The sequence below is a fragment of the Bacillus sp. GW823-FHT06B01 genome, assembly GCF_058952315.1.
Map to the genome: position 1 here is coordinate 309706 of NZ_JBXAHR010000001.1, position 115343 is coordinate 425048.

Here is a 115343-nt window from a genome sequence, read left to right on the forward strand (position 1 = left end):
GAAGAAGCGAAAGTACAAAAAGTAACAAAGCCTAAAGAAGAAGTGAAAGTACAAGAGGTAGTAAAGCCTAAAGAAGAAGTGAAAGTACAAGAAGTAGCAAAGCCTAAGGAAGAAGCGAAAGTACAAAAAGTAACAAAGCCTAAAGAAGAAGTGAAAGTACAAGAGGTAGTAAAGCCTAAAGAAGACGTGAAAGCCCAAGAAGAAGCAAAAGCTAAAGAAGAGGCCGAAGCAAGAGAAATAGCAAAGGCTAAAGAAGAAGAGAAAGCAAGGGAAATAGCAAAGGCTAAAGAAGAAGAGAAAGCAAGGGAAATAGCAAAGGCTAAAGAAGAAGAGAAAGCAAGAGAAATAGCAAAGGCTAAAGAAGAAGAGAAAGCAAGGGAAATAGCAAAGGTTAAGGAAGAAGAGAAAGCAAGAGAAATAGCAAAGGCTAAAGAAGAAGAGAAAGCAAGAGAGATAGCGAAGGCTAAAGAAGAAGAGAAAGCAAGAGAAATAGCAAAAGCTAAGGAAGAAGCAAAAGCAAAAGAAGAGTCTAAAAATAACACACAGTCTGCTAAACGTGAATTAACGGTAGTAGCGACAGCATATACTGCTGATCCAAGTGAAAATGGTACATATGGTGGACGCGTTTTAACTGCGATGGGGCATGATTTAACGACTAATCCGAATATGAGAATTATCGCAGTTGACCCGAAAGTAATTCCTTTAGGATCTAAAGTATGGGTAGAAGGTTATGGAGAAGCTATCGCTGGTGATACGGGAAGTGCAATTAAAGGAAATCGCATTGATGTTTTAATGGGTTCAAAAAGTAAGGCTATGAATTGGGGAAGACAAACTGTTAAAGTGAAAATTCTATAATACATATATTTTTATAGATAGAAGTCAGTTCTCTTTATTGAGACTGGCTTTTATTTTTTCATATGTAAAGATTGTTCAATTATAAAAACTGAAATATAAAGTACATAACGAAAATAAGACTGACATATTCTGTCGGTCTTATTTTCGTATTACAACATCATTAAGAATCGCATCAAATATATCTTTTTGCGTCAAGTTATCTGTAAAAATAGCTTCTCTGGTAACTTCAATTGTATCGTGCGGAGTATACCATTTTTCTAGGGAATCTTCACCAAATTCATGTCGTTTGTCCCTTGTGTTATGTCGTCGAATCGTTTCTTTTAACGATAAATCAAAGTAATATGTATAGACGTTTCCTTCAAAAAAATGTATTAATTCTTTCAGCATATCACCATATCTACGACTGTTTAAAATACCTTCTAAAATAATAAAATCACATTTCCCTTTTCCATACTTCGTAATTTCAAATAGTAAATCATGTGATAAGTTCCCTATCGTATCGTGGACTCTTAGCATATCTCTACGTACAACATCTTGTGATACTAAAAGTGTACCTTGTCCGAAATGTTCTTGTAGTTCTTTTGCGATTGTTGTTTTACCACTTGCGGAGTTTCCTCTAAGAATGATTAAAGTTGATTTAAGGATAGGATTAGACATAAAGTATTCCCCAAAACAATATTGATTATATAGAAAATTTTAACAAATAAAATAAAGAAAGTGTATAATCAATATGATGGATATTTAAAGTAGGATGCTAGATGGCTGATACATTAAAGAATGCACAACCTATATGGAAACGGACATGGTTTCGCTATCTAGAGGCAATGAAAGATTTTACAACAAGAAAAAATATAAATAATTAAAAAGAGGTACTATATGTTATTTCAAAAAGATAATCTATCGGTTCGGTACGTAAAAGAAGAGGATGCATCAATTATTTCAAAATGGTTAACAGACCTAGAAGTACTGCAGTATTACGAAGGGCGAGATAATCCGCAATCTGTAGAAATGGTACTTGATCATTTTATATATAATCCAAATAGTCATGAAAAAAGATGTTTAATAGAGTTTGATGAAATGCCGATTGGTTACATTCAAATGTATCCAGTTGATTCTGAGTGGAAAACATTATATGGCTATGAAAAATCACAAAATATATGGGGAATGGATCAATTTATTGGAGAGCCAACTTACTGGGAAAAAGGAATTGGAACGAAACTCGTTCAGGCAGCAATTACATATATTATGGAGAACGCAGGAGCAGAAGCAATCGCAATGGATCCGAAAGTAAATAATGAACGCGCGATAAACTGTTATAAAAAATGCGGATTTAAAAAGGTGAAGATATTAAAGGAACATGAGCTGCATGAGGGGAAATTAGAAGATTGTTGGATGATGGAATACAAACAAAGGGAGCTGCGCGAAATGAAAAAAGCATTAATTGTAATTGATGTGCAAGCGGGGATGTATACAGCTGGAATGTCAGTACATAATGGGGAAAAGTTTTTACAAACATTGCAAGAACTTATTGGAGAATGTCGTTCAAATGATATTCCGGTTATTTATGTCCAACATAACGGGCCTAAAGGTCATCCGTTAGAAAAAGGTACAGATGGTTGGGGAATACATGCGGCGATTGCTCCGCAAGAAGGGGACAGTATCGTTGAAAAGACGACGCCAGATTCATTCCATAAGACAAACTTAGGCGAAGTGTTACAAGAAAAAGGAATTGAACACGTTATTATTTCAGGGATGCAAACAGAGTACTGTGTGGATACGACAACGCGAAGAGCGTTTAGTGAAGGGTATAAAGTAACGTTAGTGAGTGATGCACATAGTACGTTTGATACAGAAGTGTTACGTGCTGAAGACATTGTGAAGCATCATAACGTAGTGTTTGGAGCGTTTGCTGATGTCGTTTCACTAAACGATTTGAAGGTAGAAGCATAAGTAGGAATGGGGCCATCTCTATATGAGGGGCCTCTTTATTATTGGGATTTTTAAAGTGAAATTAAGATAGAAATAAAACGTTACATTGATTTATACATTAAATCTTCGTAGTGTCAGATGTTATATTTTATAGTATATGTCTCTTTATCATTCGGTACTCTATGTATTAAGAAATAAAAAAGATGAGGCGATTCCCGATAAACAATAATTAAATAAGTATGACAACGTGTCATATTTTTCCGTTGACGTATGACACGTTGTCGTATAGTATTGGATTACGCCTAATTGTGACACGTTGTCACTTATTTGATCGGAGGAATAACAATGCCTAAACAAACATTTTTTAATTTAGAAAGAGAAAAAAAAGAACTATTAATTCAGGCAGCGATGAAAGAATTTTCAAGAGTTCCGTTATTCGAAGCATCGATTTCTAATATTATTAAAGACGCTGGAATACCGAGGGGAAGTTTTTATCAATATTTTGAGGATAAAGAAGATGTTTTCTTCTTTTTATTAAATGATCATTCTAAAAGAGATAATGAAAAATTCATTTCAATATTAAAAGAAAATGAGGGTGATTTATTTGACTCATATATTGAATTGTACCAATATATGCTAGAAAAATTCAAAAACCTAGAAAATCGAAATTTTTTTAGAAATGCCTTTTTAAATATGAATTATAAAGTTGAAAATACATTTACTCGAAATATGAACGAGGATAATCATAAAAATAGATTGTCCGAAATCATGGTCTTAATAAATAAAGAAAAATTAAATATTACAGAAGAACGAGAAATATTTCATGTTATGAAGATTATCACGGCGGTGACTTTTCACAATCTTATTCAAAATTTTGCGAAGGAAATACCATTCGATGAATCGGTGGAAAACTATACTTTAGAAATTTCATTACTAAAAAAAGGGCTCTATAAAAGGGTGGAAAATTAAATGATATCCACAAAAAAAAGTAAGGGATTTAAAAAGGTAATTCTGTTTAGAATTATTTTTCACAATATCATTGGCATATTATCGAAAAATGAGGAGAAATGTAAATATGTTGAAAATATTTAAATACTTAAAACAAAAAGAATGGATACTTATTGTTGCTAGTATTGTGTTCATTGCAGGTCAAGTGTGGTTAGATTTGAAGCTACCAGATTTTATGTCTGAAATTACAACCCTTGTACAGACGAAGGGTAGCGAAACGAGCGAGATATGGGCAGCAGGAGGAAAGATGCTTTTATGTGCTCTCGGCAGTATGATTTTATCAGTTGTTGTTGGTTATTTTGCGGCGAGAGTAGCAACTTCCCTTTCAAAAGAATTGAGAAAAGGGGTATTTAACAAAACGTTATCTTTCTCTATGGAAGAAATTAATGGTTTTTCAACGGCAAGTCTTATTACTCGTTCTACTAATGATATAACGCAAATACAGCAGACTGTTGCAATGGGTCTTCAAGTTATGATTAAAGCTCCTATCCTTGCGGTTTGGGCCATTTTGAAGATTACAGGTAAAAGTTGGGAATGGTCAGCGGCAACAGGAGTAGCAGTCGTTGCTTTGCTTGTAATGATAGGCAGCATTATCATCTTTGTGCTACCGAAATTTAAAGTAGTCCAAAAAATGACAGATAATCTGAACCTAGTAACAAGAGAAGGTTTAACTGGTATTCGTGTTGTTCATGCCTATAACGCACAAGAGTATCAAGAAGCAAAATTTGAAAAAGCAAATGAAGATTTAACAGATACAAATCTTTTGGTGAACCGCCTGATGGCCATTATGCAGCCGGGTATGGGTCTAATTATGTCAGGTTTAACTCTTTCTATCTATTGGATTGGGGCTCATTTGATTATGAATGCAGGTGGAATGGATCGAATCGGTTTGTTCAGTGATATGGTAGTATTTTCGTCTTACGCAATGCAGGTCGTTATGGCGTTTATGTTATTAGCGATGACGTTTATTATGCTGCCGCGTGCTTCAGTATCTGCAGCACGTATTAATGAAGTGTTAGATACCCCTCAGACAATTACGGATGGGGAGATGAAGGCGTCGCCTAAGGGAGTTGAAGGTAAAATCGAACTGCGTAATGTGAGCTTTAAATATCCTGACGCAGGAGAATATGTTTTGAAAGATATTAGTTTTACGGCACATAAAGGTGAAACTGTCGCTTTTATTGGCTCTACTGGTAGTGGCAAAAGTACGCTGATTAATTTGATTCCAAGATTTTATGATGTTTCTGAGGGAGAGGTTATAGTCGACGGGATCAATGTAAAAGAGTATGCACAAGAAGCCCTTCATAATAAGTTTGGTTATGTGTCTCAAAAAGCCGTATTATTTTCAGGTACAGTAAAATCCAATGTGGCATATGGTGATAACGGCCAAACCTTGCCGATAGATGAGGATATCAAAAAAGCGGTGGAAATTGCCCAAGGAAAAGAATTTGTAGAAAAAATGGATGGCGAATATAATGCTGCTATTGCCCAAGGCGGTACAAACCTTTCTGGGGGACAAAAACAACGCCTTTCTATTGCAAGAGCAGTAAGCAAAAATCCTGAAATCTTTATTTTTGATGATTCGTTCTCTGCACTAGATTATAAAACAGATCGTCAGCTTCGTTCTACCTTGAAAAAAGAAACGAAAGGTGCGACGACCTTGATTGTAGCACAGCGAATTGGAACGATTAAAGATGCTGACAAAATCATCGTTCTTGACGAAGGTAAAATAGTAGGTATGGGAACACATGATGAATTGTTGAAAACTTGTAAGACTTATCAGGAAATTGCCTATTCACAACTATCGAAGGAGGAGCTGGGAAATGCGTAATAATCAAACAAATAGTCCTCGAAAAAGTAGCGGTGGCCCAGGAGGAATGGTAGCTCCTGGAGAAAAGCCAAAGAACTTTAAAAAGCCGTGGGGAAAGTTAATTGCCTATTGTAAACCGTATTTACCAGCGATTGTCTTTGCGCTTGTATTGGCAGCTGTAGGAACCATTTTTACTATCATTGGGCCCAATATGCTTAGTGAAATAACTGATTTAATTACGGAGGGTATGGCAGGTAAGATTGATATTACGGCAATAGGAAATATTGCTCTACTTCTTGCTATTTTGTACGGACTGAGTTTTATTTTCAGCTATATTCAGTCGTTTATTATGGCCACTATTACTCAGCGAGTATCCAAACGATTACGTACGGATATTGCTGACAAAATCGATAAATTACCATTAAAATATTTTGACTCTACGACCTATGGAGATGTATTAAGTCGTGTCACAAACGATGTAGATATGATTGGTCAGACTTTAAATCAAAGTGTTGGTTCGTTAGTGACAGCGGTCGTTATGTTCCTAGGGTCTTTAATTATGATGTTCTCAATTAATGTTACGATGACACTTTCGGCTATTGCTGCAACGGCAGTTGGATTTGTATTAATGATTTTCATCATATCCAAATCACAAAAATATTTCATACGCCAGCAGAAAGACCTTGGTAGAATGAATGGGCATATTGAAGAAATTTACTCAGGGCATGATATAGTGAAGGTTTATAACGGCGATAAAGAAGCGAAGCAACAATTTAATAAAATCAATGAAAGCTTGTTTAAAAGTGCGTGGAGATCACAGTTTATGTCAGGGATGATGATGCCCCTTATGATCTTTATTGGAAATTTGGGATATGTTGTTGTTTGTGTAGTAGGTGCTACACTAGCGATGAAAGGTACCATTACATTTGGTGTTATCGTTTCATTTATGGTTTATATTCGTTTATTTACACAGCCATTGTCTCAGTTAGCACAGGCAGCAACAAGTTTGCAGTCAACTTCTGCAGCAAGCGAACGTGTATTTGAATTCTTAGACGAAGATGAGCTTGAAGACGAAAGTGACAAAGAAACTATATTAAATGCCAATGATGTCAAAGGTAATGTGGAATTTAAAAATGTTAAGTTTGGATATACGAAAGAGAAGCTTATTATTAAAGATTTCTCTGCTCATATCAAAGCCGGCCAAAAAGTTGCAATTGTTGGACCTACCGGTGCAGGGAAAACAACGCTTGTTAACCTCCTTATGCGTTTCTATGAAGTTGATAGCGGTGAAATAAAAATTGAGGATGTACCGACTAATTCGATTACTCGTAAAAATGTTCATGATCTATTTTGTATGGTGTTGCAAGATACTTGGTTATTTGAAGGTACGATTAAGGAAAATATAATTTATAACAAAGTAGAAGTAACTGATGAAGAAGTAGTTGCGGCTTGTAAGGCAGTAGGTTTGGACCATTTTATTAGAACTTTGCCTAAAGGTTACGATACAGCTTTAAATGATAAAGCGAGCTTATCTGTAGGGCAAAAACAGCTGCTTACTATTGCAAGGGCCATGGTAAAAAAAGCACCGTTACTTATTTTAGATGAGGCTACTAGTTCCGTTGACACTCGTACTGAAGCGCTTATTCAAGAAGCGATGGATAAATTGATGGTGGGTAAAACATCATTTGTTATTGCACACAGACTTTCAACAATTAGAAATGCCGATTTGATTTTGGTTATGAAAGACGGAGATATTATTGAAAGTGGTAATCACGAAGAGTTAATTGCTGAAAAAGGATTTTATGCGGATTTATACAATAGTCAGTTTGAAGATGCATCTTAAAAATCGAAATGGTTTTGTTTTAAACCGAGAAAAAGCAGCACGAGTTAATAAATAATAAAGGTTGATTATCCCCTTAAAGGAGATAGTGTGAAAAACTACATTTTCAATGTGGAATGTTACACTATACTTGAAGGGGATATTTTCAAGGAGAAAAATATAATCTCATTTCCAAAGTATATAGATGGGAAAAGGGAAAACCGTACATTATTATGGAAATGGCAAACGAAGTTAGGATCCAATTGCTGAAGAATGTGATTATAATTTAAAGCAAAAGTAATACATGTTGCCTCAGTATATAAATAAGCGCTTTGATAATTTCATGTACCGAATTTAGAGTATAGAAAAAGGAGCACCACATAATTAAAAAGGGCGCCCCTGCATCAAAATGTTATTTCTTCTTATCTTTATCCAATATATTCTGCTCTTCAGCAAACTCCGTACCATATGCAAAGCGGCGATTAATATGAATGTTATCATTGTTGTGCCTTGTGTGTGAGTTAGAAAAGCGATGAACGATTACTTCAGATAATGTAAAGACAGTAGCGGAAAGGAAACTACCCCATGCAATTTGCATGTAATTGTCTAATAAAATATTACCGAAAATCCATACGCTTAAATACGTTAGTAAGAAATCCGATATAATGGCACCGGTATTGCCTATTCGGTTTAATATGATTTTATCGACGAACATATAGGAAACGATTGTAACAAAGAGACTAAATGAAATAATTTGGACGAACGTTGCAGGGAAAAATAAAGCGAGTCCAATACTAAATGCGATAATGCACGATATAAATTTGATAAGTACTACAGTAAAACCATTCAATATTTACACCTCCGATTTATACATAGTTTTACAATAAATTTAGGAGTTCATACATTGTAACGAATATATTTACATAAAACTTTTTCATGTTCGTTTTTTTGTCTAAATATTAAAAAAACAAAGAAAAAATGTTATAGTAAAATGAGAGTATATGACATTTTTAGGTAAGGGGGAATCCATGATGTGGATTACTTCAGAAGTAGAAATTCCAGAGGAGTTAATTGATCATCTTGAACAAGGAAAGTTAGTACTATTTGTTGGAGCGGGAGTTTCTATGAAAGGGAAATCAAACTTACCGAATTTTGATGATCTAGTTGATGAGATTGCGAAAACGTTATATGTAGAAACGCGTGAAATAACAGAACCTCATGATTATTATCTTGGTAAAATTGCGAAAACAAAAGATATACATCAAGTTGCAAGAGATTTAGTTCATATTGAAAAATCAAAGCCGAATCCGCTTCATTATGCGATTCCGAGGTTGTTTCCTTTAGATACGGAAGTCCGCATTGTCACGACAAATTTTGATCGGCATTTTACAACTGCGATGAAAGAAATGAATAGAGAATTAAACGTATATTACGCACCTGCGTTACCTACAGGTAGAGCGTTTAAAGGACTCGCTTACATACATGGCAATATAGAACAAGAGAAAGAAGCTTTAATTTTAACAGATGGTGATTTTGGAAGGGCTTACTTGACCGAAGGCTGGGCAAGAAGGTTTTTAGTTGATTTATTCTCGAATTATACTGTTTTATTCGTTGGATATAGCCATAATGACCCAGTAATGAAATATTTGGCTACTGGTTTACCGCCAAGTACAAGGCGTTATGCATTTGTTGCACAAGGGGAAAATACGTACCATTGGGAGCATTTAGGAATACGGCCGATTGTATACCCGAATAAAGGTAATAATCATCAATCTCTTGTTAAAGCAGTGAAGCGATGGGCAGAATTAATGGGAGATAATTATATTACAAAACGAATGCGAATTCGTGACATAGTTACAGTTCCACCGTCAGTAGAGCAGGAACAATTATCATACATAAAACAATCCATAAAAAAAATTGAAACAGTCCGCTACTTTGTTGAATTTGCTCACGATTATGAATGGGTGGAATGGCTTGAAGCGGAAGGGAAATTACAAAATTTATTTTTAGTTACATCAAACGATAATGAGGTAGATGAATTACTTGCAGAATGGTTGGTGGAACAATTTCTTTTTAGTCATCAAAAAGAATTATTTCAATTAATTTTTAAAAATCATTCTAAAATATCTCGGTTATTATGGAGAACAATTTGTAGCTACTTAAACGAAACGAAAATTAAAATGGACCCGTTGTTGTTTGCAAGATGGACACTTCTTTTATTAGAAACAGCTGAAAAAGATAGTAGATCTATTGAAAAAATTTCTTGCTTACTGCAAAAATGTTCTTTTCCTGAGCATAAAGAAATTGCTTTATTATTACTAACGTTTATTTTGGACGGAAAACTGAAATTGAAGCGGGAAAGAAAATGGGGAAATGATACGCAAGAATCAATAGAACTTGAGGAATCGAGTCGTTTACCAGTGTCTACATTTTCTTATGTGGAGCAAATTTGGAATGAGAAGATGAAACCCCATATTTCCTATTACGCCGTACCAATTATGATGATGGGAATAGAGAAGATGCGAATGTTATCACTACGACAAACGGCACTGAAAAAAAAGGATAAGGAAAATGTTGAAAAAGAGTTTCAGCAAAATGATCTTGCATTTTTAATTCAAATTGTAAAAGAGTGTTTAGCCTATTTGTGTGAAAATAATGAAAAAAAAGCAAATTATTATATTACAGAAATGATAGAAGCAAACAGCATGCTTCAGAACCGAATTGCAATTGATGCGATGAATAAAAATATATTCGTTAGCGCCGATGCCAAAATGAAATGGTTGTTACAGGAAGGACTTCTTTTAGATATCACGTATAAACACGAAGTTTTTCAACTTATAAAAAATCATTTCGCACACTCTTTAGAAAAAACAAAGGAAGAGGTTATTCAAATTGTATTGAAGGACCTTGCAGAGGAGAGAGCATTTGATGCTTGTCTAGTTTTAGATTTATTATTCACTTGTGATTCGAATAGTCTATCTACAGCAAAAGGTTATGAGTTAATGAAGCAAAAACATCCTCACTTTCATTCTGATCGATATAGTGTACAAAAGAAAGAGACGGCAGATCAAAGTATTACTTGTAATGTAACTGCTGATGGATTATTGCAGTTGAAAGACGATGAAATTATGAAGCAAGTTCGTCAATTTTCTCAAGATGGTGTTTTTGAACAACGCCATTTTTTAGAGATGTTATCGAAAGCATGTAAGTTGAATACAGAATGGAGTATTTCATTTGCCTATCAATTAGTTGGTATGCACGAAATAAGTAATGAAGTATGGTTTGTTTGTATTAGAGAGTGGCGAAATAACCGAGGATTGACAAATGAACAAATCCAAAAAGTAATTCCGCTATTACAGAAATTTGTTAGAAATACTGCTTTTCATTGGTTAATTAGTAGCTTTCTATATGAGATTAGTAATCGATTAGAAGAGTTAGAGGAAAATAGTATACGCAGTGTGAAACGTTTTGCTTTTTCGGTATTCCCTCAAGTAATGAAAAGTGATACAGATTTTAAGCTTGGAAAACAAGACTTTTACAATGAATCGATTCAGCATCCTGTTGGGAAAATGACAGCTGTATTATTAAAACTGTTATCATATGATCATTTATACGATCGTAATGTATATGAATATTTATTTTTATTTGAAGAACAAGTAAGAGTTAGTAAAGTACGGACAAATTTTATGTTAGCTCGTTTAGTAGCAGATGTTACATTTCTTTATCATATTGAGAAGCAATGGTGCCGAAAATATTTGTTGCCATGCTTAGATTTAAAGAAAGAAAATGAGATTACGAAATATGCATGGGCAGGTTTATGTTACACGCAAATCAATTTACCTTTATTTACAGAAATGAAACGATTTATTAAGTATGCGGTAGAACATTTGGAAGTATTACATCCGCATACGAGGGAAGCTTTCTTGAAATGGCTCAGTTTTGTATTTATTAAATGTGTACTATATTGGGAACAAAAAACAGATTGGTTATACCCGTTACTTATACAAGAAAATGAAGAAAATAAAATTAAATTTATGCAGTTTTTATGCTATTACGTCAAAACGTTAAGTGCAAAAGAACAACAAAAATTTTGGGCATCTTGGCTCAGTGTATTTTTGCGAGAGCGACCGAAAATGGGTGAAATCACAGCTAGAGAATATGTAATGCTTTTGCGTATTATTTTATTTATGGATGAAATAGTAGAAAGAGGATTATCTATAATGAAAACATTTTCAGGTTTGGTTGGAAAAGGGAATCAAACGGAGTTAAAACAGTTGTTTAATGAAATACTTGAAAAGACAGAGAGTATAAAAATGTATAAAGAATTGTATGCAAATGTATTTTTCACTTTACTACAAACGCTTCAAGAAGCCGATTTACTTGAAACTGAAATCATTCAAATAAAAGAAATATTAATCCAGTATGGAGTAGAAAAATATGTATTAAATGCAATAGATAATGAGATAATTCGCATCGGAATTGTTATGGAGAATTTACAAGAAGAAATGTAGGGTGGAAGTGGAATTTCAAAAAAAATATAAAAAGTTGTTGACAGTGTTTTGAAAAGCGTTCTATAATACGAATCATACTTATTCAATTTCAAAAACATTTGAATAAACAAAGTGCAATGAAGAGATCACAGTAGTGGTTAGTCTTACTGTAACAGAGAGCTGGTGGTTGGTGTGAACCAGTACAGGGATAATCATGAATTACAGTCTTGGAGCATCTTTTTCGTAGTAAAGATAGTATTGTCTTTATGAAGAAAAAGCGGTCAATTGATCGTTAACAGTGAAGAGAGGTAGACGGAAAGTTAGTCTACAACTAGGGTGGTACCGCGATAAATATCGTCCCTACTGATTTATTCAGTAGGGACTTTTTGTATTTTAGTGGTCTAACTTGAAAATTAAATATATATGCGTTGAAAGGAAAAGCAGTAGTTGTTGTTTCCCTGTAACAGAGAGCTGGTGGTTGGTGCGAACCAGTACAAAAACAAGAGCGAATTACAGTCCTAGAGCATCTTTTTCGTAGTAAAGATAGTATTGTCTTTATGAAGGGAAAGACGGTCAGATGATCGTTAAAAATGAAGAGAGGTAGACGAAATAAGTCTACAACTAGGGTGGTACCGCGATAAATATCGTCCCTACTGATTGGATCAGTAGGGATTTTTTGTACAAAAAAGTGGGTTTTGATTGAGTTGATAGTGTCCTTATAGAAAGTATTCGTTTAAAATAAGAAGAGGTATCGATTCCACTTAAATTTTGTATAATTTATCAGTTCAGAAAATAGAGAATTTTTCATTCTCTTACTATACTTTTAAAACATTAGAGGAGGATTTCCAAATGGCAAATCATGAATTAGATCAATTACGTAAACAGGTAGATGAAATTAACTTACAACTATTACACCTTTTAAACAAACGTGGTGAAATCGTTCAAAAAATTGGGGAGCAAAAGCAAGTACAGGGTACGAAACGTTTTGATCCAGTACGTGAGCGTGAAGTACTTGATATGATCGCAGAGCATAACGAAGGACCATTCGAAACGTCAACAGTTCAACACATTTTCAAAACAATCTTCAAAGCTAGCTTAGAATTACAAGAAGATGATAACCGTAAAGCATTACTAGTATCACGTAAAAAGAAACAAGAAAATACAATCGTTAATGTGAAAGGTGAATTGATTGGAAACGGAACACAAACGTTCATCATGGGACCTTGTGCGGTAGAAAGCTTAGAGCAAGTTCGCCAAGTAGGGCAAGCGATGAAAGACCAAGGTCTAAAATTAATGCGCGGTGGTGCTTTCAAACCAAGAACATCTCCATACGACTTCCAAGGTTTGGGAGTAGAAGGATTACAAATTTTACGCCAAGTAGCAGATGAGTTCGACTTAGCGATCATTAGTGAAATCTTAAATCCGAACGATGTTGAAATGGCATTAGACTACGTTGATGTAATTCAAGTTGGTGCACGTAACATGCAAAACTTCGATTTATTACGAGCTGTAGGTAAAGTTAACAAGCCAGTATTATTAAAACGTGGATTAGCAGCAACAATTGATGAGTTCATTAACGCAGCTGAGTACATCATTGCACAAGGTAACGACCAAATTATTCTATGTGAGCGTGGTATCCGCACATACGAAAGAGCGACACGTAACACATTAGACATTTCAGCAGTACCGATTTTAAAGAAAGAAACACATTTACCAGTAATCGTTGACGTAACGCATTCAACTGGACGCAGAGATTTATTATTACCAACAGCGAAAGCAGCACTTGCAATTGGCGCAGATGCAGTAATGGCTGAAGTACACCCAGACCCAGCGGTTGCATTATCAGATTCTGCACAACAAATGGATATTCCAGAATTCCATAGATTCATGGATGAGTTAAAAGGTTTCAAAAATAAATTATCTTAATTCCATATCATATATGCGCTGAAAAGGAAACAGTAGTGCTTATCTCACTGTTAAAGAGAGCTGATGGTCGGTGTGAATCAGTACAAAGGTAAGCATGAATTACAACCTTGGAGCATCTTTTCCGCCAACTTTTGGAGGGAAAGACGGTCAAACGATCGTTACAGAAGAAGAGAGGTAGACGATAGTTGTCTACAACTAGGGTGGTACCGCGATAAACATCGTCCCTACTGAGCGCTCAGTAGGGACTTTTTTGTACAAAAAAATAGTAAAGGGGCAAGAGAAATGAGATACATTACAGCTGGAGAATCACATGGACCACAGTTAACAGTTATTTTAGAAGGTGTACCAGCAGGTTTAACATTAACATCGGAACATATTAATAAAGAATTATTAAGAAGACAAAAAGGGCACGGACGCGGAAGACGCATGCAAATAGAAACTGATACAGTTGAAATTGTAAGTGGTGTTCGCCATGGGATGACACTTGGCTCACCAATAACGTTAATCGTTAAAAATGATGATTTCAAACATTGGACGAAAGTAATGGGTGCAGAGCCAATTTCGGAAAAAGAAAGTAAAGATATGAAACGTACAATTACAAAACCACGTCCAGGACATGCAGATTTAAACGGTGCAATTAAATATGGACATCGTGATATAAGAAACGTATTAGAGCGCTCATCTGCAAGAGAAACGACAGTTCGTGTAGCTGCTGGTGCAGTTGCGAAACAAATTTTGAAAGAATTAGGCGTAGAAATTGCAGGGCATGTTCTTGAAATTGGTGGGGTACAAGCGAAACGAATTTCAAACTTACCAATAGAAGAAATTCAAACGATTACTGAAAATTCACCAGTTCGATGTTTAGATAAAGAAGTAGAACAAGTGATGATGGATGCAATAGATAACGCTAAAAGTAGTGGGGATTCAATCGGCGGTATTGTTGAAGTCATTGCAGAAGGTATGCCAATTGGCGTTGGTAGTTACGTTCATTACGATCGTAAATTAGATGCAAAACTTGCTGGTGCAATTATGAGTATTAATGCATTTAAAGGTGCTGAAATTGGCGTTGGTTTTGAAGCAGCAAGACAGCCAGGAAGTAAAGTACACGATGAAATATTATGGGATGAAGAAAATGGATACACGAGAAAAACGAATAATGCCGGCGGTTTAGAAGGCGGTATGACAACAGGAATGCCAATTGTCGTAAGAGGTGTTATGAAGCCAATACCTACATTATATAAACCGTTAGCAAGTGTTGACATTGATACGAAAGAAGCATTCCAAGCGAGTATTGAAAGATCTGATAGTTGTGCAGTACCAGCAGCAGGTGTAGTAGCTGAATCTGTTGTAGCATGGGAACTTGCACATGCACTAGTCGAACAATTCGGAAAAGATCGTATGGATTTAATTCAGCAAAACATTACGCAACATAATAAATACGCAAAAGAATTTTAATAAAAAGGTGGTTTTAACATGCAAGTAAAAGATCAACTATCATCATTACAACCATATAAACCAGGTAAATCACCTGAACAAATGAAAGAAGTGTACGGAGATCATTCATTTGTCAAATTAGCATCAAATGAAAATCCATTCGGCTGCTCACCACGTGTTTTAGATGAGTTGCAAAAATCGTGGTTGGAACATGCTTTATATCCTGACGGAGGTGCTACAGCACTCCGTCAAACAATTGCAAATAAGTTACATGTTCAAATGGAACAAATACTTTGCGGTAGTGGTTTAGATGAAGTCATTCAAATAATAAGCCGTGCAGTACTTAAAGCAGGAGATAACATCGTAACGGCTGGTGCAACATTCCCGCAGTACCGTCATCATGCAATTATTGAAGGTTGTGAAGTGAAAGAAATCCCTTTAAATAACGGTGTATACGATTTAGACGAAATTTCGTCAGCAATAAATAATAAGACGAAAATCGTATGGATTTGTAATCCGAACAACCCGACAGGCACATATGTGAATGATCGAAAATTGACTCAATTTATTGAAGGTATTAGTGAAAATACGTTAATTGTCATTGATGAAGCGTACTATGAATACGTAACAGCAAAGGATTTCCCAGAGACATTACCGCTTTTAGAAAAACATAAAAATATTCTTGTACTTAGAACATTTTCTAAAGCGTACGGATTAGCTTCTTTCCGCGTTGGATATGCAATTGGACAGGAAGAGCTAATCGAGAAATTAAATGTCGTACGTTTGCCATTTAACGTATCTTCATTAGCGCAAAAAGCAGCGACGATTGCTTTTAGTGATGACGAGTTTATTGAGGAAATAGTTCGTGTGAATACAGAGGGATTACAACAATACGAAAGCTTTTGTAAGAAAAATGAAATTCCGTTTTATCCATCGCAAACAAATTTCATCTTCTTGCCAGTTGAGAATGCTGGGGAGATTTATGAAGCTTGTGCACACGCAGGATTTATTATTCGTCCGTTCCCAAATGGTGTCCGTATTACAGTCGGAACAAGGGAGCAAAATGAAGGAGTGATTTTAGTGTTAAAACAACACTTTCAAAATAAAAAAAGAAAGTCTCGAGATGAGGAAAATGCGTAAAAATGTAGTTTTAATTGGAACTGGTTTAATCGGAGGCTCTCTCGCATTAGCAATTAAGAAAGAGCACGATGTAACGATAACAGGTTATGATATATTTCAAGAACAAGTAGAGCGTGCAAAAGAATTACATGTAGTAGATGAAGTAGCAGTAGATTTACAGCATGCATGTGAAGAGGCGCATTTAATTGTGTTTGCTTCTCCAGTTGAAGAAACGAAGAAGTTATTACACAAATTAGCGTCATTTCATTTACGAGAAGATGTTATTGTAACAGATGTTGGTAGTACAAAAGGGACGATCATGAATGAAGCGGAAGCTTTATTTTCAAAGGAAGTATCTTTCATTGGTGGACATCCGATGGCAGGTTCTCATAAAACGGGAGTTGAAAGTGCAAAAGCACATTTATTTGAAAATGCATTTTATATTTTAACGCCGATGAATCATGTGCCAAATGAACATGTGGAAGAACTGAAGTGTTGGTTACAAGGAACAGGATCTCATTTTCTCGTTCTAAATACAGAGGAACATGATTATGTAACAGGGATCGTTAGTCATTTTCCGCATCTTATCGCAGCTGGATTAGTAAAGCAAGTGGAGAAACATGCAGGAGATAATCCACTCATTCATCAACTAGCTGCCGGAGGGTTTAAAGACATTACACGTATCGCATCCAGTAGCCCAAAAATGTGGAGTGATATTGTTAAGCAAAATCGCGAGCATTTAATGGTATTATTAAAAGAGTGGATCTCTGAAATGGAAGATTTATATGATACAGTTTCTACCGGAGATGCAGGCGAGATCCAAAACTATTTTGCAGACGCGAAAGAATACCGTGACTCTTTACCAGTACGAAAGAGAGGGGCAATTCCTGCCTATCACGACTTATACGTCGATGTTTTAGATAAAGTAGGGGCATTGGCTCATATTACGAGTATTTTGGCACGTGAAGAAATTAGTATTACGAACTTGCAAATATTAGAAGCACGTGAAGGGTTGCTTGGGGTATTACGTATTAGCTTCCAAAGAGAAGAAGATCGTATGAAAGCAAAGCTAGCGCTTAGAGAAGAAAAATACCAAACTTATGAAACAATTTAAATGAGAAGGTGAAAACATGAAGGAAAGAACAATAGAACCTGTTAATAACGGATTAAATGGTATTATTACAATTCCAGGAGATAAATCCATTTCACACCGCGCTGTCATGTTCGGCGCAATTGCAGAAGGAAAAACAACAATTAAAGGTTTCTTGCCCGGTGCAGACTGTTTAAGTACAATTTCTTGCTTTAAAGAAATGGGAGTAGAAATCGTGCAAAACGGTGATGAAGTCACTGTAGTTGGTAAAGGATTAGAAGGCTTACAAGAACCGAAAGCTGTATTAGATGTTGGTAATTCTGGTACAACAATACGTTTAATGTCTGGAATTTTGGCAAATACAACATTTTTCTCTTGCGTACAAGGTGATGCATCTATCGCAAAAAGACCGATGAAACGTGTTACAAATCCATTAAAACAAATGGGTGCAAACATTGATGGCCGTGAAGAAGGGACGTTTACACCGTTAACAATACGTGGTGGAGATTTAAAAGCAATTGAATACACTTCACCTGTAGCGAGTGCGCAAGTAAAGTCAGCTATTTTACTTGCAGGTCTTCGTGCAGAAGGTGTAACAGCTGTTACAGAACCACATATTTCACGTGATCATACGGAAAGAATGCTTGAAGCATTTGGTGTTAACGTAACTCGCGAGGGAAAAACAGTGAAACTTGCAGGTGGACAGAAGTTAACAGCGACAGACGTTCAAGTACCAGGTGACGTATCATCAGCAGCATTTTTCTTAGTAGCAGGCGCAATTATTCCAAATAGTAAACTAGTATTACAAAATGTAGGGATGAACCCAACTCGTACAGGTATTATTGATATTTTAGAGAAAATGGGTGCTACGTTCACTGTAGAGCCAATTAACGAAGGATCATCAGAACCAGCAGCAAACGTTACGATCGAAACATCTTCATTAAAAGGAATTGAAATTGGCGGAGATATTATTCCAAGATTAATCGATGAAATTCCTGTTATCGCCTTAGCGGCAACGCAAGCAGAAGGAATTACAGTAATTAAAGATGCTCACGAATTAAAAGTAAAAGAAACGAACCGTATCGATACAGTCGTTGCGGAGTTAACGAAACTAGGAGCGCGCATAGAAGCAACTGATGACGGGATGATTATTTACGGGAAATCAGCATTAAAAGGCAATACAGTAAATAGTTACGGTGATCACCGCATCGGAATGATGCTTGCAATTGCCGGCTGTCTAGCAGAAGGAAAAACAACAATTGAAGACGCAGAAGCAGTAGGCGTATCATATCCTACATTCTTCGAAGAACTTCAAAAGTTAGCCAAATAAAGTGATAAAAAGCAGATACGGGATGTATCTGCTTTTTATATTGAATTCGTGTCGTTAAGTCCATATAATTTCATTCACCGCACTGGAATATTGAGAATTATGGTACAATTCAAACAAGGAATGGAGGAGAAATATATGAACGTTATACGATTAAAAGAAGATAGATTTAGCGAAGCATTACGCTTATCGGAATACGCTTTTCAATATAAAGTTGATGAGGAAAGATTGCAACAACAACTTACAAAGATGAAAGAAAGTCATGAAATATACGGTATTATGGAAGGGAAAGATTTAGCAGCAAAACTGCATCTTATTCCGTTTCATATATACATAGGCAAAGAAAAATTTAAAATGGGAGGCGTTGCAGGGGTAGCGACGTATCCAGAGTATAGAAGAAGCGGGTATGTAAAAGAATTGCTTCAACACTCACTTCAAACGATGAAAAATGACGGATATACAGTATCAATGCTACATCCATTTGCTGTTTCATTTTACCGTAAATACGGCTGGGAACTTTGTGCGAATCTCTTTGTATGTCATATGACAAAGAGTGATTTAGTTATGAAAAAACAAGTAAATGGTACTGTAAAACGTTTCAATAAAGAAAATCACCCAGAAGAGGTCGAAATGATTTATGAAACATTTGCAGAACGTTTTTCCGGTATGCTAGTTCGCGATGAAAAATGGTGGTTACAAGCTGTTTATGATGATTTAACATTAGCGATTTATTCCGATAAAAATAAAACGGCAGCTGGCTATATGTTATATAAAATTGAAAAAAACAAAATGACAGTAGAGGAATTTGTTCCACTGCATAATGAAGCGCGAAATGGTCTGTGGAACTTTATTTGCCAGCATGATTCTATGATTAAAGAACTTGAAATGACAGTAAGTGAAAATGAACCGTTATTATATACACTAAAAGAGCCACGCGTGAAAGCAGAAATAAAGCCATATTTTATGGGCAGAATTGTAGATGTGGAGCAGTTCTTAAAAAAATATGAGTTGAATTGGAACAATGCACAGCAAGAACTAATTTTACATATTACCGATTCATTTGCACCGTGGAATAACGTATCGGTGAGGCTTGCAAATCATGAAATAACAATTATGAAAGAGGAAACAATAGATAAAGGAATTAAGCTAGATATAAACGCATTATCTACAATAATGTTTGGCTATAAACGTCCGTTACAACTGAAGGAATTAGAATTCATTAGCGGAAGTGAAGAGGAAATACGAGCGTTTGAGGATATAGTTCCGGTACGAGAAGCATTTATTTATGATTTCTTTTAAAAAATAGGGCTGTCCAAAATCAAATTTTGGGACAGCTTTCTCTTTGGTTGTCGGTTTTTGTCGGTAAGTCGATATATTTTGAAAATCGCTGATATAATTGGAGATGCGCCGATATATCCTGAGAATCGCTGATATATTCTAATAATCGTTGATATAATTTTTTCACTAAAACGCAACCATACTTTGTCACGCACTTGACTTTTATTCCCTGTAATTTATAATTAAAAACGGAATGAATTTTCATTCCTGAAAATAGAGGTGGAAAAAAATGGCTAAAAACAAACAAGAGGATATTTTTGATGCTGCGATGCAACTTTTCGCAGAGCGTGGTTACGATGGTACGACAATTCCAATGATTGCTGAAAAAGCAAAGGTCGGTGCGGGTACTATTTATCGCTACTTTGAAAATAAAGAGGCGCTTGTTAACTCATTATTTTCAAAAAGTATGTTAGAGCTTTCTGAAATGATAAAAACGGATTTTCCTGTTGAAGCAAATATCCGTGAACAGTTTAGTCATACGTACAACCGTTTATTTGAATTTGCGAGAAACAATGTGGACGCTTTTTTATTTACAAATTCTCACTGCGATAGTTATTTTCTTGACGAACAGAGTAAGAAAATATTTGACGATTTTATAGGCTTCTTTATGAATATTATTGAAGAAGGAATCGCAAAAGGTTTTCTACGTCCATTGCCTCCAGTTGCTTTAATTATTATTGTATATCAACCGCTAGAAAAACTAACGAAGGTAATTGCAACAGGGCAATTAGAATACTCAAAAGAATTAGTAAAAGAATTGGAAGAAAGTTCTTGGAACGCTATTAGAATCATTTGATTCTATAGCTAATAAGTATAGGAATGAATATTCATTCCTGAATATATTTAAAACATGAGAGTAGGAGAGGATACTTGTGTAACAATAGGAATGAACATTCATTCCTGAAAAGGTAGTTTAATAGAATTTAAAAAATAATGTAATAGAATGATAGGAATGAACGTTCATTCCGAAAAAGTATTTATAAAAGGATAGGAATGAATATTCATTCCCTTTAAATTTTCAAAACGGGAGATGATTAAAATGAGTAAGCTGAAAAATTGGAGAAGTTTATCTTTTCTATTATGGATAGTTATTACTATTACAATGATCATAACGATGCCTAATATGGATAAATTAGTGAAAGAAAAAGGGCACATTACGATTCCTAATACAGAACAAAGTAGTATTGCTGACAAGATGATAAAAGAGATGGATAAAGGCGGGACTGAAAAGTATGAAATTATAGCTGTTTTTAATAGTGGAAGTAAAACAGCTTTAACAACTGAGCAAAAAGAGGAAATCGTAAAAACAATCCATGCTTTACAAAATGAAAAAGAGCAATTAGGAATTAAGGAAGTTGTTTCACATTTAGATAATAAAGATTTGGAAAAACAATTGATATCTAAAGACAATACGACCATTTTAACGCAAATCTCTGTAGATAAAAAAAATGGTGAAATATCAAAAGTTGCAAATGAGCTTCATAAAAAAGTGCAAACGAAAGGGGTAAAAACGTACTTAACAGGAAGTGATTTAATAGCGGGTGATTTTCTTACTTCCACTCAAGAGGGAGTGAAGAAGACAGAAGCTATTTCTATCATTTTCATTCTAGTTGTATTAATCATTGTATTTCGTTCACCAATTGTTCCAATTGTATCTCTTCTTACAGTGGGTGTATCATATTTAGTTTCAATGGGGATTATTGCCCATCTAGTAGATCAATTTAATTTTCCGTTTTCTAACTTTACACAAGTGTTTGTAGTTGTTGTCCTGTTTGGAGTTGGAACAGACTATAACATTTTATTATATACAAGATTTAAAGAAGAATTAAGTAAACAAGAAAATGCATTTTTGGCTACGAAAGAAACGTTTAAATCAGCAGGGAAAACCGTTTTATATAGCGGGATAGCAGTACTAATCGGTTTTGCATCTCTTGCTTTAGCGAGTTTTAAATTATATCAATCTACTTCAGCAGTAGCAATTGGTGTCGCAGTATTATTACTCGTATTAACTACGTTAAATCCATTTTTCATGGTGCTTTTAGGAAAAGGAATGTTTTATCCAGTTAAAACATTTAAAGGTCATGAGGATAGTCGATTATGGGGATTTCTTGCGAAAAACTCAGTAGCAAGACCATTTGTCGCTTTAATCATTGTATTTGTGATATCGATTCCTTTCGTAATGAAATACTCTAACACACTAAATTACAATGATTTATTTGAAGTAGATAATAAATATGAGTCGAAAATGGGGATTAACGTAATAGAAGAGCATTTTCCACCAGGTTTTTCTTCACCAAGTACGTTAGTCATTCAATCAGATAACAAGTTAGATGAGGCGAGTTCGCTTCAAACTTTAGACGAACTAACTGATAAGATTTTGAAAGTGAAAGGTGTTTCAGAAGTATATTCACCGACGCGTCCAACCGGTGAAAGGATAAAAGAACTATATATAAATAAACAAGCGGGAGAACTAAATACAGGATTAGGAGATGCCAATGGTGGTATAAAGGAAATTAATGATGGATTAACTACTGCGAAAGATAAAATGGGTAGTAAAGATTCAAATAGTCTTGCAAACGTTCAAAAATTAATTGATGGAACAACGGAAGCGAAAAATGGTGTAACAGCATTAGGAACAGCTTTAGATCAACTTTCAAATGGCATAAATGACGGAGCACAAGGTGCGCAGCAAATTGAGAGTGGGTTAACTTCAGTAAATGAAAATATTAGTGTATTATCTAATGCAACTTCACAACTTCATGCTGGTTATTCGCAGTTAGAAAAAGGTTTAAGTTCCTACGATCAATACTTCGGAAGTATTTCTCAAGCGATTGATGGTGCGAAAAAAGGCTATGAACAAATTGAAATGTTAATGACGAATTTCATTCAAACGAAACCAGAATTAGCAAATGATCCGAACATACTGCAAACGATAGGGATCGCTAAAGAGGCTCAAAAGCAATTAGGTGAGCTTTCAAATGAATTAAATAAATTAGCAACGCAACATAAAGCGGCAATGGGTTCATTTAAAGAAGCGAATCAAGCGTTATCGAAAGTGGATAACGGCTTAAAAGGCATGAGCGATGGAGTTACTAAGTTACAAAAAGGAGCAGCTGATCTTAAAAATGGATTAAATGAAGGTGCTACAGGTTCAAAACAAATTGCGAACAAGTCATCTGAGTTACAAACCGGATTAACAAAAATAAACGACGGGCAAGGTCAGCTATTAACCGGGCTGAAAGACTTGCAAGAACAGATGGGGCAATTACAATCAGGATTATCTAAAAGTACAGAAGGGCTTGAAAAGGTAAGTAACGGCCTAGGAGATGCTCAAAAATATTTAGGAGAACTAAATGAATCAAAAAGCTCTGAGAAATTTTATATCCCAAAAGAAATTTTAGAGGGAGAAGATTTCCAAAAAGCATTGAATACGTACATGTCACATGATAGAAAGACTGCTAAAATGACAATCATTTTAGACGTAAATCCGTATTCAAAAGAAGCGATGCCAATCATTGAAGAAATTAATAAAACGATAGACGGTACGTTAAATGGTACAGAATTAAAATCGGTGAAAAAAGCAATCGGCGGCACAACAGCTAGAAACGTTGATTTAAAAGAAGTAACAGGCCAAGATTTCTTACGTACAGCTACAATTATGTTAATTGGAATTGCGATTGTATTAATCGTTATTACACGGTCATTTTTAAATACAATCTTTATTATTGGATCTTTAATATTAGCTTATTTTGCATCACTTGGCATAAGTGAACAAATTAGTACACACGTATTAAACGTAGAGTCATTAAGCTGGAATGTGCCATTCTTTAGTTTTATTATGATTGTCGCTTTAGGTGTGGATTATAGTATTTTTGTAATGATGCGATACAATGAGTTAGAAGGGGATCCCGCAACGAAAATTGTAAATGCATCTCGTCACATAGGAGGAGTTGTATTATCAGCGGCACTTATTTTAGGCGGAACATTTGCTGCATTAATCCCTTCAGGTGTATTGACGCTTATACAAGTAGCATCTGTTGTTGGTGTTGCACTGTTAGTACTAGCTATCATTGTTATGCCAATATTACTACCTGCTTTAATAGGATTAACGAGTAAAATGAAGAATTATACGAAGAAATTAAGTAAAAGAAAATAAGAAAAATCCCCTTTTAAAAGGGGATTTTTCTTATTTAATAAACTTTTCCATCACGTCTTTATATTTTGCAAACTTTTCATCTTTCATTTCGCCATTTATTTGTATAGGAAGTGAGCGATAAACATTATATTCCAATTATAAATATTTTGTTCAAAATAACTCCTCTTTAAATTGTGAAATTTGCTTCTATATAATATTGTTTCGTTAAAAAACAAACATTTTATTCAAGGTAGAAAAGGGATGAATAGCAATCAACCGTTGCTATTCATCCATCTTCTACTATATAATAGCTATAGTCTACAATAATTGAGTCGTAATATGCGATTTTTTAAGACAATCGGTGAGAAAACGCTGAAATAAGCGGTATTAGTAGGAGGACACAAATGATTACAGTAAGTAACGTTAGTTTGCGTTTCGCGGATCGCAAATTATTTGAAGATGTTAACATAAAATTCACGCCAGGTAACTGCTACGGTTTAATCGGAGCAAACGGTGCGGGTAAATCAACATTTCTAAAGATTTTATCTGGAGAAATTGAACAATCAACAGGTGATATACATATTACGCCAGGTGAGCGTCTAGCAGTATTAAAACAGAACCACTTCGAATATGAAGAGTTCCCAGTATTAGAAACAGTAATTATGGGTCACACGCAACTTTACAAAGTAATGCAAGAGAAAAATGCCATTTACATGAAAGAAGACTTTAGTGATGAAGATGGTATGCGTGCTGCTGAACTTGAAGGTGAGTTCGCTGAGCTAAACGGTTGGGAAGCAGAATCAGAAGCTGCAATCCTTCTTAAAGGTTTAGGTATTGGTGAAGATGTTCATGATAAGAAATTGTCAGAATTAACTGGGGCAGAGAAAGTAAAAGTATTACTTGCTCAAGCATTATTCGGTAAACCTGACATTCTATTACTAGATGAGCCTACCAACCACTTGGACTTAAAAGCGATTCAATGGTTAGAAAACTTCTTAATGAACTTTGAAAATACAGTAATCGTTGTATCCCATGACCGTCACTTCTTAAATAAAGTTTGTACGCACATGGCTGATCTTGATTTCGGTAAAATTCAACTTTATGTTGGTAACTATGACTTCTGGTATGAGTCAAGCCAATTAGCTTTAAAATTAACACAAGATGCTAATAAGAAAAAAGAAGAGAAAGTAAAAGAGTTACAAAACTTCATTGCACGCTTTAGCTCAAACGCATCTAAAGCGAAACAAGCAACTTCTCGTAAAAAATTATTAGATAAAATTACATTAGATGATATTAGACCATCATCACGTCGTTACCCATTTGTTGGCTTTACACCTGAGCGTGAAATAGGAAATGACTTATTAACTGTTGAAGGTCTTTCTAAAACAATCGATGGTGAAAAAGTGTTAGATAATGTGTACTTCACTTTAAATAAAGGTGATAAAGTTGCATTTATCGGTCGTAACGATATTGCGATGACAACATTATTCAAAATCCTTATGGGTGAAATGGAGCCAGATAGCGGTTCATTCAAATGGGGCGTTACAACATCTCAATCTTACTTCCCAAGAGATAACTCTAAATACTTTGAGAACAGTGACTCCAACTTAGTTGATTGGTTACGCCAATTCTCTCCACAAGATGAGTCAGAAAGCTTCTTACGTGGTTTCTTAGGCCGTATGTTATTCTCAGGTGAAGAAGTTAAGAAGAAAGTTTCTGTATTATCTGGAGGCGAAAAAGTTCGTTGTATGTTATCTAAAATGATGTTAAGTGGTGCGAACGTAATCACACTTGACGATCCAACGAACCACTTAGACCTTGAGTCTATCACTGCATTAAACAACGGTTTAATCGCATTCAAAGGTACAATGTTATTCACATCTCATGACCATCAGTTCATACAAACAATTGCAAACCGCATTATCGAAGTAACGCCAAACGGTGTAATCGATAAAGAGGCTACTTACGATGAGTTCTTAGAAAATGAAGAACTTCAAAAACAAGTAGAAGCAATGTACAAAGGTCAATAATAAATGATGAAAAACCTCGCTCTCTTTATGAGAGCGAGGTTTTTTATAATCTTTGATTTTATGAATTATGAATAATTATTCAAAAATAACTTTAGAGAAGGAAAGACATTTTGAAGTTACATATAGAGGAATGGCTGAAGTATGAATAAACTTGAAATACATTAAGAGATTTAATATACACCGAAAAAAACAAATGCTATCTATTGTGAATTTCATTATATTACATTAATGTTCCAGAACTGGAGACATATTTATTTGCGAAGCAGTGAATAAAGGTTTATAGTATGTGGAGTCATAATTAGTGGATGAGACTTGGGAGAAAACAGAAAATGTTACAAATTTATTTTATTAAATAGAAACCAAGGTCAAAATGTCTAGAAAGAAATAGTTGAATAAATACTAGCTTCAAATTATAATTACTAATATTCTTCATTTAGTTAAACAAACAAAATCTATTTGAAGATAAAAAATTGAATAGAGACAGACTTATAAAAAAATAAGCCTTGGATGATCAAAAGAGGTGGAGAGATGAAACAATTACTATTAAAGAGTAAGCGAGTGTTAAGCAATCACTTTGGATTTTTCGTGTTTGCCATTATTTTATTCTGGTTAAAAACATACGCAGCATATGTGACAGAATTTAATTTAGGGATATCCAACACAATCCAAAAGTTTTTACTGTTTTTCAACCCGTTAAGCTCAGCAGTTTTATTTTTAGGGCTCGCATTATTCGCAAAGGGGAAACGTGCTTACATTTGGTTAATTGTTATTAATTTGTTAATGTCTATACTGTTATACGCAAACGTAGTATATTATCGCTTTTTCAGTGACTTTATTACGTTCCCGACATTAACACAAACGAATAACTTTGGAGATTTAGGTGGTAGTATTTTTGCATTGCTACACGCATATGATCCACTATATTTCTTAGATACAATCATTTTAATCGTTTTAGTTGCAACAAAATTTGCAAATCCAAAACCAATTCGTGTTGCGAAACATAAATTATCACTAGTATTTGTAGCAGGTATTTTATTATTCAGCATTAATTTAGGTCTTGCAGAATCCGATCGTCCTGAATTATTAACAAGAACATTTGACCGTAATTATATTGTGAAATATTTAGGGGCATACAACTATACGATTTATGATGGCATTCAAAGTGCGAAAGCATCAACAGAACGAGCGTTAGCTGATGGAGATAATATGACAGAAGTTAGAAATTATCTTGCATCAACATATGCAAGTCCAAATCCTGAGTACTTTGGTAAAGGAAAAGGAATGAACGTAATTTATATTCATTTAGAATCATTCCAAAACTTTTTAATTGATTATAAATTAAATGGGCAAGAAGTTACACCGTTCTTAAACTCATTTACAAAAGATGCGAATACGTTATACTTTGATAACTTCTTCCATCAAACAGGACAAGGTAAAACATCTGATGCGGAGTTCATGTTAGAAAACTCAATGTTTGGATTACCACAAGGATCTGTTTTTACAAATAAAGCTCATAACACGTATCAATCAGCACCAGCTATTTTAGGTCAACAAGGATACACATCAGCTGTATTCCACGGTAATTACAAAACGTTCTGGAACCGTGATGATATTTATAAATCATTTGGTTTCAATAAATTCTTTGATGCGTCATACTATGATATGAATGAAAAAGATGTAGTAAACTATGGATTAAAAGATAAACCGTTCTTTAACGAATCTATACCATTATTACAAACATTGAAACAACCGTTCTATACGAAGTTCATTACGCTATCAAACCATTTCCCTTATCCAATTGATAAAGAGGAAGCGACGATTGAACCAGCTAAAACAGGTGACTCTTCCGTAGATACGTATTTCCAAACAGCACGTTATTTAGATGAGTCTGTAAAAGGATTCTTGGATTACTTGAAACAATCTGGTTTATACGATAACTCAATTATCGTTATGTACGGTGATCATTACGGTATTTCTGATAATCATGGCGCAGCAATGTCACAAATAATGGGTAAAGAAATGAACTCATTTGAAAATGCACAACTGCAACGTGTACCATTAATCATTCGTGTTCCAGGAGTGAAGGGCGGCGTACAACATCAATACGGCGGAGAAATTGATGTTCTTCCGACACTATTACACTTACTAGGTACAGATACGAAAAATTATGTCCAGTTCGGATCAGATTTATTATCACCAGAGCATAAACAAGTCGTTCCATTCCGTAACGGTAACTACGTAAGTCCAACAGTGACTGCACTAAACGGCAAATACTATGATACAGTGACTGGTAACGCTGTTGAATTAACAGACGAAATAAAACAAAATGAACAAATGGTTCAAAAATCACTAAAATACTCTGACCAAGTCGTAAACGGAGACTTATTACGATTCTACACACCGGAAGGTTTTACACCAGTAGATCGTTCGAAGTACAACTATAACCATCGTGATAAAAATAAAACGAAGGTAAAGACGACTGAAGACGGGGAAACGAAATAAATATTAAAGAGCGCTACTCATTTGAGTAGCGCTTTTGTTTGTACATATAACGTTGTCATTATATAGAATTATCTTTTGTTTTTTGTTTCATCTTTCCAAAGAATACTACACCGGCAATGATAATAATGATAAATGCCCATTTTATGAAAGGATTACTTTCGAAAAATCCAGCGAACCATTTCTCATCTACAATCATTTTCGCAGCAGTATAAGCTAAAACAGCTGCTCCAATCGTAATGATGACAGGGAATCTATCCACCCATTTTAAAATTAAGGTACTGCCCCATACTACTACTGGAATAGATACTAATAGTCCGATGACTACTAAAGAAAAATTACCATGCGCAGCTCCTGCAACAGCGAGAACATTATCAATTCCCATTAATGCATCAGCTATAATAATGGTTTTAATAGCAGACCAAAATCCTTCTTCTGCCTTAATATCATGATCTTTACCTTCAGCAATTAATTTGTAAGCGATCCATATAAGGAGTACACCACCAATTAGAAGTAGCCCTGGTATTTTTAATAACCAAACGACAACTAAAGTAGCGAGGGCTCTAATCGCGATTGCCCCGATAGTTCCCCAAATAATAACTTTCTTTTGCTGATCTTTCGGTAATCGCCTTGCTGCTAACCCAATTACAATGGCATTATCACCGGCTAACACTAAATCAATTACAATGATGGCAAGTAAGGCAGACAAATATTCGGTTGAAAGAAAATCCATATACACATCACTCCTTAAGAGTAATATGTGCTAAAGTGTTGATAATATAAAAAATAGGATTGAATTTGTATACTCAATCCATAATTTCTTACTGTATTTTGATATATATGTTTTAATTCCGTATAAGTCGTTTTTGCAATTTTTTTTGCTTGTCGTTTCTTTTTCTTAATTTTCGATTCATCTTTTTGATACGATTTTCTTTTCTATTATGCCAGTTATCACTTCTGATTTCATTAATAGATTTATCTCCCTTAGCACGAAAACGTCTGACTTTTTTTACAAAGGAAAGGGGGATTTTGCCGATAACACCTTGTTTTTCTAATGAAGCCTCTTTACCTTTATACCAATCAGGATGAGATAATAAATAGTCGAAGTCGAATATTAATCTGTACTCTTCATCCATAAAAGTAAACCAGTCTTCTAATGTTCGTTTATTTGTTTGATGAAAATACATAGAGCTAGCAGTCATGGCACAACACCAGTAACTAATATCACTCCATAGTACCCATTCATTCGGCACATCAAGTGTTAAAATTACCATTTTTGAATTTTCTCTACCCCAGGCTTTAGCATTTCGATCTGGATAATTATTTGCTTCCCAGACCCAAATAGGATAGTTCCCTTCATAGTAGAGTAATCTTTTTTTAGCTACACGTACCATCCAATCGTATGAATATATAAAATCGGGATCGATGTTTTCTTTACTTCCTTCTAAATAACCAAGTTTTTTAAATTGTTTCCATGCTGCTTCAGTTTGAACTGTATATACTATCATGTGACACCTACTCATTTAAACTAGCCTATAGTATAACATGACATGTTTTTAAGTTAAATTAATGTGATTCTTAATTTCTATGGATATAAGGGAAGGAGGGAGTTCAATTGAATATACGAGAAGTAATACCCAATGCGATAAAAAAAGACTCAATAACCTACTAGAGGAAATCAAGTCTTTTTCATTACATACGGTTATCATGCCAGAAGTTTAATGGGAAGTGTTCGTTCTCACTATAACTTTCTAATTCATATCCTTTTTCTTTCAACCCTTTAATAATTCCAGGTACTGCTTTAACCGATTGTGGATGAATGTCATGCATAAGAATAACTTCTGTTGGCTTGTTAGCTCCATTTACAACGTTTTGCACAATTTTAGCTGATGCAGCATCAACAGGCATTTTACTGTATGTCCAGTCTAAAGAGTCAATTGTCCAATCCCAAACTTTTAATCCGTTTTCGACAACTTTGTTGCGAAGAGCTTCGTTTAATCCTGGCATTGAGCCGTAAGATGGACGAGTTAATACTGGTGATTTGCCTAGAACACCAGCGATTAAGCCTTGATCTTCCTTCATTTCATCTACGTAATGACCTTCTGTGTAAAGTTTCTTGTAGTTATGAGTCATACTGTGCATCCCAACGTAGTGGCCTTCAGCATCTTCACGTTTTACAAGATCAGGGAGTGCTTTTACGTTTGAACCAATTAGGAAAAATGTTGCTTTTGCATTTTCTCTCTTTAACATATCTAAAAGCTCGGCTGTGTATTTTCCAGGACCATCATCAAATGTTAAATAAGCGACTTTTCTAACTTGCCCGTTATATTGTTTTGGAGCTTCTTTCGGTGCAAGAGATGATTGAATTTCACTTACAAGTTGAACAGATTTTGCTTCATCCTCTGTACTTGCTAGAGCAATATGTGCTGATCCTAAAGCCGCTTCGTATGTAAATAATACCCCCGCGCAAATCAACATAGCCCTTTTTACTAAAGTTGTCATTCGAATTCCATTGTGCATAATTTTCCTTCTCTCTATAAAAGTTCTACTCTACTATATTAGCAATTATAGGGAGGTAATTGCAAAAAAACTTTTTTACAAGTGCAAAAAAGTTTGTTCAAAAATATGCAAGATTTTGTATCAATTGCAGTCTTGAAAAAACAGGGTGATTTTAATGTTTATTATGAAAATTTTCAAGAATCAAATTTGGTTCTTCTAATAATGATGTAGGTGGTTTTTAGGGGAATCGATATCAAAATGAAAAGGGACTAATCATACTTTCGTAGCATTTCATTTTCATTCCAATTATTGATTCGAATATTTTTGTTTTCTATTAAAATATTGGTATAGAAAAAAATTAAATTTTGGTCTGGGGAACATTTGATATTATCGGAAGAACTATTTATTTCATCTCAATATTTATATAACTACTTTTATATGAATTTAATACTAAAGACCTACTATTTATAAACTAATAGGTCTTTCAACTTAGGTAGTTCTCACACTAATGAGGGATTTGAAAGGAAATATATGTAACTTATAATAATTACTATAAAGCTTTGGAAAATGAAAAGGAGGAGATTTGCATGAAGAATTGGGTTCAATTTAGAATGGCAAGACCAACAGATAAATTTGAAGAAGTTATAAGTTTTTATGAGACGGGGTTAGGATTAAAGCGTATAGGAGAATTTCACAATCATGAAGGATATGATGGAGTTATGTTTGGAGTACCGGATGCCAAGTATCATTTGGAGTTTACAACGCATGTTAATGGAAGTCCATGTCCGGCGCCGACAAAAGATAATTTACTAGTTTTTTATATGCCTAATAAAGATGAAATTGAAAAAATAGTGAATCGATTAAGTAATATGGGCTATCATGAGGTAGAACCAGAAAATCCGTATTGGATAGAGAAAGGGACCACAATAGAGGATCCAGATAGTTGGAGAATTGTGCTTATGAACGCATTTGAATAAAGAAGCTCTTTTTGTATGAAATGGCACGTTTTTATAATGAAACAGGTATGAAAATAGGAACGTCTGCGGCAGCGAATTTATTAGCTGCTAAACAAATTGGAAAAGAAAAAGGTACGAATTTTAATGTAGTTACAGTTTTTCTAGACGCAGTGTCTATAGAAGAGTGGTCAGATGTAAAGAGCTTACAACAAATATAGAGAAAATCGAATAAATAAAAGTTCTTTCATATTCTATTTCTTATAATTTGGGAAATTGATGAAATGAAAACCTGTATATGTAAAATGTACAGGCTTTTCGTGGTTGTTTTAGTTATCTGTAGCAACTTTAAAATTTCACATACCGTATTTTAAAAAATAAATATAGGAAAACCAAAAAGTAATGTAGAATATATCGTACATGCATATATGAAGTCAACATAAAAGATAAAGAGGTGGGCATATGTTACTTGAAGAAGTAATGCGGCAACTAGAGGAATATGGAACAGGACAAAATCGTAAAACGTATAAAAACCACGGAGCGAAAGAGCCACTATTCGGAGTTAGTTTTGCCAATTTAAAATTGTTAAAAAAGAAGATAAAAAAAGATCATGATTTAGCAATTTCATTATGGAAAACAAAAAATATGGATGCAATGACTTTAGCAACAATGATTTTAGAACCAAAGAAAGTTACGACAGAACAGCTAAACAAATGGGTACAGGAAGTTGATTATTATTGTTTAATGGACGTTTTGATGACGGCTATTTGTACGTCGCCAATCGCGATAGAAAGAATGGAAGAATGGACAAAGTCCGATGATGAATGGATTGGAAGAGCAGGATGGTCTCTATTAGCAAATATAGCGATTAAAAATAAAACGTTACATGATGAATTCTTCACTCCGTATCTAGAAGAGATTAAAGCAAATATACATAATGAAAAAAATAGAAAAAAAGAAGCGATGAATAGTGCTTTAATCGCGATAGGAATTCGTAATGAAGACTTAGAGAGAAAAGCGATTGAAATTGCACGTGAAATTGGGAAAGTACAAGTTGATCACGGGGCAACGTCATGCAAAACACCAGAAGCAGAACCGTATATACAAAAGGCGAGAGAAAGAGCTAAAAAAAAGAAAGTGAAATAAGAAAAGGGGAACGGTTATGAAACCAATGGAAGCAGCACAACGCATAATTACATCACAATTTCCGAATTGTGATGTAGCTTTACTGGGAGGAAGCGTTGTAAGAGGAGAAGCGACAAAAACATCTGATCTGGACATTGTTATAGTTGATCAAAATTTACCGTCTTGTTATAGAGAATCTTTCTATAGTAATGGATGGCCTGTTGAAGTGTTTGTACATAATTTTGAAACGTGTAAAACCTTTTTTAAAATGGATTGTGACCGAGGGAGACCTTCGTTACCACAATTAGTTTCAGAGGGGATTGTATTAAAAGGAGAAAATGAAATTGTTGAGAAATTAAAAAGAGAAGCAAATGATTTACTAAATAAAGGGCCAGCTATATGGACTGAAGAAATGATGAAGCAAAAACGGTATTTTATTACGGATACTTTGGACGATTTTATTGGTGCATCAAAAAGAGAAGAAGAATTGTTTATCGCAAATTTATTAGCTGATTTATTACATGAATATATATTAAGAGTAAATGGGAAATGGCTTGGAAGTTCAAAATGGTTTATAAGGGTACTTAGAAAATATGATGAACAGTACGCAGATCAATTTGTAGAGGCGTTCGATCATTTTTATACAACGGGTGAGAAAAGAAACTTAATTACTTTTGTAGAAAAAACGCTAGAACAGTATGGAGGAAGAATGTTCGAAGGGTTTTCTATAGGAAAATAAAAAGGGGATGGCATAATGAATGTACCAATCGTTCAATTAAGAGAACTGACACTAGATGATATAGAAGAACGATATCAATGGTCATTAGATAAAGAAGTGACAAATCATTTAGTTGTACCGGATCAATATCCACCGTTCACTCGTGAAGATACGAAAAAGTGGATTGAAGCATGTATAAATCGAAAAAATGGTTATGAACAAAGAGCTATCACTACAGAAAACGGCATACATATTGGGTGGGTAGATCTTAAAAACTTTGATAAAACAAATAAAAATGCAGAACTGGGAATCGCAATTGGTAATAAAGAATACTGGGGTAAAGGATATGGAATAGCAGCCCTATATAGTATGTTACACCTAGCATTCTTTGAATTTGAATTAGAAAAAGTTTGGCTACGTGTAGATGAAGATAATTTTCAAGCTAGAAAGAGTTATGAAAAGGCTGATTTTGTTTGTGAAGGATTAATGAGAAATGATCGATTACGTCAAGGAAAGTTCATTCATCGTTATCGTTATAGTATGTTAAGAGAAGAATATGAATCTATAAATAGTAGTTTATAAAAATATTATGTTAACTTAAAGGGGCTGGAGAAATATGATTCGATTACTTACGAAAGAAGATGCAAAACAATATTGGGAGTTACGTTTACAGGCATTACAAGTAAATCCAGAGGCATTTGTAACAACTTATGAAGAGGCGATTCGTCAAGAAAATCCTATTAAGCGAGTGGAAAATAATTTAACAGCTACTACTAGCTGTACATTCGGTGCTTTTAATGAAAAGAATCAATTAGTTGGAGTGGTTACTTTACTAACAGAAGAGAAAGAGGCGTATAAACATAAAGGTCATATCGTTGCGATGTATGTAGATGCAAGCAATCGAAGAAGTGGTCTTGCACGTGAGTTAATACGTAAGGCAATTGAAAGAGCAAGAGAAATGAGCTTAGAACAATTGAACTTAGGTGTTGTATCTACAAACGAACCAGCAAAAAAATTGTATGAATCAATGGGCTTTAAAACTTATGGGATTGAAAAGAGAGCTATAAAGATGAATGGTGTGTATAGTGATGATGAACATATGGTGTTGTTCTTTTAATAGAGGGAGTTTAGTATGAAAGATCTCCATTTAGAAAAAAATATGAACCCGCAAGTAGCGATTTTGTATGCGACGGTTACGGATACATTTAAACGATTGCAAAAGTTGGTAGAAGGTATTGATAAGAAGGAATTGTCTTTTAAAGGATCAGAAAATAATGAAAATAGCATCGGGCAACTACTTCAACATTTAGCAGTTGTTGATTTACATTGGGTGTATCGCTTAAAAGGAGAAGCAGTTCCACTCGGGCTTGAAAATAAATACGGACCTATGTTAAATGAAGTAGGAGAACTGCCAAGTTTAAAAAAACAGACGTTACAACAATTAATGCAAGATTATGAAGAGGTGCAACATATGTTTTATGAGGAGTGTATGAAACTAACAGAAAATGATTTAACTAGGGAAGTTTTTTATGAGAAGGGAGAAACTGCGACTATAAGGTGGGGAATATGGCATATAGCCGATCATAATCGGTACCATCAAGCTCATATTAGTCAGTTAAGAAAACTATATAGAGCTAGAATAGATGCGAGATAAAGATTTCGAATTTTAATTATATTTAATTTGTTGTATAGTATAAGAAGAAACTAAACAAGGGGTTTTATAATGAAAGCTATTGCAGTAGGGATATTGGCATCATTTTTCTTTGCCTTTACCTTCGTTTTAAACCGGGCGATGGACTTAGAAGGTGGAAGCTGGATTTGGAGTGCTTCATTACGGTACTACTTTATGGTTCCGATGCTTTTACTTATTGTCATGTATAGAGGGAACTTAAAGCAACTCTTTCAATATATGAAAAATAATCCGAAAGAATGGTTAGTGTGGAGTATCGTTGGATTTGGTCTTTTCTATGCACCACTTAGTTTTGCCGGATCTTTTGGACCTGGTTGGCTTGTTGCATCAACTTGGCAAATTACGATTGTCGCAGGAATTTTGTTAACACCATTTTTTGCAGTAGATCCATTACATAAAAAACTTCCAATGAAGGAATTAGTTATGTCTGGGGTTATTTTATGCGGTGTTGTACTCATGCAAGTAGAACATGCTTCTTCATTAGGAATTCGAGAAACCGTTTTATGTGTAGTTCCTGTACTCATTGCAGCGTTTGCGTATCCTCTTGGAAATCGAAAAATGATGCAAGTTTGTAAAGGTGAATTAGACGTATTCCAGCGAGTTCTCGGTATGACATTAGCAAGTTTACCATTTTGGTTTTTACTATCTGGTTATGAAGTATCAACAGGCGGATTACCGTCAAGTAGCCAAGTTTTCCAATGTTTTATTGTAGCAGTTAGTTCTGGTTTAATCGCCACAGTACTATTCTTCTTTGCGACAGATCTTGTAAAAGATGATCCACAAAAACTAGCAACAGTAGAAGCAACACAGTCCGGTGAAGTTTTATTTGCGCTAGTAGGAGAGCTTATCTTACTATCTGCGCCAATTCCGTTATCTTTATCTTGGATCGGAATGAGTCTTGTTATTGTCGGAATGATACTACATAGTTATGTAGCGGTCGTTGTGAAAAAAGAAGAAAAAATAACGGCGTAATGAGATTAGCTCTTTATAGAAAGAGCTAATCTTTTTTCATGGAAAGGGATGTAGAAATGAATTTGCAACGCGTGGAACAAATTGAGAAAAATCCAATTTTAAATGTGTTACAGTATGCAGTCGGGCCAAGTGAAACTAGCTTAAAGAAAGCAGTTTTATATTATGAGAGTAATAAAGGGACTTTGTACAGATATGAAGAAGAGGCTTGTATAGGTATTGAAATAATCGGAGCAAATAAAGCGAGAGTATGCCACATAGCAGTCGTCCCGCAATATCGTCATAAAGGAATTGCGTTGCAAATGATAAAGGAAGTATCAAGAATGCATCAATTGACGTATCTCCAGGCTGAGACAGATGATGAGGCAGTAGAATTTTATAAAAAAATTGGTTTTCAAGTTAAAAGTTTAGGAGAAAAATATCCGGGGATTGAAAGGTTTCATTGTTACATGGAAAAATAGTATAAAAATATGCAAATGTACATCTAAGGTATAGTTTGAAAAAAGTAAGATTTATATTATATAATAAAGGTATCTGGAAAAATATAGATAAAAGAAATTAGGTGTATAACACATGAGAATGGATAAAAGTAAATTTATAAAAATTGCTACTTCAATAGGGGTATCATCTTTTTTATTAACTGGATGTGGCGATTATGAAGAAGATACTGCTCAACAAGAAAGTACTGCTGTTAAAACAGATGGTGGAAAACAAGGAAATGAACAAGAAACTTTAAATTGTAATGATAAAACGCCTACTAATGAAAATGTAGAAAATGATGAGTTATGTAAAGAAATGAATCCATCATTTTCATCGTATCATGAAAATTCACATTTACCGATACTTCCATTCGTAGCAGGATATTTATTAGCAAGCAGAACTTCAAATATGAATTATACAGCAAAACCAAATATAATGAAGAAACCGTATGCAAATAATATTATTCCATATCGTGAAAAAGACCAAAGTAGAACTGGTGGCAGTGGTGGTGGAGGGTATTACGGCGGAACTAACAGTAACAACAATAATTCTTCCAATAAAGTAGATTTAAACAAACAACAGCCCAATTCTTCAAATAAAGTGACGCCAGATACAAATACGCCGAAATCATCTACGACTCAAACGCCGAAAGTGAATTCTGGTTCAAGTGGAATTGGAAACGCAAAAGCGCCAGCCGGATCATAATACGAAAGGATAATAGGATCATGTATACAGAAAAAGAGCAGAAAGAGTATATGAAAGTATGGTTTTCACTTGCGGAAGAGGCTGGTCGGAATGGTTTTACATGGCCGAGTCTATTAGAAAATGAAGAATGGAATCAATATATGGCAACAGGTATGTATCTTATGCCAGTAAAAACTTATACTACTATTTCAAAAGCGACAGAGGAAGTTATGTATGTGTTATATAAAACGTATCAATATATTGTCAATACGACAGAAGATTTTCAAACACTAGGATTTCCTGCTGAAACGTGGGAAATTACGAGAATGGAACATACTGGTTTGTTTTCATATTTTACAAGGTTTGACTTTATCGTAAATGGTGAAGATATAAAGTTAATAGAAGTAAATTGTGATACACCAACAGGTTATTTAGAGCCATCAGTCGCAAATGAAGTGTTGTGCCGTTATCATGATGTGAACCACCCGAACCATATAGAAGAGCATATTGTGCAGGCGTGGGAACAAATTAAACATGACTATAATATCAGTCCTATAGAGACGATATATTTTACTAGTTATGATTGGCACGATGAAGATCATCAAACAGTTCAATTTTTAAGAAGCTATTGTTTAGATCAACCAACGGATTATATAGGTATACAAGATATCGTTGTTGCAGATGATGGTATATATACGCCAAATGGTGAACGAATTCATTATTTATATAGACTATATCCAATTGAATATTTAGTTTCAGATACCGATAAAAATGGGAAAAGAATTGGACTCCAGTTTTTAGATCATATAGCGCAAGGAAGAGTGAAAATTATTAATCCACCTGCTGCTTTTCTTATGCAAAATAAAAGTGTACTCGCATTAATTTGGCAACTGTTCGAAGAGGGAGTTTTCTTTGAGAAAGAAGATCGAGAAATCATTCAGAACTACTTCTTACCAACATATTTTACAAATAAACCGTTTATAGAAAGAAATGAATCATATGTTTCTAAACCTTTATATGGCCGTGAAGGCGGAGGGGTATCTATATACGAAAATGATGAACTATTAGCTGAAGATAAAACAGAGTATTACTTTGAACAACGGAAAATATATCAGCAATACATAGAAATGCCTGACTATACAATTGACACATGGGATGGTCCGTATACTGGTAAACTATTAATTGGTTCACACTGTATTAGCGGGAGAGCCGCAGGGTTATTTTTACGTGTAGGCGAGAAAATAACGGGAAACTTATCGATGTTTACTGGGGTTACAATTGAAGGGTAAATGAAACGGAAGAGCTTATCAGTTGTGATGGGCTCTTTCGTTTATATAGTGTTTGTATTGTTTTAACGTATCACTATTATTTTGCTACATACTGAAAAAACGTATGCAATTAAGCAAATTAGTTCAAATAGTAGAAAAGAGAAGAAAGTTTTTTTATTTATCTGCTTTTGTTATTTGAGATCGATATATTGTCACTTAATTATTATGCATGTGAATATATACCCTTTTTTCTAGTGACAGAAATGATTAAGTTAAAAATTAAGAAAAATATGATAATATATGTATGTATTAGTTTTAAAAAAATGGGGGAACAATCGTGAAAATGAATGACATAGTGGCAAGTACACAATTGCCAAATACAATCAAAACAATTACAAATGATTTAAGAGAATTAGGGTTAGAAAAAGGAATGACGGTTATTGTGCATTCTTCGCTCAGTTCTATTGGCTGGGTATCTGGCGGAGCCGTTGCGGTAGTAGAGGCGTTAATGAAAGTGATTACGGAAGAGGGAACAATTATTATGCCAACTCAATCTTCGGATTTATCTGATCCGAAACATTGGTCAAGACCACCTGTACCTGAAGAATGGTGGCAAATTATTCGAGATAACGTCCCGGCTTTTGAGCCACATATAACACCAACAAGGGCAATGGGAAAAGTAGTTGAATGTTTTCGTACATATCCGAATGTAGTACGTAGCAACCATCCATTAGGAAGTTTTGCTGCATGGGGAAAACATGCAGTAGAAATAACGATGAATCAATCACTATCAATGAGCTTAGGAGAGGAGTCTCCATTAAGAAAAATATACGATTTAGACGGATACATATTATTAATTGGTGTTGGATATGATTCCAATACGTCTGTACATTTATCTGAAGTACGTACGGGTGCATGTGAGTTAATAAAAGTAGGGGCACCAATTATAGAGAATGGTGCAAGAGTATGGAAAGAGTTTGTTGATATGGATTACGATTCTGATAAGTTTGTAGAAATCGGTGTAGAGTTTGAGCGAAAAGGAACTGTAACAAATGGAAAAATAGGAAATGCAACGTGCCGTCTTATGAAGCAACGAGATATCGTTGACTTTGGAACAGAATGGTTTCGTAAGAAAAATCAGTAAGGGATGGTTACAATGAAGGGGAAAAAGGTATTAATTACGAGTGGTGGTTGTTTAGAAAAATGGGACCAAGTGCGTGGTCATACGAATATGGCAAAAGGAACAATTGGTAGAATAATCGCGGAAGAATTTATAAGTAAAGGAGCACATGTTATATATTTACACGGTTATTTCGCTGAGAAACCGAACGATGTAAACAATCAATTAGAATTACACCCGTTTGAAGGAATTGTTGATTTACAAGATAAAATGAAAAGTATAATTACACATGAAAAAGTCGATGCGGTCATTATGGCAGCGGCTGGATCAGATTGGGTTGTAGACAAAATTTGTGATCAAGATGGTAATGTTCTTGATATGAAAGGGAAAATTTCAAGTGATATAGCGCCAATTATTCATTTTCAAAAGGCTCCAAAAGTATTAAAGCAAATAAAAGAGTGGGATCCAGAAACCGTACTCGTTGGCTTTAAACTTGAAAGTGATGTAAATGAAGAAGAATTGTTTGAAAGAGCGAAAAATAGAATGAAAGAATCTAAGGCAAATGTAATGATTGCAAATTCACCACATTCTTTATATTCACGCGGAGCGGTGCACTACGTAATTGGACAGGACGGTAAAGGGAAGTTATGTAATGGGAAAGATGAAACGGCGAAAGAAATTGTCAAAAGGTTAGAAGTACTATGTAATCACATTACTGCTTTATAATTTTAAGTATTTGGATAAGAGTGAATCCGCATAGTATATATAGGTAAGCGAAACTTTAATTTATGGGAATTTTACTTTTACACAAATGTTAACCATTCGAGATGGATACATAAAATAATTGGTGAGGAGTGGATTCTATGGAACATTTATTAAAGCAAGCGATTAAACTAAGAAATGAAAAGAAATATGCGCAATCTAGAGAGATACTTATGGGGTTAACCAATTTTACGCGGGATGCAGAAGTGCTTTTTCAATGTGCCTGGATACATGATGTAATGGGACTTGAAACAGACGCTGTGCCGTATTATGAACAGGCAATTGCAAATGGTCTTGATGGGGAGTCACTTTGCGGTGCATATATCGGTCTTGGCAGTACATATCGTTGTATAGGTGAGTATGACAAAGCAATTACAGTTTTAGAAACAGGTTTGCAGCAGTTTCCGGATAATGACGTGATGAAAGTATTTTTATCATTAGCAAAATATAACGTAAATGATCATGAATCCGCGATGAAATTATTACTTGAAACAGTCGTAAAAGTTGAGGAAGTAAAAGAGTTTGAGCGTGCTATTTCATTTTATAAAGACCATTTAGATGAGGTTTTTAAATAAGAGGGTGAACGTATGAATGTCGCATTATCACGAAGGCGAAAAGGTATCTGGTTTGGATTAATATCTTTCATCTTATTATCAAACTATGTATTGTATGCCCTTCCAATTGTACCAGCTGCTCCGAAAGAAGTAGTGCTTGGTTCTTTGTTAGATTGTATGATTGTAATTCCGGTCATTACGTATTTCTTTATTATTCGAAAAAGATACTCGTTAACGTATATATTTCCTGTCGTAATAGCTGGTTATATATTTGCAAGATTTATTATTCCAAGTGATTATTTTCAAGCTTTTTCATACGTTTCTTATATTATAGTGGTGGGAGAAATCGCATTTGTATGCGTAGAATTATTCCTTCTATATAAAATTGTTAAAATGCTACCTAACATAATACAAAAATATAAAGAGTATAAAAGAGAGTATTCTTCATTCTCTTATGCAATTGATGCAGCGTTTGATGTGACTATAAAAAGAAATAAATTAGTAGATATTATTGTAACAGAGTGTAAGTTAATCTACTATGCATTTTTATCGTGGCGCGTAAAAGTACCAGAAGGTGAATGCGTATACTCATATCACAAAAAGACTGGTGCAATAGGTGTATATGTCATGATCATCCATGCGACCTTAATAGAAAGTATCGGCTTTCATTATTTGTTTCATCAATGGAATCCAGTAGTAGCATGGGTGTTACTTATTTTAAACGTATATGCAATGTTTTATTTTTTAGCTGAAATACAAGCAATGCGTAAAAACCCAATTATTGTTACGGAAGAAAAAATAATTATTCAAATTGGATTAGGGAAGAAAATCATTATACCGTTTACACAAATTGATAAGATTACGTTTTATAAAGGAGAACTTTTAAAAAAAGAGAAAGAGGTTCTTGACGCAACGGTGATGGAATTTATAAAGGAACCTCCAACATTTGAAATAATACTCAAAGAGCCAGTGAAAGCACAATTGTTATATGGATTTTCTAAAACAGTAAGTCGTGTTCACTTAGATGTTGATGAGGAACGGAAGTTTTATGATGTGATAGCGGAGAAATTGAACCATGAATAATGCTACTAATTTTCATCGTGCGTTTGGTGTGTACGGCATTTGTATCGAAAACAATCACATATTAGTAATAGATAAAATTAAAGGTCCATATAGAAGTCGGTATGATTTACCTGGTGGTAGTTTAGAAGATGAGGAAGCATTATTAGCTGGACTTCATAGAGAGATTAAAGAGGAGACCGGGCTAAATGTAACGGTAGTAAAACAAATAGGTACAATTGATTTCCAATTTTCATCAAAATTTCAGGAGTACACACATGTACATCATATCGCAGTTTTCTACGGTGTTGAAAGATGCGAAGGTGAATTCGTAGTACCGGAACAATTTGAAGGTCAAGATTCTTTAGGAGCGAGATGGGTTTCTATAGAAAGCATTACAGAAGACAATTCATCTCCACTTGTATGTAGTGCAGTGGAGTGGTTGAAAACGAATGAGCTTCCATTAGAAGTGAAAAAATATGAAACATGGACAGCGAAAAACTCCTTCTAAAATAAGAGGGAGTTTTTATTGTGTATTTGGAGGCCAAACACTTCTTTATCACTATATAAATGGATATAATTAAGATTAGAAATAGCATAAGGGGAAATAAAGAATGAATAAATTACTAACACTGAAAAGTAAAATTGTAGAAAGAAAAATCCGGTATGACTCAACCGTAGTAGATCACACTTGCTTATTACTTGAAAAGCAGTTGCAAAGTATCGTGTTATTTCATGAGGTTCAGTATTCATTTACAATGACTGCACATGGTGCGAGTTTAACAATCCCAAAAGGAAGTTACACCATTGCATACTACTGGGAAAATCGTCCGTACAATTTATACATATGGAGAGATAAAAATGGAATGTATGTAGGCTCTTATTTTAATGTTGTAAAAAATACGCAAATAACAGACAAATTCGTGTCATTTGAAGACTTAATTATTGATATATTGGTACTTCCAAGTGGAGAATATTTTATTTTAGATGAGGATGAGTTACCTGAGCCTTTAGAGGGTTTTGAGGGTGGTTATGTGAATGAAGCTCTTAATGTATTAGAGGAAATAATTCAAAAGACGCTTCCTCAAATGATTGTAGAGACAGAAATGGTGTGGTTAAACTAAAGCGATTTGGAAAGAAAATATGTGTTTAATGAAATTGAGTAGTCTTAAGTTATATGATCTAACTTTTTTGATAAGTCTAAGGTTAGATGTGTATTTCTTGAGATTACTCTTTTTTGTGGAAACTAATATTGACTGAATATAGTTCAGTCGTTTATGATTGAATCAGATTCAGTCGAAGGTAAAACATAGTAGGAGATGACCTATGAAAAGAATATCAAAAGAACCAGATGTTAGAAGGCAAGAGTTAATGGATATTGGTTTTGAACTATATATGAAAAATGGTATGAAAGGATTTGGCATAAAAGATGTTGTGAATCATGCTGGTGTAGCAACGGGCTTATTTTATTATTACTTCAAGTCTAAAGAGAATTTTGTTGATGAAGTATTAAATGATTTTATTGTGAAAAATCTGGAGTTAATTGAAGAAATACTTATTTCTAATGAACGGTCTGTCATGCAAAAGCTGAAAGATTCTCTAAATATATTTTGGGCATTTATCGAAAAATTAGCACCTTATAAAAATGTAAGTTCGTTTCAGACGGAACAACATTTTCAACTGGAACAGAAATTATTTACGCGAATGCAGCCATTAATTCGACAAGTAATCGAAGAAGGGGTGAAAACTGGGATTTTTAATACTGATAACTCATTATTAGCATCAGGATTTATTTTATACGGTCTTAGCAGTATTGCTCATTCAGAGGTGAATTTGAATCTAGACACGAAGCAAGAAATGATTAATTTAGTATTAAATACACTACGATACGATCAAATCGAAGGAGAATGTATATGAAAATTATTATTGATGGAAACAATATTTCGAATGAACAACTTACAAAGTGGAAAAGAGAACGTATTAAAAAAGTTTTAAATACATTAGGACATAAAGAACCGGAATTAAATGATACAGACGTTATGATAAAAAAACTAACGGAACTAAAGTTAAATTATTCATACAATGAAATGTATGATAAGTTGAAAATTAAACTGAAATTAAGTGAAATGGGTATGCATATTTGTACTGTTTTATCTGGTGATAGACGAAAATTTTCAAAAACAAGTATCTATTTAGATGGGATTACAGCAGAAGAAGCGATAAATGGAATTGATAGTTTTATGCTTGAACAATCGGATGAAAATGATCAAGTGAATTTATCAGCCTGTCCAGATCACTACGTACTAAGACCCTTTGGGGAAAATGAATTAGAGGTTATCGAAACTACTGGTAATTCTCCATTTCCAGTTCAATTTTTTATTGTTTTTGGTGACGAAACGGGATTGAAGACACCTAGAGATAAGTCTTATCAATATCAATCAATGGGTGTTGCACGTATGAAAGATGGTACTACAATTGGTGGAGTTCGACATCAATTCAAAGATACAGATACTGGTTTAGAAGTAAGTCTAGTTGTAGAGTTTCCAGCACTTTGTCCAAATAGCCTTATTAAATCGCATCAAATGCATTTGGCATGTGAGTTTTCTTATTGGTTACAGTGGATTAAAAGCCATAAAAAATAATTTTTAAATAAATAACAATAAGGATGTTCAAACAAATCATATGTATTTTTTCACAAAACCCAGTTGACTTATCGGAAATATTTGTATAATATGTACTTAATTCTATTACGTATTGCTGATTGGAGAAACCAAAGGCATTTTATCTATTGATAAAATGCCTTTGGTTTTTTTATTGCATAAATACTGAATCTGTTCATTTAGATGAAGCATTTCAAGGAGGGGGAAAATTGACTGTTTCAATTGATGGAGTATCAAAATATTTTTCGAAACAAACTCGTACTGTTCAAGTATTAGAGAATATTAATTTTCAATTAGAGAAAGGGGACTTTGTTACAGTAATTGGTCCGAGTGGTTGCGGAAAAAGTACACTGTTAAAAATTATTGCAGGTTTAGACAGCGATTTTGAGGGAGAAATCATTATTGACGGGGAGCGTATAACAAAACCGAGTAAGAAGCAAGGATTTATATTTCAAGAGCATCGATTGTTCCCATGGCTAACAGTGGAAGAAAATATTGCAGCTGATTTGTCATTAAAAGATAAGTATGTGAAGGATAAGGTAAAGGAATGGGTTGAAATTGTTCGATTAGACGGTTTTGAAAAATCATATCCGAAAGAAATATCAGGCGGGATGTCACAACGTGTTGCGATTGCAAGAGCGTTGTTAAGGGATCCGAATGTATTATTGCTTGATGAACCATTTGGAGCACTGGATGCATTTACCCGAAGTCATTTGCAAGAAGTACTGCTCAACATTTGGCAACAAAAAAAGACGACAATGATATTCGTTACACATGATATAGACGAAGCAATATATCTTTCGAACCGAATTGTCATCATGAGTGCAAAGCCTGGAAAGATACATAAAGTAATTGAAAATAATTTACCTTATCCGCGTAGTAAAACTTCGGAGTCATTCCAAGAAATTCGAAAGAAAGTATTACAGCAGTTTGAACACGGGGGATTAATTCAAACAAGTATATAGGGAAAGAGTGAGTATATGTATAAAAAAATCAAAGTTCTTTCTTTTGCAGTAGCTATTTCTTTATTTTTATTTGGATGTGAAAAAAGCACAGCAAGTAGTAAGAAGGAAGATGTAACAGTACAAATTGGTATTCAGCAAGGATTAAGTCCACTATTACTCGCGCAGAAAAAAGGATGGTTTGAAGAAGAGTTTAAAAAAGAAGGAGTTAAAGTGAAGTGGACAGAGTTCCAAAGTGGTCCTCCTTATTTTGAAGCAATTGCATCAAATCGATTAGACTTTGGTGAGGTTGGGAATTCCCCAGTTATTTCAGCTCAAGCAGCTGGTATTGAATTTACCGAAATTGCTAATACAAGTTATGCAAGAAAAGGAACAGGAATTCTTGTACAAAAAGATAGCAAGATTACAAGTGTAAAAGATTTAAAAGGTAAAAAAATTGCAGTAGCAAAAGGAAGTAGCGCATTTAATTTATTATATCGAGCATTAGAAAAAGAAGGTATAAATGCGAAAGATGTAAATGTCATTCAACTGCAACCAGATGAAGCGCAGCCGGCATTTGAATCCGGATCGGTAGATGCATGGGCCATTTGGGATCCCTTCATTTCACTACATACGTTAAATAAAGGGGCAAAGGTTATTGCAGATGGTGAACGATTAAATGTTTCTTCACCAGAGTTTTTAATTACGAGAACAAAATTTGCGAAGGAACATCCAGAATTAGTTGAGAAATTCCTTAAAGTTTATGAAAAAGCACGTGTATGGCAAGAGTCAAACTTAGATGAAGCGATAAAAATATATACTTCTACAAAGAAGATAGATGAAGAAATTGTAAAAGAAGTGTTTGATCACGACAAACCAATTTTAGTTCCGGTAACGAAAGAAATAATAGCCGAACAGCAAAAGACAGCGGATTTTCAATATAAGCTCGGCTCTATAAAGAAAGAAATCAAAACAGATAAAGTTGTAGATAATTCTTTCGTAGAAAAAGCATTAAAGGCGAAATGAAAAGAGGTTTTGTAAATTGGAGAATACGAAAGCTGTTATGAAAAGGGTGAGTATAACGATTGGCAAAAACAATGTAAAGAAAGTGCGAAAGACGAATGTAAAAGTGCTAGTAAGAGCGATTACTATACCGATTATCGTATTAATTATTTGGCAGTTAGCCGGCGTATTCGATTTAGTTTCTAAAACAGTTTTACCAACGCCAGTAGATATATTACTAGCTTTTCAAGAACTTATTAAAACAGGAGAGTTATTCGGTCATTTAAGTATTAGTGTGTTCAGGGCTGCGGCTGGTTTCTTTATCGGCGGGAGTTTAGGAATTATTTTAGGAACGATTGTTGGATTTTCAACGAGAAGTGAGCAATATTTAGATCCATCTGTACAAATGTTAAGAACTGTACCTCATTTAGCTGTTGCGCCACTTTTCGTATTATGGTTCGGTTTTGGAGAAACATCGAAAGTATTATTAATTGCGGACGGTGCATTTTTTCCTTTATACGTAAACGCATTTTTAGGAATACGAGGTGTAGATTCAAAATTATTTGATGTTGCGAGAGTGCTAGAGTTTAGTAAAAGAAAATTAATTACGAAACTAATTTTACCAGCGGCACTGCCGAACCTATTACTTGGAGCAAGATTATCTTTAGGAGTTGCTTGGGTGAGTTTAGTAGTAGCAGAACTTATGGGATCTACAGAAGGTATTGGCTATATGATTATGGATGCAAGGCAATTTTCAAATACAGACATTGTATTTGTCGGTATTATTATCTTTGCGTTCGTTGGGAAGTTTTCTGATTCACTCGTACGTTTATTGGAAGTGAAGTTTTTAAGATGGAGAGATAATTTTAAAGGCGAGACAGGGAATTAGCATATAAATTATTAGGGGTAATTTATATAGAGTGTTTTAGTAGGTTTTTCAAAACAATTAAGGGGTGTGTAATAGTATGGAATTGTTATGGTTTATTCCAGCTTATGGAGATGGTCGATATTTAGGAACGACAAAACGAGGAAGAGCAGCTGAATATGGTTATTATAAACAAGTTGCACAGGCAGCTGATTATTTAGGATTTACTGGTGTGTTACTTCCAACGGGTCAAGGTTGTGAAGATCCATGGGTATTAGCATCAGCTCTTGCGGCTGAGACAGAGAAATTAAAATTTTTAGTAGCAGTTAGACCAGGGTTAATGTCACCGACAGTTGCAGCGAGGATGGCATCTACATTTGATAGAATTTCAGATGGGAGATTACTTATTAATGTAGTTGCTGGAGGAGATCCTGTTGAATTGCAAGGTGATGGATTGTATCTTGAACATGATGAAAGATATGAAGTTGCAGATGAATTTTTAAAGGTTTGGAAGTCAGTATTACAAGGTGAAACAATCTCTTTAGAAGGAAAACATATTAAAGTTACGGAGAGTAAAGTTGTATTTCCTCCGGTTCAAACACCGTATCCACCAATTTATTTTGGCGGATCGTCCGCTGCAGGTAAAGAAGTTGCGGCTGAACATAGTGATGTATATTTAACTTGGGGAGAACCACCAGAGCAAGTGAAAGAGAAAATAGATGAAGTAAAAAAACTTGCGGAAGAGAAGGGGCGTAACGTACGATTTGGTATTAGACTACACGTAATTGTAAGAGAGACAGAAGAAGAAGCATGGGAAGAGGCTGAAAGGTTGATTCAATATGTAGATAATGAAACAATTGAGCTCGCTCAAAAAACATTTGCAAGATATGATTCAGTTGGACAAAAACGAATGACACATTTAAATAAAGGAACGAGAGAGTCGTTAGAGATAAGTCCTAACTTATGGGCTGGAATTGGGCTTGTAAGAGGTGGTGCTGGCACTGCGCTTGTTGGAGATCCGCATACAGTAGCAGAAAGAATAAAAGAATATGAAGCGTTAGGAATTGATACGTTTGTATTATCAGGATACCCCCATTTAGAAGAGGCATATGAAGTGGCAGAACTGTTATTTCCTTTATTGAAAGACGAGAAGAAACAAGAAAATAAAATTGTTGGTGAAATGATAGCTGATGCATATGTATTAAAAAAATAGTGAGAAATAAAGTTGAACCAATCGGTCATTAACAGGCAGTTTCACCTATGTTTTGCTTCATTTTGTTTACTGCCTGTTAATACGGGATAAAAAACTCGCAAGTATTTCACTTGCGGGTTTTCGTCGTAAACTATTAGAAAATATGGTAAAATTAAATAGTAACTTAAGGTACGGTTGGTTGTTCAATTATCACTTCTCCAAATAGGAGGGGGGTGATAATACGTGAGTGAAATAGCGTTGCTACTGCAGGGTGGACTGTTTCTCGTTGCATTGTTAACGTTCGTCGTCGTTTTAATAGACAAGCTCAAAAAATAACAACCCACCTATGCCAATAGAATGTGGGTTGTTTTGTTTGTAAGAAACAAATAGGATAAATGAACAATCCAATCTGCTAAGTTACGTGGACTAGTGTGTAGCCGCACACTGGTCTTTTTTATTTATTTACAATTAATAATTGGTTTATGTGATTGTATTGTTCTTTTCATACTTATTATAACACAGTGTCTTTTCATCAAGAAAGGAGACCGTATGTTCTGGTTTCGATTAAATAGTAGGTTTTTTTTCTTTAAATAGCCCATCCATATACTGTTTTAAAGTTTGGACATAAAATTCCTGCCTATTTACATCATTTACGCCGACAATTGGAGATGAAAGTTCATATCTCTTTTCTGATAAATGAACGACAACGTCAAATATATCAAATAGACGAATGAAACAGAACAGGCCATCTTTATCACTTAATAAAATAAAGTAATGGTTCTCGCTATTTGTATTTAATGTATTCCATAAAGAACTTTTACTTAAATCGCGAACTATACTTTTTTCTTTTAATTCCATAAAATCGGCATTTGATAGAATGTTTGAAATAACAATCGCATCTGGATCTTCAAAATAGCCATCAACAGCTTGGACAGCGAAAGTATAAGCTGTTTTTAATACACTCATTTTGTATTTACGGTTATCTAAAAGTAATTCACGTTGAATAGAGCTAGCAACTTTCGTTACACGTTCTTCTTTCCAAATTTCATTATGTAGCGAAATATCGTGCTTTTTACATAGTTTCATAATTAATGCATTGGAATAAAGTATTTCATCACTTACTTCAACAACATCTGTCTCAGCAGCCGCAAGTTCCTCACCATGTTCATTCGTATAGAGCGGAGAATCAATTTGTTTTTTCATTTGCTCAATCTTAAATTGACTTAATTTATGCCGAATTAAGGGGCGATCAATATTTGTTGTCATTTGTTCGTGGCAAGTATCACAAATTGAGTTTGTGAAATAATATCCACATAATATTTCGGGGATGACATATTGTTCACTAAGTTCTTTCGTATCTTTTCTGCATATGATGCATTGTGTCATTTTTATCACCTTTACCTGCAAATTTGTATGTAATCTCATTGTAGTGTATTTATTGGTATTTTGGAATATTGTAAAGGAAAATATTATGTGAAATTCGTGCTTATTTTGGTACAATGAAGAGAAGTGCTAGTTTAAAGGAGGACGTTTTTTTGAAATCGAAAGTGCACTTTTGGACATTAGAAGTGCTAATGGTTGTAGCGATCATATTTATTTGCACAAAAATATCGTTTCTATTTCAACCGATTGGTATCTTCATATCAACGTTGTTTTTCCCAATCTTAATCGCGTTATTTTTATACTTCATATTTAACCCATTGTTAGTCTTTTTGGAGAATAAAAAAGTACCTAGAAATTTAGCGATTTTACTGTTATATCTTTTTATTATAACATTAACTGCAGTTGGAGTTGGGGTAGTTGTTCCAACGATCTCGCAACAGTTAATGGATTTAGTAAAAAATATGCCCGGTTATATTAAAGAGGGAAAACTATACATACAAGATTTATCCCATCACAGATTATTTGAATGGTTATCTACACAAAACTACGTTTCCATTGAAACAATTGAGAAAAACGCGATTGAATACTTAAAGGATATACCAAACACGATTACGTCGAGTGCAACGGCTTTATTTGGTATTATCACAAACGTTGCATTAGTTATCTTCACAGTACCGTTTATTTTATTTTATATGTTTAAAGATGGACATGCGTTTCCAGGGAAAGCAGTTAGTCTATTACCTGAGTCTTACCGTGAAGAAGGACTTCGTATCATTAAGGAAACGAACGAAACATTATCTGCATATATTCAAGGGCAAGCGCTCGTTTGTATATTTGTAGGTGCTTTTACTTTTATCGGTTATTTAATTATCGATTTACCGTACGCTTTCGTTTTAGGAATTATAGCAGCATTTACAAATATCATTCCTAACCTAGGTCCATTTATCGGTGCAGCACCAGCTGTTATTGTAGGTCTGTTCGTATCTCCGATGCAAGCGTTGTACGTAATTATTATCGTAACAATTGTACAACAGTTTGAAAGTAACATCATTTCACCGCGTATTATGAGTTCAAAATTAAATATCCATCCGTTAACAATTATTATTTTAATTTTAGGGGTAGGTAACTTTGCGGGAATTATCGGAATGATTTTGGCAGTACCAGTTTATGCAGTAACAAAAACAGTTGTATCGAACTTAGTGAGATTGTTTAAGACGAAACGAAGTAATCGAAAATAGTATAAGTTGAGAAAGATACACCGCTTTTTAAGTGGTGTATCTTTTGTTTGTTAATCAATGTAAAAAAGTGTATGCATAAACTTTTATTATATATTTATTACATATCAAATATAACGATAAACTTGTATGATATAGCCTCTATAAAACTATGTGGAATCCCTCTGAACTATCCAAATCATTTCCTTACAGCGTGCTAGCAACATCATAATCGACCCCTTTCAAATTTTATATTTTTAAAGGATTATAGATGAGAGTAGTACTTGCTTCTACGATCTCGAATTTCGTCCATAATCTCTTTATATTGTTCTTCTTGTTTTAATTCAGCTTCAGAAAGGTTCTTTTTCTGAATTGTAATTGTTAAAAAGAATAGGTGAAACTTCATGATACATTCCTCCTTTCGAAAGGAATTATAGATGGCTACAGTAGTGACTTTGACGTTCTTTTACATCCTCCATAGCTTTATTAATTTGATGGTCATGCAATATCTCACTGTCTGAGAACTTAGTTTTTTGAATGGTGATCGTTAAAAAGAATACTTTAAATTTCATTTGTTTTTTCCCCTTTAAAAGTTATTTAGAAAAGACGGCTATAATAAGAGGCTTGACGCTCTTTCAGTTCGCCCATAATAGTTTGAATGTGTTGCTCACGCAAAATTTCTTGCTGTGAAGCTTACGCTTTTGAATGGTAATCGTTAAAAAGAATGCTTTAAATTTCATTAGGATAATGCTCCTTTAAAAGTTATTTAGAAAAGACGGCTGTAATAAGAAGCTTGGTGCTCTTTCACTTCGTCCATAATAGTTTGAATGTGTTGCTCACGCAAAATCTCATTCTGTGAAAGCTTACGTTTTTGAATGGTGATTGTTAAAAAGAATGCTTTAAATTTCATGAAGGTATTGCTCCTTTAAAATATATTTTTAATACATTTGCGTATAGTATGAACTTTTAATGTCAGTCATTTTATCAGTCAGTTGTTTTAATTGTTGTTTACGAATGATTTCATCTTCAGATAAAGTGTTTTTCTGAAGTACAGTTGTAAAAAAGAAAATATGAAAAGTCATAAATGAATTCCTCCTTTCGAAAAGGAATTACAGGTGATCACAATAAAGCGCTTGGCGCTCCTTAACATCATTCATAGCTTTTTCAATTTGCTCATTATGAAAAATTTCATCTTTGGAAATTGTATTTCTTTGAATCGTAATACTTAAAAACAATACGCTAATAGTCATCGAATGTTGCTCCTTTCTTTAAAAAATAATACAAGAGGCTAAAAAATCGCACAAAAAAGCCACAGGAAGATATAGTTCTCCTATGGCTGGGCGTCAAAAAGCCACAGGAAAGTATACGACCTCCTGTGGCGAATTTATGAATTAATAGAAATAAAGTGCGATTTTCAATTCTCCATTAGGGTGGTCGAATTCATATTTAATTGTCCGAAAAACAAAGGTGCAGTTAACGCTAAAGTTAAAGCATGTAATTGTAATTTCATCATTTTCTTCGACCTCCTTTTAGAATTTTTTCTTACGTTAGTAAGTATATACAATTAATGGATAATTGTAAACATAAAAATTGAAAATTTTTAATTTTGATTAAAATGCGTATATTTTAAAGGGTTTTGAGAAGAAGTATTGTAATGAATGAAATATCGATAAAAATGGGGAATGCTAAATGAAATATATGCATCGTATTGTGGTTGTTATGCTAACAATTTTTTATTTATTACTGCTTGTTCTAGTGGAGAAAGAATAAAAGAAATATTTGATGTTGAACCTGGTCATTTTAAGAAGTATGCTGGGACATACGTTTGTAATAACTCAGATGTGGTTGCAATTGTTAATCATTTACCCGGTGGTGATACATTTCAAAGTATTAGTTTGGAGAATGAAAGTATGAAGGTAAACTATGGTGCAAATGGAACTCTGACAGAAGACATGGTTGAGACGTATTGGTTTGATGGCAAGGACACAATGGAGAAGAATTTTCTCTTTAACGTTATTTATCTAGCGATTTTAGTACCAAATGCGAAAAGTTACGAGTTTCAAGTAGAAAATAAAAATTTCACGATAAAAAGAGAAGATATACTATCAATCTTGTATGAAAAATTTGATGATTTTCCAAAAGAAAATGATAAATGGGATAAAAAGAAAGTAATAAAGTTCCTTAACGATAATAATGAAAAAATTACAATGCTTATAAATGATAAAGAGTTTCGGAAATCTATATTTGTTAAATATCCAGTGCAGTAGTTGAAATGATAGGAGGAGAAAAGGTGGAATTAGTATACAAAATTATCTATCATAGAATGCAGGATCATTATTTACCTAAGCTAGTACATGCAATAAGGCTCATTAATGAAGAAGATTTGTGGAAACAAGGGGACTCTATTAATTCAATTGGTGGAATCGTACTACATATTTGTGAACATATACAGAGAAATACTAGTCGTTATAAAGATCCAAATATAGTTTTGGAAAAGGGAATCGAGGAGTATTTTCCAGTAAAACGACAAAGTTCTGAAGTTTTGCTACAGTACGTTGAAGAAGTATTTGATGAATGGGGAAAAGCATATTTACAAGCATGCGAAGAAAAAAAGCATATGGATCTTCATAGCTTATTACATTTAGTGGAGCATACAAGTTATCATTTAGGGCAAGTAGTAGATCGTACAAAGTCCATAACGGAACAACAATTTAACTTTTGTCAAAATGGAATAAATGAAAAGAATTTGAGAACAAGAGTTGAAACTTCAACATTTTAGAAAGAGAGCCATTCTTAAACGAATGACTCTCTTTTTTTGTAAAAGAAATTTATGGAAATAAATAATTTGATGTGATATGGTTAATTACATAAGTAATGAACCTAAGAACCTAAGGTGGTGAAATTGTGAAACCTACTCTGGAGCAAAATAAATTAATATACTTACAAATTGCAGAAACGATTGAATCTGATATTTTAAAAGACATATTACTTGAAGAAGAACAAGTTTCATCAACAAATCAATTTGCGAAGATGTTACAAATAAATCCAGCTACTGCAGCTAAAGGGGTAAATGTATTAGTGGATGAAGGGATTCTATATAAAAAGAGAGGGATTGGGATGTTTGTTGCAAAGGGAGCGAAAGAAGTCGTACTTAAAAAAAGACAAAATACTTTTATGACTGAATATTTACCTAAAGTGTGGGAAGAAGCAAAAGTACTAGAAATATCCAAAAATGAATTGATGGATATGATTCAAAAAATTACGAAGGAAGGGAAATAGGGATGATTGCACTTGAAACAAAAGCCGTAACGAAAAAATATAAAAAGAAAATTGCAGTAAATGAAGTAACGATTTCATTGGAAGAGCATAAAATATATGGTTTGCTCGGTAGAAACGGGGGAGGAAAAACGACACTATTAAATTTACTTGCAGGCCAAATTACTTCAAGTAGTGGAAGTATATCAATATTTGGCGAACATGTTTTTGAAAATAGTAAAGCAATGCAAAATATTTGTTTTGTTAGAGTGAAAGAAGAAGCACATCTAAGTTTTAAAGTAAAAGAAATTTTTAAGATGTGCAACATGTTTTATAAAAACTGGGATGGAAAGTACGCTGAAGAACTCGCTGATAAATTTCAGCTTAATATGACAGTGAAATATCATAAATTATCACATGGCATGCAAACAGTCGTCGGCATTATTCAAGGGTTAGCAAGTAGGGCACCTATAACAATTTTTGATGAACCGACTACAGGTTTGGATGCAGCACATCGAGAGTTGTTTTATAGTTTACTACTAGAAGAGTACGGTGAGTATCCACGAACAATTATATTATCAACACATCTAGTAGAAGAAGTAACCCATGTTATTGAAGATGTAATCATCATAAAAGAAGGAAAACTAGTTGTTCAATCATCGGTAGAAGATTTATTGCAACAAGCTCATGTTATTTCAGGGAAAAAAGATAAAGTAGATGAGTTTTCAATCAATAAAAAAGTAATAAATCGAGAAGTTTATGGAAATAAGGGGATTGCGGTTATATGGGAAGAACTTTCTAATGAAGATTATTACTCTCTTGAAAAAGAAGATTTAGTAATTGATAGAATTACATTACAAAAACTATTTATACACATAACGGGTGGTGAAGTGAAATGACGATGTTAATGAAGCAGTTGAAGTTACATATAAATTTTCATTATAAAGCAATTATAATATTTTGGATTGTAGCTTTATTAATAAAAGGGACGTTAAATGCTGCTCATTTAAATGGAGCGAACATGGGTTATTTACCCAAAATTATAAATAACCCTTCAATAGCAATTATGTTATTTATAGTAGGGAGTGTTTTCATCATACAAGATGAGCTATTTCGTTTAGCTGTTTCATTCGGTGTAACGAGAATACAATATTTTATCGGAGCAATTTGTTACATTGTACTTCAATCTGCATTATTTTCATTTCTTCAAGTTATGCTTTTACAAGATTTAAAATATAACGTAGTAAGTGCTAATTTTTGGGAGCAATCGGTACAACAATTTATTTTGCAATTTTTATTTTATGTTACAACAGCATGTTTCTTTCAAGTGGTAGTAGTTTTTAAGCAACGATTTAAGTGGATTGGTCTTATGATTGGTGGAACACTTTTCTTATCAACAAATAGTGTGCTTTATGGAGAGGCGGGAGTAACCAGTTTATTATTTACGAGTGATGTATCCTCAGTAGATATTCCATATTTTACTGTTATTTCAATTGGATTAACTGTTCTTTATATCATAACTAGTAGTATATTTATTCGAAAAGTATCATTCGAAAAAACGATTTAAAATAGTATTAGATTATTATAGAGAGAAGGGTAGCAAATGGGAGACACATCTTCACTCATTACAGTTTTTTTATGCATTGCACTAATAATATTCTGGCGTCGTTATCGATCTATGTATAAACCTATAAAGGGAACTGGGCTACGTATTTTGTGGCCATTACTATTTTTAACACCGGGTGTTTTATGGTTTTTTGGTCCCGTGCATCCAGCTATCTTACAAGTTATAATAGCAGCATTCATTGGAGTTCTTTTCGCCGTACCACTTATAGTTTTAACAAATTATGAACGAAGAGATGATGGGAATATTTATACGAAAAAAAGTGCAGCTTTTTTAATTACTTTTATTGCACTTGTTGTTTTGAGATACGGTTCAAGACAATATATTGTTGACTTAGATCAACAAACAATTGGTTTATTATTTTATGTTGTTGCTGTCTCGTATATTATCCCTTGGAGAATTGCTTGTTATATAAAGTTTAGGAAAGTTTGGCGGGAAAATAGTAATCATGCTTTATAAGAAAAAACTTTTCTTTTGAGAAGTTTTTTCTTTTTATATGTAATTGAAATCATTTGTTGAAGTGCAAGTTACCATACAATATGATGAATATAAAAAGAGAAAGTAGGGGATATAAAAATGCGTACAATTTTACTTTTTCTAAACGACATGTCTATTAATGAAATAGAGAACATTAGGAAAAAACATGATCCTTTATTTGGCTTAATCCCACCGCATATTACAGTTGTATTCCCATTTGAAAGCTCGATTTCAAATGATGAGCTGAAATTACATATTTTAAAATTATCAAAAGGGATACAAGAGATAGAAATAGAATTTGCGAATCAAATTTCGGGTGAAGGGGAATATTTATTTTTACGAGTTGAAAAGGGGCAAAAACAAATAGAAGAACTACATGACTTGCTATATACAGGAGCCTTATTACAATTTTTGAAAGAAGATATTCCGTATATACCGCATGTAACAGTCGGGAGAAAAGAACGTACTGAGTTAGCTGCTGAAGTAGCTAAGGATATTCATAATTTCCCTGAAAAGTTACAATGTATAGTTGATAGAGTTAGTGTAGAGCGAATTGGAGAGAATGGGGAATCAATTATAGAATTTGAAGTACCGTTGCAAAAAAGCTGACAAAAGTCAGCTTTTTTTATTCGTAACATGAAGTAAAGCACCAATCGCACCGCTATTACCACCATCTTGTAAAAAAATAGGTATTTTATTTTGATATTTAGTGTAGCTACTAATAATATTTTGAAGGTGTACGTTATTACATAGAGTCGAACCAATATAAATAATATGGTTTATGTTTTTTGTTTCGGCGAATTGAAGACTTAATGCAGTAACAACTTCACCGACAAGTCCTTGCACAGTAGCAAGTATGTCTGAGCTATTATATTTTGATTCCGAAATAGCGGCTTTACCAAAATTGCTAGCAGTTAAGCTATTATCAATAGGAGAGAGAATACCACCATAAATATCTCCAACCGTAATATCTAAATCTGTTCTAGAACCTAATTTTGTTAAAGGAATCACATCTTCAAAATGATCTATATTTGTTAACAATTTTGAAAGCCCCATAATAGTACCACCACCAACACCGGTTCCACCAGCACGAACATATTTGTCATTATACACGTAATGAATGGAAGTACCTGTACCAATATTTGTTAAAATGAAGTTATTTATATCATATTTCTCTTCTTTTAATATGTATCGTACACCTACAAGAGTAGCTTCAAATTCGTTTAGTTCTACTATTTTATATGAGGGGGAAAGTAGTTGCTGTAATTGTTTTGCTTTACCACCTGTAATACATATTTGTTTTATACGAGTGCTTTTCTTAAGCCAATCTATTATTTTATCTTGTTCATTTGAATAAAATTTTTCAAAAGTTAATTGCTTTTGTTCGTTCAAATAAGCAATTTTCGTTAATGTTCCTCCAGCATCGATACCGATCGTACTTTCCATTTTCCTGCTCCTATCCAAGTAATTTGTTTACTCTGTTCATGTTGGTGAGACGAATTTGTAGGAGGGAGATATCCTGACGAATTACATCGTCTCTATTCTGCTTGATATATTAATAGCTTTTCTATCGTTACAATCGGTTGATTATTAACAGTTGCGGTGCCGTTGCCTAGAATAAAACCTCGGCGATTGCGAGATAGCTCATAATGCAAATCAAGTTTATCACCGGGATATGCTTTTTCGTGAAATTCAACCCCATCTAATGAGGAGAGGAATCCTAGACCTTCAGAGTCATATGGATGTACAAATGCACTGAGCTGAGCAAGTGCTTCTACAATTAACATATGAGGCATATGTTTTTGATTATCATTTATAAACCACTCATTATTTGAAATCAGTTTATATCCCGTAACGGATTCACCATGTTTTACATTTGTTACTTTATCAATCATTAAAAAAGGATAACGATGAGGAAGAGTGTCTTGAATATGCATATGAAAGTACCTCCAACAAATAATAGCCCTGCTACAGTGAAGCAGGGGAGTTATCATTAATTCTTAACTAATTCATTTACTTTTTCAAGAGAAAAAATACCGCTATTTCTAATGTTTTCAACAACTTGTTGTAACACTTCTTTATCTTGAACAAGTGCAATACGTACAAAGCCTTCTCCATGTGGTCCAAATGCATGACCTGGTGTAACAACGACATTCGCACGATCCATTAATGCATAAGCGAAATCTATAGAAGTCCAGCCTTTCGGAATTTCGGCCCAGACGAACATACTACCAGCTGGTTTATCAATATTCCAACCAAATGTTCGGAATCCATCAACTAAAGTATCTCTACGTTCTTGATAAATACCGCGATTTTTCTCACAAAACGTAGCGCCATTTCTTAGTGCCGCTGATGCCGCTTTTTGAATTGGTAAAAACACACCATAATCTGTATTTGATTTAAATTGAGTAAGTGCACGAACAATTTCTTCGTTTCCAATCATATATCCAATACGGCTACCTGCTAAACTATAACTTTTTGATAAAGAGTTGATTTCTACTCCAACTTCTTTAGCACCAGGTACAGAGAGGAAGCTAATTGGTTTATTGCCATCAAAATAAAATTCAGCATAAGCAAAATCATGGACAACAATAATGTTATGCTTTTTCGCGAATGCAATTACCTCTTTAAAGAAATCTGCATGAGCCATTGCTGGAACCGGATTCCCTGGGAAGTTTAAAATCATCATCTTCGCTTGATCGGCAATTTCTTCAGGAATTAGCTCTAAGTTAGGTAAGAAATCATTTTCTTTCTTTAATGGCATGTAGTAAGATGTTGCACCAGCCATTTGAATTCCAGTTTCATAAGCTGTATATCCTGGATCCGGAACTAATATAATATCTCCCGGATTTGCATAAACCATAGGTAAATGAACGAGTCCGTCTTGTGAACCCATTAATAATAAAACTTCTTTATCTGCATTTAATTTAACGTTATGAGTGTTGTTGTAATATTCAGTTACAGCTTCGTGAAATTCTTGAATACCACTTAATGTGTATCCATAGCTTTCTTTATCATTTGCTGTATGTACCATTTCTTCTCTTACGAAGTCAGCAGGCGGCATATCAGGATTCCCGATACTTAAATCAATCATTTTGTGGCCTGCTGCAATCTTTTCTTTTTTATAGGCCCCTAATTCACTAAATATAGAAGATTGGAATGCTTTCATTCTAGTTGCTAACGTGTAAGTCATCAAAACCCCTCCTAAAAACAGTGTTTTCTTTCTGCGTTTTTAATTATTCTGAAAACACATGAGTACATTTTATCATTTTTTTATGAAAATTAAAATGATTGACAAATTTAAAGGAAGGGTTAGTCTTTTTTGAAAGGGGAGCTGCAAATAAGTACCGGTTAACTGAACTGTCTATTATATCTTTTTAGATGGTTTAGGATGTTTTGTAGTTTTTGTTAAGTATATCCCGCATATTTTGGATGAAAAAGAACACGAAAACGAGGCCTAATATACCACTAAGCCAATAGTATGAATTTCCTGTCGTGAATTTTTCATAAAATGAAAGTCCATTCCATAGGATTAGGATAATGGAACAGATTGTTGATATAATTAATGAACTTAAACTTCTCAAAAAAAGCACCTCACATTAAAATATTGTTATTATATAATGGTACATTTAAATTTAAAGATTTAAAAGGGGAAAATATTTTGAGTTAGCTTTGTAAAATAAAGTGAAACTTTAATCAGTGGGGGTTTTCTTCATCCCCCACTGATTATTAGCCCTCACCAATCGGACTTTTATGGGCAGCCCGACCCCCACCTAACTTCTTTGCTTTCGCTGCATTTTGAGGTGGGGTCTTATTGCCCATTAAAGCAGGATAAAAATAACGCAGAAAATATTTTCTGCGTTTTAAATGAAGAGTAATCATTTCTTTTTATATGTACATAATTTTTCAACTGCATAAAAGTATACGTTTAATTTGCCATCGACAACTTCTAAAGTTTGATCTGATGTAAATGAGTTACCATAATCAATGTGATATACATTAGAATTCTTTACAAAGGAACCTTTGTATAAATCTTCTTTTTTCTTCGTTGTTTGCATTTCTACTAAGTTTTGAACAATTTTTTCTTTCTTTTCTTCTTTTACAACTGTTTCAAATTTATAAGATGCAGGGCAAAGCCCATTTTTGTTATCAACGACTTCCCAAGAACCGTATATATCATTATTGCTACAGCCACTCAGTAGAACGATAAATATTGGAATAATTAATAAAACCTTTTTCATTTTGTACTCCTTTCTTTTCATTTTCAATAAACGTGCGAATACGATACGAATATTGTAATAAATAAAGTTTAAATTTTTATAAAGAATTATTTAATTTCATATAAAAATTTAGCGGGAATTGAAGAAACATGAATCTAGTATAAAGACAGATTCATGCCGAGTACTGTGGCCTATGTTATGTCCCTTTTGAGGAAAAATAAAGAGGAAAGTAGGATCACTATTCCATTTAAGACATATATAATTGCAACAATGAAGGCTATCCCGCCTACGCCAAATCCAGCTTTATCAAATATAGAAGCGAATGCTGTGTTAGTCAAAAAGATAATAGGAGTCAGTAATAAAAATATGAAACCCGCGACAATTCTTCTTTTAAAGTTACGTTGAGAAAGGGAAATAGCTAAAAAATTTAAGGTACTAAACATAGCAATTACAAAAAGAAGGATAATTAATACTTGTATGCCATCAGACATTTTCGCACCTCCAGTATATATCTTGTTAATATACTATATTCGAATGCAAAAGAGGGTACTCCTTTAAATAATTTCAATAAGCGTAAGAAAGAAGGTTTTATATAATAAAGAAGCATGAATTAATCTAATAATCCATGCTTCTTTAATTATGTTATAAATTCGCAGATTGCGAAGGTTGTTTTTCATATTGTTTCTGTTTAGATAGTGATATGAAGATAATTAATAATGAAATAACACCGAAAATGAGAACCATATATTGCAATCCGATTGTATCTAAGAAGAAGCCTGTGCCAAGTAAGACAATTTGGAACATAACTCTCTCAAACATATTACGGAATGAGAAGAGACGACCATGATAGCTTTTTTCCACTTTCGTTTGGAAAATTGTCGACATAATAGGGAAGAAGCAACCAACACTAAAACCAAATAAACCAAATGATGTAAGAGACATCCATTTTATATCGCTAAAGAACAAGGAAAGATGTGCAAAAGCGGTACAAACAGCGAAGAAATATAATAATTTTTCAGGTTTGAAATGGTCAGATAAACGTTTAATAACGAAGGCCCCTAACATAAATGCTACACCTTCAATGGTATATATAAAGCCTTTAATCGTTGGATCATGTTGCATTTCACTAATGTTGATTACCATTAAATTAAATCCGGCTATAAATAATAGAGGGATAATACTTAATATAAGTGCTGTAAAAGCAATAGGAATTCCTTTTAAAATACGAAAGACTTCCATAAAGCTATTATCTTTCGCAGCTTGTTTACTTGGTGTTGTTGATTTCTTATCTTCGAATTGTAGGAAGAAAGTTGAGAGGAATAATAAAGCGTATGCTGCCATTGAGAAGGCATACATATACTGTAAACTCATTACAACTAAAAGAATTCCACCTAGTGAAGTACCTGCAATACGAGCGATTGTACCTACATTCATATGTACACCGTTCATCTGTAATAACTCATGCTCACGTACGATGAGTGGAATTACAGATTGTAATGCAGGGAAGTAAAATGCTGCAGAAATTTGAAGAGCAACCATAAATGCAATCATAAAGGCAATACTTTCAAATTGGATAGCGAAAAACATAAAAATAACACTAATAACGCGACCGAACCCAGCATAAAGAAGAACTTTTTTCTTTTCATACTGATCGATAATACGACCGGCCATAGGACCAACTAGTACACCAGCTAATAGTCCGATAAATAATATAACTGATTTCATGAAATCAGAAGGGACATATTTTTGCATAAATTCAAGGTTGCCAAGAATACCAAGCCATAGCCCTAGACCAGCAATAAACTCCCCAATTAACACAATCCAAACATTTTTATTACGCCACATAATGTAAAACCTCTCCGTCTTTTAAAATGAAAAACTCGTATATAAAACCTCCTTATTTTATGTATAATTTATAACGAACTTTTTTAGAGTCAGAGTCTATATTACGTGTTTCATGAGTGGATTTCAATTTTTTTGATTTGTCAAAAAAACGATTCGTTAATTGATAAAATAAGCGCATCAAAATGTAAATACGAGATGATTGAAAACTAACTGAAAGTAGGGGTAAATATCGCAAAAATAAAAAAAGCAAGAACGTATAATTACGTCTCGCTTTTCTCAATAGCAAAATTAAACATTAGATTCACTTAGCAGCATTTACGCTCTTGTCCAATAGCTAAAGCGCTAAAAGATAGAGGACCAACAACTTCTGCGTTTGCACCACTAGTAAGGTTTTCTACAGTTAATGAATATTCGTGTGTTCCACTGCTAACGTTTTGATCAATAGCTTGAAATGTTTGTACGTAGAATTGTTCAGAATCTGTAGATTCAATACCTACTTGTGCATTAAAAATTTCAATATTATCACGGAAAATTCGGAATAAAACTTGTGAAGTCCCAGTTATACCTTCTACACCAATTGTAGCGATTAATTCTACGCGATTATTACGTGAATCTCTACTTGGAATTCTTACTTTCAAATTTGCTAGAATTGCTTTATTTGGAGAAGCTGGGATTGCAAAAGTGGTTTCATCCGTTTTACTTATAGGTTGAGTAGCTTGGTAATCAATGATATGAGTCATATTCGTCACCTCCTCATATACTAAAATATGAAAATGGCAATGAAATAGCTTGGACAAATAATAGAGTATTTTAATAGAGTCGACAATAATTATTGAAAAGGAGTAATTCATAAAAAAGCATCAAGAAAATATCACAATAAAGTGAGATTTTTCTTGATGCTTTTTGTAATTAAGCAGAATATTCTTCTTTACGTACTTCGAAAAATTCATTACGACGTAAGTAATTATAAACTTTCTCGGAAACCTCTTCTTCTTCAGACATTAAGAAACGATGATCAAAAGCATAGAAGGATTGACCTTTAATTAATTTTACGTAGTATATTTTACACGCCTCCTCTAGCAAAATTAGTATTTACTTAATATTATGATGACCTATATGCATATGAATCATACTTGAAGTTTCAAAGGATAGAAGCTAAACAAAATAAAAAAGCTTACAAAACTGTAATGTTGTTGTCACGTTTTCCGATAGTTAAAAATAACCAATCTCTTCTATACTACAAATAGGTTACATAAAATAAGGGGGTAAAAAGATGGATGAAGTGATTGGAGAAGTAGTAGCAGGTATTTGTGAATTTGTGGTGGAAGTAACGGCAGATGCTATTGGAAATTTAGTTTCTAGAAATAATGAGGAAAAAGAAACGATATAAAAATATAAAGGCTGATTTCTAAAGGGAAATCAGCCTTTATATTTTTACATTATATTAATATTATTTAAATATTTGTTTGTTAGGATGGAGATGAAATCAATATTGGAGGTGATTAAAATAAATATGCCGAGTTTGGGATTAGATTTATCTAATTCTCGTTTAATTATGGCGAATGTAGACGAAAGGGAATATCATTTTATTATACGTGAACATCCGATTTTAGGGAAAATTATATCGCTACTTGAAAATGGAAAAGAATACGGCTTAATGGATAAACAAATCGCTAATAAAGATAAATTTATAAAATCGGAGCTTATTAAATTAGATTATTTTAACATAGATGTTCTACAGCATACACCTGAATGGATATGGATTGGTATGGATCAATTTGGTTTACATGCTCGTGAGGCTACTTATAACGAAGTAGACGTTATTATGAAGTTGAAAGAGGATTTATATTATATAGATGTATATGAAAAAGTAAAAATGTAATAAATATTTAGTCAGGTTAGGGGACAAGTTCCCGTAGCCTTTTTTGTTTCGTAATAAAACGTAAAATTAATATTATATTGATGATAGGACAGCATGATAAGAAGTAAGCTGAAAAGAGGATTTGAAAATACATAAAGAGAACTTTAATTATTATATGAATTCTATATGTAAATAACGATAGAAAGAAGATGATAAAATGAGTAAAGAAGAGCTTGTGAAACAACAGTTTGGTAATAATGCGGAAAAATATGTAAAAAGTAAAATTCATGCTAATGGACCAGACTTACAATATGTAGTTCAACAAGTTGAGTCTCGTCATAATAATCGTCTTCTTGATATTGCTACTGGCGGTGGACATGTTGCGAATATATTAGCTCCATTGTTTCAAGAAGTAGTTGCCTTAGACTTAACAGAAAAAATGTTAGAGAATGCGAAAAATTTTATTATCAGTAATGGACATGAAAATGTATCTTTTGTTGCTGGAAACGCTGAAAGTTTACCGTTTGCTGATGGTTTTTTTGATACGATTACATGCCGAATTGCAGCACATCATTTTACGAATCCACCGCAGTTTATATATGAAGTAAATCGTACGTTAGAACATAATGGATTGTTTATTTTAATAGATAATGTTTCACCGGAAAATAATGAATACGATACATTTTATAATTTTATAGAAAAAAAGCGGGATCCGAGTCATGAACGAGCGCTGAAAAAAACAGAATGGATTACCTTGTTAGAAAAAAACGGTTTGCAAATGCAGTCATGTCTTACTTTTGACAAGAAATTTGAATTTGACTGGTGGTGCGATATGATGAATGTACCTTTGCAGAAACGTATGAAATTAACAGAGTGTATGATGAAAACACCAGTTGAAATGCAAGAATTCTTTAATATTCAAATTGAAAATAATAAAATAAATTCGTTTTATACTGAAATGGCATTGTTTGTATGCAAAAAAAGCGCGACATTAAAAAGATAAATTTCTTGCAGTCTTTTCAAAGTACGTTATACTTAGTACAGAGAAAATGAGAATTGAGGAAAAGTAATAATGATTCGCGTACGTATTGAAGGAACTGAAGAAGAAATGCTTGAATTTATGGAGAAAATGCCGGATATTCCTGGATTTGAAAAAACACATATGAGAGAACCGAGAAAAGGAAATAATCCAAAATACGATTCAAGTAAAAATGTACTAGCATATTTATCTTATAAAAAGATTGAAGTCGCCAATAAATAGGCGGCTTTTTTAGTTTGCACTGTTTCACAGCCTTGTCTTTTTTACATAATAATAATAGTAGATTATGTTGAAGAGGGGTGAGGATAGTTAAAAAGAAAATCATCTTTTTTGGAGACTTTGGTATTGACGATGCTGTGGCGTTAATTTATGCAAATAAAACATGTCAATTGGATATTATAGGTATTGTTGCTGAATATGGGAATGTATCGCGAGAAATCGTAACGGAAAATGTGTATTTTTTAGAAAGATACTATGCTACAGAAGTAAAAATCATTGAGGGTGCAGCGAGGCCGATGACTGCTGAAGAACCTTTGTTCTTTCCTGAAATTCATGGGGAGCACGGCCTAGGCCCAATTATTCCACCTGATATGAGGATTTGTAAACGGGAAAATTTTTGTGAATTAATTAAATTAATTGAACCTTGTCCAGAAGATATTATTATCGTAGCGACAGGGCGTTTAACAACATTGGCAACGTTATTTTTATTATATCCAAATGTAATGGATAAGGTATGTTCATATTATATTATGGGCGGTGCGTTTTTATTTCCTGGTAACGTTACTCCTGTATCAGAAGCTAATTTTTATGGAGATCCAATCGCCGCAAATATTGTGATGAAGTACGCAAAAAATGCGACTATTTATCCGTTAAATGTAACGCAAGCAGCCCTCATTACTCCTGAAATGGTGGATATTATTAATAAAGAAGGAACTGGGCAAGCGAAGCTTATTAAACCAATGATCGATTTTTATTATGAGAACTTTTATAAAAAAGAATACCCGGGTATTGCTGGAAGTCCAATTCACGATTTACTTCCGTTCATTTCATTTATAAATGATGATATTTTTGAATACAAAAAATCTGCAGTTTGGATTAGTACGACAAATGACGTAACTAGAGGACAAAGTGTGGCAGACTTTAGAAAAATAGCCGAGCCAACAACATTTGATAATAGACCAATTCAAAAAATTGCAGTTGGTTTTAACTATCCTGCATTTAAAGAAGAGTTTATGCGGACAATATTAAAGCCTGACTGTCCTTAATATGTGTATTACGAATAACATCAACCTCGAGTCGAAAAACTGGCCGTTCATTATTTTGAAATAGTCTAATAGTTGATTCGTATGAATAACTACTGAAAAATGTAACATAACTAATGGTAAGCAATTGTTTCTAATTATATTTTGATTGGTAAAATATAAAGGAGGTTATTATATGATTTGGTCTTTAATCGTCGGTGGTATATTAGGATGGCTTGCGAGCTTAATTACTGGAAAGGACGTACCTGGTGGTGTAATTGGTAATATTATTGCTGGTATTATCGGTTCTTGGATTGGTTCGAAATTACTTGGTAGTTTTGGTCCAGTCATTGGCGGATATGCAATTATTCCAGCTTTAATCGGTGCGATCGTTTTAATTTTCATCGTAAGCTTCTTATTACGAGCAATGCGAAAATGAATGTAAGGACTGTTTACATTTGTAAGCAGTCCTTTTTATATGTTATGCTAGTATTATACAATCAGGAGGTGTCAGCATTGAAAACATTTACAGTAAATTTCCATCAAGAAGATAATGCTAAAGCGACAACAGTACATAAATTAAGTGAAGAGGACTTCAATAAAGCAACAGAAAAAGGCACTCGTCATCTATTTGATTTAGATACAAACGTTGGATTCTTCGTATTCTTTGACGCAGAAGATGCAGAAGGTAATGATCAATACTTAATGTTACAATACGAAGGGGATCATGAAGAGCCAACTGCGTGCTACGGATTTGATTTAAAACTATACTATCAATTTTTAGCACTATACTTAAATGATCTTGAATTCCACGGTGAAACAGATGAGGAAGAGGAAGAGTATGGCCCAATTCATCATTTAGCTCACTTACTTTATCATATTGTTGAAGATGGTAAGTCAATCGAAGTGTAAAAATACATATGTAAAGCTGTCCTTTATGGACAGCTTTTTTTATTATTATGATGAATGTTATGGTTTGAATAATGGTAAATGGATTTCTGATGGTGATAGATGGTTTGATTAAACAGAAAAAGCAACAAAGAAAGCTCATCTTTCTTTGTTGCTTTTTCTATATTTAAGGCAGGATTGCAGTGTAAATGGCGAGAAGGGATATATAAGGAGATGGAAAAAATGATAAATAATACAATTCCAAGTTTTTTAAAATTATGGGGAAGTGACGATGTAGAATTAGAAGTTCTTAATCAATATTTCATTTCGCATCCTGAGGTATTTGAAGAATACTTTAAGTATCATTGTCCTAAAACGAGAGAACGTCTTTCGAATGCAATTAAACAATATCCGGCGAAACTAGAAGATATTCGTATCATTGTAGAAACATTACCGATTATTATTCAAGAGATAACGAATGAATATCATAATAAATATAATCTTGATGTAAATATGAAGTTTCATTTATTTGTTGGAGCTTTTGGCTCTAATGCATTTGTAGAAAGGGAAATTATTGGAGACATCTTTTTTGCGGTAGAAAAATTATCTCCAGATGTAAATCACCTTCGTGTTATTGTCGCTCACGAAATAGGACATATATATCATAATGTTATGTTACAAAATGATGGAATGGATTGGACAAAAGCTGAGTGGACTGACGCGGCAGTTACTTTGTATCGTGAAGGTGTTGCAACATATTTATCAAAGCAAATTATAAAAGGCGTAAATGAATCAGTGTACTACTCATATAATAATGATGGTGAACGTTGGTTACAATGCTATATAGAAAATGAAAAACAAATAAAGAATCGTTTTTTGGAAGATTATATAGAAGGATGGACGTTCGAAAAAGAGAAAGAGTGGTTCCGGTTATCTGGCGGACAATACTTTGGATACAACCGAATTGGTTATTTTTTAGGAACAGCTTTTGTAGAGGATGTTGTACTAGCACTAGGAGAAAGTGAAGCATTTACTTTTTGGAACAAATATAATTTGAAAAGTAGCGTAATGGATTGGTTATTAAAATGAATAGGATTACAATAGGAGGCTGAAATATATGAAAGTGTATGTAAAGATAGCTATGTTATTTCTCGCTTTTACGTGCCTATTTGCATTAGCAGCATGTAAAGGGACCGATGAACAAAAGGAAACAAGCCGAACATCAGAAAATAGTAAAAATGAACAGAATAATTCTTCTGAAGAAAAGAAAGAGCCTGATGCAAAATCAAATAGTGAAGGATCAACAAAATCAGACACTGACTCACGCCCGAAAGATACAGTAATAAATCAAAAATCAATTAACTATGTTAAAGAGTTATTTGAATTAGCGAAAGAAGGAAAAGTACCTAACGTTCCGTTCGCAGCTCATACAGGAGATATTGAAGAAATAGAAAAAGCGTGGGGGAAAGCAGATAAAACGGAACAAGCAGGAAATGGAATATATGCTACTTTTACAAATAAAAATGTTTCCTTCGGTTTTAATAAAGGATCACAAGTTTTTGATGTACGCTCCTATCATGCAGAACTAAAATCAATTACATTACAAGACATAGAGAAAGCATTAGGAAAACCAGCTTCAATTAAAGTAAATGGCGAAGATAAAATATATGTATATAGAGTAAACAATCAGTTTGAGCTAAAATTTATTATTCCAAAATCGACTGGTAAGATAAATCATATTTCGGTATTTTCGCCTGAAGATAGTATTAATAAAATGGCAGGGTAATAAAGAAAGGATGTCACAAAGGTCATCGATACTTTTGTGACATCCTTCTTTTTACTGTTAACAGGGTGAGGAATGCAGACTATAAAACATGGGGAGTATGCTCCGAAATGTTTTTTTTTATTTTATTACGTTCTACATTTTGAATAAACAATGCTTGCATAATGCCTCCAGCTATTAAGAAACAAGCGCAAATATAAAATAGTATGCTACCGTTTAGTTTACTTAATAAAACCGCACCAAGTACAGGACCGCACGTTCGGGATATATCCCAGTGTAAGCCGTAAATTGAAAAATACAATCCACGTTTATCTGTAGGAGCGATTTCTGAAACGAATCGAAATAAATGGTTTAAAGCAATACTTTCCCCAATAACTAAAAATAGTAATGTGAAAAATAGTGACGAGATTGTTGCTGAAAATCCGTAGCCAATGGCAGCTATTGTATAGCAAGTGTAAGAAATAAGAATAATTTTCGTCATAGAAAATCGTTCGGACCATTTCACGAGGAAAACTTGTAGAGTGATTTCCATAATAGCTTTGCATGTTGTAATAAACACGAGTATGCGTTCGAAATCCAGATGCGTATGTTTCACGAAAATAAGATAATTTGTCTCAGTTTGTGCATAAAAAAAGCTAATAGGAAGTGTAGTAATCATAAGTCCTAAAACGGCGTAATGTTTGTGTACAAATTGTTTTGGAATTGATACTTCAAGTTTTTGCGTTGGTTTTGTCATTGCTGGAGCAGTTTCTGGCAGCTGCGTCCAAATAACGATTGCATATACTATAAGTGAAATGCTTTGCACCGTAAATACATATTCAGGGTGAGTCCGATAAAATATAGAACCGATTAAAGGACCGATTACGGAACCAATTGCAGACATCGTATGCAAAAGAGCAAAAATTTCTGCTTGTTGTTTTTGTTTTGTTAAATCAGCAATTTGTGCCCGTTGAGCGGGAATATATAAGGAGCGGCCAACCCCATTTATGACGTATAATAATGCAAATATAAAAACAGATTGAGCAAAGACGAAGCTGCCAATTGCAATACCTTGTAGTAATAAGCCGAGTAACATAATTTTTTTTCGTCCATATTTATCAGTAACTCCCCCAGCAATAAGTGTAAATACAATGTCTGAGAGAGGTTGTAGTCCGAAAATGAGCATAGTTATTATTATATTACCGTTTAACATTTTATTAACGTAAATAATCATAATGAGAGCTAACATAGATTCAGTTGTTCGGGTTAATAATTCGCCGCACAGTCTAATAATAATGGGTTTATTATAACGTAGTATGAGATTGTTCAATATTAATTCCTCCTTTCTATATTGAAATGATAAGATGAAAGGAGAAGTGGAAAAAGGGTAGAAATAAAAGGGGTTATTTTTCACCTTTTAGGGGGAGTATGATGTTTATTTTAGATCAATATATTGAACTATGGTGTGTCTACGGTAAAGGGAGACGAGAAGGAGAACGATTAGAAGTAACCGTACAAATGATAGCAGAAACATTATTTTGTACAGAGCGTAATAGTAAATTAATTATAAAAAAATTAGAAGAGTTACATTGGATCACTTGGTTTCCAGGTCGCGGGAGAGGGAATCGTTCTAAATTAATATTTCAAAAGCAACCAGTTCCACTAATTTTAGAAAGAGGAAAAGAATTAACGAAAAAAGGGGATGTGAAAAGTGGAATCTCATTTGTGGAACGCTACAGCTCACAATTTCCATTAGTAAAGAAAGAGTATGAAGCTTGGGTAGATTCCATATTTGGTCATAAAATAGAAAGGACACCTGAAGGAAGAAAAGATGTCCTTCGGTTGCAAGTACAAATGAATCTAGACATCGCTTTAGATCCGGTCTACGCTACGATGCGCTCAGAATGTCATATGGTTAAACATATTTTTGATACACTCGTATATGTGAATGAGGAAACAAATTCTATAGAGCCAAGACTTGCTTTTCACTGGCAATATAATGACGCTGAAAAGGTTTGGACATTTTATTTAAGAAAAGGCGTTCATCTTCATAATAGAAAACGACTTACCGCACATGATGTTATACATTCATTGAATCGATTTATGAAAGCGGAAAACAACCCACACGCATGGATGTTGCAACATGTTGAAAATGTCCGTGCAGTGGATGAATTTGTTGTTGAAATTCAATTACATACGGAAAATAGGATGTTTTTACATATGCTAAGTGCAGAACAGTGTTCTATCGTAAATGAAGATGAAGCAGGAAACTTTATTGGTACAGGACCTTTTATATTACGCGAGAAAAATGCACAATTATTTGTATTAGAAGTGCATGATTTATATTATCGTGAAAGACCTTTTCTTGACCGAATTGAACTAATGAATGTAGAGCAAAATGTAAATACGTATGACGTGTTAGTAAAGGCGGAATATAAAGATAAGGAAAAGCCTAATAAAGAGTTGTCTCGGCTTGAATCGAACGTGACATATGTAACGTGCAATCTTGTAAAAGAAGGACCAATGCAAGATGAGCTGTTTCGAAAGGCACTACATAAAATCATTCATGGCGATAGGATTGTTCAAGAACTCGGCGGAGAACGTGGAGAAGTGGCAAAGAAACTAATATTAGCAAATGAAAGAAAAGTAGAGATTAAGGAAGAGATAGAATGCTTAGTGAAAAGGAGTATGTATCATCATGAAGTGCTACAACTCTACACATTTACAGGACAAGATCATGTAGAAGATGCACAATGGATTCAGAAAGAGTGTGCGAAGTATGGGGTTCGTGTAGAAACTAATTTTCTTGAAGTTGAAGAGTTATTGGAAATCAGTACGATACAAAAGGCTGATATGATGCATGATAGTGCAACAATTAGCGAACGAATAGAAGATAGTCTGCTATATATGTTTCTTACAAAAAATAGTTTTATTCATGGGCAAAGCAGCATGGACTTTCATAAAAAGTTCTCCCCTTATTTTAAAGAAGAAGATTTAGAGAATAGAGTTACATTGTTACGCGATATTGAGGACACTTTGTTGCGTCACATTCATATTATTCCTTTATATCGTAAAAAACAACAAGTAACTTCTCACGAAAAAGTACAAAATATAATGATTAATTCACAAGGGTGGATTGATTTTTATGAAATATGGTTTACATGTTGATAAATAAGGGTTTTTACGCATTTTACATGATGTGTAAGAGCCTTTTTTCGTGTGTGAAACAGGTTTGTTTTACACATTGTTACGATATTTACGATAAAAGTCTATTTACAGCGTAACAGTGTTATGTTACATTGTTACCAGGAAGGAGTGTTATACAGTTGAGTACAGATTTAATTTCAAAAAAAGATTTATTAGAACTAACTGGTATTTCATACGGACAGTTATATAGGTGGAAAAGAAAAAATTTAATACCGGAAGATTGGTTTGTACGAAAGTCAACATTCACGGGTCAAGAGACATTTTTTCCGAAAGAAAAGATATTAGAGCGTATTGATAAAATCCAAACGATGAAAGAAGATTTATCACTTGATGAACTAGCAAATATGTTTTCACCGAGTGTTAGAGAAATTCTTTTAACAAAAGAAGACGTCATACGTAAAGGAATTGCATCAGAGCCAGTTTTACAATTCTTCATAGAACAAACGAATAAAACAACAGAGTTTCAATTTGTAGATATTCTTTATGTGTATATGTTAGAAGAGTTACTACAATCGGGAGAGATTAGTTTAGAAGAAGGAAAAATGGTCTTGCAAGTTTTACGTGAAAATTATGAAGCGATTAAGCATAAAATTTGTGACTTAATCATCGTCCGAAAGTTAGGGATTTCTACATGTTTCTTAGTTTCAAATGTGGACGATTTAATTTTTGAAAAAGGTACCAAAATTGTTTTACGCGAAGCGATTATGAAATATACGGAAGCATTAAAAACGAAACTGTTGTAGTGGAGGAGAAAGTATGCGTACAGATAATTTGATTATAAATGGTTACGGTTCATCGAATGGCGGCGAGTTTCATAAAGTGCAATTAAATGGAAAAGGGACTGTTAATGGAAATATTGAATGTGACCAATTTGAATGTAACGGATATGGTGCTGTTACTGGAAATTTGAAAAGTAGCAATGCAAGAATTAGTGGATCGGGTAAAGTTGATGGTACAGTTATTGCGGAAACGATGCGAATTGATGGGAAAGCAACAATTACGCAAGATGTGAAGGCAAACAGTTTAAAAATTGCAGGAAAAGGTACAGTAGGTGGAAATGTAACTGGAGAAGAATTTAAAATCAACGGTCAAGCAACGATTGATGGGAATTGTGAAGTGGATACTTTTTCTTCAGAAGGACAATTTACAATTGGTGGATTATTAAGCGCCGATGAAATAAATATTAATATTCACGGTACATGTCGAGCAAAAGAAATTGGTGGTCAAACGATTAAAGTAAAACATAGACTAAGTACTTTTAGTAGACTGTTTAAATCAGTATTTGGTATGCAATTAGAGGCTGAACTATTAGAAGGTGACAATATTGATATTGATTATGCTCACATAAAAACGGTAAGAGGAAACAATGTGACGGTAGGAGCGAACTGTGAGATTGAACTCATTGAATATACGGGTGTTCTTACTGTCGATAAAAGCGCAAATGTAAAAGAAATGAAGCAGGTTTAATGGGAGGGAGAAAGTAATATGGAACATCAACATAGTCTTACTGTCAATGGCTCTGGTAGTTCAGCAGGCGGGGATTATAACAAAGTGAAGATACGCGGCGAAGGAACGATTTCTAATGACATGAGTTGTAATGAATTTAAAACGTACGGAACGAGTGATGTACAAGGTAATATGAAAGTGAAAAATTATGTTGTGTATGGAGATAGTGAAGTACAAGGAAATGTAACTGCGGAATATGTAAAAGTATACGGAAATACACAAATGAATAGTGATGCCCATATTGAAAAAACGAAAGTAAGAGGTATGATAGAAGTTAAAGGAAAGTTTACTGGTGATTTCGTAGATGTGAAAGGCGCTTTAAATGTGAAAGGAGATATTGAAGTTGAAGAACTATCACTAACTGGTGGCCTTGAAAGTGATGGATTACTTAATGCTGAAAATATTGAAATTTCACTTCGTTATGAAGGCAGCAAAGTGAGAGAAATCGGCGGTAAAAAGATTACCGTTCGTAAAAAAGCGAGATTTATTCCATTTACAAGTCATGCTGGAAGCCTCCAAACGTCTATCATTGAAGGAGATGAAATTTATTTAGAGCATACGATTGCTGAAGTAGTACGAGGAAATAACGTTACCATTGGTTCAGGATGTGAAATTAATGTTGTAGAATATCATACTAGTTTTAATCAAAAAGGTAATGCAGTTGTAAAAGAACATAAACAAATATAAGTAGTACGAGGGAGAGCAAGGTTATGGTTGAGAAGAATAATAAGCTCGGCTTTGTTGTGGCGGGCTTATTGCTAGGTATTTTAATGGCATCAATGGATAATACCATTGTCGTAACGGCGATGGGAACGATTGTTGGTGACTTAGGAGGCCTTGAAAACTTTGTATGGGTCGTTTCTGCCTATATGGTTGCAGAAATGGCAGGTATGCCGATATTCGGAAAACTATCAGATATGTATGGTAGAAAGAGATTCTTTATTTTCGGTTTAATCGTCTTTATGATTGGTTCGGCACTTTGTGGTACTGCTGAAAATATTACACAGTTAGGTATTTATCGTGCCATTCAAGGTATTGGCGGCGGGGCATTAGTGCCGATCGCGTTTACTATCGTTTTTGATATTTTCCCTCCTGAAAAGCGCGGGAAGATGGGTGGATTATTCGGAGCAGTATTTGGTTTATCAAGTATTTTTGGTCCGCTGCTTGGTGCGTATATTACAGATTACATAAGCTGGCACTGGGTATTTTACATTAACTTACCGCTTGGCGTTTTAGCACTTATTTTTATTACATTCTTTTATAAAGAATCACGAGTTCATAGAAAGCAAAAAATTGATTGGTTTGGCGCAGTTACTTTAGTTGGTGCAGTAGTTTCGCTAATGTTTGCTTTAGAACTAGGTGGACAAAAGTATGATTGGGATTCTAACTTTATTTTAAGTTTATTTGGCGGATTCGCTATTTTAATTATTGCATTTATTTTTATTGAACGTAAAGTAGAAGAACCGATCATTTCATTTGAAATGTTTAAACAACGTTTATTCGGAATGAGTACCATTATTGCATTATGTTACGGTGCTGCGTTCATGTCAGCAACTGTATACATACCGTTATTCATTCAAGGTGTATACGGTGGTAGCGCAACAAATTCGGGATTATTACTTTTACCGATGATGTTAGGATCAGTCGTAACAGCGCAGTTAGGTGGATTTTTAACGACGAAGCTTAGCTACCGAAACATTATGATTATTTCTGCTGTTATTATGCTAATTGGACTATTCTTATTAAGCACATTAACACCAGAAACAAGTCGAATATTATTAACGGTTTATATGATTATCATTGGATTTGGAGTAGGTTTCTCATTCTCTGTACTAAGTATGGCAGCTATTCACAACTTCGGTATGGAACAGCGTGGATCTGCAACTTCAACGAGTAATTTCATTCGTTCATTAGGAATGACACTAGGTATTACAATCTTCGGAATGATTCAAAGAACAGGTTTCCAAGATCAATTGGAAGAAGCTTTTAAAGGTATGGGCGGAGGAATGAATACAAACGCTTTAGGAGATTCAAGAGCTATTCTATCAGAATCGGCAAGATCTCGAATCCCGCCGCACATATTAGATAAAATTATTGACGCTCTTTCTAGCTCCATTGTTCAAACATTTATGTGGGCATTAGTACCAGCAGGTCTAGCATTCATATTTATTTTCTTTATGGGAAATGAGCGTATGGTAATTAAGAAACAGCAAACGAATAAAAAGAGTGAAACATCAAAAGCGTAATGAAAAAGCTCCTTTCCAATTGGAAAGGAGCTTTTTCGTATGTAAGGATTTAGATTAGCCTTCGATAATTTCGTATTCTTCGTCTGCTAATAATAAAATTTGTGTTTTTTTACCTTTGTTTTGAACTTCGATTACATCGTATGCACCTAAGTCTCTTAGTTTGTTTTGAGAAGCGTTAACCATAACTTCCATAGAATCAATTAAGATATCTTCTTCAATGTATGATTCAGGCAATGCCATATCTTCTGTTTCTAATACACATGCATAAAGATTTTGTAAGTTTTCAGTAGTTGGGTTTTGTTCCTCAACATCAATGATGTTCTTTACTGCATCCATATTTTCTTCTTTTGCTTGGTATACTTTAATTTTAGCCATTGTTTTATTCTCCTTTATAACGTAATCGTAGAGGCTACACCTTATTATAACGTTTTTTTCATGAAAGATGAAATTGTTATATGTATTTATAGGGAAATTTATGTGCTATTACACATTATTGGCGTAATTTCATTTTTAATGTGATAAGTAAGTACCTATATTCCTGAGTTAAAGTTATATTGTCCAAGCTTTTTTATACTCCGTTCATAGTATATGTATTAGATAAAACATATAGGGAAGGGATGGAGTGTAAGTGGGTTGTGAGCCGAAACGAAATTATCAATGCTGCCAAAATAGTATTTGTGAATTTTTGCGAAGTCTAGAGCCTTTTACAAAAGTTGAGAGTATTGTAATCGCCGGAAACGAAATTGTTGTATCTTATTTTCTTTCATTTAATAAGAGGAATGGTATCGTATCCTTCGCACAAGAGGACAATGAGGTTATTTTTGTAGATTGCTCTACGATTGATGCAATTCGAATAGGAAAAGTTTGTAGTTGTAAAACGAAAGTTAAATTTATTGAAGTGGATTTTAGTTTACTTGGGAATGTTTGTCCGCAATGTTTAACAGAGGGTAGTACACTCTTTTTTGACTTTCACAATCTAGAATTGAATTTATCACTACAAGCAAAAACAATTGATGCACCTAGTTGTACTGAATTTATAGATGAGATGGGGAATGTCGTAAAGCAAATTACTATAATAGGTGAAGCGATTGTTTCTAAAGATTTTGTTCAAGTGCCGGAACTATTAAACTTTCGATTAGTTTTATCTGATACGGCTACGAATCCTTTAAAGTTTGGAATACTGTTCATTAATTTCCCTGATCTTACGTTTATTATTCTTTTCGCATCGAGTGGATACCTAAATATTTCGAACTGTTTGAAAACTAAGGGTGGAACTGGTAATGTTGAAATAGAAGATATGAAAAAGATGGTGACGAATGACAATAATACGTACAAGTCAGTTGTTAAATTGACTAAAGTATATAAAAATGGAGAAACAGAATCATATATTTATAAGAATGAGTTATAACATACGTATTTAAATGAACCCTCAAACGAGTATTGAGGGGTATTACATAATAAAAGATGATAATCGGTTACATGTAGATTGCAAATTATTATTAAGTATATTTACTGTTAACCTTTAAACAGGACAGTCGCTCACTATTTATTAGATGTTATAATAATTTTATATTTACGAATATTTTACGATTATATATAGTTTAATAAACTTTTGTTTATATATGAAAAGTAGAGTTAAACTGATTCCAAAGAAAGCGGGAATGTAAATGATATATGAAGCGAGTATACATACGAGAGAAAAATTAGTTACTATGTTCGAGGATTTCAATAACGTTGTTTTACTTTCTTATTTACAAGGACATATGGGTACTGCTTGGGTAAATGATCTTGAAAACCCAACAGTAGCGCAAGTTACGGTAGGGATTTTCACATTTTACGCTGGGGATCCAAATAGGAAAGAAACAGAAGAATTACTACGTAACATTCCTGATAGAATGTTAGTAATCGTAAATAGTGAAGAGTGGAAAAAGCGTTTAGAAACATTTTACGAAAGAAAAATAGATAAGTTTTTACGCTATAAATTCAAACGTAATGCGGAAGTTTTTAATCGTCCAAAATTACAATCTTTTATATCAGCGCTTTCAAAAGGATACGAGTTAAGAAAAATAGATGAACATATTGTAAATACCCCTACATTACATAAGGTCTCTGAAGATTTTACAAGTCAATTTCAATCGGTAGAAGATTATTTAAAACGAGGTATAGGGTATAGTATTTTGTACCAAGGTGAAGTTGTATGTGGTGCATCATCATATAGCATTTATGATGATGGCATTGAAATTGAAGTTGCGACTGATCACACTCATAGAAGAAAAGGATTGGCAACTATAGTTAGCGCGGCGTTAATCTTGGACTGTTTAGAAAAAGGGATATATCCAAACTGGGATGCTGCGAATACTACGTCTGCTAAACTGGCAGAAAAACTAGGATATGTTTTTGATAAGGCATATGATACGTATTTTGTGGATAATAGATGAAATCATTTTTAAATAAAAGAGCAGCTAGCAAAAGCTAACTGCTCCTCTCCAAAGGAGAATGAAGAAATACAATCATGTTACTTACATTATGGACAGAACAGTAATTTTTAATCAAATAACTATAAAAGTTTAGATAAAATATCTTTGATTAAACCTGAGGCACCGATAAAGAGTACTGATAAAAAAACGATTGAGAATATACTTTTTTTAGGTTTTTTAAATTCTAGGTAAATGTTAAAAATGGCACCAATTGCAACTACAATAAAGATAACGAGTCTTATTACATCTATCATGAATAACGCTCCTTTTAATTACTTAATTGTATTATATAGGAATTCACCTTCAGATTAGTTTATTAGAATACGAATTAAGGTAATTTTAAACAAAATAATCTTTTATACGAAAGTAAGGTTAGTGGAAAAAGGAAACGTATATAGTAATTGTATAACTTGTAGAAGCTGATGGTGACCAAATAAAGTACGGTTATTATTTGAGTGGTATAGTAATCTATATTTTTGTATACGCTCTCTTTAGGCATACTTACAGCTTAAATAATAAAACAGGTTTATCATAATGATCTAAACACCAATTATATTTTTTTAGAATAATTGGGTGAACTACTTCTTTCGTAGTATCGACCTCAGTATAGCCATATTTCTTATAAAAATTTTGTAATTCCTCAAAAGGAAGACAGTATACATGTTGTACTTGTAATCTCTTCGCAGTTTCTACTAAAAATGAAACAAGTTCCCCAGCTAATTGTAGACCTCTAAATTTAGTGAGAATAAAAATCCCGCCCATTTCTATCGTATCTTCATCTATTTGGACTAATCGACCAACACCTGCATACTCGTTGTTGTAAGTAATAATTGCAACTCTATCCCTTTTTAAATCACTTCTTACAAAACCTATTGAGTCATATTGATTATTAATCCATTCTAAATCATTAGATGTGGCTAGTTGAATACTCATTTGTATCACTCCTTTGGAAAATTCGATATATTTGTATTATACAGAATGTAAAGCGGTTAAATTTAGATGATTTTTAATAACAGGTCAAGTTTTGAAGAATAGTGCATACAATATAAAGTCTTTTCCTTTCTTCATTTAAGTTTTACGTATATAATTTAAAAGTACTATTTTTATTTTATATTTTTATATTTATAACAGAATAGAGGTTTAAAAATGGGTGTTAAAATCATTACGGATAGTGCGGCGGATTTACCGGTAGAATTGCTGCAAGCATATGATGTTGATTTAATTCCACTCCGTGTTTATGATGAAGCAGAAACAGAGTATTTAGATGGAGTTACATTAGAGTCAGTTACATTATTGCAAAACATGAGAGAAGGCGCTGTTTATAGAACGTCATTGCCTTCACTTGAAACTTTCCAAGAAAAATTTGTTTCTTATGCAAAAGAAGGTAATCCTTGTATATATTTAGCTTTTTCATCTGAACTGTCTGGTACATATCAATCGTCAGTTGTTATTAAAGAAGAAGTGAAAGAAACATATGCTGATTTAGATTTAGAAATTATTGATACGAAATGTGCTTCGCTTGGTCAAGGGCTTGTCGTATTAGAAGCTGCTAAAATGGCGAAAGACGGTGCATCAAAAGAAGATATTTTAAAACGTGTTGATTTTCTAATGAACCATATAGAACATATCTTCACAGTAGCTGATTTACAGTACTTAGTGAGAGGTGGGCGTTTAAGTAAAGTAGCTGGTTTTATCGGTGGTTTACTAAACATTAAACCGATCTTAAACGTAGAAGAAGGAAAACTTGTACCACTTGAAAAGGTAAGAGGGAAAAAGAAAGTACTAAGCCGAATTGTAGATATTATGGAAGAGCGTGGAAAAGACCTTAAAGGTCAAACAATCGCTATGACTCACGGTGATGATTTAGAAACTGCCGAAGCATTAAAGGCATTAATTACTGAAAGATTTGGCTGTGAAGTATTTATCGTAAATACAATTGGAGCAGCAATCGGAGCGCATACAGGACCAGGTGCGTTAACATTGTTCTTCTTAAATGAGGTAGAGTAAAGGATTGATCTTTTGATCAATCCTTTTTTCTTATTAATCAGTAATAATTGGTCGATATGGTATCGGTGAAGATAAAATCATCGAAGTTTTGACTGTTCCAAATGGTATAACGATATCAATTAATTCCTCTAATTCCTTCATAGAGTGAACCGCTACTTTTAAGTAATAGCTACTTTCACCTGTTACTCGATGACATTCGAGTATTCTATATTCCTCGTAGATTTTCTCCTCAAATTTTTTACAAGGAATCTTTAGATTTTCAATTCTTAAAAATGCTTGAATTGATTTTCCAACTGCATCTAATGATATCCGTGCGGTATATTTTTCAATTATTCCAGTATCTTGTAATCTCTTTAGTCTCTCGGTAACACTAGGGCGGCTGAGGTGTAAGTGTTCGGTCATTTCTGTAATTGTCATTCTGGCATCTTCTTGTAGTAATAGCGTTATTTTCTTATCAATTTCATCCATGAATTATGCTCCTTTGCAAAATTGAAAGTAAATTTCTTAAACAAATACATAATATAAAACCTTATGTAAAAATACATACACTTTTGTATATTGAATAGACTGATAACTTTCTATAATTAAAATATAAATGGAGGTGCTTGTAATGTCTAATCATTTTGATGAAACGATTTCTATTAAAAGGGGAATAGCCTTATATGTCGGAGCGGTTTTAGGATCGGGAATCCTTATATTACCTGGTATGACGGCGAGTGTAGCAGAAGGGAATGCGATTTTTTCTTGGCTTGTTATGATATTACTTAGTGTTCCACTTGCATTCACATTCGCTTTTTTATCGATTGAGTACTCAAGTGCAGGTGGAATTGCCACGTTTGCAGAAAAAGCTTTCGGTAAAAATATAGGTGCTATTATAGGATGGTGTTTTTTTATTGCGGGTAGCGTTGGACAAATCGTAGTCTCAATGACTGGTGGAATGTATATAGTGAAAGTGTTTGCTTTATCACCATATTACTCTTACGTTATAGCGCTTATTATTTTAAGTATTTCAATTAGTTTTAATTTATACGGGTTAAAAATGAGTGGGTGGTTTCAAGTATGTATTGGTGTATTAACTTTCTTTATTTTAATTGTAACAATTATTAGTTCACTACCTTATATTGAAATAAAAAATATAAATGTACATATTTCTATGCAAGAAATAAATCCAATTTTAGAGGCATCATTATTAATTTTTTGGTCTTTTTTCGGCTGGGAAGCTATTGCAAGTTTAGCTCCAGAATTTAAAACACCTAGAAAAAGAAATATTATTCTATCTACGGGATTTGCGATTATAATTATTGGAGTTTTATATATAGGTATTGCATTATCGGTAATTGGAACGAAATCTTATTATATAAATGCTGATAATACTACAGCTCTCGTGCTTGTTATCAAACAAACATTAGGTGACCAATTTGCTTGGATAATTGGATTTGTAGCTTTTATTATTTGTCTAGGGACGACAAATGCATTTATCGCAAGTATCGGGCGCTTAGGTTATTCACTAGGAAAAGAAGAAGTTGCACCGCGTTATTTAGCACGTATTAATAAAAAAAGAGAAACACCAACAAATGCAGTAAAAGTTGTAGGTTTTATTGCATTTGTTGGTTTGTTAATAAGTTTCGTTTTCCATATTAGCATAGATAAAATTGTTTTAATACCGAATTCGTTAGGAATTGTTACATATATAGTCGGTACTGCAGCTGGAATGAAATTAATAAAGAATAGGTTAGGTAAAATTTTTTCTATAGTAGCTTTTACATGTTGTGTGGTTGTTTATCCTTTTATTGGAGGAGTAATACTGATTCCAGTAGCTGTATCGTTTATCTGTTTATGCTATGTACGTTGCAGTAGCAGAAGAAAAGAATATAAATAAGAATGCGTTTGTAGAAATCTAAATATTTAAAGATATTAAAATTTTTACATTTCGTTTATAATTGTGAGGGTAAATATCTGTAACTATTTGTAAAAATAGGAGGCGGCTATAAAAATGCATGAAATTACTAGGTGGGATTTAGATCGATTGTATCCAATCGAGGATATTGTAACGCCAATATTGAGGTTGAAAGAACAATATTATGTGACAAAAGATGTAGAGATTCTTTCAAAACTTATACAAGCTATTGAAAAAGCAGAATACTATTTGTATTGCCGATCTGCTGAAGAAAGTAATTCATCTGACCTTTCTGTATCGACTACGACAGTAAAAGATTTGAAAAAAGAAGTACGGCAAGTAATACAGAAAAGTGAAATGGAAACTTCCAATAATATTAATACTAATTTAATAAAAGATGAACTTGGTGCATGGGAAAATATGTACATACAATTAAGAAATAAGATAGAAATAGAGCACAATAATAAGCAAATATCATTTGGACAAGCAAATAATATTGCAATGAATAGTGATAATGAAAAGGAAAGAGTAGAAGTATTCGAGTTATTAACAAATGCCTTACATAAGGAAAAAGAAATCTTTGCTACTGTATTGAATCAAATAGGGAGATTACGTAATACAAAGAGTAATGAATTAGAAGACATAGATATTTTAACTCAATCTTTACATGCGAATGGCATTTCTGAAAATGTATTATTACAAATGTGGAATGTGGCAGAAGAAAACCTTGATAAATTAGCGAGTATTGTAAACGTGTATAAGAAGGAAGAAGCTTCGATTACATGGCATGAACTTATGACCGTAAAGGAGAATAATGAGATTCATATCCCTTTTTCAGTAGCAGTTCAAAACATATACGATGCGTTTGAAAATATAGATAAAGAATTAGCAGAATTTGCACGGAATGCAATAGAGAGTAGATGGGTGGATGCGGAGCCGAGAGATAATAAAGCACCAGGCGGGTTTTGCGCTCCTTTTTTCAGTGAGAAAGAATCGCGAATTTCAATGCGTTATGATGGAAGTATTGATAGTGTAAGAGTACTTGCGCATGAACTAGGACATGCTTGGCATTTTTATAATATGAGCTTTGAACAATCTACTTCTTTTTTAGATGATTATTTGCCAATGAGTACGGCTGAATCAGCGTCTATTTTCTTTGAAACGGTACTCTTAAACTATCTAATTCAAACAACAGATTGTATAGATATGAAAAAGTCATTGCTTAGTTGGAAAATAAGAAACTGTTTTAATTATGTAATGGCAATACGATCATCGTTTGAATTTGAGAAGAACTTTTATGAAAAATGTAAAGAAGGTTCTTTAAGTGCTGATGAAATCGAGAAATTATCTATAGTAGCGCAAGAAAAAGCATATGGGCATGCGTTATTAGAATATCAGCCGTTTGTTTGGATGAAATACATTCAGTTTTATATAGCAGATGTTCCTTTTTATAATTATCCATACACATTTGGGTATTTAGCTAGTTTTAGTTTATTAGAAATAGCTAATGAAAGTAAAAGTACTTTTCATTCGAAATATAAGGAGTTTTTACGAGAAACAGGAAAAATTTCAGTGGAAGAGCTTATGAAAAAACATTTTGAAATAGATATAACAAGTTATGCATTCTGGGATAAAGCTTTTAAACAAATTTCTAAAGATGTTGATGAATATTTGAGGCTTATGTAAGGAGAGAGTATAGTGGATCACCAACTTATAAAGGGAATACCTTTTTCAACTTTAGAATATGAAAAAGCTATAAGTTTATTAAAAGGTTGGCTACATGAACAACAAGAGAAACCAAGGTTTGTAGTAACTGCAAATCCTGAAATTGTTATGTCTGCAAAGGAAAGCACGGCTAAATCAAAGCAGTTTAAAAAGATGTTACTTTCTGCAGATTTAATAACAGCGGATGGGATTGGCGTCATAATAGGCTCGAAAATATTAAAAGGAACTTTGAAAGAACGTGTTACTGGGGCAGATATCACTCACGATTTAATAAAATATTGTAATGACAATGAATATCGTGTCTTTCTTTTTGGAGCTGCGCCAGAAAGTAATAAAAAGGCACTAAAAAAATTAAATGAGCAGTTCCCAGGAGCACAGTTTAAAGGACAGCATGGATTTGTAAATGGCGAAGAAATAGAAGAAGTAAAAATGAAAATTAAGCAATTCAAGCCGCACTTACTACTAGTAGGACTAGGTTCACCAAAACAAGAAGAATTCATCTATGAAAACATACAAACATTAAACGTGCCGCTATCTATTGGTATAGGAGGCATGATTGATATAATATCTGGTACTGTAAAAAGAGCACCCAAAATTATGAGGGATACAGGAACTGAATGGCTGTATAGGTTACTTTCGCAGCCGAAACGGTTAAAGAGACAACTTATACTTCCGAAATTTTTAATTTCAGTTATGGTAGAGAGGATGAAAGGAACACCAAGTTAAGAAAGGATAAACAAGATGATAGAGCCGTTATCTAATGAAAAAGCTAAAGAAATTTTTCGAGAGCTGAAAGTAGAATGTGAATATTTATTTGAATTTAAAATTCAAAAAGCAATACCTATTCATCGCGGTTGGCTAAATTTGAAGTGGAAACTCGAAACGGATGCAGGATCTTTTGTATTAAAGCAATATAATAAAGAACGGTACAAAATGTATAACCCAGAACTTTTAATACAAGCATTACATCACCAGCAAAGACTACATAATAATGGTGTATGTTGTCCGAAGCTTCTAACTTATAAAAATAATGTAATGCATACATCAAAAAATAATGAAAGATTTATAGTTTTAGAACATAAAGAAGGTAATCTAATTTCACCAGGAAAAGTGAATGAAAAGGAAATCTACTCTCTTGGTAAGACAATAGGTCAAATGCATAATCTGTTAAATGATGGCTCTTTAATAGAGGGAGAAAACCCTAAATTTGTTCCGCCTACTAAAGAGGAAAGGTTGAAACATTGGGAAGATAAAAGGAAAGAAGCAGAACAGTTAGGAAAAGAACATATTCTCTCCCATATAAAATTGCAGCAAGAAGCAACACAATTAGTAAATATAGATCAATTTTATAGTAGTAAAAAAGGATGGGTGCACCGTGATCTATGGGTAGATAATTTCTTATTCCATAATGATGAAGTCTCAGCAATTCTAGATTTTGATCGTATGGATTATGATTATGTAGAGTTGGATATTGGGCGTGCGGTTATATCTTGTGCCTTACATGATGGGGTATTAAATAAGAGTATTGTTGCATCATTTTTAGCCGGATACCGTAATAAATTAGACTTTCCAATAGGGAGTATTGTTCGGGCAATTCAAATGCTTTGGTATATGGAGAGTACATGGTGGATTCATACTAATATGGATCAGAATAGTGTACCACCTTCACGTTTTACAGATGAAATGAATTGGATAGCTGAAAATTATAGTGCATTACATAATATATTGGCAGACTTATAAGAAAAAAGGAGATAACATTCATGAACAGAATCGGCATTATCGGAGCAATGCAAATCGAAATAGACTTACTTCTAGAAAAACTAGCTATACAAGAAGAACAGACGATTGCGGGAATGCCTTTTTACATTGGCGAATTCATGGGAACAAAAGTAATTATTACACGTTCTGGTGTAGGGAAAGTAAATGCAGCCGCATGTACGCAAACATTAATTCATAAATTTGATGTAGATGCTATCATCAATACAGGTGTTGCTGGCGGATTACATCCAGATGTAAAAGTTGGTGATATCGTTATTTCAACGAATGTTACCCATCATGATGTAAGTAAAACTCAAATGAAAAACTTATTCCCGTTCCAAGAAGAATTTAATGCAAGTAAGGAATTAATAGAGTTAGCACGTACAGCATGCAATAGTAGTAGTTTACATATGGAGATTCATGAAGGAAGAATCGTCAGTGGTGAATGTTTTGTTGAGGATTCAAAACTAAAAGCGAAATTAATAGACGAATATGCGCCGCATTGTACAGAAATGGAAGGCGCAGCAATTGGCCATGTTGCTTACATAAATGAAGTACCATTTCTTGTTATAAGATGTATTTCTGACAGTGCAGATGATGAAGCGCAAATTTCTTATGACGACTTCGCGAAAACTGCCGCAAATTATTGTTCAGAAATTATCGTTGAGATGCTGAAAAATATATCGAGTAAAACTTATAGTTCAAAAGGGGAGAATGACATGTTACAAGCATTAATTTTTGATATGGACGGAACGTTATTTCAAACTGATAAAATTTTAGAATTATCGTTAGATGATACTTTTGATTACTTAAGATCACTACAATTATGGGATACGGTAACACCTATTGAAAAATACCGTGAAATTATGGGTGTGCCTTTGCCGAAAGTCTGGGAAGCTTTATTACCGAATCATTCTATTGAAGTAAGAGAACAAACAGATGCATATTTTTTAGAAAGATTAATTGAAAACATTAAGAGCGGAAAAGGTGCTTTATACCCGAACGTAAAAGAAGTTTTTACATATATAAAAGAAAATAATTGTTCAATATATATTGCTAGTAATGGTTTAACTGAATATTTACGAGCAATCGTATCTTATTATGATTTAGACCAATGGGTTACTGAAACATTTAGTATTGAGCAAATAAACTCACTTAATAAAAGCGACTTAGTAAAAAGTATTTTAAACAAATATGATATAAAAGAAGCAGCTGTAGTTGGGGACCGGTTATCTGATATAAACGCAGCTAAAGATAATGGCTTGATTGCGATTGGATGTAATTTTGATTTTGCGCAAGAAGATGAACTTGCTCAGGCGGATATAGTAATAGATGATTTATTGGAGTTGAAGGGGATATTGCATGAAGTAAAGAATATGCACACTACGAATTAAATAAAATAACAACCATAAAAATGCTCAGAATAAATAATTCTTGAGCATTTTTACGTATTTTTATATTAAGGGGGAATTTACTTGAAAGATATACATATTCAACAAATTGAAGATTTAATGATATACGAACACGATTATCTTGTTCAAGAAAGCAAAGAAGAAGGATTTAATTTCTTAATAAAACTAATAAGTGAATATGAAAATAAAATAAACATATTTAACAAAACTGGTGAATGTTTATATGGCATTTTTCAAGGGGAAAAGTTGATTGGAATAGGAGGGCTGAATGAGGATCCATATACAGAAAACAATAAGATTAGCCGGTTAAGAAGATTTTATATTGCAAAAGAATACCGCCGGAAAGGATTAGGTAGGTTATTATTAGTAAGAATTATAAGCGATGCGAAAAAACATTTTAATATTGTTGTTTTAAATGCAGATACAGTACAGGGTGACAAATTTTATACTTCGATTGGATTTGTGAAAGAGATAAAATTTGTGGGAGCGAGCCATTATTTGAACTTGAATAAAAGGATGTAGTGAATTTATATGCATCGCCCTCTTGATAGAACTTTTGTTCTATTTCGTGTGGATTGATGCTATAATTTATTTGAATCTATTATTAGAATGGGGAATTGGATGATGGGAGAAAATAAAATTATTCACGATTTCAATGAATATTCAATTTGGCTAAATACATTGAAAGGTATGAAAGAAGAATTGTGGATGAATCCAATATCAGAGGGGAAATGGACTATTGGTGAGATTGTATCTCATATTATGAATTGGGATGAATGTCTTTTAACTAAAGTATTACCATCAGTGCGAGAAGGACAGGGAATGGAGTTTCCTGATTTTGATACATATAATAAACTAGCATCTAATTATGCTAAATCAGGAATATCTAAGATGAGACTTCTTGAAGAAGCAAAAGCTAAAAGAGAGTTACTCGTAAAAGAACTTAGATTACTGCATGATGAAAAACTAAAGAAACCTTTAACAGCCAATGGAGTATCACACTGTCCTCATACTGGAACGCCGTATTCTCTTATATATATTATTAAAGAATTTATAGAGCATGATAACCATCATAAAAGACAGGTTATCCATTTTTTAAATGAAAATGCAGTTGCTAACTGATAATGAAAGATCCCACAAATGATATTTATGGGATCTTTCTTATATTATAATTTAACATTCATCTCTTTCAATAATCCCTTCGGATCACCTTTTACATAATAAAAATGTGGATTATTTTCATCATCGTAAAGCATAATATAAGGTTTTTGATTAAGCGGGAGAAGAATAAGTATTTCATCAATTGTTGTATGTAACCATTGATTTGTAATAGAAACTGGTTTAGATAAAGGGATTTTTATCATGTGACCATCTTTTGGAACGACGTTTAAGTTTTTGAATGGGCCAGTAATCGATTTAGCATATTGAACAGCTTCTTTTTGAATAGCTGGATCTAAAGATTGTTTTTGAACGACCATTTCTTTTTGACAATCAAACACTTCAATTTGTTGATTTGTATTTGCGAACACATTTGTTGATAATAAGAAACAAAGAAGAGTAATGAACCCGATTTTTTTAATCATAGTACAACACCTCGTCTTTACTATACCCTTAAAAAGTTTAAATATTTTTCTGTCACATTTATGTAACAAAGAAGTTGTATAATACAATTGGTTTTGTTTAATAGCAATGGAGGATAATGTATGAAAGTATTAATAGCAGATGATGAACAAGATATGTTAAGGATTTTAAAAGCTTATTTCGAGAAAGAAGGCTTCGAAGTTTTATTAGCGAAAGATGGAGAAGAAGCACTTCAAATATTTTATGATGAAAAAATTGATTTAGCTATTTTAGACTGGATGATGCCGAAACATAGCGGTATTACTGTTTGTCAGGAAATAAAAAAGAACTCAAGCGTTAAAGTATTAATGCTTACGGCGAAAAGTGAAAGCGAAGACGAATTAGCGGCGCTTCAAAGTGGTGCAGATGAGTACGTAAAAAAACCATTTCATCCAGGCGTATTAATAACTAGAGCGAAAAAGCTTATACAGCATAATGATGTCATTCAAGTTCAAGATTTGAAAATAGATTTCACTAAAAATAAAGTTTATAAAAATGACAAAGAGTTAGATATTACAAAAACAGAGCTAGAATTAATAAAGTGTTTTTTAAATCATAAAGGCATGATTTTAACTCGTAAAAAATTGTTAGATATCGTATGGGGATTTGACTATTTTGGAGAAGAGCGAACTGTTGATACACATGTAAGAAGATTGCGTAAAAAAGTAGGAGAAAATATTATAAAGACGCATCGTGGTTTAGGATATAGTTTGGAGGAGCAGAGTGAATAAACTTGGAAAAAAGCTATTTCTCAGCATTTCTTTAACTGTTATTCTTATTTTTACAATCTCTTTATTATTAATTAACTATCTTTTACCGAAATATAATATTTACAAAACGCGAGAAAGTTTAGAAGGTATTACAGCACAAATACAGTCCATACCGAGCCAACAACTGGATGAAGCAATTACTAGCATTGAAAATAAAGGAAATGTTACGATTGCGTATACATCAATTAACAATTCGGAAGATCAAATTAATGATGAGTTACGTATGCAACTTACAAGGAAAAGGGTTGCCCTTAATAAACTTTGGATTACAAAAGAAGAAGTAATGAAAGTAAAGAACTTCAGGCAAGCGAATAAAATATATGATCAAGAAAAGATTAAATCTAGTTTTTTTGTGAAATACATTGCGAAAGACGATATGTTAATTTTAGTAGGAGTTTCGATCGCACATTCTAATGAAGTAATAAAAACGTTAAATTCATTTTATTTTTACATTTTTGGCATTACGATTTTTCTCATTATCGTACTTGTATGGATACTTTCAACAACAATCACTAGACCATTGAAAGAATTAAGTAATGTTGCAGAAGATATTTCAAATTTGAAATTTGAACGAGCGAAAGTGAAAACAAATGATGAAATAGGAGACTTAGCTAATAGTATTAATATCATGAGTGAAAAACTAAATGAAGCGCATGAAGATTTAACAGATCGAAATGAACATTTAAAACGATTTATGGGTGATGTGACGCATGAATTAAAAACTCCAATCGCATTAGTGAAAGCATATTCTATGGGAATAAAAGATGGTTTAGATGATGGTACATATATAGATACAATCATTAAACAAACTGATCACATTTCAAACCTAATTGAAGAGTTATTACGATTTTCTAAACTAGAAAGAGATGTTTTAGAAAAAGAAGAATTCGATATTAAATCACTAGTCCAAAGTATATTAGATAAGCATAAGATTGAATTGGAATCGAAAGAGATTAATTTGCAAGTGAACTATAATGTTAGCGATGCAGTTGTTTATGCAGATGTAAATAAAATGAGAATGGTGTTTCAAAATTTAATTTCAAATGCGATAAAATATACAGCAAATCAACATATAAAAATTACTTTAGAAGAACGAAATGAAAGTGTATATTTTCAAATTCAAAATGGTATGAATGCGGAACAAATGAAAGATATCGATAAAATTTGGGAACCATTTTACGTCTTAGAATCTTCTCGCAGTAAAGACCATTCAGGCACAGGACTAGGTTTAGCAATCGTAAAAAGCATCTTAGAAAGACATGGTTTTAACTATGGAGTTTCTACTTTAGAGGGAGAGATACGATTTTATATAAATATGAAGAACGATTAATTTAATACTAGTAGAAGCATCGTCTATTAATAGGCGATGTTTTTTATTGATTATATGTAAGTAGTAATTCAAAATATATATACTTGAAAGCCCGTTGAAAGAGTGATCTACAAATTTCTCAAGTGGTTGTATAAAATATAAACTGAATTTTCAGTAATTTTATTGTATAGTAAAAGGAGAAATATATGGGGAGGAAAGAGTATGGGGAAAAAGAAAATAGCAATTACATTATCAACAATTTTATCTTTATCAGTCACATCGGGAGTTTCTAGTATGACTGCGTATGCAGACAATAAAGAAACAAACTACATAAATGAGAATGATGTGAAGTTAAATGGGAAAGTTTCAGAAGGGGTTCAATCAAATACGAAGATTGAATTAGAAAATGGGATGACAAAATCGATTTATTCGCTTGATGAAGCAATTATCGAAAATCTATTTGTAGAGACGGAAGTTGATAGCGATCGAGATGGAAAAAAAGACAGAGTGTCAGTAAAAGTTATGCGCCCCAAAACAGATCCTAATGTGAAAGTGCCCGTTATATATGAAATGAGCCCATATCGAGCGGGTTTAAAAGATGTTCCTGTATATAATGTAGATGAAGAATTGTATGCGTATGAAGGCAAACCGTATGGAGCTGTTAATCTTGGTTCGTACGGCAATTATTATGTGCCAAGAGGCTATGCAGTCATTTTAGGTGAAAGTATTGGAACTGGAAAGTCAGACGGATGTCCAACTACTGGGGATGAGCAAGAAATATTAGGGACGAAATCTGTTATTGATTGGGTAAATGGGCGTGCGAAAGCATATACAGAAAATGGTGAGGAGGTTAAGGCTGATTGGTCTACAGGAAATGTAGGTATGACAGGTGTTTCTTATAATGGTACGTTACCGAATGCTGTTGCGACGACTGGTGTTGAAGGGTTAAAAACAATTATTCCAATCGCAGCGATTAGTAGTTGGTATGATTATTATCGTGCAAATGGTGCAGTCATTGCGCCAGGTGGATACCAAGGAGAAGATACAGATAACATGGCCGAAGCAGTACTAACAAGAGAAAATCCTGAAGTTTGCGGACAAGTAATAAAAGAGTTAACAGCTGGACAAGACCGAAAAACTGGTAATTATAATGGTTTTTGGGATAAACGTAATTATGTAAAAGATGCTAAAAATGTAAAAGCAAGCGTATTTGTTGTTCATGGTTTAAATGATTGGAATGTAAAGACGAAGCAGTTCGCGCAATGGTGGGATGCACTTGGAGAAAATAATGTTCCTCGTAAAATGTGGTTACATCAAGGTGGACACGGTGGAACATCAACGAATGACTGGCAAAGAACACAAAATAAATGGCTCGATTATTGGTTGTATGGAATTGAAAATGGAATTATGAATGAACCAATGGTTGATGTTCAACGTGAAAATAAAACGTGGGATAAAATAAAAAATTGGCCGGATCCAGCAGCTGTACCGTCAAAAGTTCGTATGTATTTAAGTAACAAAGCAGTTAATTTGCCATTAAGTATGGGCTCTGCAAATAAAGTTTTCTCATTCGTAGATGATGCAAAAATGAAATCAAATCAATTAATAGCAAACCCAGAATTAGAAGTAGCCAATCGATTAGTGTATACAATGCCTGTACTTCAAAAAGATACGCGTATAAGCGGTACACCAAAGATTTCAATTACAGGAAATATTGATCGATCTGTATCAAATTTAACTGCTTTACTTGTTGATTATGGTGGAGCAAAGCCGGAAATTGTAACGAGAGGCTGGATGGATCCACAAAACTTAAAGAGTATAGAAAATTCAACAGCGATTCAACCGGGCAAAGATTATACATTTACATGGGATATGCAGCCTGATGATTATGTATTTAAAGCGGGGCATCAAATAGGGGTCATTTTAATCGCTAGTGACTATGATTATACAATTAGACCGAAAGCGGGCACGAAGCTTACAGTAAAATTAAGTGAAGTAACATTGCCGATTGTGAAATAAATAGTTATGAATAAAGAGCTTACTGCATAGTAAGCTCTTTAAACTTTGAAATGGGGAGTTTATTATGAATTTTTATTAGTAGATACAAAAATGCTTACAACAAATAAAAAAATTGCATTCATGATCAATAGACCACTAAAGGTTAGCCCAGCAAAACCTCCAGCGAATCCATCTCCTACTTTTTCACCAATTACGTGCAAAGTGGCGAAGAAAACAACGGGAGAAGAAAGTATGAAAATACCACTAGCTATTTTCCATATTCGTTTATATTTCTTTGCTATAAAGAAAATCAGTGTATTAAAAGTGATAAGAAGAAAAATAAGTCCAATTAATGAATTCATCATATCCTCCTTTTAATATAATTCTGAATTTTCATATGTTCATTTTAAATGGAATATTATACAATATAATTATATTGTATGGAAAGCGAGTGATATATTATGACAGTCAGCTCTTTCGAATTTTTATTAAAAATAAAGGTACAGGAAGATTAATTGAGTTAAAATCTTCCGTACGTATAAAACGGAGGAGAAAATAAATGTTTAGTTTTTATAGTACACTTTGCACGGAACTTTATGATTACACTAAGCCTGTCGGGTATTCTTTAAATGGTGATATTGAGTATTACCAAGAACGTTTAAAAAATGGTAGAGGAAGAATTCTCGAAGCGGCAGTAGGATCAGGGCGTGTTATCATCCCACTTCTTGAAGCTGGTTTTAAAGTGGATGGGATTGACTATTCACCTGAAATGCTAGAATCGTGCCGTATACGATGTAATGAGAGAGGCTTACATCCTCATTTGTATGAAGGAAGTTTACAACAATTTTCACTGCCGCATAAATATGAGGCAATTATCATTCCTACTGGATCCTTTTGTTTAATTGAAAATCGTGCGGATTCTATAAACGCATTGAAATGTTTTTATGAACATCTTAATCCAGGCGGGCGATTAATCGTAGATATTATGCTTCCGCATGACTGGAAAACAGGAGAGATTCATACATCGACTTTTTCTTTGCCGAGCGGAGACGGAATTACATTAGAAAATAAATCAATTGAAATAGATTGGCTGAACCAAGTTACTCTATCATATTTAAAATATGAAAAATGGAGTAAAGGGCAGTTAGTACAAACGGAATTGCAACGCTTTGCGGTGCGCTGGTATGGAATAGAAGAGTTTAAACTTCTGTTAGAAAGTATAGGTTTCTCTAACATTACGTGCTCCGCTGATTATGTTTATGAAAAAGAACCGTCAAATGCAAACCAAATGTTTACTTTTGAAGCTGTGCGAAACGAAAAATAAAGAACTATGTATGAAAATAAGGCAATCGATATAATATCGTCTGCCTTATTTCAATTGTATATTACTTACATGGTATTACGTTCCGGTGGTTGTCCAAGCATTCTTCTACTAACTACATATACTACTTATATTAAAGGCAGTTACTATTTCAAATAGAACTGTTATTTTTCTATAAATGATATTTTAGAGAAGTAGGGGATAAATTTGGAAAACGTAGAACAAGACAGAATTGAAAATCAAGTGTATTCCAATCGTGTAGTAAGATCAGAATTTGATGCGAATTGGGAAACATGTATATCAAAAAGTGGCTATGTAATTTATGTAGCAACAAGTAATAATGCTGAAGTAATAGTACTACTTGCAGATGGTTCAAGTAAATTATTAATTTTTGAAAAAGGAGGTAAAGTAGTAGTAGGCGGCGGTGGTACAAGTCATTACAGTAAGCCGCATATTGCAAGAAATATTTAAGGTAGTACATGTATTTGAGAAGAAGCTGGAAAACGCTTATTCGTTCATGTTTAGAGTATGATAGACTAACCGTTTTTATTTCTTTAAATCAATTCAGAATAGGTTAATTTAATACAAATACATCGGTATGACCAGCAAAAATTAGGAGGAAATTGTACGGATAAGAATTCGAAATATAATGTAAGTTTGGAAGAAACATATAAGCAATTTTAAAAAGCATTTCCTATTTCGGGAAATGCTTTTTCTATGTTATAGTATAATAGTGTTTCGGAACGATGTTATTTTAATATACTTCAAATTTTGTTGTGTATTATTTTTATATTAAATTAGTTGTGCAAGTATTTTTTTATATAAGGAGTAACAATTAGAGAAATGAAAAATATAGACTTTATACTAGAAAGTGATGAGGCATTAAAACCGTCGGAACGATTAGTACTATTATTATTAGAGAAGCATAGAATGTTATATACGAACGATCTATTAGCGTTATCTAATTTATCATATAAAACATTAACAGATTCATTAACAGCGCTTGTTTTAAAATCATATGTGTTAAAGGAAACAGGTAAGGGAAGAAGACAGAATTGTTATAGATTAGTATGATAAGACTGCTTATTTTAGAGAATTTATATTGATATTTTTCGAATGTAAGGAGAAATAGAATTTTAATTTTCAAATGAAAAACGAACCGCAATACGTACTTGAATATTTGAATTTCATTTTTGTTAATGATAATTTTATAATTATCGAAAATAGAAAAATAAAATAAACTGCATAAAAAAGAAATAAAAAAACAATCCGTTTTTAAAATGGATTGTTTTTTATTGGAATAATATTATTTGATGAATGGCAAACAGGAATGATTATTCTACTTCACTTGTGTACTTTTCAGGTAATAATTCCATTACGTTACATTTTACAAGTTCACCATTATAAGAAAGTATAACGTTCGTATTTTTTCCGTAATCACTTATTAATTCTCGACACCTACCACATGGAGCAACAACCCAACATTTTTCTATATCTTCATGAGGGTGTGGGTGAGCAACTGCGACAATGGTATCAAATTCATGATCATCTTCTGAAGTAGATTTTCCGATCGCCATAGCTTCACCGCATACTGTTATTCTTCCAACATTCGCTTCAACATGCACTGCTGCATAAATATTACCTGCTTTAGTTCTTACAGCTGAACCGATATGATGACGACCATATTTATAGTTTTTTTTCGATTACTTTTTCAGCAGCTGTAATTAAATCATAGTCTTCATTATTTAAAGGCATTACTTGTAACATAATCTCTCCTCCATATTAAACATGATTAGTGTTATTTTAACGAAAAAATTTAATATTTAAAATAACAGATAATTATCGGAGAGATAATATTATTATGTAAACTGTAGTTTTAACAGGAAAATATCATAATCAATAGAACATATAGAAGAAGGGGAAACTTAAATATTTTGAAAGAAGGGAGAACAGCATATTATATTGCATTAGAAAAAGGACATGATCACCTTTTACATCATTTAAAACAGGAAGTGAACGTATGATAAATAAATGGAGTGTGGGCATATTTTTATTTAACGAGGTAGAAGTGTTAGACTTTGCTGGGCCATTTGAAGTTTTTTCTGTAACCGAAGCGGATGAAGAAAAACCATTTACTGTCTATACAGTTAGCCAAAATGGAGAAATGATTACAGCAAGAAACGGATTAAAGGTAAAACCGGATTATAGTATTGAAGATTTCCCACCAGTTGATATTTTAATCATTCCCGGTGGTAAAGGCGTTCGGGAAAATGAAGTGCAAAATGATATTATAATAAATTGGGTTCGTCAGCAAATGAAAGAAGTAAAGCTAATGACTTCAGTTTGTACGGGTGCACTATTACTTGCGAAAGCCGGTTTACTGGAAGGCTTAAAAGCAACAACGCATTGGGCTAGTATTCAAACCTTCAAAAAAGATTTTCCGAATGTAGAAGTAATGGAGAATGTGAAATTTGTAGATGAAGGACACATTATTACATCTGCAGGTATTTCAGCTGGTATTAACATGTCATTTCATATTGTAAAAAATTTGTTAGGTGTGGAGATTGCTGAGGAAACAGCAAGAAGCATGGAATATGATATTGACTTACAAAATTAAAAAGCCCAGGCCGGGCTTTTTTATATTGATTGAATATAGCTAATCTCCTCATCACTCAAAATAGGGCGAACAGACGCATTTGCATTTTCTTGTGCTTGTTTTTCTGTTTTTGCACCTGGGATTACAACACTCACTGCTGGATGAGTGAGTATATAGCGAAGTGCAAGTTGCCCTAAGGTCTGATTTTTATTTGAGAGCAACCGAAGTTTCTCTACCTTTTGTAAGTCTTCTTGAAACCAATTTTCATTTGGCCAATCTTTGCGTAAATCTCCATTTGGAAAAGTTGTTTTATTTGTGAATTTTCCAGTTAAAATACCCATTTTTAACGGCCCACGAATAACAGCTCCTAGATTTTTTTCTTGTAAGAATGGCAAAATATCATTTTCTGGTTTTCGATTCAATATATTGTAATCAAGTTGTACGATGTCAATTTCATTGTTTTTATTGAAATGACGAATGTATTGTAAATCATGTGTCGAAACACCGACTGCTCTTACTTTTCCATCACGTTTTAATACTTCAAATGCACGTAAAAATGCTTCTGTTTCTCTACGGTTATGCCACCAAATATGACAAAAATAAAGATCAATGTAATCTGTTTGAAGACGTTGTAAACTTGTTTCAAATACGGCGATGATTTTTTCGGGAGTATCATATACAGGTTCTCCATTCGGATCGTAGTGATGTCCGATTAAACCGCCTTTCGTTGATAGGATAATATCATTACGATATCCTTTAATTGCGGTAGACACTAACTTTTCACTATGTCCTAAACCATACACATCTGCAGTATCAATAAAATTCACACCACACTCAATTGCTTTTTTTATAGCGGTTATAGATTGTTTATCGTTAACAGGTCCCCATTCATCACCACCGATTGCCCATGCCCCAAAACCTATTTCAGAGACAGTTATTCCAGTTTTACCTAATGTACGGTAATGCATATTTTTCCTCCTTGTAAGCATGTTATAACATCGATATGTAGGGAAGGTATTTTGTGTGTAAAAAAACTCTTCTACAATAGTAGAAAAAGAATAACAGAAACTACTATTTTATGGCAGCATACATAAAAAAATGCAATGTAAATATGGAAATGTCGTCGAATGCTATCTTTAATTGGTTAATTTGTAAGATATTTTTGTGAAGGAGCTTATTTTATAAGAATAGAATTATAGTTAGTAAGGGATTATGCCGAGGGTAGTGAAAATATATGTGTTAGGGGGATTTCATAATGAGGAAACTCAAGCGAATAAATGTTCCTAATATAGAAGAGCAACTATCACAGCCTAATGAGAAGCGAGCAATTAATAAGAAAAAACTAAGACGATTTATATTCATGTTTATATTTATTGCGGCGGCTACTTTGTACCTTCAATTTATTTTAACGAAACAACAAGAAATAATCGTAGAAAAAAAAGATACAATAACGAATCAAAAAAAACAATTGGTCTCTTTAAAGAAAGACCAGGATTCTTTAAAGACTAACATAGAAAATTTAACAGACGATGAGGAAGAAATTTTGAAGTTTGCGAGAAAAGAATATCAATTTTCAAAGTCAAATGAAACTATATTTTTGTTGCCGAAGTAGTGTAATAGAACAGTTAGCGATTGCTAGCTGTTTTTTTATGTATGAATGGCATGGTACAAGTAACAATCACATATTGTAAAAATGAAGAGTTTGAGCTGTTTTTATACTTATGGAATATACACTGAAATAAATGTTGTTAAAATTCTGTCAATTGTATTATAATACAAGGTAAGCGGATACATTTCTTAATCAACGTTGAGTTTATCACTCATACGACTATTAAGAAAACCGTTATCCCGTATTAGAAAGGAAGATAGCTGTGTACGCTTCAAATACAATTTATATCGTAGGGGATGCGAAAGCACCTCAAAATAATCCTATTACCGAAAAGTTCAAAAGTTATTTTGTAGCGTTTGTACTTGTTAAGGAGACAGGGGAAATTGTAGATGCAGATTGCTCAGCGACAATTGCATTAACATCACAATTCGTTAAATATTTGTTTCTACATAAAAATATTAATGATCCACTATTGGTAACAGAAATAAAAAATAGATACTTTGGTTCGTCTCAAAAAGCACTACTTGTAGCATTAAAAGATGCACAGAAAAAATATAATCAAATCGCTGCTTTGTCTACCTATTCCTAGACAAAATCCAGCCATAAGAATCTTCTTATGGCTGGATTTTTTTATTTTACATTAACCTCCTATATGAAAAGTAAGCGAAAGTGGAGATTAATTGTCCGTAAAAAACTAATCTATTTTGTGGATTAAGGTTCCACTTTGTCAGACAACGAAAGGATGAACAATATGAAAATTACCGATGTAAAAGTAAATCGTAGACGTGTAAATCTTCATACACCGTTTAAAACGGCGCTTCGTACCGTAACTGAAATAGAAAGTATAGATGTATATATTTATACAGATGCAGGAATTGTTGGGAGGGGTGCTGCAACCGCAACACCAGTTATTACGGGGGATTTCGCTAACGGAATTGAAGAAGCAATTTTAGGACCGATGCGTTCCTGTTTAATTGGTCAAGGTATTATTCAATTTCAGCAGTTACTGCAGCACATTCAAATGAGTTGTATTGGAAATTCAAGTGCGAAGGCGGCGGTAGATATCGCTTTATATGATGTGTATTGTCAACATCAAAACGTTCCACTTTACGCATTATTAGGCGGGAAGAAAGACATTCATACAGATATTACGGTGAGTGTAGATGAGCCTTTTATTATGGCGAAAGAGGCAAAGCAACATGTAGAAAAAGGATTTCAAACTTTAAAAATTAAAGTGGGGAAATCTGCTCCTTTAGATTTAGAACGTATTGAAGCGATTCGAAATAGCGTACCCAAAAATACGACGTTACGATTAGATGCAAATCAAGGGTGGAATCCAAAAGAAGCGGTTACGATCATTAAAGAGATGGAAAATCGCAATTTAAATATTGAATTTATTGAACAACCTGTTTATGCGAAAGATTGGGATGGATTAAAGTACGTCAAAGATCATGTGCAAACGCCTATTATGGCTGATGAAAGCATATTTTCAGCGGGTGATGCATTGAAAATCGTTCAAGGAGGATATGCAGACTTAATTAATATTAAATTAATGAAATGTGGTGGTATACGTGAAGCGTGGCGTATTGCCGATATTGCTGAAACAGCTGGTGTAAAATGCATGGTCGGAAGTATGATGGAATCTTCACTTTCTGTTAGCGCTGTAGCCCATTTAGCTGCTGCACATCCTAATATTCATTACTTCGATTTGGATGCACCGCTTTGGTTAATGGAAGAACCGGAAGGAATGACTTATTCTGGATCAAAGGTAAACCTTCAAACGACAGTGAATAGTAAATCTTAGGAAAAGAGACTAGTAAACTATCTTTTAAGGGGGATATTTATGAAAAAAGTAGGAACTGCATTTTTAACAACTTTATTTATATTTTCATCGTTTACATCAGCAAATGCTGAAGAGAAGAAAGATAGTAAAGTGTTTATCGATGTATCTGCCGCAACACTTTGGACTGCGCCTGATTCATTACGGCCAATTGATGCACCGAGCGCTACAAACCCAGTTGATTTGTGGAAGTGGACGAAATCAATGACGCTTGATGAGAAACTTTGGTTAACAAATGCAAATAAATTAGAAACGCAAGCGTTATTAGGTCAAGAAGTAACGGTTGTTGATAAAAAAGGGGACTGGGTTAAAGTGTTAGTCCATGGTCAGCCAACACCTCGAAATGACGAGGGCTATCCAGGGTGGATGCCCGAAAAACAGTTAACATATAATCAAGAATTTGCTGATAAAACAAATGAACCTTTCGTATTAGTAACGAAACCGACAGCCATTTTATATATAAATCCTTCTGAACAACATAAATCACTTGAAGTGAGCTATAATACGCGACTGCCACTACTTAGTGAAGATACGATTTCGTACCGTGTGTTGTTACCAAGCGGACAGAAAGCTTGGCTACGAAAAAATGATGGGACAGTTTACCGTTCGCAAAATGATATTCCAACTCCGACAGCTGATGATTTAATAAACACTGGAAAAATGTTTTTAGGATTACCGTATATATGGGCAGGTACAAGTGGCTTTGGATTTGATTGCTCTGGATTTACACATACGATTTATAAATCACACGGTATTACAATTCCGCGGGATTCAGGTCCGCAATCGAGAAATGGAGTTGCAGTTGATAAAGAAAATTTACAAAAAGGAGATTTAATCTTCTTTGCACATGATCAAGGAAAAGGTAGTGTTCACCATGTTGCTATGTATATTGGTGACGGAAATATGATTCACTCACCAAGAGCTGAAAGATCAGTAGAGATTATACCGCTAAATACACCAGGATATATAGAAGAATACGCTGGTGCTCGTCGTTACTTACCTTAAAAAATAGAGGGGGTTTTCAAATGAAAAAAGGTGTTCGTTACTCATTAGTTAGTACTCTATTAGTTTCTTCATTTTTAGTAGGATGCGCAAAAGAAAAAACAACGACAAAGCCGAAAGATGAGAAGAAAGTATTGCAGTTACTAGAAACGGGTGAAATTCCGTCATTAAATTCAGGGAAAGTAACAGATGCAGTATCGTTTAACGTTTTAAATAACGTAATGGAAGGATTATTCCGTTTATCGAAAAATGATGAAGTGATTGAGGCTGGAGCACAAAAATATGAAGTAAGTAAAGATGGAAAAACATATACATTCCACTTGCGTGAAGCGAAATGGTCTAACGGAGATCCAGTAACAGCACAAGATTACGTATACGCTTGGAAGCAGCTGATTAATCCGGATACTGCTTCTCAATATGCATACATTGCTTACGATGTGAAAAATGCGGAGAAAATAAATAAGAAACAATTAGGTTTAGATGAATTAGGAGTAAAAGCGACGGATGATAAAACATTCGTTGTAGAACTAGAACATCCAGTGCCGTATTTTACGAAATTACTTATTTTACCGTCCTTCTATCCAATTAACGAAAAATATGCGAAAGAGCAGGGCGATAAGTACGGATTAGAAGCAAATAAAGCGGTGTATAACGGGCCATTTACATTATCAGAGTGGAAGCATGAAGCGAGTTTTACACTGAAAAAAAACGATAAGTATTGGGATAAGAAAGAAGTGAAGCTAGATGAAGTAAACTATCAAATTGTTAAAGAAATTTCAACTGCGGTAAATTTATATGAAACAGATAAAGTTGATAGAGCTGTCATTTCTACAGAATTCGTCGATAAATATAAAAGTAATAAAGAGCTAAAACAATATACAGATCCGGTTATGTACTTCTTCCGATTCAATGAAAATGTACCGATTCTTAAAAATAAAAACGCAAGGCTTGCGCTAAGTACAGTGTTTGATAAGAAAGGACTTGCGACTTCATTTTTAAATGATGGTTCGGTTGCTGCTAACTATTACGTACCAAAAGGATTTTTAAAAGGTCCAGATAAAAAAGATTTTAGAAGTACAGCAGGTGAGTTTAATAAAACTGATGTAAAACAGGCGAAAGAATATTGGGAAAAGGCGAAGCAAGAGACCGGTACAAATGAAGTGACGCTTGAATTATTAAACTATGACTTAGAAAACTTCAAAAAAGTAGGAGAATACATTAAAGAAGAGCTAGAGAAAAACTTACCAGGCTTAAAGGTAAATGTAAAATTACAACCACACACGCAAAAACTAGCGTTAGAGAAGAAGAAAGAATATGAAATGTCATTATCACGCTGGTTACCGGATTATCCAGATCCAATGACTTATTTAGAAGTATTCCTTTCTGGAAGCAGTGTGAACAATACAGAATATGCAAATCCGGAATATGACGCGTTAATTAAGAAGATTAAAACAGAATTAGGTAATGATGAAAAAGCTCGTTGGAAAGCAATGCAAGATGCTGAGAAAATGTTACTGGATGATGCAGTAATTGCACCGGTATTCCAGCGCGGATTATCATACTTACAAAAGCCGCATGTGAAAGATTTATATGTACATCAATTCGGTCCAGCTACAAGTTTAAAATGGGCAGATGTGCAGAAATAAAATTATGAAGAAACAGACTTCACGTATGTGATAGTCTGTTTTTTTGTACAGTTTCAAATGTATAGACATTTTATATATTTTTTCATGTCTTAAAAATAAAATTATTAGTAAAATTCCAGTGTGAAATTTATGTAGAATCTTGTATAATTAACGTGTTTCTATGGAAACATTTTCTTGCGCTATTTGTATAGAACTTAATAGAACAAGGAAAGAAATACATACATGTATATAATAGATAAATAGAATGGAACATGTATAGAGAAAAAGGAGAGAAATGATGGCGTGTCAAAAACAAGGGTTACAATTTAATAGCAATAGAAAGAGGAAGAGACGATGAAAATGAAGCATGCTTTTGGTCCCATAATTTTAGCGTGTGTGCTTTTTTTCATTATCATATTAATCCCATCGAAAAGTTTAGTATCACTTATTAGTGATAAGAAGGTAGAAGATGCGGCAACTTCCTTACAAAAAGAAAAACTACAAAGTGTTTTCTTACAGCAAAAAATGCTAGATAATTCACATTATTTACCGATGTATGGTTCATCTGAATTTTTACGAATGGATGCATATCACCCGTCTAATTACTTTAAAGTAAATCCGGCTGGTTTTACGCCATATTTAATGGGGATTGGCGGTACGCAAAGTTTAGCTCATATATTAAATATGACGTCTACAATGGATGAACTAGAAGGTAAAAAAGTAGTCTTTGTTTTATCACCACAATGGTTTACAAAGACTGGGGTATCACAAGGGGATTTCACTAACAATTTCTCTAAGCAACAAGCATATCATTTTATTTTTAATGATAAAATAAATGTTGAAATGAAGAAGCAAATTGCGAAACGACTATTAGATTATAAAGTTGTTCAAGAAGATGATATATTAAAAAATTCATTAGAAGGTATTGTGTATAATGATACGAAACATAACATAAAAGCAGGTTTAGTTAAACCACTTGCTTATATGCATCGAAATATTTTAGATCATAGAGATTTATTTAACTCTTTATTTAAAATCGAACCGATGAAAGAGAAAACAAATATGGGACTTCGTTCAATTTCTTGGGTAGATGCACGTAAACATGCGGAGGAAGAAGGAAAAGCGGAATCTACTACAAACACATTCGGAATTGAAAATCCGTATTACTATAAACATAATTTAAAGAAAAAATTAAAAGGATTAAAAAACTTTAGAGCAAATGAATCGTATGAAGAATCACCAGAATATGATGACTTACAAATTGTTTTAAATATTTTTAAAGAGAAAAATGTCAAACCACTCTTTATTTCTGTACCTGTAAACGGACCGTGGTATGATTACGCTGGTTTCCCTAAAGAACGCCGTGAAGTGTATTATAAAAAAGTTCGGGAACAAGTTGAAAAAGCAGGATACCCAGTAGTTGATTTCTCTGGCCATGAATATGATAAGTATTTCTTAAAGGATACTATTCATTTAGGTTGGAAAGGCTGGATTTACTTTGATGAAGCAGTGCAAAACTTTTATACTGAGAAATAAGTCTGGAGAAAAAGGAACGGCTATAAGCTGTTCCTTTTTTAGTATAAAGGATTTTGATATGGGCAATTCGGAAAGGCATGTATATCTTGAATTTGTCTATAATCATAATGTTTCATTGCGAACTGCGCTTGATAAAGGTATTCATATACATATAATTGGCCATCATGTGCTGAACATAATACACCAGAAGTTCCTTGCCCATTAATGAAGGAAATGCCGATAGGGCGTCCGATTAAGTATTGTATTTTTTGTTGCCAATGCATAGGGGAATCACTCCTTTTTGAGATAATATACGAAATGAATGAGGGAAAGGTTGCTTATCCCCATAATCATGGAGGCTTTTTATACAATTTCTAGAAGATATTAATAAGAATGAATTACAAGTGCGAGGAAGGAATGAATAATGAAGAAAGAGAATGTTTTGGAAGAAAAGTTAAATTGTATAGAATGGTGTCAAACATTGAAGCGAGTACCTGGTGATATATGGTTTCAGGCATTAAAAAAGGTTCATGGGCAATTGCGGATGTGTTTTTAATAAAGGATAGAATTCCATACTTTATAAGTGGACAATCTGTACCAAATGTTCCAATAGATGTTGAGGAAATGAATAAGGGAGCAATTAAATATGCGAGATCTGGTATTTCAAAAGAAGAACTATTAAATCAATTTAGTGTTACTCGTAAACAGTTAGTGGATGAAATTGAGCGAATTCCCACCAAATATTTTTATAATGTCTACCAATTTGGTACTAAAAAAGTGAAATTAAATCATTACTTTTCATCACTAATTCAACATGACTTAAAGCACAAAGAAGAAATAATGCAATTTCTAATATATAATCAAGCCTATAATAAAAACCGCTAACATTCGTAATGAATGTATAGCGGTTTTTATTTATATTTTTACGCAAGATTTTTACGCTTTTTTGTCCATTTTTTAATGATGAAGTATAAAAGAATAAGAATGACGCCGCCAATTGCGAATGATTTCACATATGGTCCAGCAACTTCGTTAATATTCTCCCAATTCTCACCTAGTTTTTCACCTAAATAAATGAAAATAATAGACCAAGGGATGATTGCAAGTGCTGTTAATGTAGTGAAACGTAGGAAAGGCATTTTCGTAATCCCGGCAGGAATTGAAATTGCATGGCGTACTACTGGAATAAAGCGCGCTGTGAAAATGACGCCAGTCCCGTAACGGTTAAACCAATCTTCAGCTGCATCTATATGTTTTTTATGAATGAAAATATATTTTCCGTATCGTTCTAATATAGGTCGTCCACCGTATCGTCCAAGCCAATAAATAAAGATTTGAGCAATAACGCCGCCAATTGTACCGAATATAACTGCACCTACAAATGAGATACTACCATTGAATACTAAGTACCCCGCATAAGCAAGGACGATTTCACTTGGGATAATTTCAATCATAAGTCCAAGCATAATTCCCCAATAACCTAGCCCTTCAAAAAATGTTAATACTGAGTGAATAAAACTACTTACCATTGTTGCACCTTCTAATTTATGAATTTTTGAATTTTTGAATAGGTGAACCTTATACTTAATAATATAAAAGATTCACTATGTGTAGATTATACCTTATTTTTATAGAGGATTGCTATTTCAATTCTTTTATGTCTCTCATAAGTAGTATAGTACAGGATATGAGCTTAGTTTTCATGAAGAGAAAATGAAAAGATTATTAAAAATTTCTCATATATTAATGAAAATAAACTGAAAATTAAGTATAATTATATAGGTTTTTAATTTATAAAAACAGGAGGAAAATACATGCAATTTAATGATCCAATTTATGGAACAATTACTATTTGTGATAGACATATCCTTCGATTGAAAGATACAAAAGCATTTCAAAGGTTGGCTTATATTAAACAGCAGGGACATACATATTTTTTACACGAAAACGCAATACATACGAGGAAAGAACATTCAATAGGTGTATATGTACTTGTAAATAAAGTGATAGAACATCTTACGAATATTGGTGATATTCATTTATCAGAATATGAGAGGGAATTATTTTCTGTTGTAGCACTCCTACACGATGTCGGCCATGGCCCATATTCGCATTGTTTTCAACAAATATCAGGTGAAGATCATGGTGAGTGGACTATACGAATCATTCAAGAGGATGAAGAAATACGAACGATTTTAAATCAGACCGCCGGATTATTAGTTGATGTAACGAAAGCTTTAACAGAAGATGGTGTTTTTCCAATTATAGATGAGCTCTTGTTTAATTCATTAGGAATGGATCAATTAGATTTTTGGAATAGGGATTTATATTATTCATCGCTTGAGATAGGTGGATTACAGATAGAAGAACTGATAGCTAGTATGCGTTTTATAAACGGTAAACTTGTCATTGAAGAATCGGGAATCCCTTTGATCGAACAACTAATGAAAATGAAAGAAGGACTTTATAATAATGGCTTTGGTCATCCGTTTGTAATAGGAAAAGATTTATTGTTGCAATCCATTTTTCAAAAGATAACTGAGAAAAACCTTAAGTTCTATACTCCTGAATTACAAAATTTCTTTCATAAAGAAGAGGATTTATTAGTAGAGGACTTTCTTCCATTACAAGATGAAATGATTTCACATGAAATTCAGTGCTTTGCAAAATCAGAGGACAAACAATTAGTGGCGTTAATTCAGCTTTATTTTTCAGTTGCTAAAAGTTTATCATTTCAAAAAGGGCTGGAGGGTGATTTTAAGAGGGAGAATAATAATTTAGCAATAATAACTGAGAAAAAGGCGTACAGTTCATATGTAGGTGGTATTTACGTCTATAGTGAGGGGCAGCTAGAGGATATTGTAGAAAAATCCCCTTTTATTCGAGAGATAGTAAGGTTACCTAAAAAAGAATATGCATATTCAATTTAATTGGTTTGAAAACATAAAATGGACGAGGTGGAAATGTGGATTGGAAAGAACGCCTTTTAGAAATGGATGATTTACCAGTTATATTAGAATGGTATAACGATGAAGAATTACATAACATAGCGGATATAAAACCATTTAAGCGATATACAATCGAAGAGCTTCGTCAGTACTGGGCCGAAAAATTGTCGCGGTCTCATGCAAGTTATCATGTAATAGTAGTGAAGGATGAAGTAATAGGTAGAGTTGGATTAAAAAAGACGAAATATGATGATATATATGTGATGGAATACTCTATTCTCATTGGCGTTTCGAATTTATATTCAAAAGGGCTTGGAACGGAGATTACAAAGTATTTTATTAGTAAATCATTTTTAGACCCTGATATAGAAGCAGTTCTATTGCAAGTTAAGGAAGATAACAAGAGGGCGATTCGTTGTTATGAGAAAGCTGGATTTGAAAAAGTAAAATCGTATGTAGAGAATCAAGTGAAAGCGTACGAAATGCTTAGAGTTAAGAAAGAGGAAACAGTTTAGAAAGAAAAAAGCATGTGTATTTAATTCTGAATATAGCGTGAATTAGGGAGAGTGAATAAAATACATGAAACATAAAATTGCATTACTGGCAGATGTACATGGAAATGCAACTGCTTTAAAAGCAGTTATCGAAGATTCTATGAAAGAAGATGTGATTGATTATTGGTTTTTAGGAGATTTAATTATGCCTGGTCCTGGATCGAATGATTTATTTGAAATGTTAGAAAGTATTAACGTTGATACTTATGTACAAGGAAACTGGGAAGATAGCTTTCTTGACGTTCTTAATAAAAACATTGATATTGATAACGCAACTGATATTTATGTTTCTAGATTAGTTCAGTATCAATGTGAAAACTTGGATGAAAACTATATTAAGCATATTAAAAATTTACCATTACAGATAATAAAACAGGTTAATGATTTATCAATCAGTATTAGTCATAATCTACAAAATAAAAATTACGGAGGAGATTTGTGGCCCACTAATAATCAGAAACAGTTTGATCGGTTATTTGATGGTGAATATGATATTGCGATTTACGCTCATACCCACCATCAATTGTTGCGCTATAGTAGTAATGATCAATTAATTATTAACCCAGGAACAGTTGGACAACCTTTTTACAAGTGGAATAAACTAAACTCTGACTTACGTGCTCAGTATGCAATTCTTGAGATTGATGAGGCAGGGATTGCGGAGGTGAGATTTAAAAAAGTTTCTTATGATGTAGAAAAGGAATTAAAAAACGCTATTAGTAAAAATCTTCCTTATATTGATTTATATCGCGAATTGCTCGAGACAGGAAAAACTCATACTCACGATATTGAATTATTGCGAGAAATTAATGATAAATACAATTACAACGATGATGTAATTAAGTTTATCGAGAAAATCTAATAGGAATTTAATAGCACGAAATGAAAATTGTTGAATGAATTATAGATTAGTAATGATAATTACATAATCAAGAGCAATTGTAAAATGAAACTTATATGTAAACGATTTTTGCATCTTATATTGATATAAAAAACAAGCATCTCCCAGTTCTACATATAAGATAGGGGGATGCTTGTTTTTTTACGGTTTCACTTCTAAATTTTGTAAAAATAAAGTTGCTGTTACGTAACGTTTCGCTAACATTTGTACATAAGCGGTATGTACAGAAAGTGTGGCGATAATAATAGCGTTACGAATTGCTTCACGTTGTTCGTTGTTAACTTGATCGAACTTGCTTGCGATTTTATCAGCTTTTTCTTTTACGATGTTTTCAATTGTATGAACTGTATCTGTTGCATTTAGTTGTAAGCAATTCCCTTGATTGAGTTCTTCAAATAGGGAAGAGTATGCTCCATATAAATGAACAGGATTGATTAAGTCATCACTTCGATCGGCTGGGTCATTTACGATAAGGCGTAATAGCTTACGAATGGATTCAAAATCAAGTGCTGTTTTTAAATCTTCAACAATGAATAGTAAGGCTGCTTGTTCAATTGAATATTTTTTCCCTTTTTGAGGGGAGCCAATCATTTCTTTAATATCTCGTTTTACCCAGTTTTGCATGGCCGTTACTGAGAAACTTGTATTTTCAATCTGATTTCCAAGCGCAACTATTTCATTTAATGAAAAACCGACGTCTGTATCATCAATTTTAATCAGTTTTTCAAAAATAGGTGAAAGTGCGGTAGTAATAAAAGCAGTTACGCTTTGTCCGCTTTCAATATCTTTTTTATGTGACTTTGCCCACGCTTCTTGTAAAATACCGAGAGGCTTTTTCGTATTCCATCCTCTTAAAGATAGAAGAAGGGTAGCCATTTCGTTTCGTGTGAGATGAAATGTTTCCATCTTTTCACCTCCAAAAATATTAAAAAGTTCTTATGAACCTATAATATGTTTTGTTTCATTTAAAGTCAATTCTGTTTTGCTTAATTTTTCCTTTGTCACCAAACTGTTATAAGTAAATAATGCTTGCATATTTCGACAAAAGTTCATATAATAAGTTCATAAGAACCTTTAAAATGTTTTTAAAAACAAATCTATCATTCTTAATTTACTAGAAAGGTAGATTTCACATATATCTATATAAAAGGAGAATGGATATAATATGTTGAAAAAACTTGTAGCAGTCATGACAGCATTCATGGTTATCTTTGGAGCTAGTAGCTTCATGTTTGTAGATCACGCAGCAGCGAAGAGTTACAAATCTGGTAAGAAATCATACACACCAAGTTCTGGTCAAAAGTCAAAAGTTGATTTGAACAAAAAAGATAGTAACGTGAATTCACAAAAAACAACAACAGATTCAAAAAACAAAGCAACAAACACAGCACCAAAAAGTAATAAAGGAAGCTTTATGAAAGGTTTATTACTAGGTGGTCTTGGTGGTTTACTAATGGGTAGCTTATTTGCAAATATGGGAGCTCTTGGTTCTGTATTAGCGTTTATGGTAAATATGTTAGTAATGGCTGGTATCGTAATGTTAGCAGTTCGTGCATTTAAATACTTCAAAGATCAACGTAAGAAAAAGGCAGATGAAGTAGCATGGAAACAATAAAAATTTCTGAACAAGAATTAATAAATTCACTTTGCGTATATATCGCTGAAAAAAGACAAGTTGGTCCAGAAGAAGTTTTAGTTGAATTAATGTATGACGATGATTACGGTTTTTCTGCTGAAGTAGAAGTAAATGGTCGCAAACAAATTTTAATTCAAGCGAACTTAATCGAAGCATTGCGCTTATTACTTGACAGAGAATATAATGTCAATTCATTCGCAGCAAGATTACAACTTGAATTAGATGATGAAGAAGGCATTTACGCATTAGCAAAGTTTAATAACTCAAATGAATAGAAAAAAGAGCTGTTGAGAGTAATCTCAGCAGCTCTTTTTAGTATGAGCAAATGCTAGGGAATAATCACGCCATATTTCATTCATTTTCCGTCTACCGACATCAATCATCGGGTTAAATTGAATGGCAGCTTGTTGTCGTACGGTATGTACATGTTGGATCGCCTGTTGCAAGTGTTGTTCAACCGAATGGGATTTTGTATTTGCTTGTTTTACGATTGAATATCCAGCAACAGTTCCTTGTGCCATCGCGATTTTTCCGCTTTCAATGCCAGTTATATTGCCGGCTACAAATAAACGGGGAAGAGGGGTTTCCATTGTTTCGGAATGCAGTGGAACATGGCCGCCTAATTCCGGAATGTAACGGAAAGGACAGCCAGCTACAGCAGCAAGCTCAGCAAGAGGGTATAAGCCACCGGCAATACAAACGAAGTCTGCCTCATATATTTGTTCCGATCCAGTTATGATGTTTCCTTTCGTATCAATAGTAGCAACCCGTACACCTTCAACTTGATCTGTACCGATAATTTCAAGAGCTGCTTTTCGAAGGTGAAGTGGTGTGCCATTTATTTTCATACCGTTATTTGGATAGAAGTTTAATCCAGCTTGTTTCACCCAATTATATTTCATCAATCGACTACCTATACGTAATAAAGGTGATGGAGCAAGGTGTGCAGCATGTAAGAGAGAGTTTAAAACTTCTTCTGGTTCACCAGCCTTTTGACTTAATTCACTTTTTTCAGGAAGTACAATATGTTCCACTTTAATTCCCGCTAATTGTAATTCATTCAAAATAGCGAATGACAAAATGTTAGCGCCAATAATTACTCCTTTTCGCCCAACTTGAACGCGATGTACATTTGTCATTACTTGGGCTGCACCAATCGACATTACTCCTGGAAGTGTCCAACCAGGAAGGGGGATGGAGTACTCAGCAGCGCCAGTAGCAAGTAAAACGAACGGCGCTTCTAACGTACCGATATTCGTATGTACGAACCAAGAACTTTCATCTTTATCTAAATTATAGACGGAAATGCCGCATCGAATATCAACTGAAAGTGATTTTGCTTCTTCGTGAAGGCGTTTTGATTCTTCTATTCCGTTCCACCATTCTCCAGTAGGTTCTTGATGTAATTGTCCGAGCAACCTTCCGCCAGGCTTCATAAATTCATCAATAACAAGTACATTTAGTCCAAAACGAGCACAAGAGATGGAGGCTGACAAACCTGCTGGTCCAGCTCCGATAATAATGACATCATTCATCGCTTTTTCACCATCTCTCTCACGATATTTGGATGCTGTTTGCCGCTATTAACTACCATGTCTTTTTCAACAACAGTTAAGCATGCTCGTACGTTCGTTTGATTGTTTACTGTCACGCGGCATTCAGAACAATGCCCGATATTACAGTAAATACCTCGCGGCGTCCCGCTATCTTCATGCACTCTTAAAGTTCTTATTCCGTTTGCAAGTAAAGCGGCCGCAATCGTTTCATGTTCATATGCTTCATATTGTTGCCCGTTAAATTGGAAAGTGATGCGATTACTACTATTTAAACTCCCTAAAACAGGATGATAGGTAATTCTATTCATTTATTTTCACCTACCGCTCCAAAGGTAACTGCGCGCACTGGTGGTTGATATTTTAATGGAATTTCATTAGTAGTTACTTCAGGATTTGCACTTTCAATCATTCGATCTATCATCATTCTACATGTGCGGCCACCGCAAAATCCCATGCAAGCACGTGTTCTTAGTTTTAATTCTCTCGCCGAGCAATTATATTCAGCAATTGTCGATTGAAGTTGACCGTATGTAACTTCTTCACATCGACAAACAATTACATGATCTTTATTCGTCATATGTATTCCTCCTCTAGTTCGGTTTGCACAAATTATATAATGCAAAAACTATGCCAATATAGAGGAGGGAAACGGTTATTGTAAACCAAGTTTTTTTAAACGGTTATATAAAGTGGCTCTCGTAACACCGAGTTGTTTCGCGCACTCTAATTTATTCCCATTTAAAATGCGTAAAGCCCTCTCAATAACTTTCTTCTCATGTTCATCCATTTCTTCTTGTAAAGAAAGGATTGTATGATTGTTGCTGAGTAATAGGGAATGAGCCGTATGATTGTCTAACGTTTCAGTTGTATGAAATGGTAAATATTCTTGTTTTATAATACCGTCAGTCGCAAATACGACAAGTCTTTCAACAACGTTACGAAGTTCGCGAATATTACCTGGCCAATTGTAATGAAGTAACTCATGCATAATGCTGGAAGGTAAGTCACGAATTGGTCTGTTATAGTTGATTGAAAAATCGTTTAAAAAAGAATAGGTTAATTCAATAATTTCCTCGCGTCTTTCGCGCAGCGGTGGAATATGCAAGCTAACTACATTTAGGCGATAGTATAAATCTTCTCGGAACGTTCCTTTTCTCATTTCCTCTTGTAAATCACGATTTGTAGCAGCGATAATGCGGAAATTAATATGAATCTCTTTTTCTCCACCAACTCGGTAATATTTTCGTTCTTGTAGTACACGTAAAAGCTTTACTTGCATATCGAGCGGCATTTCTCCTATTTCATCTAGGAATAATGTACCGCCTTGCGCGAGCTCTATTTTACCCTTTTTCCCTTTACTATTTGCACCAGAAAACGCCCCGCGCTCATACCCGAATAATTCACTTTCAAATAACGCTTCTGGAATGGCGCCGCAGTTAATTGAAATGAAAGGTGCTTTAGCTGCTTCACTTGCTTCATGGATTGCTTTCGCAAATACTTCTTTTCCAACACCACTTTCTCCGAGTATTAAAACTGTTGATTTCACCGAACACACCTTTCTAGCTAATTGTATCGTTCTTTGTATAACAGGACTCTTTCCATTCATCGTAAGGAAAGGGTCGGATTCATCTTTGTACTTTGCGACCTCTTGTTCTAATCGGTGCATTTCATGTGACATATTAAATAGTTTTTCATTTAAAGCAACTTGATTCGTAACATCAGTTTCTGAAACGACTGCTCCAATAATTTCATCGTTACAATACACTGGGTTTGAATTAATTAATACAAATAAATCTGGACGAGGCTGATGGAACTGTGCAATTATGCTTTTTCCGTCATGTAATGATTGCAAAATTTCCAAATCTTTATAGTCAAAAAAGCGAGTGATAGGTTGTCCAATAATTTCAGTATGGTTGACTGAAAAAATCTTTTCGGCGCCATCTGTCCAAGTACGAACACATTCTTTATCATCGATAACTGTAACAGAAGAATCAGTTGTTTGTATTACGGTGTTATAGAAAGATTGTAGTTCATTGTAAGACTTAACAAGAAACGGAATGATTTGCTGAGCCGTTATACAGCATATAGGCTCTTTATTTTCGTTTATTACGATAACAATCATTTCATGAGAAAATGCGTCAATTAAAGT

The 115343-nt window shown here is 33.6% G+C and carries 121 protein-coding genes, 7 pseudogenes and 3 other annotated features (1 of these 131 running past the window's edge); of the genes and pseudogenes, 92 read left to right on the forward strand and 36 right to left on the reverse strand.

The annotated features are described in order from the left end of the window. On the forward strand, positions 1-855 hold an 855-nt coding region (locus tag AC1Q8N_RS01630; protein ID WP_493521028.1), incomplete at its 5' end, for a 3D domain-containing protein. Between the two features lie 138 nt (positions 856-993). On the opposite strand, the gene AC1Q8N_RS01635 is transcribed toward AC1Q8N_RS01630, so the two are convergent. Then, complete coding sequence (locus tag AC1Q8N_RS01635) at positions 994-1512, reverse strand: kinase (RefSeq protein ID WP_048547592.1); 519 nt, start codon at positions 1510-1512, stop codon at positions 994-996. Positions 1513-1731: 219 nt separating this feature from the next. Here AC1Q8N_RS01635 and AC1Q8N_RS01640 point away from each other — a divergent pair. The 5 genes and pseudogenes from AC1Q8N_RS01640 to AC1Q8N_RS01660 all read left to right on the forward strand — a co-directional run. Then, positions 1732-2265, forward strand: a pseudogene (locus tag AC1Q8N_RS01640) (GNAT family N-acetyltransferase); the annotation flags it as partial. Between the two features lie 15 nt (positions 2266-2280). Continuing rightward, the gene (locus AC1Q8N_RS01645) at positions 2281-2805 is read left to right on the forward strand and encodes a cysteine hydrolase family protein (RefSeq protein ID WP_048547889.1); all 525 of its coding nucleotides are present in this window, start codon (positions 2281-2283) and stop codon (positions 2803-2805) included. A gap of 324 nt (positions 2806-3129) precedes the next feature. After that, entirely contained in the window at positions 3130-3753 is a 624-nt protein-coding gene (locus tag AC1Q8N_RS01650) for a TetR/AcrR family transcriptional regulator (protein ID WP_048547590.1), read from the forward strand. 106 nt (positions 3754-3859) lie between these two features. Beyond that, complete coding sequence (locus tag AC1Q8N_RS01655; RefSeq protein ID WP_493521029.1) at positions 3860-5623, forward strand: ABC transporter ATP-binding protein; 1764 nt, start codon at positions 3860-3862, stop codon at positions 5621-5623. Further along, positions 5616-7445, forward strand: a complete 1830-nt coding sequence (locus tag AC1Q8N_RS01660; RefSeq protein ID WP_493521030.1) for an ABC transporter ATP-binding protein — start codon at positions 5616-5618, stop codon at positions 7443-7445. The genes AC1Q8N_RS01655 and AC1Q8N_RS01660 overlap by 8 nt, the downstream gene beginning before the upstream one ends. A 388-nt stretch (positions 7446-7833) precedes the next feature. Here the strand turns inward: AC1Q8N_RS01660 and AC1Q8N_RS01665 are convergent, their stop codons facing one another. After that, positions 7834-8271: a YndM family protein gene (locus AC1Q8N_RS01665; protein ID WP_098577112.1), complete on the reverse strand. Its 438-nt coding sequence runs from the start codon at positions 8269-8271 to the stop codon at positions 7834-7836. 181 nt (positions 8272-8452) lie between these two features. Here AC1Q8N_RS01665 and AC1Q8N_RS01670 point away from each other — a divergent pair, with 181 nt between their 5' ends. From AC1Q8N_RS01670 to ltaS, 11 genes are all read left to right on the forward strand, one after another. Beyond that, a complete protein-coding gene (locus tag AC1Q8N_RS01670) occupies positions 8453-11932 on the forward strand; it encodes a DUF4020 domain-containing protein (RefSeq protein ID WP_493521031.1) in 3480 nt (1159 codons plus the stop codon). 107 nt (positions 11933-12039) lie between these two features. Continuing rightward, positions 12040-12276, forward strand: a binding site (T-box leader). 54 nt (positions 12277-12330) lie between these two features. Beyond that, positions 12331-12566, forward strand: a binding site (T-box leader). A gap of 194 nt (positions 12567-12760) precedes the next feature. Further along, complete coding sequence (locus AC1Q8N_RS01675; protein WP_001273578.1) at positions 12761-13837, forward strand: bifunctional 3-deoxy-7-phosphoheptulonate synthase/chorismate mutase; 1077 nt, start codon at positions 12761-12763, stop codon at positions 13835-13837. 9 nt (positions 13838-13846) lie between these two features. Next, positions 13847-14066, forward strand: a binding site (T-box leader). A 53-nt stretch (positions 14067-14119) separates the two neighbouring features. Then, a complete protein-coding gene (gene aroC, locus AC1Q8N_RS01680) occupies positions 14120-15292 on the forward strand; it encodes a chorismate synthase (RefSeq protein ID WP_098068007.1) in 1173 nt (390 codons plus the stop codon). Between the two features lie 18 nt (positions 15293-15310). Next, positions 15311-16411, forward strand: coding sequence for a histidinol-phosphate transaminase (gene hisC / locus AC1Q8N_RS01685; protein ID WP_098079245.1), 1101 nt, complete (start codon positions 15311-15313; stop codon positions 16409-16411). Beyond that, positions 16404-17504 (forward strand): prephenate dehydrogenase, encoded by a 1101-nt coding sequence (tyrA, locus tag AC1Q8N_RS01690; RefSeq protein WP_048547887.1) that lies wholly within the window; start codon positions 16404-16406, stop codon positions 17502-17504. The genes hisC and tyrA overlap by 8 nt, the downstream gene beginning before the upstream one ends. A gap of 16 nt (positions 17505-17520) precedes the next feature. Continuing rightward, positions 17521-18810, forward strand: coding sequence for a 3-phosphoshikimate 1-carboxyvinyltransferase (gene aroA / locus AC1Q8N_RS01695; RefSeq protein ID WP_493521032.1), 1290 nt, complete (start codon positions 17521-17523; stop codon positions 18808-18810). Between the two features lie 135 nt (positions 18811-18945). Beyond that, complete coding sequence (locus AC1Q8N_RS01700; RefSeq protein ID WP_116443012.1) at positions 18946-20106, forward strand: GNAT family N-acetyltransferase; 1161 nt, start codon at positions 18946-18948, stop codon at positions 20104-20106. 268 nt (positions 20107-20374) lie between these two features. Then, entirely contained in the window at positions 20375-20941 is a 567-nt protein-coding gene (locus AC1Q8N_RS01705) for a TetR/AcrR family transcriptional regulator (protein WP_048547573.1), read from the forward strand. A gap of 243 nt (positions 20942-21184) precedes the next feature. Next, positions 21185-24301: an MMPL family transporter gene (locus tag AC1Q8N_RS01710; RefSeq protein WP_493521033.1), complete on the forward strand. Its 3117-nt coding sequence runs from the start codon at positions 21185-21187 to the stop codon at positions 24299-24301. A 383-nt stretch (positions 24302-24684) separates the two neighbouring features. After that, the gene (locus tag AC1Q8N_RS01715) at positions 24685-26310 is read left to right on the forward strand and encodes an ABC-F family ATP-binding cassette domain-containing protein (protein WP_048547569.1); all 1626 of its coding nucleotides are present in this window, start codon (positions 24685-24687) and stop codon (positions 26308-26310) included. Positions 26311-26838: 528 nt separating this feature from the next. After that, the gene (gene ltaS, locus AC1Q8N_RS01720) at positions 26839-28812 is read left to right on the forward strand and encodes a lipoteichoic acid synthase (protein ID WP_048547568.1); all 1974 of its coding nucleotides are present in this window, start codon (positions 26839-26841) and stop codon (positions 28810-28812) included. Between the two features lie 58 nt (positions 28813-28870). Here the strand turns inward: ltaS and AC1Q8N_RS01725 are convergent, their stop codons facing one another. The 3 genes from AC1Q8N_RS01725 to AC1Q8N_RS01735 form a co-directional block, all read right to left on the reverse strand. Continuing rightward, positions 28871-29542, reverse strand: a complete 672-nt coding sequence (locus AC1Q8N_RS01725) for a TerC family protein (protein WP_098114993.1) — start codon at positions 29540-29542, stop codon at positions 28871-28873. 112 nt (positions 29543-29654) lie between these two features. After that, complete coding sequence (locus AC1Q8N_RS01730; RefSeq protein ID WP_048547565.1) at positions 29655-30317, reverse strand: DUF3841 domain-containing protein; 663 nt, start codon at positions 30315-30317, stop codon at positions 29655-29657. A gap of 184 nt (positions 30318-30501) precedes the next feature. Then, on the reverse strand, positions 30502-31329 hold the full coding sequence (locus AC1Q8N_RS01735; protein ID WP_048547563.1) for a peptidoglycan-N-acetylglucosamine deacetylase: 828 nt from the start codon (positions 31327-31329) through the stop codon (positions 30502-30504). Positions 31330-31895: 566 nt separating this feature from the next. Between AC1Q8N_RS01735 and AC1Q8N_RS01740 the strand changes: the two genes are divergently transcribed. From AC1Q8N_RS01740 to AC1Q8N_RS01855, 24 genes and pseudogenes are all read left to right on the forward strand, one after another. After that, a complete protein-coding gene (locus tag AC1Q8N_RS01740; protein WP_048547562.1) occupies positions 31896-32285 on the forward strand; it encodes a VOC family protein in 390 nt (129 codons plus the stop codon). An 11-nt stretch (positions 32286-32296) separates the two neighbouring features. Continuing rightward, positions 32297-32482 (forward strand): annotated as a pseudogene (locus AC1Q8N_RS01745) (cysteine synthase family protein); the annotation flags it as partial. A 241-nt stretch (positions 32483-32723) separates the two neighbouring features. Further along, a complete protein-coding gene (locus AC1Q8N_RS01750) occupies positions 32724-33407 on the forward strand; it encodes a DNA alkylation repair protein (protein ID WP_048547560.1) in 684 nt (227 codons plus the stop codon). A gap of 16 nt (positions 33408-33423) precedes the next feature. Then, positions 33424-34125: a nucleotidyltransferase domain-containing protein gene (locus AC1Q8N_RS01755; protein WP_098132746.1), complete on the forward strand. Its 702-nt coding sequence runs from the start codon at positions 33424-33426 to the stop codon at positions 34123-34125. Positions 34126-34140: 15 nt separating this feature from the next. Next, entirely contained in the window at positions 34141-34686 is a 546-nt protein-coding gene (locus AC1Q8N_RS01760) for a GNAT family N-acetyltransferase (protein WP_098642459.1), read from the forward strand. Between the two features lie 34 nt (positions 34687-34720). Then, a complete protein-coding gene (locus tag AC1Q8N_RS01765) occupies positions 34721-35221 on the forward strand; it encodes a GNAT family N-acetyltransferase (RefSeq protein ID WP_098047767.1) in 501 nt (166 codons plus the stop codon). Positions 35222-35236: 15 nt separating this feature from the next. Next, a complete protein-coding gene (locus AC1Q8N_RS01770) occupies positions 35237-35758 on the forward strand; it encodes a DinB family protein (RefSeq protein ID WP_098079252.1) in 522 nt (173 codons plus the stop codon). A 69-nt stretch (positions 35759-35827) separates the two neighbouring features. Beyond that, complete coding sequence (locus AC1Q8N_RS01775) at positions 35828-36766, forward strand: DMT family transporter (RefSeq protein WP_048547552.1); 939 nt, start codon at positions 35828-35830, stop codon at positions 36764-36766. 56 nt (positions 36767-36822) lie between these two features. Continuing rightward, entirely contained in the window at positions 36823-37224 is a 402-nt protein-coding gene (locus AC1Q8N_RS01780; RefSeq protein ID WP_098079306.1) for a GNAT family N-acetyltransferase, read from the forward strand. A 112-nt stretch (positions 37225-37336) separates the two neighbouring features. After that, on the forward strand, positions 37337-37948 hold the full coding sequence (locus tag AC1Q8N_RS01785; protein WP_048547551.1) for a hypothetical protein: 612 nt from the start codon (positions 37337-37339) through the stop codon (positions 37946-37948). 20 nt (positions 37949-37968) lie between these two features. Continuing rightward, entirely contained in the window at positions 37969-39216 is a 1248-nt protein-coding gene (locus tag AC1Q8N_RS01790) for a glutathionylspermidine synthase family protein (protein ID WP_493521034.1), read from the forward strand. A 322-nt stretch (positions 39217-39538) separates the two neighbouring features. Then, positions 39539-40339 carry a BA2930 family N-acetyltransferase gene (gene aacC / locus AC1Q8N_RS01795; RefSeq protein WP_131706357.1) on the forward strand — a complete coding sequence of 267 codons (801 nt, stop codon included), beginning with the start codon at positions 39539-39541 and terminating at the stop codon, positions 40337-40339. A gap of 12 nt (positions 40340-40351) precedes the next feature. Next, a complete protein-coding gene (locus AC1Q8N_RS01800) occupies positions 40352-41041 on the forward strand; it encodes a phosphopantothenoylcysteine decarboxylase domain-containing protein (RefSeq protein ID WP_098047765.1) in 690 nt (229 codons plus the stop codon). Between the two features lie 137 nt (positions 41042-41178). Next, a complete protein-coding gene (locus AC1Q8N_RS01805) occupies positions 41179-41652 on the forward strand; it encodes a tetratricopeptide repeat protein (RefSeq protein ID WP_048547545.1) in 474 nt (157 codons plus the stop codon). A 12-nt stretch (positions 41653-41664) separates the two neighbouring features. Continuing rightward, positions 41665-42714 (forward strand): hypothetical protein, encoded by a 1050-nt coding sequence (locus tag AC1Q8N_RS01810; RefSeq protein WP_493521035.1) that lies wholly within the window; start codon positions 41665-41667, stop codon positions 42712-42714. Then, positions 42707-43201, forward strand: a complete 495-nt coding sequence (locus tag AC1Q8N_RS01815) for an NUDIX hydrolase (protein WP_098079265.1) — start codon at positions 42707-42709, stop codon at positions 43199-43201. Before AC1Q8N_RS01810 ends, AC1Q8N_RS01815 begins: the two co-directional genes overlap by 8 nt. 103 nt (positions 43202-43304) lie before the next feature. Continuing rightward, a complete protein-coding gene (locus tag AC1Q8N_RS01820; RefSeq protein ID WP_098079268.1) occupies positions 43305-43814 on the forward strand; it encodes a ribonuclease FAU-1 family protein in 510 nt (169 codons plus the stop codon). 202 nt (positions 43815-44016) lie between these two features. Beyond that, complete coding sequence (locus AC1Q8N_RS01825) at positions 44017-44607, forward strand: TetR/AcrR family transcriptional regulator (protein WP_098132741.1); 591 nt, start codon at positions 44017-44019, stop codon at positions 44605-44607. Continuing rightward, positions 44604-45332, forward strand: a complete 729-nt coding sequence (locus AC1Q8N_RS01830) for a hypothetical protein (RefSeq protein ID WP_493521036.1) — start codon at positions 44604-44606, stop codon at positions 45330-45332. The genes AC1Q8N_RS01825 and AC1Q8N_RS01830 overlap by 4 nt, the downstream gene beginning before the upstream one ends. Before the next feature lie 227 nt (positions 45333-45559). Further along, a complete protein-coding gene (locus tag AC1Q8N_RS01835; protein WP_098079277.1) occupies positions 45560-46315 on the forward strand; it encodes an ABC transporter ATP-binding protein in 756 nt (251 codons plus the stop codon). A gap of 15 nt (positions 46316-46330) precedes the next feature. After that, positions 46331-47317, forward strand: a complete 987-nt coding sequence (locus tag AC1Q8N_RS01840; RefSeq protein WP_493521037.1) for an aliphatic sulfonate ABC transporter substrate-binding protein — start codon at positions 46331-46333, stop codon at positions 47315-47317. A gap of 16 nt (positions 47318-47333) precedes the next feature. After that, positions 47334-48182 (forward strand): ABC transporter permease, encoded by an 849-nt coding sequence (locus tag AC1Q8N_RS01845; protein ID WP_048547537.1) that lies wholly within the window; start codon positions 47334-47336, stop codon positions 48180-48182. A 76-nt stretch (positions 48183-48258) separates the two neighbouring features. After that, the gene (ssuD, locus tag AC1Q8N_RS01850; RefSeq protein ID WP_048547536.1) at positions 48259-49371 is read left to right on the forward strand and encodes an FMNH2-dependent alkanesulfonate monooxygenase; all 1113 of its coding nucleotides are present in this window, start codon (positions 48259-48261) and stop codon (positions 49369-49371) included. Positions 49372-49593: 222 nt separating this feature from the next. Continuing rightward, positions 49594-49686 (forward strand): putative holin-like toxin, encoded by a 93-nt coding sequence (locus AC1Q8N_RS01855; RefSeq protein WP_001289320.1) that lies wholly within the window; start codon positions 49594-49596, stop codon positions 49684-49686. 228 nt (positions 49687-49914) lie between these two features. Here AC1Q8N_RS01855 and AC1Q8N_RS01860 read toward each other — a convergent pair whose 3' ends face one another. Continuing rightward, positions 49915-50736, reverse strand: coding sequence for an HNH endonuclease (locus AC1Q8N_RS01860; RefSeq protein WP_000189705.1), 822 nt, complete (start codon positions 50734-50736; stop codon positions 49915-49917). Between the two features lie 149 nt (positions 50737-50885). Here AC1Q8N_RS01860 and AC1Q8N_RS01865 point away from each other — a divergent pair, with 149 nt between their 5' ends. Beyond that, on the forward strand, positions 50886-51971 hold the full coding sequence (locus AC1Q8N_RS01865; RefSeq protein WP_000837880.1) for an AI-2E family transporter: 1086 nt from the start codon (positions 50886-50888) through the stop codon (positions 51969-51971). A gap of 241 nt (positions 51972-52212) precedes the next feature. Here the strand turns inward: AC1Q8N_RS01865 and AC1Q8N_RS01870 are convergent, their stop codons facing one another. The 6 genes and pseudogenes from AC1Q8N_RS01870 to AC1Q8N_RS01895 form a co-directional block, all read right to left on the reverse strand. Next, positions 52213-52353, reverse strand: a complete 141-nt coding sequence (locus AC1Q8N_RS01870; protein WP_000668503.1) for a YrzI family small protein — start codon at positions 52351-52353, stop codon at positions 52213-52215. Positions 52354-52378: 25 nt separating this feature from the next. Continuing rightward, a complete protein-coding gene (locus AC1Q8N_RS01875) occupies positions 52379-52519 on the reverse strand; it encodes a YrzI family small protein (RefSeq protein WP_000669812.1) in 141 nt (46 codons plus the stop codon). A 25-nt stretch (positions 52520-52544) separates the two neighbouring features. Continuing rightward, a pseudogene (locus AC1Q8N_RS01880) lies at positions 52545-52687 on the reverse strand (YrzI family small protein). A gap of 26 nt (positions 52688-52713) precedes the next feature. Continuing rightward, a complete protein-coding gene (locus AC1Q8N_RS01885) occupies positions 52714-52857 on the reverse strand; it encodes a YrzI family small protein (protein ID WP_000668975.1) in 144 nt (47 codons plus the stop codon). 28 nt (positions 52858-52885) lie between these two features. Further along, positions 52886-53029: a YrzI family small protein gene (locus AC1Q8N_RS01890; protein ID WP_000142721.1), complete on the reverse strand. Its 144-nt coding sequence runs from the start codon at positions 53027-53029 to the stop codon at positions 52886-52888. Positions 53030-53056: 27 nt separating this feature from the next. Continuing rightward, positions 53057-53197 (reverse strand): YrzI family small protein, encoded by a 141-nt coding sequence (locus AC1Q8N_RS01895; RefSeq protein WP_000156189.1) that lies wholly within the window; start codon positions 53195-53197, stop codon positions 53057-53059. A gap of 439 nt (positions 53198-53636) precedes the next feature. On the opposite strand from AC1Q8N_RS01895, the pseudogene AC1Q8N_RS01900 reads away from it, so the two are divergent. From AC1Q8N_RS01900 to AC1Q8N_RS01930, 7 genes and pseudogenes are all read left to right on the forward strand, one after another. Beyond that, positions 53637-54214, forward strand: a pseudogene (locus AC1Q8N_RS01900) (DUF4825 domain-containing protein). Positions 54215-54237: 23 nt separating this feature from the next. Beyond that, the gene (locus AC1Q8N_RS01905) at positions 54238-54726 is read left to right on the forward strand and encodes a DinB family protein (protein ID WP_048547528.1); all 489 of its coding nucleotides are present in this window, start codon (positions 54238-54240) and stop codon (positions 54724-54726) included. A gap of 125 nt (positions 54727-54851) precedes the next feature. After that, positions 54852-55226 carry a GntR family transcriptional regulator gene (locus tag AC1Q8N_RS01910; protein WP_493521038.1) on the forward strand — a complete coding sequence of 125 codons (375 nt, stop codon included), beginning with the start codon at positions 54852-54854 and terminating at the stop codon, positions 55224-55226. Between the two features lie 2 nt (positions 55227-55228). Next, positions 55229-56101 (forward strand): ATP-binding cassette domain-containing protein, encoded by an 873-nt coding sequence (locus tag AC1Q8N_RS01915; RefSeq protein WP_048547525.1) that lies wholly within the window; start codon positions 55229-55231, stop codon positions 56099-56101. After that, positions 56098-56769 carry a DUF4052 family protein gene (locus AC1Q8N_RS01920; RefSeq protein ID WP_098152544.1) on the forward strand — a complete coding sequence of 224 codons (672 nt, stop codon included), beginning with the start codon at positions 56098-56100 and terminating at the stop codon, positions 56767-56769. The genes AC1Q8N_RS01915 and AC1Q8N_RS01920 overlap by 4 nt, the downstream gene beginning before the upstream one ends. Before the next feature lie 36 nt (positions 56770-56805). Then, a complete protein-coding gene (locus AC1Q8N_RS01925) occupies positions 56806-57285 on the forward strand; it encodes a CcdC family protein (RefSeq protein WP_048547522.1) in 480 nt (159 codons plus the stop codon). Positions 57286-57402: 117 nt separating this feature from the next. Continuing rightward, positions 57403-57912, forward strand: coding sequence for a 2'-5' RNA ligase family protein (locus tag AC1Q8N_RS01930; RefSeq protein ID WP_088608854.1), 510 nt, complete (start codon positions 57403-57405; stop codon positions 57910-57912). Between the two features lie 6 nt (positions 57913-57918). On the opposite strand, the gene coaW is transcribed toward AC1Q8N_RS01930, so the two are convergent. The 8 genes from coaW to AC1Q8N_RS01970 form a co-directional block, all read right to left on the reverse strand. Beyond that, positions 57919-58749, reverse strand: a complete 831-nt coding sequence (gene coaW, locus AC1Q8N_RS01935) for a type II pantothenate kinase (RefSeq protein WP_493521039.1) — start codon at positions 58747-58749, stop codon at positions 57919-57921. Between the two features lie 92 nt (positions 58750-58841). Further along, the gene (locus tag AC1Q8N_RS01940; protein ID WP_431096579.1) at positions 58842-59240 is read right to left on the reverse strand and encodes a 3-hydroxyacyl-ACP dehydratase FabZ family protein; all 399 of its coding nucleotides are present in this window, start codon (positions 59238-59240) and stop codon (positions 58842-58844) included. A gap of 56 nt (positions 59241-59296) precedes the next feature. Further along, positions 59297-60496 (reverse strand): LL-diaminopimelate aminotransferase, encoded by a 1200-nt coding sequence (locus AC1Q8N_RS01945; RefSeq protein WP_141520029.1) that lies wholly within the window; start codon positions 60494-60496, stop codon positions 59297-59299. Positions 60497-61181: 685 nt separating this feature from the next. Beyond that, on the reverse strand, positions 61182-61544 hold the full coding sequence (locus AC1Q8N_RS01950; RefSeq protein ID WP_098076216.1) for a hypothetical protein: 363 nt from the start codon (positions 61542-61544) through the stop codon (positions 61182-61184). Between the two features lie 170 nt (positions 61545-61714). Next, the gene (locus AC1Q8N_RS01955) at positions 61715-62014 is read right to left on the reverse strand and encodes a hypothetical protein (protein ID WP_116443016.1); all 300 of its coding nucleotides are present in this window, start codon (positions 62012-62014) and stop codon (positions 61715-61717) included. Between the two features lie 151 nt (positions 62015-62165). After that, positions 62166-63368 carry an MFS transporter gene (locus AC1Q8N_RS01960; protein WP_000269247.1) on the reverse strand — a complete coding sequence of 401 codons (1203 nt, stop codon included), beginning with the start codon at positions 63366-63368 and terminating at the stop codon, positions 62166-62168. A gap of 305 nt (positions 63369-63673) precedes the next feature. Continuing rightward, positions 63674-64108 (reverse strand): exosporium protein ExsC, encoded by a 435-nt coding sequence (gene exsC / locus AC1Q8N_RS01965; RefSeq protein ID WP_098076212.1) that lies wholly within the window; start codon positions 64106-64108, stop codon positions 63674-63676. A gap of 169 nt (positions 64109-64277) precedes the next feature. Next, the gene (locus AC1Q8N_RS01970; RefSeq protein WP_071680000.1) at positions 64278-64430 is read right to left on the reverse strand and encodes a YqbF domain-containing protein; all 153 of its coding nucleotides are present in this window, start codon (positions 64428-64430) and stop codon (positions 64278-64280) included. A gap of 451 nt (positions 64431-64881) precedes the next feature. Here AC1Q8N_RS01970 and AC1Q8N_RS01975 point away from each other — a divergent pair, with 451 nt between their 5' ends. From AC1Q8N_RS01975 to AC1Q8N_RS02010, 8 genes are all read left to right on the forward strand, one after another. Next, positions 64882-65250 (forward strand): hypothetical protein, encoded by a 369-nt coding sequence (locus tag AC1Q8N_RS01975; RefSeq protein ID WP_048547509.1) that lies wholly within the window; start codon positions 64882-64884, stop codon positions 65248-65250. A gap of 196 nt (positions 65251-65446) precedes the next feature. Then, positions 65447-66232, forward strand: a complete 786-nt coding sequence (locus AC1Q8N_RS01980) for a class I SAM-dependent methyltransferase (RefSeq protein WP_098076210.1) — start codon at positions 65447-65449, stop codon at positions 66230-66232. A 69-nt stretch (positions 66233-66301) separates the two neighbouring features. Further along, complete coding sequence (locus AC1Q8N_RS01985; protein ID WP_000621879.1) at positions 66302-66490, forward strand: DUF3970 family protein; 189 nt, start codon at positions 66302-66304, stop codon at positions 66488-66490. A 77-nt stretch (positions 66491-66567) separates the two neighbouring features. Further along, the gene (locus AC1Q8N_RS01990) at positions 66568-67533 is read left to right on the forward strand and encodes a nucleoside hydrolase (RefSeq protein WP_098076208.1); all 966 of its coding nucleotides are present in this window, start codon (positions 66568-66570) and stop codon (positions 67531-67533) included. 172 nt (positions 67534-67705) lie between these two features. Beyond that, entirely contained in the window at positions 67706-67948 is a 243-nt protein-coding gene (locus AC1Q8N_RS01995; RefSeq protein WP_000638305.1) for a GlsB/YeaQ/YmgE family stress response membrane protein, read from the forward strand. A gap of 77 nt (positions 67949-68025) precedes the next feature. Next, entirely contained in the window at positions 68026-68421 is a 396-nt protein-coding gene (locus AC1Q8N_RS02000; RefSeq protein WP_000847586.1) for a hypothetical protein, read from the forward strand. 219 nt (positions 68422-68640) lie between these two features. Further along, entirely contained in the window at positions 68641-69486 is an 846-nt protein-coding gene (locus tag AC1Q8N_RS02005; protein WP_493521040.1) for an aminopeptidase, read from the forward strand. A 28-nt stretch (positions 69487-69514) separates the two neighbouring features. Continuing rightward, the gene (locus AC1Q8N_RS02010) at positions 69515-70183 is read left to right on the forward strand and encodes a YjgB family protein (protein ID WP_098132734.1); all 669 of its coding nucleotides are present in this window, start codon (positions 69515-69517) and stop codon (positions 70181-70183) included. Positions 70184-70262: 79 nt separating this feature from the next. Here AC1Q8N_RS02010 and AC1Q8N_RS02015 read toward each other — a convergent pair whose 3' ends face one another. Further along, on the reverse strand, positions 70263-71489 hold the full coding sequence (locus AC1Q8N_RS02015; RefSeq protein ID WP_098047744.1) for an MDR family MFS transporter: 1227 nt from the start codon (positions 71487-71489) through the stop codon (positions 70263-70265). Positions 71490-71590: 101 nt separating this feature from the next. Between AC1Q8N_RS02015 and AC1Q8N_RS02020 the strand changes: the two genes are divergently transcribed. The 5 genes from AC1Q8N_RS02020 (at position 71591) to AC1Q8N_RS02040 (ending at position 77118) form a co-directional block, all read left to right on the forward strand. Next, the gene (locus AC1Q8N_RS02020; protein ID WP_493521041.1) at positions 71591-73327 is read left to right on the forward strand and encodes an ABC transporter substrate-binding protein; all 1737 of its coding nucleotides are present in this window, start codon (positions 71591-71593) and stop codon (positions 73325-73327) included. A gap of 158 nt (positions 73328-73485) precedes the next feature. After that, positions 73486-74109 (forward strand): YhbD family protein, encoded by a 624-nt coding sequence (locus tag AC1Q8N_RS02025; protein ID WP_098047743.1) that lies wholly within the window; start codon positions 73486-73488, stop codon positions 74107-74109. Positions 74110-74122: 13 nt separating this feature from the next. Beyond that, the gene (locus AC1Q8N_RS02030) at positions 74123-74833 is read left to right on the forward strand and encodes a bactofilin family protein (protein WP_098047742.1); all 711 of its coding nucleotides are present in this window, start codon (positions 74123-74125) and stop codon (positions 74831-74833) included. A gap of 18 nt (positions 74834-74851) precedes the next feature. Further along, the gene (locus tag AC1Q8N_RS02035; protein WP_098047741.1) at positions 74852-75559 is read left to right on the forward strand and encodes a cytoplasmic protein; all 708 of its coding nucleotides are present in this window, start codon (positions 74852-74854) and stop codon (positions 75557-75559) included. 23 nt (positions 75560-75582) lie between these two features. Next, a complete protein-coding gene (locus tag AC1Q8N_RS02040) occupies positions 75583-77118 on the forward strand; it encodes an MDR family MFS transporter (protein ID WP_493521042.1) in 1536 nt (511 codons plus the stop codon). Positions 77119-77172: 54 nt separating this feature from the next. Here AC1Q8N_RS02040 and AC1Q8N_RS02045 read toward each other — a convergent pair whose 3' ends face one another. After that, positions 77173-77493 (reverse strand): hypothetical protein, encoded by a 321-nt coding sequence (locus AC1Q8N_RS02045; protein ID WP_046954336.1) that lies wholly within the window; start codon positions 77491-77493, stop codon positions 77173-77175. 253 nt (positions 77494-77746) lie between these two features. Here AC1Q8N_RS02045 and AC1Q8N_RS02050 point away from each other — a divergent pair, with 253 nt between their 5' ends. Both AC1Q8N_RS02050 and AC1Q8N_RS02055 read left to right on the forward strand, forming a co-directional pair. After that, the gene (locus tag AC1Q8N_RS02050) at positions 77747-78526 is read left to right on the forward strand and encodes a BC_2878 family exosporium-associated protein (protein WP_098642449.1); all 780 of its coding nucleotides are present in this window, start codon (positions 77747-77749) and stop codon (positions 78524-78526) included. A gap of 259 nt (positions 78527-78785) precedes the next feature. Then, a complete protein-coding gene (locus AC1Q8N_RS02055; protein ID WP_098642448.1) occupies positions 78786-79556 on the forward strand; it encodes a GNAT family N-acetyltransferase in 771 nt (256 codons plus the stop codon). A gap of 119 nt (positions 79557-79675) precedes the next feature. Here AC1Q8N_RS02055 and AC1Q8N_RS02060 read toward each other — a convergent pair whose 3' ends face one another. After that, positions 79676-79849: a hypothetical protein gene (locus tag AC1Q8N_RS02060; RefSeq protein WP_088122379.1), complete on the reverse strand. Its 174-nt coding sequence runs from the start codon at positions 79847-79849 to the stop codon at positions 79676-79678. A 247-nt stretch (positions 79850-80096) separates the two neighbouring features. Then, entirely contained in the window at positions 80097-80528 is a 432-nt protein-coding gene (locus AC1Q8N_RS02065; RefSeq protein ID WP_493521043.1) for a GNAT family N-acetyltransferase, read from the reverse strand. Positions 80529-80741: 213 nt separating this feature from the next. Here AC1Q8N_RS02065 and AC1Q8N_RS02070 point away from each other — a divergent pair, with 213 nt between their 5' ends. After that, positions 80742-81602: a DegV family protein gene (locus AC1Q8N_RS02070; protein WP_048547477.1), complete on the forward strand. Its 861-nt coding sequence runs from the start codon at positions 80742-80744 to the stop codon at positions 81600-81602. Positions 81603-81635: 33 nt separating this feature from the next. Here the strand turns inward: AC1Q8N_RS02070 and AC1Q8N_RS02075 are convergent, their stop codons facing one another. Then, the gene (locus AC1Q8N_RS02075; protein WP_000343327.1) at positions 81636-82070 is read right to left on the reverse strand and encodes an Lrp/AsnC family transcriptional regulator; all 435 of its coding nucleotides are present in this window, start codon (positions 82068-82070) and stop codon (positions 81636-81638) included. Between the two features lie 142 nt (positions 82071-82212). On the opposite strand from AC1Q8N_RS02075, the gene AC1Q8N_RS02080 reads away from it, so the two are divergent. The 7 genes from AC1Q8N_RS02080 (at position 82213) to AC1Q8N_RS02110 (ending at position 89516) form a co-directional block, all read left to right on the forward strand. After that, positions 82213-83481 carry an APC family permease gene (locus AC1Q8N_RS02080; RefSeq protein WP_098076193.1) on the forward strand — a complete coding sequence of 423 codons (1269 nt, stop codon included), beginning with the start codon at positions 82213-82215 and terminating at the stop codon, positions 83479-83481. Between the two features lie 114 nt (positions 83482-83595). After that, entirely contained in the window at positions 83596-85185 is a 1590-nt protein-coding gene (locus tag AC1Q8N_RS02085) for a M3 family metallopeptidase (protein WP_098076191.1), read from the forward strand. A gap of 12 nt (positions 85186-85197) precedes the next feature. Continuing rightward, positions 85198-85950, forward strand: a complete 753-nt coding sequence (locus tag AC1Q8N_RS02090) for a WecB/TagA/CpsF family glycosyltransferase (protein ID WP_048547473.1) — start codon at positions 85198-85200, stop codon at positions 85948-85950. 15 nt (positions 85951-85965) lie between these two features. Continuing rightward, on the forward strand, positions 85966-86964 hold the full coding sequence (locus tag AC1Q8N_RS02095) for a phosphotransferase (protein ID WP_493521044.1): 999 nt from the start codon (positions 85966-85968) through the stop codon (positions 86962-86964). Between the two features lie 20 nt (positions 86965-86984). Continuing rightward, positions 86985-88376: a 5'-methylthioadenosine/adenosylhomocysteine nucleosidase gene (locus AC1Q8N_RS02100; protein WP_098067982.1), complete on the forward strand. Its 1392-nt coding sequence runs from the start codon at positions 86985-86987 to the stop codon at positions 88374-88376. Between the two features lie 81 nt (positions 88377-88457). After that, positions 88458-88916, forward strand: coding sequence for a GNAT family N-acetyltransferase (locus AC1Q8N_RS02105; protein ID WP_098076187.1), 459 nt, complete (start codon positions 88458-88460; stop codon positions 88914-88916). A 102-nt stretch (positions 88917-89018) separates the two neighbouring features. Then, on the forward strand, positions 89019-89516 hold the full coding sequence (locus AC1Q8N_RS02110; protein ID WP_098076185.1) for a DinB family protein: 498 nt from the start codon (positions 89019-89021) through the stop codon (positions 89514-89516). A gap of 44 nt (positions 89517-89560) precedes the next feature. On the opposite strand, the gene AC1Q8N_RS02115 is transcribed toward AC1Q8N_RS02110, so the two are convergent. After that, a complete protein-coding gene (locus tag AC1Q8N_RS02115; protein ID WP_098076183.1) occupies positions 89561-89977 on the reverse strand; it encodes a hypothetical protein in 417 nt (138 codons plus the stop codon). A 120-nt stretch (positions 89978-90097) separates the two neighbouring features. On the opposite strand from AC1Q8N_RS02115, the gene AC1Q8N_RS02120 reads away from it, so the two are divergent. The 3 genes from AC1Q8N_RS02120 to AC1Q8N_RS02130 all read left to right on the forward strand — a co-directional run bounded on the left by AC1Q8N_RS02120 (position 90098) and on the right by AC1Q8N_RS02130 (position 94112). Beyond that, positions 90098-90745, forward strand: a complete 648-nt coding sequence (locus AC1Q8N_RS02120; protein WP_098076181.1) for a response regulator transcription factor — start codon at positions 90098-90100, stop codon at positions 90743-90745. Then, positions 90738-92114: a sensor histidine kinase gene (locus tag AC1Q8N_RS02125; protein WP_098076179.1), complete on the forward strand. Its 1377-nt coding sequence runs from the start codon at positions 90738-90740 to the stop codon at positions 92112-92114. Before AC1Q8N_RS02120 ends, AC1Q8N_RS02125 begins: the two co-directional genes overlap by 8 nt. 201 nt (positions 92115-92315) lie before the next feature. Continuing rightward, on the forward strand, positions 92316-94112 hold the full coding sequence (locus AC1Q8N_RS02130) for a Xaa-Pro dipeptidyl-peptidase (RefSeq protein WP_493521045.1): 1797 nt from the start codon (positions 92316-92318) through the stop codon (positions 94110-94112). Between the two features lie 62 nt (positions 94113-94174). Here AC1Q8N_RS02130 and AC1Q8N_RS02135 read toward each other — a convergent pair whose 3' ends face one another. Next, positions 94175-94456 carry a hypothetical protein gene (locus AC1Q8N_RS02135; RefSeq protein WP_095205752.1) on the reverse strand — a complete coding sequence of 94 codons (282 nt, stop codon included), beginning with the start codon at positions 94454-94456 and terminating at the stop codon, positions 94175-94177. 194 nt (positions 94457-94650) lie between these two features. Between AC1Q8N_RS02135 and AC1Q8N_RS02140 the strand changes: the two genes are divergently transcribed. The 3 genes from AC1Q8N_RS02140 (at position 94651) to AC1Q8N_RS02150 (ending at position 96486) form a co-directional block, all read left to right on the forward strand. Continuing rightward, entirely contained in the window at positions 94651-95415 is a 765-nt protein-coding gene (locus tag AC1Q8N_RS02140) for a class I SAM-dependent methyltransferase (RefSeq protein WP_048547454.1), read from the forward strand. A gap of 204 nt (positions 95416-95619) precedes the next feature. Next, complete coding sequence (locus AC1Q8N_RS02145) at positions 95620-95883, forward strand: hypothetical protein (RefSeq protein WP_000432423.1); 264 nt, start codon at positions 95620-95622, stop codon at positions 95881-95883. 372 nt (positions 95884-96255) lie between these two features. Beyond that, positions 96256-96486 (forward strand): hypothetical protein, encoded by a 231-nt coding sequence (locus AC1Q8N_RS02150; protein ID WP_000789031.1) that lies wholly within the window; start codon positions 96256-96258, stop codon positions 96484-96486. A gap of 260 nt (positions 96487-96746) precedes the next feature. On the opposite strand, the pseudogene AC1Q8N_RS02155 reads toward AC1Q8N_RS02150, so the two are convergent. Continuing rightward, positions 96747-97179: pseudogene (locus AC1Q8N_RS02155) on the reverse strand (cytidine deaminase). Positions 97180-97352: 173 nt separating this feature from the next. Between AC1Q8N_RS02155 and AC1Q8N_RS02160 the strand changes: the two are divergent. Together AC1Q8N_RS02160 and AC1Q8N_RS02165 are read left to right on the forward strand one after the other, a co-directional pair. Then, positions 97353-97436: pseudogene (locus tag AC1Q8N_RS02160) on the forward strand (ankyrin repeat domain-containing protein); the annotation flags it as partial. Then, on the forward strand, positions 97433-98029 hold the full coding sequence (locus AC1Q8N_RS02165; RefSeq protein ID WP_048547453.1) for a DJ-1/PfpI family protein: 597 nt from the start codon (positions 97433-97435) through the stop codon (positions 98027-98029). The pseudogene AC1Q8N_RS02160 and the gene AC1Q8N_RS02165, both read left to right, overlap by 4 nt. Positions 98030-98049: 20 nt before the next feature. On the opposite strand, the gene AC1Q8N_RS02170 is transcribed toward AC1Q8N_RS02165, so the two are convergent. Next, positions 98050-98976, reverse strand: a complete 927-nt coding sequence (locus AC1Q8N_RS02170; RefSeq protein ID WP_048547451.1) for an aldo/keto reductase — start codon at positions 98974-98976, stop codon at positions 98050-98052. A 287-nt stretch (positions 98977-99263) separates the two neighbouring features. On the opposite strand from AC1Q8N_RS02170, the gene AC1Q8N_RS02175 reads away from it, so the two are divergent. The 6 genes from AC1Q8N_RS02175 to dltD all read left to right on the forward strand — a co-directional run bounded on the left by AC1Q8N_RS02175 (position 99264) and on the right by dltD (position 105620). Further along, on the forward strand, positions 99264-99620 hold the full coding sequence (locus AC1Q8N_RS02175) for an FtsB family cell division protein (protein WP_048547449.1): 357 nt from the start codon (positions 99264-99266) through the stop codon (positions 99618-99620). 259 nt (positions 99621-99879) lie between these two features. Next, the gene (locus AC1Q8N_RS02180; RefSeq protein WP_048547447.1) at positions 99880-100206 is read left to right on the forward strand and encodes a DUF3870 domain-containing protein; all 327 of its coding nucleotides are present in this window, start codon (positions 99880-99882) and stop codon (positions 100204-100206) included. 153 nt (positions 100207-100359) lie between these two features. Beyond that, positions 100360-101421, forward strand: a complete 1062-nt coding sequence (locus AC1Q8N_RS02185) for a dipeptide epimerase (protein ID WP_141519945.1) — start codon at positions 100360-100362, stop codon at positions 101419-101421. 39 nt (positions 101422-101460) lie between these two features. Next, positions 101461-102462: a C40 family peptidase gene (locus AC1Q8N_RS02190; protein ID WP_493521046.1), complete on the forward strand. Its 1002-nt coding sequence runs from the start codon at positions 101461-101463 to the stop codon at positions 102460-102462. 20 nt (positions 102463-102482) lie between these two features. Further along, positions 102483-104105 carry a peptide ABC transporter substrate-binding protein gene (locus AC1Q8N_RS02195; protein WP_098067976.1) on the forward strand — a complete coding sequence of 541 codons (1623 nt, stop codon included), beginning with the start codon at positions 102483-102485 and terminating at the stop codon, positions 104103-104105. Between the two features lie 333 nt (positions 104106-104438). After that, positions 104439-105620, forward strand: a complete 1182-nt coding sequence (gene dltD, locus AC1Q8N_RS02200) for a D-alanyl-lipoteichoic acid biosynthesis protein DltD (RefSeq protein WP_098847962.1) — start codon at positions 104439-104441, stop codon at positions 105618-105620. Between the two features lie 38 nt (positions 105621-105658). Here the strand turns inward: dltD and AC1Q8N_RS02205 are convergent, their stop codons facing one another. Continuing rightward, positions 105659-105883 carry a hypothetical protein gene (locus tag AC1Q8N_RS02205; protein WP_000558708.1) on the reverse strand — a complete coding sequence of 75 codons (225 nt, stop codon included), beginning with the start codon at positions 105881-105883 and terminating at the stop codon, positions 105659-105661. A gap of 140 nt (positions 105884-106023) precedes the next feature. Here AC1Q8N_RS02205 and AC1Q8N_RS02210 point away from each other — a divergent pair. Next, positions 106024-106484 (forward strand): annotated as a pseudogene (locus tag AC1Q8N_RS02210) (DinB family protein). A 38-nt stretch (positions 106485-106522) separates the two neighbouring features. Here the strand turns inward: AC1Q8N_RS02210 and uptA are convergent. Then, positions 106523-107128 (reverse strand): undecaprenyl phosphate transporter UptA, encoded by a 606-nt coding sequence (uptA, locus tag AC1Q8N_RS02215; RefSeq protein ID WP_000254824.1) that lies wholly within the window; start codon positions 107126-107128, stop codon positions 106523-106525. Between the two features lie 285 nt (positions 107129-107413). Here uptA and AC1Q8N_RS02220 point away from each other — a divergent pair, with 285 nt between their 5' ends. From AC1Q8N_RS02220 to AC1Q8N_RS02230, 3 genes are all read left to right on the forward strand, one after another. Beyond that, positions 107414-108529, forward strand: coding sequence for an HD domain-containing protein (locus tag AC1Q8N_RS02220; RefSeq protein WP_098847961.1), 1116 nt, complete (start codon positions 107414-107416; stop codon positions 108527-108529). Between the two features lie 35 nt (positions 108530-108564). After that, entirely contained in the window at positions 108565-109062 is a 498-nt protein-coding gene (locus AC1Q8N_RS02225) for a GNAT family N-acetyltransferase (protein WP_000383821.1), read from the forward strand. A gap of 64 nt (positions 109063-109126) precedes the next feature. Next, the gene (locus AC1Q8N_RS02230; protein WP_098076167.1) at positions 109127-109963 is read left to right on the forward strand and encodes a metallophosphoesterase family protein; all 837 of its coding nucleotides are present in this window, start codon (positions 109127-109129) and stop codon (positions 109961-109963) included. Between the two features lie 180 nt (positions 109964-110143). Here the strand turns inward: AC1Q8N_RS02230 and AC1Q8N_RS02235 are convergent, their stop codons facing one another. Then, entirely contained in the window at positions 110144-110908 is a 765-nt protein-coding gene (locus tag AC1Q8N_RS02235) for a DUF1836 domain-containing protein (RefSeq protein WP_000447228.1), read from the reverse strand. Between the two features lie 259 nt (positions 110909-111167). Between AC1Q8N_RS02235 and AC1Q8N_RS02240 the strand changes: the two genes are divergently transcribed. Further along, entirely contained in the window at positions 111168-111617 is a 450-nt protein-coding gene (locus tag AC1Q8N_RS02240) for a hypothetical protein (protein WP_098047721.1), read from the forward strand. After that, positions 111605-111913 (forward strand): YxcD family protein, encoded by a 309-nt coding sequence (locus tag AC1Q8N_RS02245; RefSeq protein WP_098642442.1) that lies wholly within the window; start codon positions 111605-111607, stop codon positions 111911-111913. Before AC1Q8N_RS02240 ends, AC1Q8N_RS02245 begins: the two co-directional genes overlap by 13 nt. Positions 111914-111937: 24 nt before the next feature. Here the strand turns inward: AC1Q8N_RS02245 and AC1Q8N_RS02250 are convergent, their stop codons facing one another. The 4 genes from AC1Q8N_RS02250 to AC1Q8N_RS02265 form a co-directional block, all read right to left on the reverse strand. After that, complete coding sequence (locus AC1Q8N_RS02250; RefSeq protein WP_048547435.1) at positions 111938-113173, reverse strand: NAD(P)/FAD-dependent oxidoreductase; 1236 nt, start codon at positions 113171-113173, stop codon at positions 111938-111940. Then, positions 113170-113502 carry a (2Fe-2S)-binding protein gene (locus AC1Q8N_RS02255; RefSeq protein ID WP_048547433.1) on the reverse strand — a complete coding sequence of 111 codons (333 nt, stop codon included), beginning with the start codon at positions 113500-113502 and terminating at the stop codon, positions 113170-113172. The genes AC1Q8N_RS02250 and AC1Q8N_RS02255 overlap by 4 nt, the downstream gene beginning before the upstream one ends. After that, positions 113499-113771 carry a (2Fe-2S)-binding protein gene (locus tag AC1Q8N_RS02260; protein WP_048547431.1) on the reverse strand — a complete coding sequence of 91 codons (273 nt, stop codon included), beginning with the start codon at positions 113769-113771 and terminating at the stop codon, positions 113499-113501. The genes AC1Q8N_RS02255 and AC1Q8N_RS02260 overlap by 4 nt, the downstream gene beginning before the upstream one ends. A 75-nt stretch (positions 113772-113846) precedes the next feature. Beyond that, a protein-coding gene (locus tag AC1Q8N_RS02265) for a sigma-54 interaction domain-containing protein (RefSeq protein ID WP_493521047.1) crosses the window boundary here: on the reverse strand, positions 113847-115343 show its 3' portion. The gene runs 165 nt beyond the window's last position; only the last 1497 of its 1662 coding nucleotides appear in the window; its start codon lies off the right edge, out of view — the gene reads right to left on this strand; it ends in the stop codon at positions 113847-113849.

What these genes read in the sequence shown, in the direction of transcription:
- AC1Q8N_RS01635 (WP_048547592.1), bottom strand. Translation starts at nt 1,512, where the DNA reads ATGTCTAATCCTATCCTTAAATCAACTTTAATCATTCTTAGAGGAAAC.
- AC1Q8N_RS01645 (WP_048547889.1), top strand. Translation starts at nt 2,281, where the DNA reads ATGAAAAAAGCATTAATTGTAATTGATGTGCAAGCGGGGATGTATACA.
- AC1Q8N_RS01650 (WP_048547590.1), top strand. Translation starts at nt 3,130, where the DNA reads ATGCCTAAACAAACATTTTTTAATTTAGAAAGAGAAAAAAAAGAACTA.
- AC1Q8N_RS01655 (WP_493521029.1), top strand. Translation starts at nt 3,860, where the DNA reads ATGTTGAAAATATTTAAATACTTAAAACAAAAAGAATGGATACTTATT.
- AC1Q8N_RS01660 (WP_493521030.1), top strand. Translation starts at nt 5,616, where the DNA reads ATGCGTAATAATCAAACAAATAGTCCTCGAAAAAGTAGCGGTGGCCCA.
- AC1Q8N_RS01670 (WP_493521031.1), top strand. Translation starts at nt 8,453, where the DNA reads ATGTGGATTACTTCAGAAGTAGAAATTCCAGAGGAGTTAATTGATCAT.
- AC1Q8N_RS01675 (WP_001273578.1), top strand. Translation starts at nt 12,761, where the DNA reads ATGGCAAATCATGAATTAGATCAATTACGTAAACAGGTAGATGAAATT.
- aroC (WP_098068007.1), top strand. Translation starts at nt 14,120, where the DNA reads ATGAGATACATTACAGCTGGAGAATCACATGGACCACAGTTAACAGTT.
- hisC (WP_098079245.1), top strand. Translation starts at nt 15,311, where the DNA reads ATGCAAGTAAAAGATCAACTATCATCATTACAACCATATAAACCAGGT.
- tyrA (WP_048547887.1), top strand. Translation starts at nt 16,404, where the DNA reads ATGCGTAAAAATGTAGTTTTAATTGGAACTGGTTTAATCGGAGGCTCT.
- aroA (WP_493521032.1), top strand. Translation starts at nt 17,521, where the DNA reads ATGAAGGAAAGAACAATAGAACCTGTTAATAACGGATTAAATGGTATT.
- AC1Q8N_RS01700 (WP_116443012.1), top strand. Translation starts at nt 18,946, where the DNA reads ATGAACGTTATACGATTAAAAGAAGATAGATTTAGCGAAGCATTACGC.
- AC1Q8N_RS01705 (WP_048547573.1), top strand. Translation starts at nt 20,375, where the DNA reads ATGGCTAAAAACAAACAAGAGGATATTTTTGATGCTGCGATGCAACTT.
- AC1Q8N_RS01710 (WP_493521033.1), top strand. Translation starts at nt 21,185, where the DNA reads ATGAGTAAGCTGAAAAATTGGAGAAGTTTATCTTTTCTATTATGGATA.
- AC1Q8N_RS01715 (WP_048547569.1), top strand. Translation starts at nt 24,685, where the DNA reads ATGATTACAGTAAGTAACGTTAGTTTGCGTTTCGCGGATCGCAAATTA.
- ltaS (WP_048547568.1), top strand. Translation starts at nt 26,839, where the DNA reads ATGAAACAATTACTATTAAAGAGTAAGCGAGTGTTAAGCAATCACTTT.
- AC1Q8N_RS01725 (WP_098114993.1), bottom strand. Translation starts at nt 29,542, where the DNA reads ATGGATTTTCTTTCAACCGAATATTTGTCTGCCTTACTTGCCATCATT.
- AC1Q8N_RS01730 (WP_048547565.1), bottom strand. Translation starts at nt 30,317, where the DNA reads ATGATAGTATATACAGTTCAAACTGAAGCAGCATGGAAACAATTTAAA.
- AC1Q8N_RS01735 (WP_048547563.1), bottom strand. Translation starts at nt 31,329, where the DNA reads ATGCACAATGGAATTCGAATGACAACTTTAGTAAAAAGGGCTATGTTG.
- AC1Q8N_RS01740 (WP_048547562.1), top strand. Translation starts at nt 31,896, where the DNA reads ATGAAGAATTGGGTTCAATTTAGAATGGCAAGACCAACAGATAAATTT.
- AC1Q8N_RS01750 (WP_048547560.1), top strand. Translation starts at nt 32,724, where the DNA reads ATGTTACTTGAAGAAGTAATGCGGCAACTAGAGGAATATGGAACAGGA.
- AC1Q8N_RS01755 (WP_098132746.1), top strand. Translation starts at nt 33,424, where the DNA reads ATGAAACCAATGGAAGCAGCACAACGCATAATTACATCACAATTTCCG.
- AC1Q8N_RS01760 (WP_098642459.1), top strand. Translation starts at nt 34,141, where the DNA reads ATGAATGTACCAATCGTTCAATTAAGAGAACTGACACTAGATGATATA.
- AC1Q8N_RS01765 (WP_098047767.1), top strand. Translation starts at nt 34,721, where the DNA reads ATGATTCGATTACTTACGAAAGAAGATGCAAAACAATATTGGGAGTTA.
- AC1Q8N_RS01770 (WP_098079252.1), top strand. Translation starts at nt 35,237, where the DNA reads ATGAAAGATCTCCATTTAGAAAAAAATATGAACCCGCAAGTAGCGATT.
- AC1Q8N_RS01775 (WP_048547552.1), top strand. Translation starts at nt 35,828, where the DNA reads ATGAAAGCTATTGCAGTAGGGATATTGGCATCATTTTTCTTTGCCTTT.
- AC1Q8N_RS01780 (WP_098079306.1), top strand. Translation starts at nt 36,823, where the DNA reads ATGAATTTGCAACGCGTGGAACAAATTGAGAAAAATCCAATTTTAAAT.
- AC1Q8N_RS01785 (WP_048547551.1), top strand. Translation starts at nt 37,337, where the DNA reads ATGAGAATGGATAAAAGTAAATTTATAAAAATTGCTACTTCAATAGGG.
- AC1Q8N_RS01790 (WP_493521034.1), top strand. Translation starts at nt 37,969, where the DNA reads ATGTATACAGAAAAAGAGCAGAAAGAGTATATGAAAGTATGGTTTTCA.
- aacC (WP_131706357.1), top strand. Translation starts at nt 39,539, where the DNA reads ATGAATGACATAGTGGCAAGTACACAATTGCCAAATACAATCAAAACA.
- AC1Q8N_RS01800 (WP_098047765.1), top strand. Translation starts at nt 40,352, where the DNA reads ATGAAGGGGAAAAAGGTATTAATTACGAGTGGTGGTTGTTTAGAAAAA.
- AC1Q8N_RS01805 (WP_048547545.1), top strand. Translation starts at nt 41,179, where the DNA reads ATGGAACATTTATTAAAGCAAGCGATTAAACTAAGAAATGAAAAGAAA.
- AC1Q8N_RS01810 (WP_493521035.1), top strand. Translation starts at nt 41,665, where the DNA reads ATGAATGTCGCATTATCACGAAGGCGAAAAGGTATCTGGTTTGGATTA.
- AC1Q8N_RS01815 (WP_098079265.1), top strand. Translation starts at nt 42,707, where the DNA reads ATGAATAATGCTACTAATTTTCATCGTGCGTTTGGTGTGTACGGCATT.
- AC1Q8N_RS01820 (WP_098079268.1), top strand. Translation starts at nt 43,305, where the DNA reads ATGAATAAATTACTAACACTGAAAAGTAAAATTGTAGAAAGAAAAATC.
- AC1Q8N_RS01825 (WP_098132741.1), top strand. Translation starts at nt 44,017, where the DNA reads ATGAAAAGAATATCAAAAGAACCAGATGTTAGAAGGCAAGAGTTAATG.
- AC1Q8N_RS01830 (WP_493521036.1), top strand. Translation starts at nt 44,604, where the DNA reads ATGAAAATTATTATTGATGGAAACAATATTTCGAATGAACAACTTACA.
- AC1Q8N_RS01840 (WP_493521037.1), top strand. Translation starts at nt 46,331, where the DNA reads ATGTATAAAAAAATCAAAGTTCTTTCTTTTGCAGTAGCTATTTCTTTA.
- ssuD (WP_048547536.1), top strand. Translation starts at nt 48,259, where the DNA reads ATGGAATTGTTATGGTTTATTCCAGCTTATGGAGATGGTCGATATTTA.
- AC1Q8N_RS01860 (WP_000189705.1), bottom strand. Translation starts at nt 50,736, where the DNA reads ATGACACAATGCATCATATGCAGAAAAGATACGAAAGAACTTAGTGAA.
- AC1Q8N_RS01870 (WP_000668503.1), bottom strand. Translation starts at nt 52,353, where the DNA reads ATGAAGTTTCACCTATTCTTTTTAACAATTACAATTCAGAAAAAGAAC.
- AC1Q8N_RS01875 (WP_000669812.1), bottom strand. Translation starts at nt 52,519, where the DNA reads ATGAAATTTAAAGTATTCTTTTTAACGATCACCATTCAAAAAACTAAG.
- AC1Q8N_RS01885 (WP_000668975.1), bottom strand. Translation starts at nt 52,857, where the DNA reads ATGAAATTTAAAGCATTCTTTTTAACAATCACCATTCAAAAACGTAAG.
- AC1Q8N_RS01890 (WP_000142721.1), bottom strand. Translation starts at nt 53,029, where the DNA reads ATGACTTTTCATATTTTCTTTTTTACAACTGTACTTCAGAAAAACACT.
- AC1Q8N_RS01895 (WP_000156189.1), bottom strand. Translation starts at nt 53,197, where the DNA reads ATGACTATTAGCGTATTGTTTTTAAGTATTACGATTCAAAGAAATACA.
- AC1Q8N_RS01915 (WP_048547525.1), top strand. Translation starts at nt 55,229, where the DNA reads ATGATTGCACTTGAAACAAAAGCCGTAACGAAAAAATATAAAAAGAAA.
- AC1Q8N_RS01920 (WP_098152544.1), top strand. Translation starts at nt 56,098, where the DNA reads ATGACGATGTTAATGAAGCAGTTGAAGTTACATATAAATTTTCATTAT.
- AC1Q8N_RS01925 (WP_048547522.1), top strand. Translation starts at nt 56,806, where the DNA reads ATGGGAGACACATCTTCACTCATTACAGTTTTTTTATGCATTGCACTA.
- AC1Q8N_RS01930 (WP_088608854.1), top strand. Translation starts at nt 57,403, where the DNA reads ATGCGTACAATTTTACTTTTTCTAAACGACATGTCTATTAATGAAATA.
- coaW (WP_493521039.1), bottom strand. Translation starts at nt 58,749, where the DNA reads ATGGAAAGTACGATCGGTATCGATGCTGGAGGAACATTAACGAAAATT.
- AC1Q8N_RS01940 (WP_431096579.1), bottom strand. Translation starts at nt 59,240, where the DNA reads ATGCATATTCAAGACACTCTTCCTCATCGTTATCCTTTTTTAATGATT.
- AC1Q8N_RS01945 (WP_141520029.1), bottom strand. Translation starts at nt 60,496, where the DNA reads ATGACTTACACGTTAGCAACTAGAATGAAAGCATTCCAATCTTCTATA.
- AC1Q8N_RS01950 (WP_098076216.1), bottom strand. Translation starts at nt 61,544, where the DNA reads ATGAAAAAGGTTTTATTAATTATTCCAATATTTATCGTTCTACTGAGT.
- AC1Q8N_RS01955 (WP_116443016.1), bottom strand. Translation starts at nt 62,014, where the DNA reads ATGTCTGATGGCATACAAGTATTAATTATCCTTCTTTTTGTAATTGCT.
- AC1Q8N_RS01960 (WP_000269247.1), bottom strand. Translation starts at nt 63,368, where the DNA reads ATGTGGCGTAATAAAAATGTTTGGATTGTGTTAATTGGGGAGTTTATT.
- exsC (WP_098076212.1), bottom strand. Translation starts at nt 64,108, where the DNA reads ATGACTCATATCATTGATTACCAAGCTACTCAACCTATAAGTAAAACG.
- AC1Q8N_RS01975 (WP_048547509.1), top strand. Translation starts at nt 64,882, where the DNA reads ATGCCGAGTTTGGGATTAGATTTATCTAATTCTCGTTTAATTATGGCG.
- AC1Q8N_RS01980 (WP_098076210.1), top strand. Translation starts at nt 65,447, where the DNA reads ATGAGTAAAGAAGAGCTTGTGAAACAACAGTTTGGTAATAATGCGGAA.
- AC1Q8N_RS01985 (WP_000621879.1), top strand. Translation starts at nt 66,302, where the DNA reads ATGATTCGCGTACGTATTGAAGGAACTGAAGAAGAAATGCTTGAATTT.
- AC1Q8N_RS01995 (WP_000638305.1), top strand. Translation starts at nt 67,706, where the DNA reads ATGATTTGGTCTTTAATCGTCGGTGGTATATTAGGATGGCTTGCGAGC.
- AC1Q8N_RS02005 (WP_493521040.1), top strand. Translation starts at nt 68,641, where the DNA reads ATGATAAATAATACAATTCCAAGTTTTTTAAAATTATGGGGAAGTGAC.
- AC1Q8N_RS02010 (WP_098132734.1), top strand. Translation starts at nt 69,515, where the DNA reads ATGAAAGTGTATGTAAAGATAGCTATGTTATTTCTCGCTTTTACGTGC.
- AC1Q8N_RS02020 (WP_493521041.1), top strand. Translation starts at nt 71,591, where the DNA reads ATGTTTATTTTAGATCAATATATTGAACTATGGTGTGTCTACGGTAAA.
- AC1Q8N_RS02030 (WP_098047742.1), top strand. Translation starts at nt 74,123, where the DNA reads ATGCGTACAGATAATTTGATTATAAATGGTTACGGTTCATCGAATGGC.
- AC1Q8N_RS02035 (WP_098047741.1), top strand. Translation starts at nt 74,852, where the DNA reads ATGGAACATCAACATAGTCTTACTGTCAATGGCTCTGGTAGTTCAGCA.
- AC1Q8N_RS02040 (WP_493521042.1), top strand. Translation starts at nt 75,583, where the DNA reads ATGGTTGAGAAGAATAATAAGCTCGGCTTTGTTGTGGCGGGCTTATTG.
- AC1Q8N_RS02045 (WP_046954336.1), bottom strand. Translation starts at nt 77,493, where the DNA reads ATGGCTAAAATTAAAGTATACCAAGCAAAAGAAGAAAATATGGATGCA.
- AC1Q8N_RS02055 (WP_098642448.1), top strand. Translation starts at nt 78,786, where the DNA reads ATGATATATGAAGCGAGTATACATACGAGAGAAAAATTAGTTACTATG.
- AC1Q8N_RS02060 (WP_088122379.1), bottom strand. Translation starts at nt 79,849, where the DNA reads ATGATAGATGTAATAAGACTCGTTATCTTTATTGTAGTTGCAATTGGT.
- AC1Q8N_RS02065 (WP_493521043.1), bottom strand. Translation starts at nt 80,528, where the DNA reads ATGAGTATTCAACTAGCCACATCTAATGATTTAGAATGGATTAATAAT.
- AC1Q8N_RS02070 (WP_048547477.1), top strand. Translation starts at nt 80,742, where the DNA reads ATGGGTGTTAAAATCATTACGGATAGTGCGGCGGATTTACCGGTAGAA.
- AC1Q8N_RS02075 (WP_000343327.1), bottom strand. Translation starts at nt 82,070, where the DNA reads ATGGATGAAATTGATAAGAAAATAACGCTATTACTACAAGAAGATGCC.
- AC1Q8N_RS02080 (WP_098076193.1), top strand. Translation starts at nt 82,213, where the DNA reads ATGTCTAATCATTTTGATGAAACGATTTCTATTAAAAGGGGAATAGCC.
- AC1Q8N_RS02085 (WP_098076191.1), top strand. Translation starts at nt 83,596, where the DNA reads ATGCATGAAATTACTAGGTGGGATTTAGATCGATTGTATCCAATCGAG.
- AC1Q8N_RS02095 (WP_493521044.1), top strand. Translation starts at nt 85,966, where the DNA reads ATGATAGAGCCGTTATCTAATGAAAAAGCTAAAGAAATTTTTCGAGAG.
- AC1Q8N_RS02100 (WP_098067982.1), top strand. Translation starts at nt 86,985, where the DNA reads ATGAACAGAATCGGCATTATCGGAGCAATGCAAATCGAAATAGACTTA.
- AC1Q8N_RS02110 (WP_098076185.1), top strand. Translation starts at nt 89,019, where the DNA reads ATGGGAGAAAATAAAATTATTCACGATTTCAATGAATATTCAATTTGG.
- AC1Q8N_RS02115 (WP_098076183.1), bottom strand. Translation starts at nt 89,977, where the DNA reads ATGATTAAAAAAATCGGGTTCATTACTCTTCTTTGTTTCTTATTATCA.
- AC1Q8N_RS02120 (WP_098076181.1), top strand. Translation starts at nt 90,098, where the DNA reads ATGAAAGTATTAATAGCAGATGATGAACAAGATATGTTAAGGATTTTA.
- AC1Q8N_RS02130 (WP_493521045.1), top strand. Translation starts at nt 92,316, where the DNA reads ATGGGGAAAAAGAAAATAGCAATTACATTATCAACAATTTTATCTTTA.
- AC1Q8N_RS02135 (WP_095205752.1), bottom strand. Translation starts at nt 94,456, where the DNA reads ATGATGAATTCATTAATTGGACTTATTTTTCTTCTTATCACTTTTAAT.
- AC1Q8N_RS02140 (WP_048547454.1), top strand. Translation starts at nt 94,651, where the DNA reads ATGTTTAGTTTTTATAGTACACTTTGCACGGAACTTTATGATTACACT.
- AC1Q8N_RS02150 (WP_000789031.1), top strand. Translation starts at nt 96,256, where the DNA reads ATGAAAAATATAGACTTTATACTAGAAAGTGATGAGGCATTAAAACCG.
- AC1Q8N_RS02165 (WP_048547453.1), top strand. Translation starts at nt 97,433, where the DNA reads ATGATAAATAAATGGAGTGTGGGCATATTTTTATTTAACGAGGTAGAA.
- AC1Q8N_RS02170 (WP_048547451.1), bottom strand. Translation starts at nt 98,976, where the DNA reads ATGCATTACCGTACATTAGGTAAAACTGGAATAACTGTCTCTGAAATA.
- AC1Q8N_RS02175 (WP_048547449.1), top strand. Translation starts at nt 99,264, where the DNA reads ATGAGGAAACTCAAGCGAATAAATGTTCCTAATATAGAAGAGCAACTA.
- AC1Q8N_RS02185 (WP_141519945.1), top strand. Translation starts at nt 100,360, where the DNA reads ATGAACAATATGAAAATTACCGATGTAAAAGTAAATCGTAGACGTGTA.
- AC1Q8N_RS02190 (WP_493521046.1), top strand. Translation starts at nt 101,461, where the DNA reads ATGAAAAAAGTAGGAACTGCATTTTTAACAACTTTATTTATATTTTCA.
- AC1Q8N_RS02195 (WP_098067976.1), top strand. Translation starts at nt 102,483, where the DNA reads ATGAAAAAAGGTGTTCGTTACTCATTAGTTAGTACTCTATTAGTTTCT.
- dltD (WP_098847962.1), top strand. Translation starts at nt 104,439, where the DNA reads ATGAAAATGAAGCATGCTTTTGGTCCCATAATTTTAGCGTGTGTGCTT.
- AC1Q8N_RS02205 (WP_000558708.1), bottom strand. Translation starts at nt 105,883, where the DNA reads ATGCATTGGCAACAAAAAATACAATACTTAATCGGACGCCCTATCGGC.
- uptA (WP_000254824.1), bottom strand. Translation starts at nt 107,128, where the DNA reads ATGGTAAGTAGTTTTATTCACTCAGTATTAACATTTTTTGAAGGGCTA.
- AC1Q8N_RS02220 (WP_098847961.1), top strand. Translation starts at nt 107,414, where the DNA reads ATGCAATTTAATGATCCAATTTATGGAACAATTACTATTTGTGATAGA.
- AC1Q8N_RS02230 (WP_098076167.1), top strand. Translation starts at nt 109,127, where the DNA reads ATGAAACATAAAATTGCATTACTGGCAGATGTACATGGAAATGCAACT.
- AC1Q8N_RS02235 (WP_000447228.1), bottom strand. Translation starts at nt 110,908, where the DNA reads ATGGAAACATTTCATCTCACACGAAACGAAATGGCTACCCTTCTTCTA.
- AC1Q8N_RS02240 (WP_098047721.1), top strand. Translation starts at nt 111,168, where the DNA reads ATGTTGAAAAAACTTGTAGCAGTCATGACAGCATTCATGGTTATCTTT.
- AC1Q8N_RS02245 (WP_098642442.1), top strand. Translation starts at nt 111,605, where the DNA reads ATGGAAACAATAAAAATTTCTGAACAAGAATTAATAAATTCACTTTGC.
- AC1Q8N_RS02250 (WP_048547435.1), bottom strand. Translation starts at nt 113,173, where the DNA reads ATGAATGATGTCATTATTATCGGAGCTGGACCAGCAGGTTTGTCAGCC.
- AC1Q8N_RS02255 (WP_048547433.1), bottom strand. Translation starts at nt 113,502, where the DNA reads ATGAATAGAATTACCTATCATCCTGTTTTAGGGAGTTTAAATAGTAGT.
- AC1Q8N_RS02260 (WP_048547431.1), bottom strand. Translation starts at nt 113,771, where the DNA reads ATGACGAATAAAGATCATGTAATTGTTTGTCGATGTGAAGAAGTTACA.